The organism is uncultured Tateyamaria sp., assembly GCF_947503415.1.
In the GTDB taxonomy this organism is placed as follows: domain Bacteria; phylum Pseudomonadota; class Alphaproteobacteria; order Rhodobacterales; family Rhodobacteraceae; genus Tateyamaria.
The window spans coordinates 558,981-667,332 of the sequence record NZ_CANNDS010000002.1 but is presented as its reverse complement, the minus strand read 5'-3'; the positions used below and the strand labels follow the sequence as shown (position 1 = coordinate 667,332).

The 108,352-nt window shown below is 60.9% G+C and carries 116 protein-coding genes and 5 tRNA genes (2 of these 121 only partly in view); 59 read left to right on the top strand and 62 right to left on the bottom strand.

Annotated elements, in window-relative coordinates:
* Window positions 1-2,770, bottom strand: the 5' portion of a protein-coding gene (gene putA, locus Q1A32_RS14505) for a bifunctional proline dehydrogenase/L-glutamate gamma-semialdehyde dehydrogenase PutA (RefSeq protein WP_299654519.1). Its footprint begins 641 nt before the window's first position; 2,770 of the gene's 3,411 nt are visible here — the first part of the coding sequence; its start codon is at window positions 2,768-2,770; its stop codon lies off the left edge, out of view.
* Window positions 2,771-2,867: 97 nt separating this feature from the next.
* Here putA and Q1A32_RS14500 point away from each other — a divergent pair, with 97 nt between their 5' ends.
* The 4 genes from Q1A32_RS14500 to Q1A32_RS14485 all read left to right on the top strand — a co-directional run bounded on the left by Q1A32_RS14500 (window position 2,868) and on the right by Q1A32_RS14485 (window position 6,802).
* Entirely contained in the window at window positions 2,868-3,353 is a 486-nt protein-coding gene (locus Q1A32_RS14500; RefSeq protein WP_299654516.1) for an Lrp/AsnC family transcriptional regulator, read from the top strand.
* Between the two features lie 44 nt (window positions 3,354-3,397).
* Window positions 3,398-3,952, top strand: coding sequence for a tetratricopeptide repeat protein (locus Q1A32_RS14495; RefSeq protein WP_299654512.1), 555 nt, complete (start codon window positions 3,398-3,400; stop codon window positions 3,950-3,952).
* 46 nt (window positions 3,953-3,998) lie between these two features.
* A tRNA-Leu gene (locus Q1A32_RS14490) sits at window positions 3,999-4,084 on the top strand.
* 141 nt (window positions 4,085-4,225) lie between these two features.
* Window positions 4,226-6,802, top strand: a complete 2,577-nt coding sequence (locus Q1A32_RS14485; protein WP_299654509.1) for a methyl-accepting chemotaxis protein — start codon at window positions 4,226-4,228, stop codon at window positions 6,800-6,802.
* Between the two features lie 195 nt (window positions 6,803-6,997).
* Here the strand turns inward: Q1A32_RS14485 and metG are convergent, their stop codons facing one another.
* From metG to Q1A32_RS14465, 4 genes are all read right to left on the bottom strand, one after another.
* Window positions 6,998-8,710 (bottom strand): methionine--tRNA ligase, encoded by a 1,713-nt coding sequence (metG, locus tag Q1A32_RS14480; RefSeq protein ID WP_299654506.1) that lies wholly within the window; start codon window positions 8,708-8,710, stop codon window positions 6,998-7,000.
* Between the two features lie 60 nt (window positions 8,711-8,770).
* Complete coding sequence (locus tag Q1A32_RS14475) at window positions 8,771-9,994, bottom strand: MFS transporter (protein ID WP_299654503.1); 1,224 nt, start codon at window positions 9,992-9,994, stop codon at window positions 8,771-8,773.
* A gap of 65 nt (window positions 9,995-10,059) precedes the next feature.
* The gene (locus Q1A32_RS14470) at window positions 10,060-10,647 is read right to left on the bottom strand and encodes a YceI family protein (protein WP_299654500.1); all 588 of its coding nucleotides are present in this window, start codon (window positions 10,645-10,647) and stop codon (window positions 10,060-10,062) included.
* 63 nt (window positions 10,648-10,710) lie between these two features.
* Window positions 10,711-11,355: an ImuA family protein gene (locus Q1A32_RS14465; RefSeq protein WP_299654497.1), complete on the bottom strand. Its 645-nt coding sequence runs from the start codon at window positions 11,353-11,355 to the stop codon at window positions 10,711-10,713.
* Window positions 11,356-11,465: 110 nt separating this feature from the next.
* On the opposite strand from Q1A32_RS14465, the gene Q1A32_RS14460 reads away from it, so the two are divergent.
* Complete coding sequence (locus Q1A32_RS14460; RefSeq protein WP_299654495.1) at window positions 11,466-12,509, top strand: aldo/keto reductase; 1,044 nt, start codon at window positions 11,466-11,468, stop codon at window positions 12,507-12,509.
* Window positions 12,510-12,644: 135 nt separating this feature from the next.
* Here Q1A32_RS14460 and Q1A32_RS14455 read toward each other — a convergent pair whose 3' ends face one another.
* Complete coding sequence (locus Q1A32_RS14455) at window positions 12,645-13,586, bottom strand: GlxA family transcriptional regulator (RefSeq protein ID WP_299654492.1); 942 nt, start codon at window positions 13,584-13,586, stop codon at window positions 12,645-12,647.
* A 70-nt stretch (window positions 13,587-13,656) separates the two neighbouring features.
* Between Q1A32_RS14455 and Q1A32_RS14450 the strand changes: the two genes are divergently transcribed.
* The 3 genes from Q1A32_RS14450 to Q1A32_RS14440 are packed head-to-tail and all read left to right on the top strand — an operon-like array spanning window position 13,657 to window position 16,579.
* Window positions 13,657-14,571: a 3-keto-5-aminohexanoate cleavage protein gene (locus tag Q1A32_RS14450; RefSeq protein ID WP_299654489.1), complete on the top strand. Its 915-nt coding sequence runs from the start codon at window positions 13,657-13,659 to the stop codon at window positions 14,569-14,571.
* A gap of 59 nt (window positions 14,572-14,630) precedes the next feature.
* Entirely contained in the window at window positions 14,631-15,110 is a 480-nt protein-coding gene (locus Q1A32_RS14445) for a hypothetical protein (protein ID WP_299654486.1), read from the top strand.
* Window positions 15,092-16,579, top strand: a complete 1,488-nt coding sequence (locus Q1A32_RS14440; protein WP_299654483.1) for a carnitine 3-dehydrogenase — start codon at window positions 15,092-15,094, stop codon at window positions 16,577-16,579. Before Q1A32_RS14445 ends, Q1A32_RS14440 begins: the two co-directional genes overlap by 19 nt.
* Window positions 16,580-16,712: 133 nt before the next feature.
* On the opposite strand, the gene Q1A32_RS14435 is transcribed toward Q1A32_RS14440, so the two are convergent.
* The gene (locus Q1A32_RS14435; protein WP_299654480.1) at window positions 16,713-17,573 is read right to left on the bottom strand and encodes a helix-turn-helix domain-containing protein; all 861 of its coding nucleotides are present in this window, start codon (window positions 17,571-17,573) and stop codon (window positions 16,713-16,715) included.
* A 106-nt stretch (window positions 17,574-17,679) separates the two neighbouring features.
* On the opposite strand from Q1A32_RS14435, the gene Q1A32_RS14430 reads away from it, so the two are divergent.
* Together Q1A32_RS14430 and Q1A32_RS14425 are read left to right on the top strand one after the other, a co-directional pair.
* Complete coding sequence (locus tag Q1A32_RS14430; RefSeq protein ID WP_299654477.1) at window positions 17,680-18,600, top strand: fatty acid desaturase; 921 nt, start codon at window positions 17,680-17,682, stop codon at window positions 18,598-18,600.
* Between the two features lie 16 nt (window positions 18,601-18,616).
* Window positions 18,617-19,519, top strand: a complete 903-nt coding sequence (locus Q1A32_RS14425; protein WP_299654474.1) for an EamA family transporter — start codon at window positions 18,617-18,619, stop codon at window positions 19,517-19,519.
* A 5-nt stretch (window positions 19,520-19,524) separates the two neighbouring features.
* Here the strand turns inward: Q1A32_RS14425 and Q1A32_RS14420 are convergent, their stop codons facing one another.
* Both Q1A32_RS14420 and Q1A32_RS14415 read right to left on the bottom strand, forming a co-directional pair.
* The gene (locus Q1A32_RS14420; RefSeq protein WP_299611817.1) at window positions 19,525-20,220 is read right to left on the bottom strand and encodes an NUDIX hydrolase; all 696 of its coding nucleotides are present in this window, start codon (window positions 20,218-20,220) and stop codon (window positions 19,525-19,527) included.
* A 27-nt stretch (window positions 20,221-20,247) separates the two neighbouring features.
* The gene (locus Q1A32_RS14415; protein ID WP_299611818.1) at window positions 20,248-20,646 is read right to left on the bottom strand and encodes a DUF983 domain-containing protein; all 399 of its coding nucleotides are present in this window, start codon (window positions 20,644-20,646) and stop codon (window positions 20,248-20,250) included.
* A gap of 212 nt (window positions 20,647-20,858) precedes the next feature.
* Between Q1A32_RS14415 and Q1A32_RS14410 the strand changes: the two genes are divergently transcribed.
* Genes Q1A32_RS14410 through Q1A32_RS14395 form a run of 4 tightly spaced genes read left to right on the top strand, consistent with a single transcriptional unit; the run spans window position 20,859 to window position 22,809 of the window.
* Window positions 20,859-21,305: an EF-hand domain-containing protein gene (locus tag Q1A32_RS14410; RefSeq protein WP_299611820.1), complete on the top strand. Its 447-nt coding sequence runs from the start codon at window positions 20,859-20,861 to the stop codon at window positions 21,303-21,305.
* Between the two features lie 57 nt (window positions 21,306-21,362).
* The gene (locus Q1A32_RS14405; protein ID WP_299654471.1) at window positions 21,363-21,950 is read left to right on the top strand and encodes an RNA polymerase sigma factor; all 588 of its coding nucleotides are present in this window, start codon (window positions 21,363-21,365) and stop codon (window positions 21,948-21,950) included.
* 5 nt (window positions 21,951-21,955) lie between these two features.
* Window positions 21,956-22,321: a hypothetical protein gene (locus Q1A32_RS14400; protein ID WP_299654468.1), complete on the top strand. Its 366-nt coding sequence runs from the start codon at window positions 21,956-21,958 to the stop codon at window positions 22,319-22,321.
* A 2-nt stretch (window positions 22,322-22,323) separates the two neighbouring features.
* Entirely contained in the window at window positions 22,324-22,809 is a 486-nt protein-coding gene (locus Q1A32_RS14395) for a periplasmic heavy metal sensor (RefSeq protein WP_299654465.1), read from the top strand.
* Window positions 22,810-22,812: 3 nt separating this feature from the next.
* Here the strand turns inward: Q1A32_RS14395 and Q1A32_RS14390 are convergent, their stop codons facing one another.
* Window positions 22,813-24,228 carry a diguanylate cyclase gene (locus Q1A32_RS14390; protein WP_299611825.1) on the bottom strand — a complete coding sequence of 472 codons (1,416 nt, stop codon included), beginning with the start codon at window positions 24,226-24,228 and terminating at the stop codon, window positions 22,813-22,815.
* A 77-nt stretch (window positions 24,229-24,305) separates the two neighbouring features.
* Between Q1A32_RS14390 and Q1A32_RS14385 the strand changes: the two genes are divergently transcribed.
* The 5 genes from Q1A32_RS14385 (at window position 24,306) to Q1A32_RS14365 (ending at window position 28,703) form a co-directional block, all read left to right on the top strand.
* Window positions 24,306-24,590, top strand: coding sequence for a DUF3572 domain-containing protein (locus tag Q1A32_RS14385; protein ID WP_299611826.1), 285 nt, complete (start codon window positions 24,306-24,308; stop codon window positions 24,588-24,590).
* Entirely contained in the window at window positions 24,587-25,303 is a 717-nt protein-coding gene (locus Q1A32_RS14380; RefSeq protein ID WP_299655599.1) for an HAD family hydrolase, read from the top strand. The genes Q1A32_RS14385 and Q1A32_RS14380 overlap by 4 nt, the downstream gene beginning before the upstream one ends.
* A gap of 118 nt (window positions 25,304-25,421) precedes the next feature.
* Window positions 25,422-26,984 (top strand): trimethylamine methyltransferase family protein, encoded by a 1,563-nt coding sequence (locus Q1A32_RS14375; RefSeq protein WP_299654462.1) that lies wholly within the window; start codon window positions 25,422-25,424, stop codon window positions 26,982-26,984.
* Between the two features lie 97 nt (window positions 26,985-27,081).
* Window positions 27,082-27,669, top strand: a complete 588-nt coding sequence (locus tag Q1A32_RS14370) for a heme NO-binding domain-containing protein (RefSeq protein ID WP_299654459.1) — start codon at window positions 27,082-27,084, stop codon at window positions 27,667-27,669.
* Window positions 27,666-28,703: a GGDEF domain-containing protein gene (locus Q1A32_RS14365; RefSeq protein ID WP_299654456.1), complete on the top strand. Its 1,038-nt coding sequence runs from the start codon at window positions 27,666-27,668 to the stop codon at window positions 28,701-28,703. Before Q1A32_RS14370 ends, Q1A32_RS14365 begins: the two co-directional genes overlap by 4 nt.
* 113 nt (window positions 28,704-28,816) lie before the next feature.
* On the opposite strand, the gene Q1A32_RS14360 is transcribed toward Q1A32_RS14365, so the two are convergent.
* From Q1A32_RS14360 to Q1A32_RS14340, 5 genes are all read right to left on the bottom strand, one after another.
* Window positions 28,817-28,891: transfer RNA gene (locus Q1A32_RS14360), tRNA-Glu, on the bottom strand.
* A gap of 102 nt (window positions 28,892-28,993) precedes the next feature.
* Window positions 28,994-30,733, bottom strand: coding sequence for a single-stranded-DNA-specific exonuclease RecJ (recJ, locus tag Q1A32_RS14355; protein ID WP_299654453.1), 1,740 nt, complete (start codon window positions 30,731-30,733; stop codon window positions 28,994-28,996).
* A gap of 96 nt (window positions 30,734-30,829) precedes the next feature.
* Complete coding sequence (glpX, locus tag Q1A32_RS14350; RefSeq protein WP_299654450.1) at window positions 30,830-31,798, bottom strand: class II fructose-bisphosphatase; 969 nt, start codon at window positions 31,796-31,798, stop codon at window positions 30,830-30,832.
* Window positions 31,799-31,828: 30 nt separating this feature from the next.
* The gene (locus tag Q1A32_RS14345) at window positions 31,829-33,115 is read right to left on the bottom strand and encodes a homoserine dehydrogenase (RefSeq protein WP_299654447.1); all 1,287 of its coding nucleotides are present in this window, start codon (window positions 33,113-33,115) and stop codon (window positions 31,829-31,831) included.
* Window positions 33,116-33,189: 74 nt separating this feature from the next.
* Entirely contained in the window at window positions 33,190-33,474 is a 285-nt protein-coding gene (locus Q1A32_RS14340) for a hypothetical protein (protein ID WP_299654444.1), read from the bottom strand.
* 104 nt (window positions 33,475-33,578) lie between these two features.
* Here Q1A32_RS14340 and Q1A32_RS14335 point away from each other — a divergent pair, with 104 nt between their 5' ends.
* Window positions 33,579-34,163 carry a TetR/AcrR family transcriptional regulator gene (locus Q1A32_RS14335; RefSeq protein ID WP_299654442.1) on the top strand — a complete coding sequence of 195 codons (585 nt, stop codon included), beginning with the start codon at window positions 33,579-33,581 and terminating at the stop codon, window positions 34,161-34,163.
* Window positions 34,164-34,231: 68 nt separating this feature from the next.
* Here Q1A32_RS14335 and Q1A32_RS14330 read toward each other — a convergent pair whose 3' ends face one another.
* From Q1A32_RS14330 to Q1A32_RS14300, 7 genes are all read right to left on the bottom strand, one after another.
* Window positions 34,232-35,143 (bottom strand): pirin family protein, encoded by a 912-nt coding sequence (locus Q1A32_RS14330; RefSeq protein WP_299654439.1) that lies wholly within the window; start codon window positions 35,141-35,143, stop codon window positions 34,232-34,234.
* 397 nt (window positions 35,144-35,540) lie between these two features.
* Window positions 35,541-35,981: a hypothetical protein gene (locus Q1A32_RS14325; RefSeq protein ID WP_299654436.1), complete on the bottom strand. Its 441-nt coding sequence runs from the start codon at window positions 35,979-35,981 to the stop codon at window positions 35,541-35,543.
* The gene (locus Q1A32_RS14320) at window positions 35,981-36,400 is read right to left on the bottom strand and encodes an SRPBCC domain-containing protein (RefSeq protein ID WP_299654433.1); all 420 of its coding nucleotides are present in this window, start codon (window positions 36,398-36,400) and stop codon (window positions 35,981-35,983) included. The genes Q1A32_RS14325 and Q1A32_RS14320 overlap by 1 nt, the downstream gene beginning before the upstream one ends.
* The gene (locus Q1A32_RS14315; protein WP_299654430.1) at window positions 36,397-36,717 is read right to left on the bottom strand and encodes a helix-turn-helix transcriptional regulator; all 321 of its coding nucleotides are present in this window, start codon (window positions 36,715-36,717) and stop codon (window positions 36,397-36,399) included. The genes Q1A32_RS14320 and Q1A32_RS14315 overlap by 4 nt, the downstream gene beginning before the upstream one ends.
* Complete coding sequence (locus Q1A32_RS14310) at window positions 36,714-37,121, bottom strand: cupin domain-containing protein (RefSeq protein ID WP_299654427.1); 408 nt, start codon at window positions 37,119-37,121, stop codon at window positions 36,714-36,716. Before Q1A32_RS14310 ends, Q1A32_RS14315 begins: the two co-directional genes overlap by 4 nt.
* Before the next feature lie 102 nt (window positions 37,122-37,223).
* A complete protein-coding gene (locus Q1A32_RS14305) occupies window positions 37,224-37,979 on the bottom strand; it encodes a hypothetical protein (RefSeq protein ID WP_299654424.1) in 756 nt (251 codons plus the stop codon).
* The gene (locus tag Q1A32_RS14300; protein ID WP_299611843.1) at window positions 37,976-39,250 is read right to left on the bottom strand and encodes a hypothetical protein; all 1,275 of its coding nucleotides are present in this window, start codon (window positions 39,248-39,250) and stop codon (window positions 37,976-37,978) included. Before Q1A32_RS14300 ends, Q1A32_RS14305 begins: the two co-directional genes overlap by 4 nt.
* Before the next feature lie 98 nt (window positions 39,251-39,348).
* On the opposite strand from Q1A32_RS14300, the gene Q1A32_RS14295 reads away from it, so the two are divergent.
* A complete protein-coding gene (locus Q1A32_RS14295; RefSeq protein ID WP_299654421.1) occupies window positions 39,349-39,819 on the top strand; it encodes an MmcB family DNA repair protein in 471 nt (156 codons plus the stop codon).
* 146 nt (window positions 39,820-39,965) lie between these two features.
* On the opposite strand, the gene Q1A32_RS14290 is transcribed toward Q1A32_RS14295, so the two are convergent.
* Together Q1A32_RS14290 and Q1A32_RS14285 are read right to left on the bottom strand one after the other, a co-directional pair.
* Window positions 39,966-40,133, bottom strand: coding sequence for a hypothetical protein (locus Q1A32_RS14290; protein WP_299654418.1), 168 nt, complete (start codon window positions 40,131-40,133; stop codon window positions 39,966-39,968).
* 362 nt (window positions 40,134-40,495) lie between these two features.
* The gene (locus tag Q1A32_RS14285) at window positions 40,496-40,684 is read right to left on the bottom strand and encodes a DUF6324 family protein (protein ID WP_299611848.1); all 189 of its coding nucleotides are present in this window, start codon (window positions 40,682-40,684) and stop codon (window positions 40,496-40,498) included.
* Window positions 40,685-40,766: 82 nt separating this feature from the next.
* Here Q1A32_RS14285 and Q1A32_RS14280 point away from each other — a divergent pair, with 82 nt between their 5' ends.
* The 3 genes from Q1A32_RS14280 (at window position 40,767) to Q1A32_RS14270 (ending at window position 41,886) form a co-directional block, all read left to right on the top strand.
* Window positions 40,767-41,249, top strand: a complete 483-nt coding sequence (locus Q1A32_RS14280; RefSeq protein ID WP_299654416.1) for a GNAT family N-acetyltransferase — start codon at window positions 40,767-40,769, stop codon at window positions 41,247-41,249.
* A 44-nt stretch (window positions 41,250-41,293) separates the two neighbouring features.
* Window positions 41,294-41,370: transfer RNA gene (locus tag Q1A32_RS14275), tRNA-His, on the top strand.
* 207 nt (window positions 41,371-41,577) lie between these two features.
* Entirely contained in the window at window positions 41,578-41,886 is a 309-nt protein-coding gene (locus tag Q1A32_RS14270; protein WP_299654413.1) for a hypothetical protein, read from the top strand.
* Window positions 41,887-41,938: 52 nt separating this feature from the next.
* Here Q1A32_RS14270 and Q1A32_RS14265 read toward each other — a convergent pair whose 3' ends face one another.
* On the bottom strand, window positions 41,939-42,229 hold the full coding sequence (locus Q1A32_RS14265) for a DUF6476 family protein (RefSeq protein WP_299655596.1): 291 nt from the start codon (window positions 42,227-42,229) through the stop codon (window positions 41,939-41,941).
* Between Q1A32_RS14265 and Q1A32_RS14260 the strand changes: the two genes are divergently transcribed.
* The 5 genes from Q1A32_RS14260 to Q1A32_RS14240 all read left to right on the top strand — a co-directional run bounded on the left by Q1A32_RS14260 (window position 42,228) and on the right by Q1A32_RS14240 (window position 46,740).
* Window positions 42,228-43,253, top strand: coding sequence for an RluA family pseudouridine synthase (locus Q1A32_RS14260; RefSeq protein ID WP_299654410.1), 1,026 nt, complete (start codon window positions 42,228-42,230; stop codon window positions 43,251-43,253). The genes Q1A32_RS14265 and Q1A32_RS14260 overlap by 2 nt on opposite strands.
* A gap of 210 nt (window positions 43,254-43,463) precedes the next feature.
* Window positions 43,464-44,360, top strand: coding sequence for an RNA polymerase sigma factor RpoH (gene rpoH, locus Q1A32_RS14255; protein ID WP_299611856.1), 897 nt, complete (start codon window positions 43,464-43,466; stop codon window positions 44,358-44,360).
* A 190-nt stretch (window positions 44,361-44,550) separates the two neighbouring features.
* Window positions 44,551-45,543: a Gfo/Idh/MocA family protein gene (locus tag Q1A32_RS14250; protein ID WP_299654406.1), complete on the top strand. Its 993-nt coding sequence runs from the start codon at window positions 44,551-44,553 to the stop codon at window positions 45,541-45,543.
* A 24-nt stretch (window positions 45,544-45,567) separates the two neighbouring features.
* Window positions 45,568-45,837 (top strand): DksA/TraR family C4-type zinc finger protein, encoded by a 270-nt coding sequence (locus tag Q1A32_RS14245; RefSeq protein WP_299611859.1) that lies wholly within the window; start codon window positions 45,568-45,570, stop codon window positions 45,835-45,837.
* Window positions 45,838-46,026: 189 nt separating this feature from the next.
* Window positions 46,027-46,740 (top strand): ABC transporter substrate-binding protein, encoded by a 714-nt coding sequence (locus tag Q1A32_RS14240; protein ID WP_299654403.1) that lies wholly within the window; start codon window positions 46,027-46,029, stop codon window positions 46,738-46,740.
* On the opposite strand, the gene Q1A32_RS14235 is transcribed toward Q1A32_RS14240, so the two are convergent.
* The 7 genes from Q1A32_RS14235 to Q1A32_RS14205 form a co-directional block, all read right to left on the bottom strand.
* Complete coding sequence (locus tag Q1A32_RS14235; RefSeq protein WP_299654400.1) at window positions 46,673-47,215, bottom strand: GNAT family N-acetyltransferase; 543 nt, start codon at window positions 47,213-47,215, stop codon at window positions 46,673-46,675. The two genes, Q1A32_RS14240 and Q1A32_RS14235, sit on opposite strands and share 68 nt — an antisense overlap.
* Window positions 47,216-47,346: 131 nt before the next feature.
* Complete coding sequence (locus tag Q1A32_RS14230; RefSeq protein WP_299654397.1) at window positions 47,347-49,167, bottom strand: M3 family oligoendopeptidase; 1,821 nt, start codon at window positions 49,165-49,167, stop codon at window positions 47,347-47,349.
* 137 nt (window positions 49,168-49,304) lie between these two features.
* Window positions 49,305-50,162 (bottom strand): amidohydrolase, encoded by an 858-nt coding sequence (locus Q1A32_RS14225; protein ID WP_299654394.1) that lies wholly within the window; start codon window positions 50,160-50,162, stop codon window positions 49,305-49,307.
* On the bottom strand, window positions 50,155-51,747 hold the full coding sequence (locus tag Q1A32_RS14220; RefSeq protein WP_299654391.1) for an ATP-dependent DNA ligase: 1,593 nt from the start codon (window positions 51,745-51,747) through the stop codon (window positions 50,155-50,157). Before Q1A32_RS14220 ends, Q1A32_RS14225 begins: the two co-directional genes overlap by 8 nt.
* The gene (locus Q1A32_RS14215; protein WP_299654388.1) at window positions 51,744-52,748 is read right to left on the bottom strand and encodes a ligase-associated DNA damage response exonuclease; all 1,005 of its coding nucleotides are present in this window, start codon (window positions 52,746-52,748) and stop codon (window positions 51,744-51,746) included. The genes Q1A32_RS14220 and Q1A32_RS14215 overlap by 4 nt, the downstream gene beginning before the upstream one ends.
* A 38-nt stretch (window positions 52,749-52,786) precedes the next feature.
* Window positions 52,787-53,728 carry an alpha/beta fold hydrolase gene (locus Q1A32_RS14210; protein ID WP_299654385.1) on the bottom strand — a complete coding sequence of 314 codons (942 nt, stop codon included), beginning with the start codon at window positions 53,726-53,728 and terminating at the stop codon, window positions 52,787-52,789.
* Window positions 53,728-54,018, bottom strand: coding sequence for an SCP2 sterol-binding domain-containing protein (locus Q1A32_RS14205; protein ID WP_299611872.1), 291 nt, complete (start codon window positions 54,016-54,018; stop codon window positions 53,728-53,730). Before Q1A32_RS14205 ends, Q1A32_RS14210 begins: the two co-directional genes overlap by 1 nt.
* A gap of 173 nt (window positions 54,019-54,191) precedes the next feature.
* On the opposite strand from Q1A32_RS14205, the gene Q1A32_RS14200 reads away from it, so the two are divergent.
* From Q1A32_RS14200 to Q1A32_RS14180, 5 genes are all read left to right on the top strand, one after another.
* The gene (locus Q1A32_RS14200) at window positions 54,192-54,650 is read left to right on the top strand and encodes a tetratricopeptide repeat protein (RefSeq protein ID WP_299654382.1); all 459 of its coding nucleotides are present in this window, start codon (window positions 54,192-54,194) and stop codon (window positions 54,648-54,650) included.
* 29 nt (window positions 54,651-54,679) lie between these two features.
* On the top strand, window positions 54,680-57,559 hold the full coding sequence (locus Q1A32_RS14195) for a helicase-related protein (RefSeq protein WP_299654380.1): 2,880 nt from the start codon (window positions 54,680-54,682) through the stop codon (window positions 57,557-57,559).
* Window positions 57,560-57,946, top strand: coding sequence for an RNA-binding S4 domain-containing protein (locus tag Q1A32_RS14190; protein ID WP_299654377.1), 387 nt, complete (start codon window positions 57,560-57,562; stop codon window positions 57,944-57,946).
* Between the two features lie 50 nt (window positions 57,947-57,996).
* Window positions 57,997-58,332, top strand: coding sequence for a ferredoxin FdxA (gene fdxA / locus Q1A32_RS14185; protein WP_299611878.1), 336 nt, complete (start codon window positions 57,997-57,999; stop codon window positions 58,330-58,332).
* Window positions 58,333-58,621: 289 nt separating this feature from the next.
* On the top strand, window positions 58,622-59,134 hold the full coding sequence (locus Q1A32_RS14180) for a CarD family transcriptional regulator (protein ID WP_299611879.1): 513 nt from the start codon (window positions 58,622-58,624) through the stop codon (window positions 59,132-59,134).
* Window positions 59,135-59,196: 62 nt separating this feature from the next.
* Here the strand turns inward: Q1A32_RS14180 and cobS are convergent, their stop codons facing one another.
* Complete coding sequence (gene cobS, locus Q1A32_RS14175) at window positions 59,197-59,961, bottom strand: adenosylcobinamide-GDP ribazoletransferase (RefSeq protein WP_299654374.1); 765 nt, start codon at window positions 59,959-59,961, stop codon at window positions 59,197-59,199.
* Window positions 59,962-60,032: 71 nt separating this feature from the next.
* Between cobS and cobT the strand changes: the two genes are divergently transcribed.
* Window positions 60,033-61,040, top strand: coding sequence for a nicotinate-nucleotide--dimethylbenzimidazole phosphoribosyltransferase (gene cobT, locus Q1A32_RS14170; protein WP_299654371.1), 1,008 nt, complete (start codon window positions 60,033-60,035; stop codon window positions 61,038-61,040).
* A gap of 56 nt (window positions 61,041-61,096) precedes the next feature.
* Here cobT and Q1A32_RS14165 read toward each other — a convergent pair whose 3' ends face one another.
* Window positions 61,097-62,968 (bottom strand): monovalent cation:proton antiporter-2 (CPA2) family protein, encoded by a 1,872-nt coding sequence (locus Q1A32_RS14165; RefSeq protein WP_299611885.1) that lies wholly within the window; start codon window positions 62,966-62,968, stop codon window positions 61,097-61,099.
* A gap of 152 nt (window positions 62,969-63,120) precedes the next feature.
* Between Q1A32_RS14165 and Q1A32_RS14160 the strand changes: the two genes are divergently transcribed.
* Entirely contained in the window at window positions 63,121-63,744 is a 624-nt protein-coding gene (locus tag Q1A32_RS14160) for a hypothetical protein (protein WP_299654368.1), read from the top strand.
* A gap of 3 nt (window positions 63,745-63,747) precedes the next feature.
* Here Q1A32_RS14160 and Q1A32_RS14155 read toward each other — a convergent pair whose 3' ends face one another.
* Entirely contained in the window at window positions 63,748-64,203 is a 456-nt protein-coding gene (locus tag Q1A32_RS14155) for an Lrp/AsnC family transcriptional regulator (protein ID WP_299654365.1), read from the bottom strand.
* A gap of 137 nt (window positions 64,204-64,340) precedes the next feature.
* Between Q1A32_RS14155 and hppD the strand changes: the two genes are divergently transcribed.
* Window positions 64,341-65,435 (top strand): 4-hydroxyphenylpyruvate dioxygenase, encoded by a 1,095-nt coding sequence (gene hppD, locus Q1A32_RS14150; RefSeq protein ID WP_299654362.1) that lies wholly within the window; start codon window positions 64,341-64,343, stop codon window positions 65,433-65,435.
* A 10-nt stretch (window positions 65,436-65,445) separates the two neighbouring features.
* Here hppD and Q1A32_RS14145 read toward each other — a convergent pair whose 3' ends face one another.
* Entirely contained in the window at window positions 65,446-68,139 is a 2,694-nt protein-coding gene (locus tag Q1A32_RS14145; protein ID WP_299654360.1) for a hypothetical protein, read from the bottom strand.
* Window positions 68,140-68,300: 161 nt separating this feature from the next.
* Here Q1A32_RS14145 and Q1A32_RS14140 point away from each other — a divergent pair, with 161 nt between their 5' ends.
* A complete protein-coding gene (locus Q1A32_RS14140; RefSeq protein WP_299654357.1) occupies window positions 68,301-68,978 on the top strand; it encodes an SIMPL domain-containing protein in 678 nt (225 codons plus the stop codon).
* A gap of 131 nt (window positions 68,979-69,109) precedes the next feature.
* Here Q1A32_RS14140 and Q1A32_RS14135 read toward each other — a convergent pair whose 3' ends face one another.
* From Q1A32_RS14135 to Q1A32_RS14105, 7 genes are all read right to left on the bottom strand, one after another.
* The gene (locus tag Q1A32_RS14135) at window positions 69,110-70,402 is read right to left on the bottom strand and encodes an O-acetylhomoserine aminocarboxypropyltransferase/cysteine synthase family protein (protein WP_299654354.1); all 1,293 of its coding nucleotides are present in this window, start codon (window positions 70,400-70,402) and stop codon (window positions 69,110-69,112) included.
* A 97-nt stretch (window positions 70,403-70,499) separates the two neighbouring features.
* Window positions 70,500-70,928, bottom strand: a complete 429-nt coding sequence (locus Q1A32_RS14130; RefSeq protein ID WP_299654351.1) for a hypothetical protein — start codon at window positions 70,926-70,928, stop codon at window positions 70,500-70,502.
* Window positions 70,929-71,061: 133 nt separating this feature from the next.
* Window positions 71,062-72,072, bottom strand: a complete 1,011-nt coding sequence (locus tag Q1A32_RS14125; RefSeq protein ID WP_299654349.1) for a hypothetical protein — start codon at window positions 72,070-72,072, stop codon at window positions 71,062-71,064.
* A gap of 77 nt (window positions 72,073-72,149) precedes the next feature.
* On the bottom strand, window positions 72,150-72,413 hold the full coding sequence (locus Q1A32_RS14120; RefSeq protein WP_299654346.1) for a hypothetical protein: 264 nt from the start codon (window positions 72,411-72,413) through the stop codon (window positions 72,150-72,152).
* Window positions 72,410-73,177 carry a hypothetical protein gene (locus Q1A32_RS14115; protein ID WP_299654343.1) on the bottom strand — a complete coding sequence of 256 codons (768 nt, stop codon included), beginning with the start codon at window positions 73,175-73,177 and terminating at the stop codon, window positions 72,410-72,412. Before Q1A32_RS14115 ends, Q1A32_RS14120 begins: the two co-directional genes overlap by 4 nt.
* A complete protein-coding gene (locus Q1A32_RS14110; protein WP_299654340.1) occupies window positions 73,174-74,247 on the bottom strand; it encodes a Rieske 2Fe-2S domain-containing protein in 1,074 nt (357 codons plus the stop codon). Before Q1A32_RS14110 ends, Q1A32_RS14115 begins: the two co-directional genes overlap by 4 nt.
* The gene (locus tag Q1A32_RS14105; protein WP_299611902.1) at window positions 74,244-74,615 is read right to left on the bottom strand and encodes a hypothetical protein; all 372 of its coding nucleotides are present in this window, start codon (window positions 74,613-74,615) and stop codon (window positions 74,244-74,246) included. The genes Q1A32_RS14110 and Q1A32_RS14105 overlap by 4 nt, the downstream gene beginning before the upstream one ends.
* Before the next feature lie 239 nt (window positions 74,616-74,854).
* Between Q1A32_RS14105 and Q1A32_RS14100 the strand changes: the two genes are divergently transcribed.
* The 3 genes from Q1A32_RS14100 (at window position 74,855) to Q1A32_RS14090 (ending at window position 77,954) form a co-directional block, all read left to right on the top strand.
* Window positions 74,855-75,820: a glycine betaine ABC transporter substrate-binding protein gene (locus Q1A32_RS14100; RefSeq protein ID WP_299654337.1), complete on the top strand. Its 966-nt coding sequence runs from the start codon at window positions 74,855-74,857 to the stop codon at window positions 75,818-75,820.
* 75 nt (window positions 75,821-75,895) lie between these two features.
* The gene (locus Q1A32_RS14095) at window positions 75,896-76,927 is read left to right on the top strand and encodes a proline/glycine betaine ABC transporter permease (RefSeq protein ID WP_299654334.1); all 1,032 of its coding nucleotides are present in this window, start codon (window positions 75,896-75,898) and stop codon (window positions 76,925-76,927) included.
* A 1-nt stretch (window position 76,928) separates the two neighbouring features.
* The gene (locus Q1A32_RS14090) at window positions 76,929-77,954 is read left to right on the top strand and encodes a glycine betaine/L-proline ABC transporter ATP-binding protein (protein ID WP_299654331.1); all 1,026 of its coding nucleotides are present in this window, start codon (window positions 76,929-76,931) and stop codon (window positions 77,952-77,954) included.
* Window positions 77,955-77,973: 19 nt separating this feature from the next.
* Here Q1A32_RS14090 and Q1A32_RS14085 read toward each other — a convergent pair.
* Window positions 77,974-78,057 (bottom strand) — tRNA-Tyr (locus Q1A32_RS14085).
* Window positions 78,058-78,163: 106 nt separating this feature from the next.
* On the opposite strand from Q1A32_RS14085, the gene rlmB reads away from it, so the two are divergent.
* The 3 genes from rlmB to Q1A32_RS14070 all read left to right on the top strand — a co-directional run bounded on the left by rlmB (window position 78,164) and on the right by Q1A32_RS14070 (window position 79,938).
* Complete coding sequence (gene rlmB / locus Q1A32_RS14080; protein WP_299654328.1) at window positions 78,164-78,940, top strand: 23S rRNA (guanosine(2251)-2'-O)-methyltransferase RlmB; 777 nt, start codon at window positions 78,164-78,166, stop codon at window positions 78,938-78,940.
* Between the two features lie 137 nt (window positions 78,941-79,077).
* Window positions 79,078-79,242, top strand: a complete 165-nt coding sequence (locus tag Q1A32_RS24055; RefSeq protein ID WP_366141232.1) for a hypothetical protein — start codon at window positions 79,078-79,080, stop codon at window positions 79,240-79,242.
* Between the two features lie 222 nt (window positions 79,243-79,464).
* Window positions 79,465-79,938: a CoA-binding protein gene (locus Q1A32_RS14070; protein ID WP_299654325.1), complete on the top strand. Its 474-nt coding sequence runs from the start codon at window positions 79,465-79,467 to the stop codon at window positions 79,936-79,938.
* 57 nt (window positions 79,939-79,995) lie between these two features.
* On the opposite strand, the gene Q1A32_RS14065 is transcribed toward Q1A32_RS14070, so the two are convergent.
* Entirely contained in the window at window positions 79,996-80,388 is a 393-nt protein-coding gene (locus tag Q1A32_RS14065; protein WP_299611910.1) for a DUF2147 domain-containing protein, read from the bottom strand.
* Between the two features lie 130 nt (window positions 80,389-80,518).
* Here Q1A32_RS14065 and hisA point away from each other — a divergent pair, with 130 nt between their 5' ends.
* Window positions 80,519-81,238 (top strand): 1-(5-phosphoribosyl)-5-[(5-phosphoribosylamino)methylideneamino]imidazole-4-carboxamide isomerase, encoded by a 720-nt coding sequence (gene hisA, locus Q1A32_RS14060; RefSeq protein ID WP_299654322.1) that lies wholly within the window; start codon window positions 80,519-80,521, stop codon window positions 81,236-81,238.
* A 3-nt stretch (window positions 81,239-81,241) separates the two neighbouring features.
* On the opposite strand, the gene Q1A32_RS14055 is transcribed toward hisA, so the two are convergent.
* Window positions 81,242-81,697 carry a DUF302 domain-containing protein gene (locus Q1A32_RS14055; RefSeq protein WP_299654319.1) on the bottom strand — a complete coding sequence of 152 codons (456 nt, stop codon included), beginning with the start codon at window positions 81,695-81,697 and terminating at the stop codon, window positions 81,242-81,244.
* 213 nt (window positions 81,698-81,910) lie between these two features.
* On the opposite strand from Q1A32_RS14055, the gene hisF reads away from it, so the two are divergent.
* A complete protein-coding gene (hisF, locus tag Q1A32_RS14050) occupies window positions 81,911-82,672 on the top strand; it encodes an imidazole glycerol phosphate synthase subunit HisF (RefSeq protein ID WP_299654316.1) in 762 nt (253 codons plus the stop codon).
* 24 nt (window positions 82,673-82,696) lie between these two features.
* Window positions 82,697-83,017 carry a phosphoribosyl-ATP diphosphatase gene (locus tag Q1A32_RS14045; protein ID WP_299654313.1) on the top strand — a complete coding sequence of 107 codons (321 nt, stop codon included), beginning with the start codon at window positions 82,697-82,699 and terminating at the stop codon, window positions 83,015-83,017.
* Window positions 83,018-83,280: 263 nt separating this feature from the next.
* On the opposite strand, the gene hisH is transcribed toward Q1A32_RS14045, so the two are convergent.
* Both hisH and hisB read right to left on the bottom strand, forming a co-directional pair.
* On the bottom strand, window positions 83,281-83,919 hold the full coding sequence (gene hisH / locus Q1A32_RS14040; protein WP_299654310.1) for an imidazole glycerol phosphate synthase subunit HisH: 639 nt from the start codon (window positions 83,917-83,919) through the stop codon (window positions 83,281-83,283).
* Window positions 83,916-84,503 (bottom strand): imidazoleglycerol-phosphate dehydratase HisB, encoded by a 588-nt coding sequence (gene hisB, locus Q1A32_RS14035; protein WP_299654307.1) that lies wholly within the window; start codon window positions 84,501-84,503, stop codon window positions 83,916-83,918. The genes hisH and hisB overlap by 4 nt, the downstream gene beginning before the upstream one ends.
* Before the next feature lie 144 nt (window positions 84,504-84,647).
* Between hisB and Q1A32_RS14030 the strand changes: the two genes are divergently transcribed.
* The gene (locus Q1A32_RS14030) at window positions 84,648-84,887 is read left to right on the top strand and encodes an Lrp/AsnC family transcriptional regulator (RefSeq protein ID WP_147106378.1); all 240 of its coding nucleotides are present in this window, start codon (window positions 84,648-84,650) and stop codon (window positions 84,885-84,887) included.
* Here Q1A32_RS14030 and Q1A32_RS14025 read toward each other — a convergent pair.
* The 3 genes from Q1A32_RS14025 to Q1A32_RS14015 all read right to left on the bottom strand — a co-directional run bounded on the left by Q1A32_RS14025 (window position 84,884) and on the right by Q1A32_RS14015 (window position 87,164).
* A complete protein-coding gene (locus tag Q1A32_RS14025) occupies window positions 84,884-85,831 on the bottom strand; it encodes an AraC family transcriptional regulator (protein ID WP_299654298.1) in 948 nt (315 codons plus the stop codon). The genes Q1A32_RS14030 and Q1A32_RS14025 overlap by 4 nt on opposite strands.
* Window positions 85,832-85,951: 120 nt before the next feature.
* Window positions 85,952-86,878 (bottom strand): MBL fold metallo-hydrolase, encoded by a 927-nt coding sequence (locus Q1A32_RS14020; protein ID WP_299654295.1) that lies wholly within the window; start codon window positions 86,876-86,878, stop codon window positions 85,952-85,954.
* Window positions 86,879-87,089: 211 nt separating this feature from the next.
* Window positions 87,090-87,164, bottom strand: a tRNA-Gly gene (locus Q1A32_RS14015).
* A 119-nt stretch (window positions 87,165-87,283) separates the two neighbouring features.
* Here Q1A32_RS14015 and Q1A32_RS14010 point away from each other — a divergent pair.
* Together Q1A32_RS14010 and Q1A32_RS14005 are read left to right on the top strand one after the other, a co-directional pair.
* Window positions 87,284-87,667 (top strand): hypothetical protein, encoded by a 384-nt coding sequence (locus tag Q1A32_RS14010; RefSeq protein WP_299654292.1) that lies wholly within the window; start codon window positions 87,284-87,286, stop codon window positions 87,665-87,667.
* Window positions 87,668-87,687: 20 nt separating this feature from the next.
* A complete protein-coding gene (locus Q1A32_RS14005; protein WP_299611926.1) occupies window positions 87,688-87,819 on the top strand; it encodes a hypothetical protein in 132 nt (43 codons plus the stop codon).
* A gap of 69 nt (window positions 87,820-87,888) precedes the next feature.
* Here Q1A32_RS14005 and Q1A32_RS14000 read toward each other — a convergent pair whose 3' ends face one another.
* Complete coding sequence (locus tag Q1A32_RS14000; RefSeq protein ID WP_299654289.1) at window positions 87,889-88,266, bottom strand: VOC family protein; 378 nt, start codon at window positions 88,264-88,266, stop codon at window positions 87,889-87,891.
* Window positions 88,267-88,351: 85 nt separating this feature from the next.
* Here Q1A32_RS14000 and Q1A32_RS13995 point away from each other — a divergent pair, with 85 nt between their 5' ends.
* Entirely contained in the window at window positions 88,352-88,702 is a 351-nt protein-coding gene (locus Q1A32_RS13995; RefSeq protein WP_299654286.1) for a nuclear transport factor 2 family protein, read from the top strand.
* Here the strand turns inward: Q1A32_RS13995 and Q1A32_RS13990 are convergent.
* The 4 genes from Q1A32_RS13990 to Q1A32_RS13975 all read right to left on the bottom strand — a co-directional run bounded on the left by Q1A32_RS13990 (window position 88,699) and on the right by Q1A32_RS13975 (window position 95,349).
* Entirely contained in the window at window positions 88,699-89,847 is a 1,149-nt protein-coding gene (locus Q1A32_RS13990) for an MFS transporter (protein WP_299654283.1), read from the bottom strand. The two genes, Q1A32_RS13995 and Q1A32_RS13990, sit on opposite strands and share 4 nt — an antisense overlap.
* Before the next feature lie 90 nt (window positions 89,848-89,937).
* Window positions 89,938-90,615 carry a phosphotransferase enzyme family protein gene (locus Q1A32_RS13985; protein WP_299654281.1) on the bottom strand — a complete coding sequence of 226 codons (678 nt, stop codon included), beginning with the start codon at window positions 90,613-90,615 and terminating at the stop codon, window positions 89,938-89,940.
* On the bottom strand, window positions 90,612-94,058 hold the full coding sequence (locus Q1A32_RS13980) for a pyruvate carboxylase (protein ID WP_299654278.1): 3,447 nt from the start codon (window positions 94,056-94,058) through the stop codon (window positions 90,612-90,614). The genes Q1A32_RS13985 and Q1A32_RS13980 overlap by 4 nt, the downstream gene beginning before the upstream one ends.
* Window positions 94,059-94,209: 151 nt before the next feature.
* Window positions 94,210-95,349 (bottom strand): alpha-hydroxy acid oxidase, encoded by a 1,140-nt coding sequence (locus tag Q1A32_RS13975; RefSeq protein ID WP_299654275.1) that lies wholly within the window; start codon window positions 95,347-95,349, stop codon window positions 94,210-94,212.
* Window positions 95,350-95,486: 137 nt separating this feature from the next.
* On the opposite strand from Q1A32_RS13975, the gene Q1A32_RS13970 reads away from it, so the two are divergent.
* The 6 genes from Q1A32_RS13970 to Q1A32_RS13945 all read left to right on the top strand — a co-directional run bounded on the left by Q1A32_RS13970 (window position 95,487) and on the right by Q1A32_RS13945 (window position 102,911).
* A complete protein-coding gene (locus Q1A32_RS13970; protein ID WP_299654272.1) occupies window positions 95,487-95,981 on the top strand; it encodes a hypothetical protein in 495 nt (164 codons plus the stop codon).
* A 75-nt stretch (window positions 95,982-96,056) separates the two neighbouring features.
* Window positions 96,057-98,486: an ATP-dependent helicase gene (locus Q1A32_RS13965; protein WP_299654269.1), complete on the top strand. Its 2,430-nt coding sequence runs from the start codon at window positions 96,057-96,059 to the stop codon at window positions 98,484-98,486.
* A 1,561-nt stretch (window positions 98,487-100,047) separates the two neighbouring features.
* Window positions 100,048-100,185 carry a hypothetical protein gene (locus Q1A32_RS13960; RefSeq protein ID WP_299654266.1) on the top strand — a complete coding sequence of 46 codons (138 nt, stop codon included), beginning with the start codon at window positions 100,048-100,050 and terminating at the stop codon, window positions 100,183-100,185.
* A 642-nt stretch (window positions 100,186-100,827) separates the two neighbouring features.
* Window positions 100,828-101,652, top strand: coding sequence for a class I SAM-dependent methyltransferase (locus tag Q1A32_RS13955; RefSeq protein WP_299654263.1), 825 nt, complete (start codon window positions 100,828-100,830; stop codon window positions 101,650-101,652).
* A 154-nt stretch (window positions 101,653-101,806) separates the two neighbouring features.
* On the top strand, window positions 101,807-102,163 hold the full coding sequence (locus Q1A32_RS24050) for a group 1 truncated hemoglobin (RefSeq protein ID WP_366141239.1): 357 nt from the start codon (window positions 101,807-101,809) through the stop codon (window positions 102,161-102,163).
* The gene (locus Q1A32_RS13945; protein ID WP_299654257.1) at window positions 102,093-102,911 is read left to right on the top strand and encodes an adenylate/guanylate cyclase domain-containing protein; all 819 of its coding nucleotides are present in this window, start codon (window positions 102,093-102,095) and stop codon (window positions 102,909-102,911) included. Before Q1A32_RS24050 ends, Q1A32_RS13945 begins: the two co-directional genes overlap by 71 nt.
* A 78-nt stretch (window positions 102,912-102,989) precedes the next feature.
* Here the strand turns inward: Q1A32_RS13945 and Q1A32_RS13940 are convergent, their stop codons facing one another.
* From Q1A32_RS13940 to Q1A32_RS13925, 5 genes are all read right to left on the bottom strand, one after another.
* Window positions 102,990-103,406 (bottom strand): tetratricopeptide repeat protein, encoded by a 417-nt coding sequence (locus tag Q1A32_RS13940; protein ID WP_299654254.1) that lies wholly within the window; start codon window positions 103,404-103,406, stop codon window positions 102,990-102,992.
* 510 nt (window positions 103,407-103,916) lie between these two features.
* Window positions 103,917-104,222, bottom strand: coding sequence for a hypothetical protein (locus Q1A32_RS13935; protein WP_299654251.1), 306 nt, complete (start codon window positions 104,220-104,222; stop codon window positions 103,917-103,919).
* Window positions 104,223-104,237: 15 nt separating this feature from the next.
* A complete protein-coding gene (locus Q1A32_RS13930) occupies window positions 104,238-104,417 on the bottom strand; it encodes a winged helix-turn-helix domain-containing protein (protein ID WP_299654248.1) in 180 nt (59 codons plus the stop codon).
* A gap of 210 nt (window positions 104,418-104,627) precedes the next feature.
* A complete protein-coding gene (locus Q1A32_RS24045; protein ID WP_366141231.1) occupies window positions 104,628-104,966 on the bottom strand; it encodes a hypothetical protein in 339 nt (112 codons plus the stop codon).
* 369 nt (window positions 104,967-105,335) lie between these two features.
* Window positions 105,336-105,587 (bottom strand): DUF1127 domain-containing protein, encoded by a 252-nt coding sequence (locus Q1A32_RS13925; protein WP_299654245.1) that lies wholly within the window; start codon window positions 105,585-105,587, stop codon window positions 105,336-105,338.
* Window positions 105,588-105,790: 203 nt separating this feature from the next.
* On the opposite strand from Q1A32_RS13925, the gene Q1A32_RS13920 reads away from it, so the two are divergent.
* Window positions 105,791-106,861, top strand: coding sequence for an Mrp/NBP35 family ATP-binding protein (locus Q1A32_RS13920; RefSeq protein ID WP_299654242.1), 1,071 nt, complete (start codon window positions 105,791-105,793; stop codon window positions 106,859-106,861).
* On the opposite strand, the gene Q1A32_RS13915 is transcribed toward Q1A32_RS13920, so the two are convergent.
* A complete protein-coding gene (locus Q1A32_RS13915) occupies window positions 106,858-107,619 on the bottom strand; it encodes a hypothetical protein (protein ID WP_299654238.1) in 762 nt (253 codons plus the stop codon). The genes Q1A32_RS13920 and Q1A32_RS13915 overlap by 4 nt on opposite strands.
* Window positions 107,620-108,312: 693 nt before the next feature.
* Here Q1A32_RS13915 and mraZ point away from each other — a divergent pair.
* Window positions 108,313-108,352 carry the beginning of a division/cell wall cluster transcriptional repressor MraZ gene (mraZ, locus tag Q1A32_RS13910; RefSeq protein ID WP_299654235.1) on the top strand. 485 nt of this gene lie beyond the right edge of the window, so only the first 40 of its 525 coding nucleotides appear in the window; it begins with the start codon at window positions 108,313-108,315; its stop codon lies off the right edge, out of view.

Here is a 108,352-nt window from a genome sequence, read left to right as displayed (position 1 = left end):
TGTGCAAGCCAAATGTCAGCCCGTATCCCGTGTCGTTGATTGCGTCGATGACGTGATCCAGATCGCGTGCGCTGTAAGTGGCGATATGCAGAACGGGACCGAACACCTCGCGCTCGATATCTGCGATCCCGTTCACCCGGATGAGGGCGGGGGCAACAAAATGGCCGTCTGTCGGGGATTTGAGCTGGTGGAGCAGGCGCCCTTCATTGCGGGCCGTGGCAATATGGGCCTCAATCCCGGCATGCGCCTCTGCGTCGATGACGGGGCCAACATCATTTGCAAGATGCCAGGGTTGCCCGATCTGCAAGGCATCCATGGCCCCGATCAGCATCTCGGTGAAGTGGGGGGCGATGTCCTCTTGCACATAAAGGCAACGCAGGGCGGAACACCGCTGTCCGGCTGATTGAAACGCGCTTTCCACGATGCTGCCCACCGCCTGTTCGGGCAGGGCGGTGCTGTCCACGATCATGGCGTTCAGACCGCCCGTTTCCGCGATCAACGGCGCGCCGGGGGCGGCATGCTCTGCAAGGCTTGCGCGGATGCGCAGGGCGGTTTCGGTGGAGCCTGTGAAGGCCACGCCTGAAACGTCAACGTGGCCGGTGAGCGCGGCGCCGATGTCGCCTGCACCCAAGATGAGCTGCAACGCGGACGCGGGTACGCCCGCCTCGTGCATCAACTGGACCGCGCGATGTGCAACAAGGCAGGTTTGTTCGGCGGGTTTGGCAAGAACCGCGTTGCCCGCCGCCAAAGCCGCCGCAATCTGACCCGTGAAGATGGCCAACGGGAAATTCCACGGAGAGATGCAAACAAAGGTCCCGGCAGGGGCTTGGCCATCCGCTTGCGTGGCGTAGTAGCGCAGAAAGTCCACCGCTTCGCGCAATTCAGCCACGGCGTCGGGAAGAGATTTGCCTGCCTCACGTGCGAGCAGGGCAAACAGTTCTCCGAAATGATTTTCGTAAAGATCGGCAGCCGCATTCAGGATGTGCGCACGATCCCGTGCGGTTGCGGACCATGGCTGCGCATCTGCATAGGCTTGGACGACATGTTGCGGTATGGCCCAGGTCACATCGCCGACCTGATCTGAGGGGTTTGCAGGGTTTGAAACAACAGCGGTTGCGCCAGATGCAGCGCTGACAGTCAGTGATGCCGCTTGCCATTGATGCGATGCAAAAGGCGCGCGGGCATGTTCGATCCGGGCAAGGGTTGGCGTGTGCGACAGATCGAACCCCATCGAGTTGCGCCGCTCCGGCGCGAACAGGGCCGGGCCTTCGGGAATGGTGAGCGCGGTGTCTGCCAAGGCGGCGAACGGATCGGCGGCAACCACCTCTGGCGGAACATCCTCGTCCACGATCTGGTTCACGAAGCTGGAATTCGCCCCGTTTTCGAGCAGGCGACGCACCAAGTAAGCCAGCAAATCGCGGTGCGCACCCACGGGGGCATAGATGCGGCAGCGCGTGCCGTTGTCACGCAGCACCATCGTGTGCAGCGCTTCGCCCATCCCGTGCAGGCGTTGAAATTCATACGGTTGATCCCCGACCATGTGCAGAATCGCCGCGACCGTGTGTGCATTGTGCGTGGCGAATTGCGGGTAAATCCGGTCGGTCATGCCCAACAGCTTGCGCGCATTGGAGATATAGGACACGTCTGTGGCGGCTTTGCGAGAGAACACCGGGAAGCCTGCAACGCCTTCGACTTGCGCACGCTTGATTTCGGTATCCCAATAGGCGCCCTTGACCAGTCGGACCATCAGATTGCGATCGTGCCGTTCGGCCATGTCATGGATGGTGTCGATCACCGTGGCCGCACGCGGGCCATACGCCTGCACAACGATACCAAAACCGTCCCATCCGGCCAGCGCCGGCTCTGCCAGAACCGCGTCGATCACCTGAAGCGAGAGGGACAACCTGTCGGCTTCCTCGGCGTCCACATTCAGGCCCATGCCTGCCGAAGCGGCCAAAAGGGCAAGCGAGCGCAGACGTGGGACAAGGTCACGCATCACGGCGTCTTCCTGCGCGCGTTCGTAACGCGGATGCAGGGCAGAGAGCTTGACTGAAATTCCCGGATTCTCGCGGATGTCGTCGTGGGTACATGCCCGCGCGATGCCGGAGATGGCGCGCGAATAGCTCAGGTGGTACCGCCGCGCGTCCGCATCCGTCATCGCGGCTTCGCCGAGCATGTCGTAGGAATAGGTAAAGCCTTTGGCCTCCATCCCGGCGGCGCGGTCCATGGCGCTGTCGATATCCTCGCCCAGCACAAACTGCCGTCCCATTTCCTTCATCGCGCGGGACACAGCAGTGCGGATCACCGGCTCGCCCAATCGCTTGATGGCCCCGCGCAGGTGACCGATGGGACCGGGTTGGTCATCGTCCAGAACGCGGCCGGTCAGCATCAGCGCCCATGTGGACGCATTCACCAGCGATGAGGTGGAGCGCCCCAGATGTCGGCCCCAGTCAGAGGGTGCGATCTTGTCCTCGATCAACGCGTCTATCGTGTCGGCATCCGGCACGCGCAAAAGTGCTTCGGCCAGGCACATGAGGGCCACGCCTTCGTCTGTCGAGAGGCCGTATTCGGCAAGGAATGTTTCCATAAGACCGGGGGCTGCTTGCGTGCGGATCGCGGTGACCAGAGTTGCAGCCCTTGTGCAGATCGCAGCCCGATCCATATCAGACAGGTCGGCAGTCTTGGTGAGATCCGCCAGCACAGTCTCCGGGTCGGCATACATGCCTGTGTCGAGCCTTGTGGCCAGTTCAAGGTCCATGTCACGTGCCATTGCGCTTTCCTTTGCCATTTGGAGAAGTATATCACCAGAGTAGCAGTCGAAATTATCGAATTTGGTAAAAAGGGCGGAACAAGTGAGCAGACTGAGTATGAGTGCACCGGCAAAGGAACCGGTGACGTTGGACAAGTTGGATCAATCGATTCTTGCAGAATTGGCCGAAGACGGGCGGATCAGCATCACCGACCTGGCAGCACGGATCGGGCTGTCCAAATCACCCACCCAAGCACGGCTGCGCAGGTTGGAAAAAACCGGTATCATCATGGGCTACCGGGCCTTGCTTGATCCCATCTCCTTGGGATTGGACCATGTCGCTTTTGTCGAGGTGCGCCTCAACGACACACGCGAGGCTGCTTTGCGTGCTTTCAACACGGCCGTCCAGCAGGTGCCCGAGATCGAGCAAGCGCATATGATTGCGAGCCATTTTGACTATCTTCTCAAGGTCCGCACACGCAATATGGCCCACTATCGGCAGTTTCTCGGCGATGTGATCTCGGGCCTGCCGCATGTGGCGTCAACGTCGACCTACGTGGCCATGGAAGCGGTCAAGGAGGTGATGTTGCCGGGGTTGGAGTGACATTGAGGTTGACCAACGTGCGTCGTGCGCCATTGTTTTGCGCCATGAAACATCTGCTTGTCACATTGCTGCTGTCGACGCCTGCATTGGCCGAAACCTGTCCACCATCTTCCGACATCACCACAGAATTGAACGCACTGATTGAAGATGCCAACGCCGCACAGGACGAGCGCAGCGGACGGGCCGTGTCGGACAAGATGTGGATGGTGTGGTTGCGTGCGCCGGACGCCTCCGCACAGGAGGTATTGGATCGCGGCATGCGCCAGCGCGGCAACTTTGATTTTGTGGGTGCTTACGAGAGTTTCGACGCCCTTGTGGCCTATTGCCCGGATTATGCCGAAGGCTACAACCAGCGCGCTTTTATCAGCTTTCTGCGCGAGGATTTTGCAGCAGCACTGATCGACCTGGAGCGTGCGCTGGACTTGTCGCCGGATCATGTTGGTGCGCAATCAGGCAGGGCACTGACCCTCATGAACCTTGGTCGCCGAGCGGAGGCGCGGACGCAACTTGAAGCGGCCCTTGAAAACAATCCATGGCTGTCAGAGCGACATTTGCTGGCAGATGGCGCGCCCCTCGGGCCTGAAGGCGAAGAGTTGTGATCGTGGCCTTGAGATAGGGCGCGCGATTGCCTATCACGAACGGGCTGCGGGCGTGATGGAATGGTAGACATATCGGACTTAAAATCCGAAGGGCTGACGCCCGTGTGGGTTCGAGTCCCACCGCCCGTACCACCAGCACTTAAAGTTTGTGACAGTTTCGATTGCGTCGACATTGGCGTCGTTAAGGCTGCGGTAAGTGCAGTGCCGTAAGGACATGATCCAGTTCAAGGCGCAACTGCTGGGATGGTTGCGCAAAATGCCAAGGATCACGTCATGCAAGCCACTGGCCGCCGCTTTTCCGCTCTGTCCCGTTTCAATACGCTGATGACGAAAGCGGTTGTGATGACCGGTATCATTACCATTTGCGTTTTGGCGGCGATGGTGACGTTTGACTATTCGGCAAAACGCACCCTGTTGCAGAGCGGATTGTCGTCTCGCGCCCAGGACGTCACCGGATTGCTCGCGATGCAGATGGGCGGATCGATCAAGTTTGGAAATGAAGTCGCGGTGCGCGAAATCTCCGAAAGCGTCATCTCTGCGGCCGCTCCGGAGGCGCGTGGCGCAATCATTCTGAACACCTCCGGCATCACCCTGTTTGCAAGCCCGGAGATGGACATCGTCGCACCCGATGCTTTCGTTCTGGCGGCGACAGCCATGGAAAATGGCACGGTGTTGAAATCGGACGATGGGTTGGTTGTGGCATACCCAGCGTTTTTTGGTGCCGAAGATGCTGTTGCCGGGGCTGTTGTTACGGTTTGGGATGATGCCCAGATGATGGCATTGCTCGCGCGTGACCAGATGATGGCAATCGCGATCGCAGCTGCCGTGTTCGTGATCACCATGGCGGCAATCATTTTATACGCTTGGTACGATGTTTCCCGCCCACTCAATCGTGTTGCGGCAGCAATGCTGAGCATATCACGAAAGAATTATGACGTCGAAGTTCCTGCGACAGGGCGGCACGATGAAATCGGGAACATTGCAAGGCGGTTGGACGGATTTCGACTAGCTTTGGCCCGGGCCAAGAAAGGCCAACGGGAAAGCGCCTTCAAAGGTGCCGCGTTCGAAGGGTCCACCGCGCCTATGATGATGGTGGATGAAAACCACGAAGTGATCTTCGTCAATCCGGCTTGCGTCTCATTGCTGAACAGCCTTGCTTATGATCTGGGCGAACTGTGGGCCAGCGCGGACGTCGACCGCTGGATCGGGTCTGATTTGGGTCTGATCAAGGAACTCAGCCCGCTTTTGGATGAAGCGGCAGACAACGCGAACTTGGAAAACAGCAGTGTTCTGGTCCGGGCAGGGGACAAGCACATTCGAATAAACGTAAACCCTGCCAGTGATCACAAAGGCAGACCAATTGGTGCCGTTATCGAGTGGTCAGACGAAACTGAAGCACAGCGCAATGCAGCCTTGCTTGGCGGGATCGATGCGACGCAGATGCGGATAGAATTCGATCAGAGTGGCCACTGTTCAGGGATGAATACGGTCGCTGCGTCACGGCTCGGATTGCATCAAAACGACCTCAGTGGGGTGACGGTTCGAAACCTCATTGCCGACCACCAGCCAGATGCGAATATTCCCGCCGATGTACACAGCGCTTTGTCAAATGGTGACGGTATACACGGCAAAATCGACTTGGTCGCGCCAGACGCACAGGTTGTGGTTGTCGACGGTGGGTTCATCAATGTGCGCGCCGATGACGATGTTATCGAACGTTGCATTTTGATCGGCACTGATGTCACCAAGGCGGAAATGGAAGTTCGAAATGCGCGCGATGTACAGGCGCGCATCGCAGATGAGCAGGCGCTCGTCGTGGCATCCTTGGGCCAGGGACTGCAATGCCTGTCCGAAGGGGATTTGACGCTTGAACTGACGGATGCATTTCCGGAGGACTATGAAAAGCTAAGACAAGACTTCAACCAGGCGCTTGCCAGCTTACGCAAGGCGATGGGTTCGGTGGCGCAAAATGTGGAATCAATCCGCAGTGAGACAACTGAAATCACCAGCGCGGCGGATGATCTGTCGCGCCGAACTGAGCGTCAAGCCGCAACACTTGAAGAAACCGCGGCGGCGTTGGACGAACTCACGTCGTCTGTTCGATCAGCTGCGGAAGGTGCAGATGCGGCAAGCAAGATGTCCGAGGATGCACAGCATAACGCGGAGCAAGGTGGAGATATTGCGCGACAGGCTGTGATGGCAATGGATGGGATCAAGAGTTCCTCCCATGAGATTTCCAAGATCACGTCCGTGATCGATGACATTGCATTCCAAACCAACCTGCTGGCTCTCAACGCTGGGGTCGAAGCTGCCCGGGCAGGTGAGGCTGGGCGAGGGTTCGCGGTGGTCGCCACTGAGGTGCGGGCGTTGGCTCAACGGTCATCAGACGCGGCACGCGAGATCAACATCCTGATTTCCACCAGCGGAGAGCAAGTCCAGCAGGGAGTGGACCTTGTAGATAGAACCGGAACGGCCCTGTCGGCCATTGTGTCGTCCGTGGCAGACATTTCGGACCGCGTCGCGGAAATCGCCACATCTGCGCGCCAGCAATCCGCAGGATTGAACGAGATCAACGCGGCGGTCAACGAGTTGGATCATGTCACACAGCAGAACGCGGCAATGTTCGAAGAAACAACGGCGGCAAGCCATGCACTGACCGGGGAAGCGGACGCGTTGGCCGGAGCAGTCGACCAATTCAAAGTCGGCTGTGTCGAGACGAAAGAAACGGATCCCGAGGCACATGCGCCCCTTCAACGCACGGCACCTGATCCTCAAGTCATAGGCGCACTCGCCCTCGATCTCGTAACTGACGACGCAATCGCATCGACGACTGGTTGGGAAGAATTTTAAGCGTCCCACGGCGTGCGATTTCTATTCGCCATTAGTTCTGTTCGGGAACTCATAGCAACGGGTGTTTCGGTGCATCAATCTGCACGCCTGAATCACGAACCGACGTCTCTGACACGCGCATTTCATACTAAGGGAAACGCGAACTAGACCTGTATTTGTGTGCCTTCAAGCCATTTGCAGGCTAAAGCCCGACAGTTAGCTGCGGACGCCGGCGAAGCGTTCTTGCCAGTCAGCCCGATCTTCATCGCTGATTTTTGCAAACAGATTGTCCGGCACCACAAACGCGTGCCCAGGCTTCAGAACGGCCAATGCTTCCGACGCGTTTTCGGGCCACTGTGGATCGCCGAGGTTCAACGAAGTCTGCAACTGTGCGGCGGCATCGGGAATAAACGGCTCCGACAGTGCCCCATAAAGCGCGATCAGGTTGAGCCCGAGCCGGATTTGCATGGCGGCTGTGTCTGCATCTTCCTTGATCGTCGCCCAAGGCGCTGCTGCTTGCAGATATTCATTGCCAGCGACCCATATCGCGCGCAGCTCCTGCGCCGACTTCCGGACCTCCATCGCGTCCATTAGGTCGGCGTACCGCGCAATCCGAGTATCCAGCTCCGCGATCAGTGCATGTTCCTGCGCGCCATATGTCCCACCTGCGGGCACAGCTTCGCCAAATTTCGAACGGCAGAACTTGGTCACGCGGCTGACAAAATTGCCCAGCACATCCGCAAGGTCCTTATTTACGCCCTGTTGGAACAGCTCCCAGGTGAATTCGCTGTCAGAGGTCTCGGGGCAATTCGCTAGCAGCCACCAACGCCAATAGTCCGGAGGCAGCAACTCGAGCGCTTGGTCCATGAATACACCTCGGCCTTGGCTGGTCGAGAACTGACCACCATCATAATTCAGGTAATTGAAGGACTTGAGGTGATCGACCAACTTCCAAGGCTCGCCCGAGCCAAGGATCGTCGCAGGAAAGCTGAGCGTGTGGAACGGGACGTTGTCCTTGCCCATGAACTGAGTATAGCGCACGTCATCTGCGCCTTTGTCGGTCCGCCACCATCGTTCCCAATCCGCGCCACCTTGCGCATCTGCCCATTCGCTTGCGCATGCGATGTACTCGATGGGGGCGTCGAACCAGACATAGAATACCTTCCCCTCCATGCCGGGCCAGTCGTCGTCGCCACGGCGCACCGGAATACCCCAATCCAGATCTCGGGTTATTCCGCGGTCTTGCAAGCCGTCGCCGTCATGCAGCCATTTCTTGGCGATGGACGTGGTCAGAATGGGCCAATCCGTCTTGCTGTCGATCCAAGCGTCGAGGTCGTCCTTGAGCTCGGACTGGCGCAGGTACAGGTGCTTGGTCTCGCGCACCTCGAGATCAGTTGACCCGGATACCGCGCTGCGCGGCTCGATCAGGTCGGTCGGATCCAGCTGTTTGGTGCAGTTTTCACACTGATCACCGCGGGCCTTTTCGTACCCACAGTTCGGGCAGGTTCCCTCAATGTAACGGTCGGGCAGAAAACGACCATCGGCGTTGGAATAAACCTGCTTTTCCGACACTTCTCGGATCAGGCCCGCATCGGCCAGACGACCTGCAAAATGCTGTGTCAGCGCGTGGTTTTGGGGCGAGGATGATCGCCCGAAATGATCAAAGGACAGCCGAAACCCTTTGGCAATCTCGGCCTGAATGGTGTGCATTTCGGCGCAATATTCGGCCACCGGCTTGCCCGCTTTGGCCGCTGCCAGCTCCGCCGGTGTGCCGTGTTCATCCGTGGCGCACAGGAACAGAACCTCGTTCCCGCGCGCGCGCTGGTAGCGGGCATACAGGTCGGCGGGCAACTGGCTGCCCACAAGGTTTCCAAGGTGCTTGATCCCGTTGATGTAGGGAATGGCGGAGGTGATGAGGTGACGCTGCATGGTTCGCCTTTGAATGGTTGCGGCCCATGTAGCAGCGCGGTGCCCGGTGGAAAAGGCCTGTTACTTGTGGTCGCGACTGCGCCCCGTCAAACGCCCGATCAGGAATGATGTGCGCGGCGCGTAAACATAGCGCGTGCGTTCCGAGGGCGAGGCCCTGGTCCGCATTCGAGCCAAGCCAAAAACAATCAGTGTGGCGTGGCCAACAGCAATCATCGCAAAAAGGGCCGGTGGGCCAAACGCTTCGATCAACGCAGAGGCTGTAAACGGCGCGGCGATCGCCCCCAGTGCGAAATAGAACATGAGGGCTGCCGACAATTCGACCCGCTCGGATGCGTCGGCAAAGTCGTGGGCGTGCGCGGCCGCGACAGAGTAGATCGGGAAGGTCGTGAGGCCAAAGAGACCTGCGGTCAGCATGATCCCGGTCGTATCCAAGCCTGTGGCCAATGCTGTAACGGCGCAACTGCCCACGGCAGCGGCCGACAGCCAGATCAGCACCCAGCGACGGTCAAACTTGTCGGCCAGCCATCCAACGGGGTATTGGGCCAACGCCCCGCCCAGCACAAACGATGCCATGAACCACGCGATTTGTTGTGTCGTCAGGCCAACCTCTTGTCCGTAAATGGGCCCCACCATGCGGAAGGACGCGCTGGACAGCGCTGCCACGACGACACCTGCTGCCGCGAGGGGGGATCGCTGTGCGGCTAACCGGGGACGCAGGCGGGGGGCCGATGGCGTGTCGGGTTGCTTGACCTTGGTCAGGGTCAACGGCAGTAGGGCTGCGCAGCACACAATGGCGAGAATATTGTAGCTGATGTAGCTTGCCGGTTCGAGCACGCCGATGACAAGCTGTGCTGCAAGAGATGCGCCCATGTCGACAACACGGTAAACCCCCATGGTCCGTCCGCGCGTCTCGTTGCTGACCTTGGCCTGCAACCACGCTTCGATCACCGTGTAGCAGCCTGCCACGCACATGCCCGATGCAATTCGCATGACCGCCCAGGCGATTGGGTCCACGATCATCATATGCGCGATCAGGCCGATGGCACCGGCTGCGGTAAACGCAGCAAAGGCGCGGCTGTGCCCGACGCTGCCCATCAGTCGCGGGGCCCACCAGCAGCCGATGAAGAATCCGAGGAAGTGGGCGGATCCCAAAAGGCCGATCTCTTGTCGTGTGAAATCAAGCGCGAGACCGGATAACGCGTCGAGCGGGCCAAGCGCGCCGGAACTGAGTTGCAGCAGAATGACCGAGAGAAACAGGGCCGCGAAGGAAATGAGCATACGCATGGCTCGCCCCTTGTGGCGCACCTTTGCTGGCCTGCCTAGCGGGGATTCGACGACGCGCGTCGTTTTCAGCCTGCCGAGGTGATTTCCGCGACGATGTCTATGCCGACTGTGTTCTCGACCAGATCAGCGTATCCGGTTGCGCCAAAGTCGCGCCTGTCCACCCGTCCTTTGAGCATGACTGTCAGGGCACGGAAGTCACCAGCGGCACTTCCGCGGGCCCGAAAAAGCCCTGCGTCAAAGCGGACGGGGCGGGTTACGCCGCGCAGGGTCAGATCCCCGTCGAGCGTGGCCCCATCCGATATGCGCCCCCCTGGGCCAAGTCGGACACGGGTGGACCGGAAACTGGCTGTGGGGTGCGTGTTTGCATCCAGAACGGACGGTGATTTCAGCGCTTCGGTTGCAAAGATCAATCCCGTTCGAGCGCGGCGCACATCGGCCCGCACCACCGCGGTCGAGGCCGCGAGGTTGTCGGGATCGACCCTCAGATCGGCTTGGCTGATGGGAACAGACCCTTTCACGGGCGCACCGTTCAGCATGAATGTGTAGGTGATCGTGGCCCCTCCGGTGCCAAGCCGGTAGGGGGTCGGAGCTGAAAACCCGGGGCGCGGGGTCAGCGTGGCAAGGGCGCAGATCAGCAGGTGGCGGCGGTTCATCGTGATGTCCTTTGCAGGTGCTTGGTACAAAGGTAACACTTGGGCGCCGGGTTTAATCGCCTGTCACGCAGCCTTGATTGATCCGGAGATACGCGGCAGGGGCTGGCCTGGGGTGCGGGTGACTTCCCAGGTTTGTTCGGGCGCGGTACGTGCGCGCAACCGCGTGAGCCGCCAACGCCCCGGACTGCCCTTGTGATCAGCGACCAGATGCCAACGGCTTTCCACGCCCTGTGCACCGCCCATGCCCGGGGTCAGAAGCAGGCCCAGCGGGGCGTCGCCTTTGCCTTTGCCGCCATTTTCCGCCGCCAGATGCATGCGCCGCACAGGCGTCAATCCCGGCAGGCCGGGCAGGTCCGCGATGGCCAGCGGCACGGTGCCTGCACGCAGCACCTCCTCCATGCTCCAGAGCACGTCATCGGCCCGCTTGGCATGCACAAGGATCAGGCGGGCGGGGTCGACAAAGGGCATTATACCACAGGGGTTCAGGGCCTCGCTGCTCCAATCCAGCGTGATCCACAAGACGGGCCCCTTGGTTTGAGCGGCCAGCCAGAGGGCAAACCGATGCCGGGCGGGGCCGCAGGCTTCGTGTACCCGGCCCAGAGCCAACCCATGTTGTGTCCCTTCGGGGAGCAGCGGCAGGCAGGGGGCCGCGCGGGTCTGGATGCGGTGGGCAAGGGCAGCGGGCAGGGGCATGATGCCAATATACATGTTCTATATTTGTTCTCAACCAGGGTATGCGTGAGAGAAGGCAGATTTTTGACTTGTTCCCCGCGACCTCACCGCTAGGGTCGGCCTGACCAAATCGAAAAGGACAGGCGATGGAACGACGCAAACTTGGGCGCACGGGAATTGAAGTGTCGGCGTTGTGTCTGGGCTCCATGACCTGGGGCACGCAGAACACCACCGAGGAAGGGCACACCCAGATCGACCGCGCTCTGGACGCCGGAATAGATTTTGTCGACACCGCCGAGATGTACCCGGTCAACCCCATCAGCGCCGAAACGATTGGCCGGACGGAGCAAATCATCGGCATGTGGTTTGAGCGCGGTGGCGCGCGCGGTGACATGGTGCTGGCCACCAAGCATTCGGGTGCAGGCATGCGCCACGTCCGCGACGGGGCACCCATCTCAGGCGACAGCATTCCACAGACGGTCGAGGGATCGCTACGCCGTCTGCAAACCGACTATATCGACCTGTATCAGTTTCACTGGCCCAACCGCGGCAGCTACATGTTCCGCCAGAACTGGACCTTTGACCCGTCCGGTCAAGACCCGGTTGCCGTGCGCCAGAACATGGATGATTGTCTGGGCGCGCTGCAGCGCGAGGTCGACCGGGGCACCATCCGCGCCTTTGGCTTGTCCAACGAAAGTGCCTGGGGCACATCTGAATGGTTGGCGGCAGCGGACCGCACCGGCGGGCCGCGCGTGGCATCGGTGCAGAACGAGTATTCGCTGATGTGCCGCCTGTACGACACCGACATGGCGGAGCTGAGCGTGAACGAAGATGTCGGGCTGCTTTCCTTCTCGCCTTTGGCGACGGGCCTTTTGACAGGCAAGTATCAGGGCGGCGTCGTGCCGGAAGGGTCGCGCCTGTCGCTGAGCCCCGATTTGGGTGGGCGCAAGACGCCGCGCGCCTTTGAGGCGGTGGATGCCTATTTGGGTGTTGCGCGCACGCATGACCTTGATCCGAGCCAGATGGCGCTGGCGTGGTGCATGACCCGTCCGTTCATGTGTTCGGTGATCTTTGGGGCAACGACGATGGACCAGTTGGAGGTCGCCATTGGTGCCGCTGATCTGACATTGAGCGATGAGGTCATGGCCGATCTGGACAGTGTTCACCGCAACCATCCGATGCCGTACTGATCCAATTGCGCTAACGCATGTGATTGCCGGTGACCCCCATCCTGACCTTCCCCTCGGGGGAAGGAAGCGGGAGGGTTGCCCGACCCCGTCGAATGAGTGGAAGGGCGTCTGGCAGGTCGACCCTCCGGGGGCGGTTTATCTGGCAAAGTGAAGAGAGGCCCGTGTTGCGCGTGGGGATTGGCCATACGCCTTCGTATGCATCCGGGCGAGGCTGGATTGGGTGGTGAACCCGGTTGCCAGTGCAATTGTGTGCAATGGAGTTTTTGTATTTTTTGTCAGCCTGTTGGCTTCGGCAAGGCGCAGCGACAGGTAATGTGCTTTGGGGCTGGTGCCCAGCACCGATTTGAAATGTGATTGCAGGCTGCGCGCGCTGAGTCCCAGCTGTTTTGCGAGCTCGGGGATCGGCAGTGGTGTGTCCAGTGCGTTCTCCATCAGCACATGGGCGCGACGCGTCAAAGCGCTGTGTGTGCGTGCATTTGGGTGTCTGAGCTGTGGATCGGTTGAAGCCGGGGCCCGTGTGTGGATGAACCCGGCGGCCACTTGTGCCGACAAACGCGCGCCGTGCTGCGTTTCGATCAGGTGCAGCATCATGTCGAGTGTGGGGGCTGCACCGCTGCTCGTCCATCTTTGGCCTGAGGTGACGTAGCGCGCATTCTGCAAGGTGATGTTGGGAAAGGTCGTGGTGAAGTCTGACAGGTCTTCCCAATGGGTTGTGGCGTCGTGGCCGTCCAGCAGGCCCGCCTTTGCCGCGAGCCATGCGCCGCCGTCGATTGCCATCAGGCATGTGTTCGGCGCGGTGAGGCGGCGGATGCTCGAGAGGATCGCAGGCGTTGCCTGTTCCAGCACATCGAAGCCCGCCACGAGGATCAGCAGGTCGCAAGATGTCACGCGGTGGAGTGGTGCTGCGGGCACTGTGAGCCCGCTGGTGAGGTGCACGTCTGTCTGACCGGGAGTGGCGAATTGCCAGTCGTAGAGCGCGGCCTCGGCTTGACGGTTGGCGGCGCGCAGGGGGTCGACAGCGGCGGCGAGCGACAGGGTATTCGTGTTTTGCAGGGCGAGGATTGCGGTTTTTGTCATCTCGTTTCGCTTTTTGACAAGTTTGAGTGAAAGTGACTGGCAGAGTGGGAAAAATGCAAGGAGGGATCTGATGCCGTTGACCATGAACCGTGAGGTTTTCATCACCTGTGCCGTGACCGGATCGGGGAGCACGCAGGATCGAAGCCCCCATGTGCCACGCAGTCCTGAAGAGATCGCAAACAGTGCGATCGCGGCGGGCAAGGCGGGGGCGGCCATTGTGCATTGCCATGTGCGCGATCCGGAGACGGGCGCGCCGAGCCGGAAACTTGAGCATTATCGGGAGCTTACGGACCGGGTACGTGACAGCGATACGGATGTGGTGCTGAACCTGACGGCCGGGATGGGTGGGGACATGGTCTTTGGCCCCGTCGAGAACCCCATGGCGCTGAGCCAAGAGGGGACGGACATGATCGGGGCCAGCGAGCGGGTGGCCCATGTGGCAGAATGCCTGCCCGAAATCTGCACCCTGGACTGCGGTACGATGAACTTTGCCGAAGCCGATTACGTGATGACCAACACGCCCGGCATGCTGACCGCCATGGGGCGCATGATGACCGATCTGGGCGTGAAGCCCGAGATCGAAGCTTTTGACACCGGCCATTTATGGTATGCAAAACAACTGGTTAAGGATGGCGTTCTGGATGCGCCTGCGCTGGTGCAGCTGTGTATGGGGGTGCCGTGGGGGGCACCCGATGACCTGAATACCTTTATGGCGATGGTCAACAATGTGCCCGAAGACTGGACCTTTTCGGCCTTTGCGCTGGGGCGGAACCAGATGGCTTATGTTGCCGCTGCGGTGCTTGCGGGCGGCAATGTACGCGTGGGGCTTGAGGACAATCTGTGGCTGGGCAAGGGCGAATTGGCGCAGAACTGGCAGTTGGTCGAACGGGCGGGCACCATCATCGAAAATATGGGTGCGCGGGTCATTGGACCGGCGGAGGTGCGGGAGAAACTGGGTCTCGTGAAACGGGCTCCGAAAGGGTGATGACAGGGTGTCACCCCCCGTGCACCCCCTGTACACCCCCTGTGCACCCCCAACGGACGGTGTGGCGCGGTTTTGTTAACTTTCTGGCAATAGGGTGGCTGGCTGCGTGCGCGCCGGAGCCGTCGGACGACACGCGGCTTTTGCGGAATCCGACCGTTCCCATTGGCGCCATCAGCCGGTTCGAGCCGGAGCGCTTTGAAGGCCGGTGGCAGGTTGAGACCGCTGCAGGGGATTGGGCGCTACGTGGCTTTGACGTGGCCGGTGGTGTCTGGTCGGAGAATGGCGGCGCGCGGACCGGGCAAGTTGCCTCGCTGGGCCGCGGCATTTTTCAGATCACCTATGGCGATACGGCCACGCGCGACGTGTGGGTTGTGTGGGTTGACCCTGATCACAATACGGCTGCGTTGGGTGATCCTGAGGGGCGCTTTGGTTTTGTCGCAACCCGGGTCGGTAAACGCCGGGCCGATCAGATCTGGGCGGCGGAGCAGGTTTTGGATTTCAACGGATATCGGACGGACACATGGGGCAAGTTGCAGTAAAAACAGCCGCCATTATTGGCGGCGGCGTGATTGGCGGCGGTTGGGCCGCGCGGTTCCTTTTGAACGGGTGGGACGTGCGGATGTTCGACCCGGACCCCGACGCCGAAGCGAAGCTGACCCCGGTGCTTGCACAGGCGCGGCGCGCGTTGCCGAGCCTGACGGATGTGGCCCTGCCCGCCGAGGGGCGGCTGACGTTTCATTCCGATCTGGCCGAGGCCGTGCGCGACGTGGCCTGGATACAAGAGAGCGTGCCGGAGCGGCTGGACATCAAGCACAAGGTTTTGGCGGATGTGCAAGCCGCTTGTCCGGCGGATGCGATCATCGGCTCGTCCACCAGCGGCTTCAAACCCAGTGAGTTGCAGCAGGGGGCAGCGCGGACCGGACAGATCATGGTCTGTCATCCGTTCAACCCCGTCTATCTGATGCCGCTGATCGAGGTGGTGCCGTCGCCGGAGACTGACCTCGCGTTGGTCGAGAAGGCGGAAGGCATCTTGCGGTCGCTGGGGCATTACCCCCTGCGCGTGCGCAAGGAGATTGATGCGCATATTGCGGATCGGTTCCTTGAGGCCGTGTGGCGCGAGGCGTTGTGGTTGGTCAAGGATGGCGTCGCCACGACCGAGGAGATCGACGAGGCCATTCGCATGGGTTTTGGCATTCGCTGGGCGCAGATGGGTCTGTTTGACACTTATCGCACGGCGGGAGGCGAGGCGGGTATGCGTCACTTCATGGCGCAGTTTGGCCCCGCCTTGCAGTGGCCGTGGACCAAGCTGATGGATGTGCCGGAGTTCACGGATGAGTTGGTGGACCTCATTGCGGGCCAGTCCGATGCGCAGTCGGGGCATATGACGATCCCCGAGATGCTTAAGGCGCGCGACAATAATTTGGTTGGTTTGATGCGTGCCTTGAAGGCCAATGATTGGGGCGCGGGTGCGGTGATGAATGCGCATGAAGCGTCTTTACGCGCGGGCACGGTTTTGGGTGCGCATGTGGACGATCTGGAGGATGTATCGGTGCCGTTGCTGACCGTGCGCCGTGCCGTGCCATTGGATTGGACCGATTATAACGGGCACATGAACGAGGCGCGGTATTTGCAAGCCTTTGGCGATGCGACGGATCGGTTCATGGCGATGATTGGCTGTGATGCCGACTACATCGCGACGGGGGGCAGTTACTTCACAGCCGAGACGCATATTCGTCATGTGGACGAAGTGCATGCGGGCGCTGTGATCGAGGTCCGGACGCAGGTGCTGGCGGGTGTGGGCAAAAAGCTGCATCTGTTTCATGAGATGTATGAGGGGGCGCGGCTGCTGGCCACGGGTGAGCATTTCCTGCTGCATGTGAGTTTGGAGACGCGTCGTCCGTCTGACCCAGCGCCGGGCATTGTCGCGGCATTGAAGCGGGTGGCTACGGCCCATGCAGATTTGCCTGCGCCCGAGGGGGCGGGGCGTGCCGTGGGGCAGCGGCCCTAACGTGATCTGATTGAGCGCCTCGCGGCGCGTTACATTATTGATTTGGCATCGGCTTCACCAAGACAAAACCTTTGTCTCTGACCCAGCCCCTGTCTCTTGGCGATCAAGCGACGCTGGCTCCGAGACAAATATATCAGGTGATCAGGGGGCGCAGGCTGTTCAGGTAGTCGGGAAAGTCGCGGGCTGTGTTTGAGGCCTGACGGATCAGCGTGTCGAAATGCAGCGACAATGTTTCGATCCGCTCGCGGTCGCGGAAGGCCATGTAGTGCCCGCCGGTGTAGATCACGGCGAGGAGGGGGCCGAAGATGGTGATCGGGGCGGAGTAGAGCTTGCGTTGGTCGAAGAGATAGAGCCGCAGGCGCGGGTAGAGCTGTGTGCTGAGGTCGAGCAGTTGGTCGAGTTGCGCGTGTCGCGTTTCGGGCGGCAGGTCTTCGTAATAGCCGGTGCCGGCGGCGAAGCTGTGCAGTTCAAACAGCGGCAGGGCGATTTCGTAGTCTGATTGCGCGGCCCGCATCCAGTTCAGTCGGTCGCGGGAGGCGTTAATCGCTTGCGTCGTGGTGCGGCCCAGATGCGGGCGGTATTCCCATTCCAGCATATCTTGCGTCTTGAGCATGTCGGGCAGTCCCGCGGGCACGTGGCGGATTTTGTAGCCTGCGGCCTCTTGATGCCAGGCGAAGATGCGTTCGTCGATCAGTGCGCGGGGGGCTTCGGTGAGTGTGAGGGCCGCGGCGGTGAGGGCGGCCGCACTTTCGGGGCGATCCGAGAGACCCAGCAGCCAGTCCGTTGAGACGCCGAGTGCCTGGGCGCATGCGCCGACCACTTGGGCGCCGGGCAAGCGCGCGCCCTCGTCGCTGAGCGCTTGGCTGATAGTCGACCGGTCGGTTCCGATGTGCCGAGCGAGCGCGCTTTGGGACATGTTCTGGTCGGCCATCGCGCGGGCGAGGCGGGTGCGGAACTGGGTGGCGCGGAGGCGTTTGTCGAGAATTTCTGACATGTGGTGATAATTATCAGCATTGAGTGAAATTGTTAACTCAATTCAGAATTCGCAGCAGTCACTGATGACGCTAGCGTAAATGCACCCCTTCCCGGAGCTTTTGCACATGCCGTCACACCGGTCGTCCCGCCGCTTGCCCTTTGATCGCCCCTTGCAGGTTGAATGGATTACGCTGGGGCTTTGGGTCGCAGTCTCGGGGCTTTGGATGTCGGCTGTGTTCGTCCTGCCGGGCCTTTGGGCGTGGGCAGCGTTGGTCTTTGCGCTGGTTCTGCACGCATCGCTGAGCCACGAGGTGCTGCATGGGCATCCCTTTCCGTCGCGACGCCTGAGCGAGGCGCTGGTGCTGGTCAATCCGGGGCTGTTTGTGCCGTATCTGCGGTTTCGTGACACGCATCTGGCGCATCATCAGGATGCGAACCTGACAGATCCCTATGACGATCCCGAGACGAATTATGTCGATCCGGTGGTCTGGGCGGAGCTGCCACGCGCGGTGCAGGCGGTGCTGGCTTTGAACAACACGCTGGCAGGTCGGATGCTGGTAGGACCCCTTGCGGCGCAGGTCAGTTTCATGCGCGATGATTGCAGAGCGATCCGGGCGGGCGACCGGCAGGCGCTGAAGGGTTGGCTGGTACATGTGCCCGGTGTGGTGCTGATCCTCGCGGCGGTTTGGGCCAGCCCAATGCCCGTTTGGATGTACCTGACAGCCTGTTACGTGTCGGTGTCAGTGCTAAAGATTCGCACATTCCTTGAGCATCAGGCGCATGCGCGGGCGCGGGGGCGGACGGTGATTGTCGAAGACCGCGGGCCATTGGCTTTTTTGTTTCTGAACAACAACTTCCACGTGGTGCATCACATGCATCCGAGGGTGCCGTGGTACCGCTTACCTGCGCTTTATCGGACAAATCGGGATCGGTATCTGAGCTGCAATGAAGGCTACCGATACGGGTCCTATGCAGAGGTGTTCAAGCGACACTTTCTGTGGGCCAAGGACCCGGTGCCGCATCCGCTCTGGTCCTCGGATCGCTGACGCGCCATAGAGGCGCATGACCCTCTGGATCCCGATCACCGTTGCGGCAGCGCTGTTTCAGACGCTGCGCTTCATGCTGCAGCGGCAATTGTCGCTGGGCACGTTGAGTGCGGCAGGGGCCACGCTGGCACGATTCCTCTATTCCTCACCGCTCGTCGCGGTTCTGATCTTGGTCTACATGGGGGCGACGGCGCAGGCATGGCCCGATTTTGGCTGGCGGTTCTGGGTCTTTGGAGCCATCGGAGGCCTGGCGCAGATCATGGCCACGGTGGCCACGGTCAAGCTGTTTCAGGCCCGCAATTTCGCGGTTGGGATCACGTTCAAGAAGACGGAAGTGATGCAGGCTGTTCTGGTGGGTTGGGTCGTTCTGGGCGATGCGGTCAGCCTTGCCGGCTTTGCCGCCATTGGTCTGGGTCTTGTGGGCGTTCTATTGCTGTCTGCGCCGCCCGAGATGGTGCGCTGGGGCTGGCGGGAAATGGCGAACCGGTCGACGGGGCTGGGCCTGATGTCGGGGCTGTTCTTTGCCATCTCCGGCGTCAGTTACCGGGGCGCGTCGCTGAGCCTTGATCTGGCCGATCCGCTTGCGCGGGCCGGGCTGACGCTGGCAGCGGTCACGGCGATGCAGACCGTCGCGATGATCCTGTGGTTGCGTTGGCGCGAACCGGGGCAGGTCGCCGCTGTCTGGTCGGCGCGACGGGTGGCGGTCTGGGTGGGCCTGATGTCGATGGCCGGGTCGTTTTGCTGGTTCACCGCCTTCACCTTGCAGAACGCGGCATATGTCAACGCTGTGGGGCAGGTGGAACTTGTGATCAGTGCCTTGGTCAGTGTGCTGATCTTCCGCGAGGCGATCTCGGCAAGGGAATGGCTGGGAATGGCGGTATTGCTGTCGTCGATTCTGCTGCTGATCGTGGTGATTTAGGGGCTCTAGTCCGTCATGGGCTGGCCGCGCAGGCGGAGGAACAGGCTCTCTTCATCGTTGTTCTTGAAATAGGGCACGCTGGCGGGCGGGCCGGGATCGGTCACGCGGGCGGCGATTTCGGCCAGCACCACTTCGGTGATGAAAGGCATGTCGAAGCTGCGTACCTCTTCCAGAGACACCCATTGCAGGTGCGACAGCTCGTCGGAGGCACGGCTGAAATCATCAAGGTCCGAAGCAAGATCGAGCGCATCGATCAGGAAGAAGCGCGCATCGAAGCGCCGCGGGCGGCCGGGCGGGGTCAGGGCGCGAAACACGAATTGCAAGGGCGCGGCGTGCGGCCGATGGCCCGTCTGTGCGAATTGAACCCAATCGGGCGGCGCGTCGGGCCAATCGCCCGGATGCCCGAGGATCTGGCCGGTTTCTTCAAAAAGCTCGCGAATGGCGGCAGCCGCGAGGGCCGGGACAAGTCCCGCTTCACCATCTTCGGCCAATCGCGCATCGTTCGGCGCGGCAAGGGACGAGGCAAGGGGGACGGCACCATCCGCCGCATCCACAGCCCCACCCGGAAAGACGAATTTGTTGGGCATAAACGCGGCCTTGGCCCCGCGCTGTCCCATCAGGATGCGCGGATTGGTCAGCCGATCGCGCAGCACAATGACGGTGGCTGCGTTGCGGATTTGCGTTTTGTCGATTTGCGTCATGTTACCCCGTTTGCCGGGGCATGTCCCTTACCCGGCCTGGCCAAAGCCGCCCATCTGCCTGGCCCATTGAAAGCCGACGATGGCCCCCTTGAACCTGGGCAGAAGGTAAAGCGACAACCCAACGCAGCCAACCGCAAAAATGGTAAACAGCACAAGCGGTTCGGGTCGCCACGTGACAAAGACCACATGCAGGAGCGGTGCCATCAGGTGCCCGACCAGCAGGATCGTCAGATACGCCGGTCCATCGTCTGCCCGTGCGTGCGTGTAGTCCAGCTTGCACACGGGACAGGTGCTCGCCATTTTCAGGTATCCCTTCAGCAGACGACCGTTGCCGCAACGCGGGCATTTGCGCTGCCAGCCCCGCCAAAGCGCGGGCCGTACGGGGCGTTGGTGTTCTTCTGTTGAATGTGTGTGCTCGGTCAGCATGGCATTCGCCTTTTTGATAGGACCGCAAACATGGGGTGCGTGGGCATAGAACGGAATGGCGCAAACTGTCCTTGCGTCCCGATGTCGCGTCCTGCGGCGGCGCATTGGGCCTGCGAAGTTTTTTCGACGGAAACATCGGGGTGCTGCGTTTGATGGTGCATAAGACGGCCGGATGACCCTGCCGTTTGTGAGGCAAAACGGAGTATCACATAATGCAACGCAGCACATTCATTGCAGCCATAGCCGCCGCGGCCATGGGGTTTACCACGCTGTCCGCCATGGCGCGCGACGGCGGTCCCGACTTTTCCGAGCTGGATGCCGATGGCAGCGGCGAGGTCACGTTGGAAGAAATGCAGGCCGCCGGGCAGGCGCGCTTTGCTGACGCCGACACGGATGGGGACGGGTTCCTGTCGCTGGACGAATTGGAAGCCCGCGCCGCTGAGCGGTCAAAGAACCGGGCTGAACGCATTCTGGCCCATATGGACGCCAACGAGGATGGCAAGCTGTCCGCAGAAGAGATGCAGGACCGCCGCCGTGATCCCGCCCGTTTCTTTGAGAGAATTGATGCCGACAACAGTGGCGGCATTTCTCAGGAAGAGTTCGAGCAAGCCCGTGCGCATATGCGCCAGCGGGGTCCCAAACCGCGTGGCGGTAACTGAGGCTGATCGGTCCCGCCCCTTGTTCATGGGGGCGGGGCCGGGCAGGTTGCCCGGACAATGACGATGCCACTTGATGCGCGATCAGACGATGATGATGCAGCCTTGCTTGCCCGCTATGCGCGCGGCGATGCGGCGGCGGCGCGTGCCTTGACCGTGCGATTGGTGCCACGTGCCCATGCACAGGCATTCCGCATGCTTGGAGATGCGGCAGAGGCGGAGGATGTCGCCCAAGAGGCGATGGTTCGTCTATGGCGTGTGGCGCCGGACTGGCGCGCGGGCGAGGCGCAGGTGACCACGTGGCTTTACCGTGTGGTGTCGAACCTGTGCACCGACCGGCTGCGCAAACGCCCCCGGTCTGGTGTCGCGTTGGATGACGTTGCCGAACCGATGGACCCGGCCCCGGGGGCAGAGGACAAGATGCAGGATGATGCCCGTCGTGACGCGTTGCGTGGTGCGATGGCAGAACTGCCGGAACGGCAACGCTTGGCCCTGAGCCTGCGCCATTTCGATGGTGCGTCGAACCCCGAGATTGCAGAGACGTTGGGTGTCAGCGTCGAAGCGGTGGAAAGCTTGACGGCACGGGCCAAACGAGCCCTTGCGCAGGCATTGAAAGGGCGGGCAGCTGCCCTTGGATACAAAGGATGATGGATATGAAGCGCCCCTCAGAACAGCCCGACCCGGACTGGATCGGTGATATGCTGGATGACCTCGGCAAGGCCCCGGTGCCGGATCCATCGGGTGATCTTGTGGCGCGGGTGCTTGCGGACGCCGAAGCGCATATGCCGCCCCCCGGTGGTGTGCGGACCGTACCGCCCGTGTGGCAGCGGGTCGTGCAGGGCATCGGAGGGTGGGGCGTCATCGGTGGGCTGGTGGCAGCCACCGTCGCAGGCTTCGTCGTTGGAGTGGGCACGCTGGATGGCACCGGCGCTGACGCGCTTTGGACCCTGGGATATGACGCATATTATGACGCTGAGCTGGGTCTGGACGCCTTTGGCTGGGCGTTGGAGGAAGGCTGATCATGACAGAGACAACAATCGAACGGCGCTGTCCGCTTTGGGTCAAGATCCTGTTGGGTCTGTCACTGGCCGTGAACCTTGCCATTGTGGGACTGGTGGGTGGCGTGGCTTGGCGCGGTGGACCGCTAGGGGGCAAGGGGCCGGGGATGGGCTATGCCATGCCGTATGTTCTTGCGCTTCCGCACGATGACCGACGGGCGGTATTTGGCGCCGTGCGGGACAATGCCGACCTGCCGGGGCGCGGGGCACGGCGGGCGGCCTACCGCGATATGATCGCTCTTTTGCAAGCGGGTGCGTTTGACCGTGTTGCCGTCTCTGCGGTGCTTGAGCGGCAGGCCCGCGACGTCGGGCAAGTACAGATGGTGGCGCAGACTGCGTGGCTGGACAGGATCGCCGCCATGACCGAGGGCGAGCGTAGCGCATATGCCGAACGGTTGACCGAGGTTGTGTCGCGCGGCGGTCGGGGCCGACCTGGCAAGCGCGACTGACGCTCAGGCCGCCGGACGGCTGAGAGTGACGCGATTGCGCCCTTCCGCCTTGGCGCCGTAAAGGGCCTTGTCTGCACGGTCGAGCAGTGCCTCTGGTGTTTGCGCTTCGGTCGCCTTGGCGCCGCGTGCCGGGTCGACCACCGTCATGCCAATCGAAATTGTCGCCTCGACCCGCGCGACCTGATCCGGAACCTTGAAGGGCGTGCTTTGGATAAGGCGGCACAGACGCTTGGCTGCCTTGCGTGCATTGCTCAGACCTGCGCCGGGGAGCACGATCAGGAACTCTTCGCCGCCGATCCGTGCGACAAGGTCAACCGCGCGCAGATTTTCACGCAGACGGTGCGCTGTCTCGACCAGCACCGCGTCGCCTGCGGCATGGCCCAGCGTGTCGTTGATCCGCTTGAAGTGGTCCATATCGGCGACCATCACGGCAAAGGGCTTGCCCGTCTGCGTGGCCCGTTCCGCGATCCGTGCAAGATGCGGCATCGCATAGCGTCGGTTGTGCAAACCGGTCAGCGGGTCAATGACCGCAGCCTCGATGCCCGAGCGCACTGTATCGCGCAGCGCATCCGTCACCTTCTTTCGGCTCAGAAGCGCATTGAGCCGCAGAGCCAGTTCATCAGCGGATCGTTCGCACCGCATCAGATCATTTGCGCCCATATCCAGCATCTGTGCGCCCAGCGTGGTGTCGTCGCATCCAAGGATAACCAGGATGGCGCAATGGCGCGTGCTGGCCTGGCTGCGGATCGTGGCCAGAAGTTGCAGCATCTGCGGCCCTTCATTTGAGCCAACAACGAGCAGCAATGCATCGGGCGCGCGGCCCGGTTCAAGATCGGCAGCCGCAGTGGCCGGTTGGGCATATGTCACGTTGGCGGCAATCCGGTCCTCAAGTGCGGCGGCCCAGGGATCAGCGCAATTCGGATCGCGTGCGATGATGCGTACCGTTTGCGCTGGTGCAAAAGCGGCTGCAGCCTCACCAAAGCCCAAGGCGCGCGACGTGCCCTCGCGCAAGGTCCATTCACTGGCCGTCGCATAAGCCCGAATGATCGACCGTGTACGCGCCAGCAACAGCACATCGCTGATTGGTTTTTGCATGACGTCATCAACGCCACCCGCCAGAAGGCGCAACCGTTCTGCATTGTCCTCGGCGCCGCTGAGCGCGATCACGGGCACTTTCCCAGCCAGTCCGATCTTGCGCATCCGCTGCACCAGCCGCAACGGGCCGCCGTCCGGCATGTTTGTGGCGCACAGGATCAGATCCGGCACGTCCTGTCCCAGCACTTGCATGGCGTCTGCAATCGAACCGGCTTGGGTCATCTTGTAGTGGCTGGCCGCCAGCTTGACGCGCAGCACGATGCGGTTTGTCGCGATGGGGTCGATGACCAGAACCTTGCCGTGCATGAGCCGCGTCCAATTCATTACAAAAGCCGTGCATTAGGTTTTTGATCGTTTAGGTTAACAAAGCGTTTCCAACAGGCAGCAAAGGCACAAACGTGATGTCCCATTCGCAAGAATCCGCCGAAGTGGTCGGTTTGCAGGCCATCGGGTGGATGGCGGGCAACGAAGAATTGCTGCCCGTGTTTCTGGGCGCGACCGGTGCCAGCGAAGCAGATATGCGTGCAGGCATAGGCGATCCTGCCTTTCTTGGCGCGCTGTTGGATTTCATCATGATGGATGACGCCTGGGTGACTGCGTTTTGTGACGCGCAAAGCCTGCCCTACGACGCTCCGATGCGCGCGCGCATGGCGTTGCCGGGTGGGGGGGATGTGCATTGGACGTGACACCTGTGGCAATACCCGTCCGTGGTATTCTGTTCGACAAGGACGGCACCCTTTTCGATTTTTCCACCACTTGGGAGGCATGGGCCGCTGCCTTTCTGCGCCGTGCGGCCGCTGGCGACGAGGCCCATGCCACCGCCGCCGGGGCCGCGATAGGATTTGATCTGCCATCCGGCACTTTCGCGCGCGACAGCGTCGTCATTGCAGGAACACCGGATGAGATTGCGACCGGGCTGCGCCCTCATTTTCCCGACCTGTCCCATACGGCCATGTTGACCCTTCTCAATTCCGAGGCTGCCAAGGCCCCTCAGGCGGAGGCTGTGCCGTTGCGCCCCTTGTTGACGGACCTGATGGCGCGAGAAATCGTCCTTGGCGTGGCGACCAATGATGCCGAAGCGCCTGCGCGTGCGCATTTGCAATCAGCTGGCGTGGACCGGTTTTTCGAGTTTGTCGCGGGCAGCGACAGTGGTTTTGGCGGGAAACCCGCCCCGGGCCAGTTGCTCGGATTCTGCGCGGACACGGGGATCGCACCGGACGCCGTGCTTATGGTCGGCGACAGCACGCACGACCTGCATGCCGGTCGCGCCGCTGGTATGCGCACTGTGGCTGTCCTGACCGGCTTTGCCTCGCATGATGTGTTGGCCCCGCTGGCCGATGTGGTTCTGCCCGATATCGGGGCTCTTCCCAGCTGGCTTGATGACCTCAACACTGGCTGATAGGTCACATTCGCCTCTTCAGTTTGAAAAAACGACACGTACCGTCGCAAATGGAACTGTGAGGAACGGTTCGCTGCGGTGTCCTTGTGGTCGAAGACAGACCAAAAGGGGCGGCACAATGGCGGATACAGCGACACGGCGCAGAAGCCGAGGTGGTGGCCGGGCAGGGGCAGCGGCCCGCCGGGGTGCTGCAGTCATCGAGCAGATGCCATGGAACCCGCCCACCATCATCGATCCACCGGTTGAGCCTTTGTCACCTGAGGGTGTCGAGGCCATCCATGATGGCGCGATGCGCATTCTGGAAGAAATCGGTGTTCAATTCCTGAACGAAGAAGCGCTTGAAATCCTCCGAGACGCGGGCTGTTCCATTGATGGCGACATCGTCCGCATGGACCGTGAGTTCGTCATGGAAATGGTTGGTAAGGCACCCAGCCAGTTCACCCTAACCCCCCGTAATCCCGACCGAAAGATCACCGTGGGCGGCAAGCACCTGCTCTTTGGCAATGTGTCGTCACCACCAAACTACTGGGACATGGAGATTGGCACCAAAGTCCCCGGCACGCGTGAGATGTGTGCGAACTTGCTGAAGCTGACACAGTACTTCAACTGCATCCACTTTGCAGGCGGCTATCCGGTGGAGCCCGTGGATATCCATGCCAGTGTCCGCCACCTTGATGTGGTATATGACAAGCTGACGATCACGGACAAGGTCATGCACGCCTACAGCCTGGGCAAGGAGCGGGTCGAGGACGTGATGGAGATGGTGCGCATCGCGAGCGGTCTGAGCCACGAGGAGTTCGAGGCAACGCCAAGGATGTACACCAACATCAATTCAACCTCGCCTCTGAAACATGATCATCCGATGATTGATGGGTGTCTGCGAATGGTGCGGCGTGGGCAGGCCGTGGTGGTGACGCCATTTACCCTTGCCGGGGCGATGGCGCCGGTGACCATGGCCGGGGCTGTCGCGCAATCCATTGCCGAAGCGTTGTGCGCAATTGCCCTTTTCCAGTACGTGGCGCCAGGATCACCCTGCGCCATCGGCACCTTTACTTCGAACGTGGATATGAAGTCCGGTGCTCCGGCCTTTGGGACACCCGAATACATGCGCGCCACGCAGATGACGGGCCAGCTTGCGCGGTTCTATAATTTGCCGATGCGATCATCGGGGGTGTGCGCGGCCAACGTCCCCGACGGGCAGGCGATGTGGGAAACATCCAACAGTCTGTGGGCTGCGGTGCAATCGGGTAGCAACATGGTTTACCACGCGGCCGGATGGCTGGAGGGCGGGCTGATCGCAAGCCCGGAAAAGTTCATCATGGATTGCGAAATTTTACAGCAAATCCAGCGCTATATGGATCCATCGATCACAGGAACGGGCCCCGACGATATCGCTTTGGATGCTATAAAGTCTGTCGGAAATGAGGGCCATTTCTTTGGCATTCAGCACACCCAGGATCGCTATAGCACGGCGTTTTATCAACCGTTCCTGAGTGATTGGAAGAATTACGAAGGATGGGATGCCGCCGGTGCGATTTGGACACCTGAGCGGGCGCATCGGATGTTCAAGGACATCATTGGCAGCTTTGAAGCGCCTGAGCTTGACGCAAGCATTCGCGAGGAACTTGCTGATTTCGTGGCACGACGGAAGGCAGAAGGTGGGTCTCCGACAGATTTTTGAGCCGAAACGCCCCGATAATACCTCAAATTGCAATTGTTATAGGATTGTTTAGAGCTGCCTGTGCAAGGTGCAAGCGTGGCAATGGGAATGTCGTGCAATGCATGGGCTGATAAATCGCGCAATACAGTGCTTCGTGACCGACAGTTACGGGGCAGACAAATGGGTTGAAGCGATCCGGTTTGCCGATCTCGATTTCGTCGAATTCGAGGCAATGTTGATCTATGATGATGATATTACGCCGCGTGTACTGGACGCGATCAGCCAGATTCTGGACCGTCCACGCAGCGATGTGATGGAGGATATGGGAACCTATCTGGTCTCCCACCCGAATGTCGAAGCCTTGCGACGGCTGTTGCGATTTGGCGGCGTCACGTTCGTGGAGTTTTTGCATTCGCTTGATGACTTGCCCGATCGTGCGCGACTTGCGGTGTCTGACCTGAACTTGCCACGCATCGAATTGCGGGATCATTCCCCAACCCATTTTAGCCTGATCTGCGAAAGCCCAATCGATGGCTATGGTCATGTTATGATGGGTATTTTGCGTACAATGGCCGATGACTACGGCGCGTTGGCGCTGTTGGAATACACGGGCAGCGGCAACGGGGTCGAGACGATCTCGGTCACGCTGGTTGAAACTGAATTTGCAGAAGGGCGCGTGTTTGATCTGGGCGCGCGAGCATCATGATGGACCAAACGGCACTCACGGCTGCACTGGATGTCTTGTGCCCGATGCACCTTGTTCTGGGGCCCACCGGGCACGTTGTGCACGCCGGGCCCACGGTGCAGAAATTGCGCCCCAACACACCCATGGTCGGGCGCCGTTTTCTTGAGATTTTTGATCTGAAGCGTCCGCGTGCAATCACATCCATGGACACGCTGCGCGCCGCCGCCGGAACCAAGTTGCACCTGCAACTCCGCGACGCGCCCAAGACCGAAGTGAAGGGCTTGCTTGTCGCCGGGATTGAAGAGGGACAGAGCATCGTCAATCTTTCGTTCGGCATCTCGGTGGTGGATGGGGTGTCGGACTATGCATTGACGAGCGCGGACTTTGCAGCGACCGATCTTACCGTCGAAATGTTGTATCTGGTTGAGGCGAAATCAGCCGCGATGGAGGCATCGCGCAAGCTGAACCTGCGCCTGCAAGGGGCCATGATTGCCGCCGAGGAACAGGCATTTACCGACACGCTCACCGGCCTCAAGAATCGGCGTGCGATGGACCATGTGCTGGCGCGTCATGCGGATTGGGGGACGCGATTCGGCCTGATGCAGATCGACCTCGATTGGTTCAAGGCCGTCAATGATACCCTCGGGCACGCTGCGGGCGACCACGTGCTTCAAACGGTGGCGCGTGTGATGGTCGAAGAGACGCGCGAAAGCGACACAGTTGCGCGCGTGGGGGGAGATGAGTTTGTTATCATCCTGCCGCACGCCAAAGACGGTGATGCGATGGCTGGTATTGGCCGCCGCATCATTCAACGCATTTCTCGCCCGATCCCGTTTCAAGGCGAAGTGTGCAGGATTTCCGCGAGTATTGGCTCCGCCATTTATGATCCGGCGTCGGGTCAATCCGTGGCTGAGGTGATGGATGATGCTGATGTCGCCCTTTATGCGTCGAAACACGGCGGGCGCGGGCAACAGACACAATATCTGCCAGCACTCCGGCAAAACGCGCAAAATCTGATCCCGCCCGTGGGGCGCGGTGCCGAAAGCAGTGCTTAGTCTGTGAACTTGGGTGCTGTTTTGGAAGTGTGCGAACGCTTGCCCGAAACACACCAAATTACCGAATGCTATGGCACGGCACGCGAACGCCAAGACCAGGCTTTAGGTAGAAATGGCAGCCCGTAGGGGAATCGAACCCCTCTTTCCAGGTTGAAAACCTGGCGTCCTAACCGATAGACGAACGGGCCATCGCTGATGTGAGCGCTCAGATAGGCAATAAGGCGGTGGGGCGCAAGCGGAAAAATCGTCAGAACGCCGATAATTCTACGCAATCGCATGGCCGATAGGTATCAGGCCCGTGCTGCATCTTCGAGACGCAGTTGCACCGACTGCCGACCACGAAAGGCATTGATCTCAAGCCGTCCCGCCAGATGGAAAGGGGCACCCCCATGGTCCATCAGCGCAGGGCCAAGCGCACCGTCAAACGCTCCAAACGCAATCGCGTCCAATCGCGCACCGCCGGGTTCGCCGAAGGTGACTTTCAGATGTGTTTCCCCCACCCGACGCGCCTGCAAGATACGCATGGCGGCAAAGGCATACCGGGGCGCGGGAGCACCCGCACCAAACGGCCCGGCAGCATCGATCTGAGTTAGCAGCTCGACTGTGGCCGCCGCGGGCATCAATGCCCCATCAAGCCTCAGGTCGGCGGGACCCAACGCGTCTGCACCTTGTTTTGCCAAAAGGGCGTCCAGGCGCGCCATGGCTGCTTCGATCTTGTCCGCTTCGACCGTAAGACCGGCAGCCATTTTGTGGCCGCCACCTTTGATCAGCAAGCCTTCTGCCGCCAACCGCTGAATCGGTGCCCCGAGATCAATGCCCGACACGGACCGTCCAGAGCCTTTGCCAATCCCATCCTCGATCCCGATCACGATGGATGGGCGGTTTGTCACCTCCTTCAAACGGGACGCGACGATGCCCACAACGCCTGGGTGCCAACCCGGTCCAGCGGCCCATGCCAGCGCGCCATCCGTTCCGCGCGTTTCGCATTGTGCGATGGCGTCAGCGCGCACGCTGGCTTCGATCTCGCGTCGTTCGGTGTTGAGCGTGTTGAGCCGTTCGGCAATGGCCGCCGCCTCGTGCGGGTCGGTTGTGGCCAACAAGCGTGCGCCCAGATCAGCCTGCCCGATACGCCCGCCCGCGTTGATGCGCGGCCCTAGCAAGTAGCCCAGATGGTAGGGCGTGGGTGCGGTGTCGAGGCCCGCAATATCGGCGAGGGCAACCAACCCGGCACGATCGCGACGTGCCATGACCTTGAGCCCTTGTCGGACAAAGGCGCGGTTCACGCCGGTCAAAGGTGCCACGTCGGCGACCGTGGCGAGGCCAACCAGATCAAGCATCGCCATGAGATCGGGGCGTTTCGCCCCTGCTTCGCGCAATTGCCGGCCGGCTTCGACCAGCGCCAGGAACACGACGGCTGCGGCGCATAGATGGGCCAATGCGCCATCTTCATCCTGCCGGTTAGGGTTCACAACGGCCAAGGCGTCCGGCAGAGTTTCGGCGCCAAGGTGGTGGTCCAACACGATGACATCTGCGCCCGTTGCGGCCGCGATGGGGCCGTGGGACAGGGTACCGCAATCCACGCAGACAATCAGGTCGTGCGCTGCGGCGAGTTGAGACATCGCCGCATCATTCGGTCCGTATCCTTCGTCGATCCTGTCCGGAACGTAGAGCGTGGCTACCGCGCCCATGGCACGGAACCACGTCACCAGAAGTGCGGCTGAGCTGCCCCCATCCACATCGTAGTCGGCAAATATGGCGATCCGCTGGCGGTCTTTGACTGCGGCCAACAGACGCGTCGCTGCCTTTTCCATATCGCGCATGGATCTGGGATCTGGCATCAGGTCACGCAGAGTGGGCGACAAATACGCGTCGGCGGCATCTGGGGCCACCCCCATTCTGGCCAGGATCTGGCACACTGGGCGTGGCAATTGCGTTGCCTGGGCAAGTGTTTCCGCGGCTCGATCAGTCTCGATGTCCGGACCGATCCACGCCCTGCCGGTCAGCGATTGCTCAACGCCCAAAAAAGCCAATGCGTATTCCTTCCGCGGACCCTCGCGCCAGTTTAGACGCCGTCGCAAGCGTGGCAACAGGGGCTCGTAAGGCGGACGTGTCGTCCGCCCCGTCTGTCACACCGTGTGCGTGGGTGTGCGGTAGTTGATGCGACGTACGGATCCGGTCTTGGACCGCATCAAAAGTGTTTCGCAGGTCAGCCAACCCGGTTCGCGATGCACGGCTTGCAAAAGCGACCCGTCGGTCACGCCCGTTGCGGCAAAGATCACATCCTGCGTGACCATGTCATCTCGGGTGTAAATCCGGTTCAGATCGGTGATCCCGGCTTTGGCTGCGCGGCCCTTCTCATCGTCATTGCGAAACAGAAGGCGGCCATAGATTTGTCCTCCCATACACTTCAAGGCTGCTGCGGCCAGAACGCCCTCGGGGGCGCCGCCTTCACCCATATACATGTCGATGCCAGTGGTCGCGTCGGCGCAGTGCATCACGCCTGCGACGTCGCCATCTGTTATGAGGCGAATGGAGGCGCCGGTGCCGCGCACGGCTGCAATCACACTCTCGTGGCGAGGACGTTCGAGGATGCAAACGGTGATGTCAGCGGCATCGCAACCCTTGGCTTTGGCCAGTGCCTGCACGCGTTCTGCCGGGTCCATATCAAGTGTCACGATGTCAGGTGCAAAACCCGGACCGATAGCCAGCTTGTCCATGTAAACATCAGGTGCGTGCAGCATGGAGCCGCGTGGCCCCATGGCAATCACGGTCAGCGCGTTTGGCATGTCTTTGGCTGTCAATGTCGTGCCTTCAAGCGGGTCCAGCGCAATGTCCACGCCGGGTCCGTTTCCGGTGCCCACTTCCTCGCCGATATAGAGCATGGGCGCTTCGTCCCGTTCACCTTCACCGATGACCACGACGCCCGCGATGTCCAGCATGTTCAACTGCTCGCGCATCGCGTTGACGGCAGCCTGATCGGCAGCCTTTTCGTCGCCGTGGCCGACCAGCCGCGCAGACGCCAACGCGGCGGCTTCGGAAACGCGGGCAAGGCCCAGCGACAACATGCGGTCCTGAAACAGTGCGGTGGAGGTCATGTTGGAAAGTCCTTTGGGAAGAATGAAAAATCAGATGGCTTCGATGCGGAGAACCACAGGGTCAGAGGCGAGAACGCCGGTGCCCTGCATCGCCTGGATCGCATCGTTGACTGCGCCGCGGGTGCAGGTATGCGTGACGATCAGAACGGGTGCGGTGGTATCTGCATGGCCGTATTGCCGCATCCGGTCAATGCTGACGCCCGCGTCTCCCAGAACCGTGGCGATTTTGGCCAGTGCGCCTGGTTTGTCCACCAGGGCCATGCGCAAATAGTAGGGCGCGGGCAGGACGGATGCCGCGCGGGGCGCGCTGGTCAAGGTATCGGCGGGCTGTCCAAAGACGGGCAGGGTCAGTCCACGCGCGATGTCACAGACGTCGCCCATGACGGCAGAGGCTGTGGGGCCTTCGCCTGCGCCGGGACCGCGTAGAACCACCTGTTCCACGGCGTGCCCTTCGATCGCGACCATGTTCGTGCCGCCCTGCAATTGCCCAAAAGGCGATGTATCGGGGACAAGGCAGGGCATCATGCGTTGCTCCAGCCCGCGTCCTGTTTTCTGCGCCACGCCCAGCAGCTTGATCTTGTAGCCCATGTCGGCGGCATGGCCGATGTCTTCGATGCTGATCCGCTCGATCCCTTCCAACTCGATCCCGTCGAAATCGACGCGCGTGCCAAACGCGATGGAGGACAGGATGGCAAGCTTGTGCGCCGCGTCGATGCCACCCACATCCAGTTGCGGGTCGGCTTCGAGATAGCCAAGCCCATCAGCCTCGGCAAAGACCTCATCGTAGGTCAGGCCTGCGCTTTCCATGCGCGTCAGGATGTAGTTGCATGATCCGTTCATCACACCGACGATGCGGGTGATTTCGTTGCCTGCCAATCCTTCGGTCAGGGCCTTGATCACGGGGATGCCTCCAGCCACAGCCGCTTCATATCGCAGGCTGACGCTATTGGTTTCGGCTGCTTCGGCCAATGCTTGGCCGTGGATCGCCAGCATCGCCTTGTTGGCTGTGACCACGTGTTTGCCAGCCGCAATTGCCGCCTCGACCGACGCCTTGGCCGGGCCATCAGTGCCACCCATCAATTCAACATAAACATCGACATCGTCGCGCGTGGCGAGTGCCACCGGGTCGTCTTCCCAAGCGTAGCTCGTCAGGGGCACACCCCGATCCTTGTCGCGCGACCGGGCGCTGACGGCGCTCACTTCGATCTTGCGGCCTGTGCGGGCCTCAAGCATCGCGGCGTGTTGGCGGATGATCTTGACCACGCCGATGCCGACGGTGCCCAACCCTGCGATGCCAAGCCGAAGCGGTGCGTTCATGTCAGGATCCTTTGAGCGATGGGGCGTCGCGGGCGATGTAGCGGGTTCGGTCGGCGGGTGCAATTGCCGTTGGGCTAGCTGAGCGCCGCTAGCATGCGTGCGCGGGTGGCCGGATCAACGATGCTGCGCCGTTGCAGCGCACGTGCGCGGGCGCGCAGGGCTGACACGCGGGCTTCGAGCGTTTGCGTCGTCTCGACTGGGTCGCTGACCACTGGCGCTGCGCGGGCCATCAGCGGCTCAAGCGGGAGAAGCGCGGGAAAATCGGCCGCTTGGACGGAAGGAGAAACAGTGTCGTCAAGCTCAGGGAACTGCGTGCAGGCAGTCAAAGTCAGGCAAAGCAAGGCGGCAGCGGCGCGCATATGCGGAGGCTCCGGAAAACATGTGTTGCCCTTGTGATGCACCATGGTGTTGGCCCGTGCAAGCGTGGGTTGGTTTTGAACAGGTGTTCAGATAAATTCTGCGCATGGCTCGCAAGACTGGATCTCACGCCGATATCACCGGCCCGCGCGTGCGTGACGCGGCCCTTCGGCTGTTTGCGCGCCACGGCTATGCTGCTGTTTCCATGCGCCGAATCGCGGCTGAGGTGGGGGTGCAGGCGGGGGCCTTGTACAACTACACACCCGACAAGCAGAGCCTGCTGTTTGAGTTGATGCGTGACCACATGGTCGAGTTGCTGAAGGCTGTGCCTGTGGAGGCAGGAGATGCTTCGCTTGCGCAGCTTGAGGCCTTTGTCCGTTTTCACATCGGCTTTCACCATGCCCGCCCCGACGCGGTGTTCATTGCCTATATGGAATTGCGCAATCTGGAACCAGCGAATTTCATTGAAATTGAGGCACTGCGGGGACGCTATGAGGCTGTCCTGGAAGGGATTTTACGCAGCGGTGCCGATACGGGTGTGTTTGATGTTGCGGATGCAAAGATTGCCACTTTGGCTGTGATTGCGATGCTGACCGGGGTGACGACATGGTTCCGTGAAGAGGGGCGGTTGAGCCTGACTGACGTTCAGGATCAGTATTGGAATATGGTGCGCAAAGCTGTTGTTGCGTGACGCCGGGGTGGGACGCTCTTTGGCATTGCCAAAGTCGCCCCACCCACCGTCCCGTCGTACTTGGGATTTTAGTGCGCAGGCTGGATGAAGGTGCCGTTGCGCAGGTCGCGCATGGCCTGCATCAACTCCTCTTGCGTGTTCATCACGATGGGGCCGTGCCAGGCCACAGGTTCGTTGATAGGTGCGCCAGAGACCAGCAGGAAGCGGAGGCCTTCGGGGCCTGCCTGCACCGTGACTTCGTCGCCTGTGCCGAAGCGGATCAGGGTCCGGTCACCGGAGAGGTCGCGGATGTTAACCTCTTGTCCTGAAACCTCTTTTTCCAGAAGCACACCTGAGGGGTCTGACGCATCCGCGAACGCTCCTGCACCTTGGAAGACATAGGCGAAGGCGCGGCGGTAGGTGTCGATCTTTAATGTCTTCTTCACGCCCGCCGGTATGGAGATATCGAGGTATTGCGGGTCTGCGGCGATGCCATCGACGGGACCTGTCTTGCCCCAGAACTCACCTGTGATCACACGGACCTTGGTGCCGTCATCGTCGATGATTTCGGGGATGTCGGACCCTTGGATGTCCTGATACCGCGGCGCCGTCATTTTCTGGTCCGAGGGTAGGTTGCCCCAGAGCTGGAAGCCGTGCATTTGCCCCTTTGCGTTGCCGTGCGGCATTTCCTGGTGGAGGATGCCGGAGCCTGCTGTCATCCATTGGACCGAGCCTGCGCCGAGGGTGCCGGAATTGCCCAAAGAGTCACTGTGTTCCACCGTGCCTTCGAGGACGTAAGTGATTGTTTCTATTCCCCTATGTGGATGCCACGGGAAGCCTTTTTCGAAATGAGCGGGCACGTCATTGCGGAAATCGTCAAAGAGCAGGAACGGGTCCAGTTCGGACGGGTCTTGGAAGCCGAAAGCGCGGTGCAGGTGGACGCCTGCGCCTTCCATAGTGGGTTGCGCCTGGCGGGTCTCAATGGTGGGGCGGAGGGACATGGGGGTCTCCTTTCATCTTTGTGTTGAGGCAAAGATAGGCATTGGCATAGAGCACACAATTGGCAGCTGCGAACCGCATCTGTGCGCATTTGCAAAGCACATGTTGGGGGTGTGCGACGGGACCACCACAACCGTTTGGTTCTCTCATTCCCGAGGACCTGTATATACAGGTGGGCGTCAGGTAACCGGACCAGGGCCCGGACAGAGCCAACTCCCTCGGAATTGCTTAAGGCCACCGGAATGCAACCTGTCACGAGAAGGGCAGAACCCGCCACGCCGCTACATAGGGGCGGGGGCGGGGCGCGACAAGGCTTGTCGGTTCACTTCGGCGTACTGCACAATCCTAGGCTTGGTCCGCGCGTCCGATTTCGGGCACATGGCGGGGTGGCGCGGTACGTTATGCCGCAGGTTGGCTGGTCTCGGGTATGGCCGCCTCACCGTTGAGGTGATTGCGCAGGCTGGTTTCGAAAAAGTGCTGCCACCCGCGCTGGCAAACATCGAAACACGCGATCTGTGGGGTGAGCCCTTTGTGGGTCAAGGTGACTTTGCAGCCGCCCGTAGTTGGTGCGACCCGCCAGATCAGGCTGGTGCCTTTCCATTCTTGCGGCTCGTCCACATCTTCGATGATCATGTGGGCATCGGTGCAGGTCCAACTGAAGTCTGTTGTCGTGTTGCCCGGATCGATGGCGAAGGTAACGTGGCTACGGTTGAAGCGGATGGTGAAGCCAGTTGGGTGACGGTCCACGCGGGTGGACCACCAAAGCTCAAGGTCATCGGTGATCATACGCGCAGCCCGGTCGGGCGACGCGCTTGTTGTGATTGTAGCGGAGTAGTCCATCAGTCGTCCTCGTGAATGTCATTGCGCATGCGCATGAGGTGATCGTCCCAGCCCTTGTCGAGCGCGAGCGTGAGGCCGAAGGCGGCTTCGCCCTGGGGCAGGCCGGTGTGTTCCAGGGCAAGCTGGGTGCCGCCGGGGACATCCGTGAGTGTCCATTTCACGGTGCTGACCGCGTCGCCCATGGGGCCGACGGTGAACGTGTATTCGAGGTGGTTTGGGGCGTCGGCTGTGATCACCTTGCCCCAGATCAAGAGGTCGCCGCTGGTGGTGCCGAACATTTCCAGTGTCTCGCCCTCGGCCAGCGGTGTTTTCGGCGCGTGGAACCATTTGGCGAGGTGTTCGGGTTGCGTGAGGTAGTCCCAGACCAATGACCGGGGCGCTTTGAGGAAGATCGTCTTTTGCAATGTCGTGTCGGTCATTGGATGTCCTTTTCGATGGCGGTTTTGAGGTCTGACAGGCGGTCATCCCAGAAGCGGTCGAAGACTTCGAGCCACGTGAGGATGGGTGCCAGACCGGCGGGGTTGATGCGGTTGATGCGTTCGCGGCCCCGCGCCTCGACCGTGATCAGGCCGCCATCGCTGAGGACGGTGAGGTGCTTTTTCACGGCGGCACGGGTCATGTCGAAGCGGTCGGAGACTTGCGCGATGGTCATGTCCTGTGCGCCCAGCATCGTGAGGATGTCGCGGCGGGTGGGGTCGGCCAGCGCGCGGAAGGCGTTTTGGGTCTGATCGCTCATTGCGTCACCGGCAGGAAGTCGAACGCGCCGTCCTGGTAGAGCATGGTGACGCAAGGAGTGTCGGAGACGCAGGTGGAGATGTGGGGCAGTCCCGCGGGCACCTGGTAGTAGCCGCCGGGGCCCACCGTGGTGGTGGCGTCCGTGCCGAGAGGGGTGTGCGTCATCTGCCCCTCGATCATCACGCCGTGCATGGTGAACGTCTTGGTGTGGGGCGGGCTGGTGGTGCCCGAGGGCAGTTTGACCATAGCGAAGTAGGGTTCCGTCCATCGGTCGCCGGAGAGGGGGGCGAAGGCGACCCCTTCGGGTGTGGTTTCCCAATCCAGCGCGTCGGCTGGAGTGAGGGTGATTGCGGAGTCAGCCAGCGCAGGGGTGGCGGCGAGCAGGAGGAGGACGAGAGGTTTCATGGGGTGTCTCACGATATGATGCCGTTTGGTATCATATTAATGAGATACCTTTTGGTATCATGTCAAGCCGTTTGCGCTTATGGACCGATGGCGCGCGCCAAGTCATTCAGGAGATTGGGTAAATCCGTAAGTTTCCAGCTCTTCCGGGAGCAGGACATAGATCTGATCCGGGGGCGTGGACATGGCGTGTTGCATGACGAGCGTGTCGATTCCCATCTCGTCGAGATAGGTCATCACTTCGGCCTGGCCGCGCTGGATGTCTTCGACGGCGAAGGCGGCGGGGAGGAAGGTGTTTTCGCCGAAATAGTGTTGGTGCACGCCGACGGAGGCTGCGTCGGCAATGGTGCGTTTTGCGCCTGCGGCCAGAAGGTAGGGGCAGGCGGAGTAGCAAAACTCGCCCGACAGCATTTGCGTGGCGATGCCTTCGCTGCGGATGATCCGGCCCAAGGCGAGCGCGTCTGCGACGGAACCGCCGGGGCTTTGCAGGATGAGCGTGTCGGGGCGGGGGTCGGATTGGCGGATAAGGGCGGCGAGGCGGTCGGCGTCGCCGTCGCTGATCCCCCCTTCGAGCCGGTAGATGGTACCGTCGGTTTGCGTCAGCACCAGCCGGTTGGGCAATTCGCCGGGGTCGCGGGCGGGCTGTGTGGTAGGCCGGTCGCGGTCGGGGCGGAAGGTGCGCCGCTGGTCGCCGGGGCGGACGGGTTCGGTGAGCCTTGGGGCGTCGGGGCCGAAGGAGGGCAGGCGGAGGCCTTGCATGTCGCCAAGGATCAGCAAACCGCCGATGCCCAGTTGAAAGATCAGCACGCCCATGAGCGTGCGGGCGATGGGGTTGCGGTGTTTTTGCGCCGTGTCTGTCATTCGGCGACCCGTTTGGGCGGTTCGGGGGCTTCGATCTTGTCGGGGGCGGTCATGGTCGTTTCGACGTCACGCAGGGCGGCCATGGCGGCGCGGAGTTCGGCCAGCGTCAGGGTGTCTTCGATGGCTGCGCCTTCGCGCCCGCCCCGGATCGCGTTCTGGGTGATGGCGAGGATGAAGACCAGTACGGCAGGCAACAGGTCGATCGCGATGGCCCCGGCCCAGGAGGGCACGAAGTTGCGGGCGTAGAGGATGACCGCATCGGCGGAGGAGATGGGTGTGTAGGTGACGTCCGTGGCCTGTTCGAGCGATTGCACGTTCTGGGCGGCGCGTTCGAGGGTGGTGGCGCGCTGGGCGAGCACTTCGAGCACGGAGGTGATGGTGGCGGCCTGATCGGTGCGGCCCTGTTCGGTGTCGCTATCGAGTTCCGGCAGGACGACGGAGGCGGCGAGGTCCTGAGCCGCGCGTTCGACAAGCGGGGCGACGGACAGTTGGCGCATTTGGGTGATGAGGCCGGCGAGGCGAACGGCTTGTTCGGAGAATTCGACGGAGCGCGCCTCGACCGGACCCGGTTCGACGGTGAGGGCGCGCATGCGGGAAAGGATGGCGTTGCCTTCGGTGAAGGCGGACTCAACCAGCGGGGTTTGGGCGCTGATTTGTGCCTCCAGGCCCGAGAGTTCGGCGGCTTTCTGGCGCAGGACGCGGAAGACGGCGCCGCGGCCCGCGAGGCCCGAGAGGGCACCGGCGGCTTCCTGTTCCGACAGGTCCTCGAAGGATTGGCGGACGCGGGCGACATCGCGTTCGAGCGATTGGCCCGTCAGGGCGACCTCGTGGGCGCGTTCAAGGCTGGATTGGTAGTCTTGCACCGTTTTGGCGAGGTGTTGTTCGACGGCCGCGGAGCCTGCAAGGGCGGCGGCGTTGAGCCATGACGACATGGCGACGATGGCGAGCGAGCCCACGCCCATGGCGACCACCAACCCGATGCGCGCGCCTGCGGTGCGGACCGCCGGATAAAGCCGCATCATGTAGGACCAGAAGACGAAGATGCCGACGGACACGGCGACCGAATAGGCGATGGCGGCGAACACCGACATGGCGCCGTTTTCATCGAGCAGGGATGAGACGCCCAAATAGGTGTAGATACCCGAGGCCACGGCCAGCACCCCAAGGGCGGTGCCGGAAAAGGTGTCAAGCCAACCAAGATGTCCCTCAAGCTCGCGCGCATAGCGGACGCCGCGGGCCTGAGCTTGGGTCAGCCGTGTGTCATCACTCATTACTTTTTGTCCCCACTGGTGTGGGTCCAAAGGTAGGGGCGGGGGCCCAGATCGCCAAGGGGGCAGGCCGCGCTTGCGTTTGTTCAGGGTTTGTTCGTATGTTTGTACCCATGCAGATCGCCGCTGATATGACCACGATGATGCCCGGCCAGCTTTTGGCGCGGGGGGTGTCGCGGCATCTGGCGTCGCTGGGTTGGGCTGCGGTTGAAGAACTGGTGCCTGCGCGGGGCTTGCGGGTGGATGTGATGGCGCTGGGGCCCAAGGGCGAAATCTGGGTGGTGGAGTGCAAGTCGAGCCGCGCGGATTTCATGTCGGATCAGAAATGGGAGGGGTATCTGGACTGGTGTGATCGGTTTTTCTGGGCGGTGGACAGTGATTTTCCGGTGGACCTGCTGCCCGAGGGCACGGGGCTGATCATTGCGGACGCCTATGATGCCGAGATCATCCGCATGGCGCCCGAGGACAAGCTGGCCCCAGCGCGGCGCAAGGTGATGGTGCAGAAGTTCGCCACCCATGCGGCGCGGCGGTTGCAGAGCTTGCGGGACCCGGGAGCGGGGTTGGACTGGTAGGACGGCGGAATATCCAGATTGTGCCCGAAGTAACCGATGCTGCAAGTCGCACGAAGGGCAGCTAAGGGAAAAAGTGGTCCTAAGGAGGATACCCGTTCAAGACCATGGTGGTCGCAGATAAGCTGTTTCTAACGGCCAACTCGTTGTCACATGCCGCTGTTGGAGAAAAACAAGCGTTTGATAAATGCGCGGGCATCAGGACTGGCTTGGAGGCCGACAACCGAGAAATGCTTTGCAGATGGAAGCAGTTGTTGGATTTCGTTGATCAATGTTCGACCAATGCGATTCTGGTATTGCGCTGCAGAAATATACATTCCCCAAATATATCCTAATCCGCCGCGCTCGGCTGCTATTGCATTTCCCACAACGCAATCGATTGCGGTACGCTGGCTGTTTCTACCCCGACCAGCTTGGTATACGTTTCTCGCCTGCATCTCGCGAGATGGGTGCGGACACCTTCATGATCGGTGATGGTCAAGTCTCGAACTGTCTGCATACGAATTTTATATCACGCCGCTTGACGTGGCAAACGCTGACTCTTGAGCGAGAAGAACGAGCGACTGCTTTGTCCGGACTGCAGTCATCGAGACGAAACCGGATTTGTTGTGCAAAGCTCGCGCGCCACTCACTGGGGTTGGCCTATCTGGACTACTGGAACAGATCGAGGGTGCGGAGTTTAGCGCTTCATTGCGCCCGCAGCCTTGGCGGCGGCACGGATTTCGTCGGCGATCTCTTCGGCCTCGTCGGGTTCGAAATCCATGGGAATCTCGATGCCTTTTGCCTCGATATAGATGCGCACCATGCCTTTGTCGGTGGGTCCGATTTGGAGGTTGGCTTCGATGTCGCTTTCTTTGTTGATGCTCATTGTGCGGTCCTCCGGATGATTGGCGGCTCTGCTAGCGTGGGGCGGATTGAAACGCAAGCGCGTGGGGGCCATGGTGTGATCCATGTCTGATGTCACCTTGCGCCTGTTCGATCCCGATGACACCGATTGGTTGGTGGACCAGCACGGCCTTCATTATGCCCGCGAAGAAGGGTTCGATGACAGTTTCGGCCCGCTGGTCCGGTCCATTCTCGATGGGTTTGTGGCCGATCATGATCCTGCCTGTGAGAGGGGATGGATTGCCGAAGCCGTAGGGCAGCGGTTGGGGTCGATTTTCTGTGTGCGCCATGATGCGACGACGGCCAAGCTTCGTCTCTTTTTGCTGGTGCCTGAGGCGCGTGGTTTGGGGGTGGGCCGCATGCTGCTCGGTCAGTGCATGGGGTTTGCGCAGGAGGCGGGCTATGGTGGCATGACCCTTTGGACTCATGAAAGCCACCGCGCGGCCTGTGCCCTCTATGCGCGCACCGGTTGGCGCCTTGCGGGGGCGAAACCGGTGCATTCCTTTGGCTGTGATTTGGTGGAGCAGACCTGGATTTATCGGTTTTGACGGTCTTGCAATCGTCGCACGTCATGGGTATTTGATCGCGCAGTGCCGCCGTAGCTCAGTTGGTTAGAGCGCCTGATTGTGGATCAGGAGGTCCCCCGTTCGAGCCGGGGCGGTGGTACCATCCGCGCCAGCCACTTTGTTCTGCGAAGATTTCCAAGACCTGATACGGCTGCGAAACTTAATTCATTGTTTCAATTCTGCAGCGTCTGCACCGCGCCGCCTTGCCACCTGTGCGGCAATTGATTCCCTGCGGGAGGCGAAAACCATCCTCTTAAAAAACCACTCTTTAACCTCTGGGCACGCATTGTCGTTTGCATGGGATATGCAGATGCCAAGTGACATTCGGATATACGTCATCATGATCGCTATTGGCGGGACATTGATCTTTGCCGTATCGTTTGTGCCGCCCCTGACGACCGGGGGGCTCGCTCTCGCTCCGGGCGTCACTCAAGAGGATTTCGACGATGCCGTTGCTCGGGAGTTGAAGCATTGCCAGAGTTTGGACGCAGACCTTGATTGCCAGTGCTATGCCGATGTCTCGGGCTATGTGCTGGCGCAAGAAACCGCGCCGATCCCGTTCACTCGGTCAATGGACCAAACCGAACTCGCAAGACGTCAAGCCGCTCCACGGTGTTAATGGGACCGTGCAAAGGCGTTCAACGGAACGTCTTTGCCCGTCCGGCCCGCTCTCAATCAAGAACGATGGTCTGGCGTATCGTGCCGGTGACCTGATCGAAGATCAGGATTTGATCGTCGGCCGTGACCACCGCGTACCAGTCAGAGCCGACAGTGAAAGCCGTTGCTGTCGTGCCGTCCGGCAGCGTGACCCGGTCGGGCAGGGGCAGCGGTGCCGGGTCTGAGTTCAACCGGATGACAAGCAACGCGACCACCGTTACAACGCCCCCGATCATGATGATCGTCAACGCCGTCACCAGCCGCCGCAGAAAGGCGAGATTGGCGGGAAGCTCCGGGGTGTCCATGTCGTCCACTTGCGTGTCCTTTGTCATTGCGGCCGATCCGCCTGCGCGTCTTGATAAGGCCATCGCGCGGGACGTGCCAGAGGGGGCCGCCTTGTCCCGCACACGGCTCGCGCGCCTGTTGGCGGAGGGCGCGGTGAGCGTGGATGGCGTTGTAGCATCTGATCCCAAGGCAAAGGTGGCTGAGGGGGCCATTGTCGAAGTGACCGTCGAGCGGGCGCAGGACAGCCATATCGGGGCCGAAGACATTCCGCTTGATGTGGTGTTCGAGGATGATGAACTGATTGTCGTCAACAAGCCTGCAGGCATGGTGGTGCATCCGGCACCCGGATCGCCCTCGGGCACGTTGGTCAATGCGTTGATGCACCATTGCGGCGATGACTTGTCCGGTGTGGGCGGCATGAAGCGCCCCGGGATTGTGCACCGGATCGACAAGGACACCAGCGGGCTGTTGGTCGTGGCCAAGTCCGATGCCGCCCATCATGGGCTGGCGGCGCAATTCGCAAAACATACGGTCGAGCGGTATTATCGCGCTCTGGTCTACGGCGTGCCGGATGGCAATGATCCGCGGCTGCGCGGGGTGAAGGGCGCGTCGTTCGAGCCGGGCAATGTGCTGAAGCTGACCACGCAACTGGCCCGTCATAAAACCGACCGGCAGCGTCAGGCCGTTTTGTTTCAAGGCGGACGCCATGCCGTGACCCGTGCGCGGTTGGTCGAACGCTATGGCACGCCGCCGGTGCTGAGCCAGATCGAGTGTTGGCTGGAGACGGGGCGCACCCATCAGATCCGGGTGCATATGGCGCATGCGGGGCACGGCTTGGTCGGTGATCCGACCTATGGCGGTCGGCGCAAATTGCCGCGCGGGGCACTGAGTGAGATGGCGGCAGCGGCCGTCGCGGGCTTTGGCCGGCAGGCGTTGCACGCGGCAGTATTGGGGTTCGAGCATCCGCTGTCCGGCGAAATGTTGCGGTTTGAAGCGCCGATGTCGGCGGATTTCGCCGATTTGATCGCGGTATTATGTAACTAAGCGACCATCGCACGGTCCGTTTACGCATTTTTTACAAAGCGGTGTAACGAACAGCACATGCGCGTGAGAGCACGGGTCTTGGTCTCCACTCCTTCGGATGCGCATGTCATATTCACTTTGCGACGACACCCGTCACTTGAACACGGGCGTTCGCCGTCCCATATGTAATGTTAAGCGCTTAAACATACCAAGGCGCAAAGGAGGGACAACATGGCCAATTACGCAAATCTTCCGGCACCGACGCCCGAAGGCGGTCTGAACCGGTATATGCAGGAAATTCGGAAGTTCCCGCTGTTGGAACCCGAAGAGGAATACATGCTGGCCAAGGCCTGGGTCGAGAAAGAAGACACAGGTGCGGCCCACAAGATGGTGACATCGCACCTACGCCTCGCCGCCAAGATCGCCATGGGCTATCGTGGATACGGCCTGCCGCAGGCCGAAGTGATTTCAGAGGCCAATGTGGGCCTGATGCAGGCGGTCAAACGGTTTGATCCTGAAAAAGGCTTCCGCCTTGCCACCTATGCGATGTGGTGGATTCGTGCGTCGATCCAGGAGTACATCCTGCGGTCATGGAGCCTCGTAAAGCTCGGCACGACATCGGCTCAGAAAAAACTGTTCTTCAATCTGCGCAAAGCGAAGGCAAAGATCGGTGCGCTGGAAGAGGGCGATCTGCGCCCCGAGAACGTCAAGCGGATCGCGACTGATCTGGGCGTGACCGAGGCCGAGGTGATCTCGATGAACCGGCGCATGTCGGGCGGCGACGCGTCGCTGAACGCGACCGTTGGGTCCGAAGGCGAAGGGGCCATGCAATGGCAGGACTGGCTTGAGGACGAAAGCGCCGATCAGGCGGGCGACTATGAGGCGCGCGATGAATTGGAAGTGCGCCGCGAAATGCTGGCCGAGGCACTCGAGGTTCTGAACGAGCGGGAAAAGGATATCTTGACGCAGCGCCGTCTTGCCGATGCGCCTGTCACGCTCGAGGATTTGTCGACCGAGTACGGTGTGAGCCGCGAGCGGATCCGCCAGATCGAGGTGCGCGCCTTTGAAAAGCTGCAGAAGAAAATGCGCGAGATTGCCAAGACCAAGGGGTTGATGACTGCATCCTGACCAGCAACGCGCAGTGTGAGTGAAATGAAAGGGCGTCCCGTTGGGGCGCCTTTTTTTCGTGGGCACAGGACGGGGCGGCGCCGAGTGTCCTCCATCGTGGGCACTGTACGTGGCGCATTGCGTTCTGGACCGCTTGTATCGGTCGGGCTCGTCGATATGGTGCCAGCATAGTCGAGAGCGGAGGGAAGTCATGGTGGAAACTGTCAACTGGGGCATTCTGGGTGCAGGCAAGTTTGCACGACAACAGATGGGCCCTGCCATTCACGCAGCGTCGGGCGCGCGTCTCTCGGCCCTTGCCACGTCAAGCGCCGATAAAGCTGCGCCGTTTCAGGCATTTTGCCCTGATCTGACGTTACATGACAGCTATGACGCACTTCTGGCGGATCCCGGAATCGACGCGGTTTACATCCCGTTGCCCAACCATCTGCACGTTGAATGGTCGCTGAAGGCGCTGCGCGCGGGCAAGCATGTGCTGTGCGAAAAGCCGATGGCGATGGCAGCGGACGCCTATGCGGAGCTGATTGCGGCGAGGGATGCTGGGGGTTGCTTTGCCACAGAGGCGTATATGATCGTGCACCACCCGCAATGGCAGCGCGCCAAGGCGCTGTACGAGCAGGGGGCAATCGGCAAGCTGCTTCACGTCGAAGGGCTGTTTGCCTACAACAACGCCGCCGACCCGGAAAATGTGCGCAACCGCCCCGAAACAGGCGGGGGAGGCATCCCGGACATCGGCGTCTACACCTATGGCGCAACCCGGTGGCTGACGGGTGAGGAGCCGCTGGAGATCACGCATGCCGATGTGGATTTCGAACAGGGTGTCGATGTGGTGGCCCGCGTGTCTGCTCGCTTCCCCGGTTTTTCCGCCCATTGGGTCAATTCGATGCGCATGCACCCCTGTCAGGAGATGACCTTTGTCGGAACGGATGGGGTGATGAAATTGACGGCCCCTTTCAACCCGGGCGTCTTTGCAACGGCACGGTTGGAGTTGCAGCGCAACACGGCGCGTGATGACAGTCCTCCGGCGGTGACGGAGGAACGATTTCCCGGCGCAAACCATTATGTGTTACAGGTTGAGGCATTCTCGCGCCATGTTCAGACCGGCACGCCTTATCCCTGGCATCTTGAGGATGCGCAGGGCACGCAGGCCCTGATTGATGCTGTGTTTGCCAAGGCCAAGGGATAGCGCAGATCGAAAAGGGGTAATGCAATGGCAGGCGGTTGGGCCAAGGACGGGGCGGTGTCGGAACAGATCGAGGCGTCCATTTCGGACGAGTTGGCGCGTATGCAGGCCCGCAAAGCCCCTGTTGGCGAGAGCCTGACCCATTGTGCGGAATGCGAAGAGCCGATCCCCGAAGCACGCCGTAAAGCGTTGCCTGGCGTGAAACTATGCGTGGATTGCGTGGCCGAACGCGATGCAGCCTTCAAAGCGCGGGGCGGGATCAACCGCCGCGGATCCAAGGACAGTCAGTTGAAGTGAGCGCCTCAAATGAGCGGTGCTTGCGTGCCTTAAGGGGCGGTTAACTGCGATGCCGATAAAAAGTGCGCTGTGACGGGAACTATTCGATCACAGCGGCGTTATTGGCTCGAGCCTTGAAAGGTGCACATCATGACAACCGCGGCAGTACGAACAGTCAGCCGGGCCCTCTGTTGGGTCCTGGTCTTGTGTATGTTTGCGCCTGTCGCGCGCGCGCAGACCCACCTGGTGTTTTGTTATGACCCGTACCCGCCCTATACGCTTGGGACGGAAGGTGCGCCCACCGGCGGGCTGAAGGTCGAGTTGCTTGAGGCCTTGGTGGACCGCATGGACGGGATCACGGCAGAAGTGGTTCTGATGCCTTGGGCGCGCTGTCAGGAAGAGGCACGCGTCGGCGATGTCGATGGAATTCTGCCGTTGTTTTACAGCGATGCGCGCGCTGAGTTCCTCGCTTTTTCCGATGCTACTTTCGAACAGACCAGCGCGCTGTGGTACAATAGCGAAACAAGGCCAGACGCTGCGGCGTGGGCGGGCGACTATGCCGACATCGCCGATGCCCGCTTGGGTTTGTTGAACGGTGCCGTGATCGATGCAGAGATGGAGGCCGCATTTGCGCGCAACCAGCCGATCCAGCGGGCCAATTCGATTGCGAGCATGTTCGACATGTTGAAATTTGGCCGCATCCAGTTCGCGGCATTGGATGCCAAGGTGGGCGAACATCACCTGCAAACCGTCGGCCTGTCCGACGTGATCCGTGCCATGCCCGTGACGATCGCGCCGCGCACCGCTCATTTTGGCCTGTCCAAGGCCAGCGGAGCGCATGTGCACCTGGATGCGCTCAATGCTGCGCTGCGCGATTTGCAGACAGATGGGAGCCTGGCCCGGATTTATGCCGGGGGCTGGTAGCTTCTGCTGTGTAGTTGAGCATCAGAACGTTTTGCGGGCCGGCATCTCCGTGTGGCCAGACGTGCCCTGTATCCTGAAATCCTCCAGATCGATAGGCACGATAGGCCGTCGGGTTGGTGAAGTTCACAGTCAGCCAGAGTTTCGACTGGTCCGGGTAGCGCACCCGCAAATAGTCCGGGAGCAGTCTGCAGGACTGCGTGCCGATACCAGTGCCTTGCCGCGCCGCATCAATCATGAACGCTCGAAGGCCCAACCCATGTGGCGCTGCGAAGGGGTAGCGTGTGGCATAGGCTCGGTCGATCTTGAAAAAGCCAACCGCCGTGTCGTTTTCAAAGATCCCGTGGAAATCAACATCCGGTTCTGAGGCTTGGAAGGCCTCTGCCACGGTGCCCGAGAACTTGATCTGGTCGGGATGGACAGTGACATGTCCCACGCGTGTCAGGTCCGATGGTGTCAGTGGCGCGAGAGTGAGCATCTTGGAAAATTGCTCCTATGGGGGATATCTATCCAGACAAAAAGCCCAACATGCTTGCTGGAAGCCATGCTCTCGCCGCGACGTCGGGTGCGGTGGGAGCAGCCCGGTACACGGCCATCCCACCCTTGGTCTCAGTCTTCCATTTCTTCCAACTCGTCGATGAAGCCGGAAATCATGCTGAGTCCTTTGTCCCAGAATTTGGGATCAGAGGCGTCGAGGCCGAACGGGGCCAGCAATTCCTTGTGGTGTTTGGAACCGCCCGCCTTGAGCATGTCGAAATACTTGTCCTCAAACCCTTCCGCGCCATCGGCGTAGACAGAATACAGCGCATTCACGAGCCCGTCGCCAAACGCGTAGGCGTAGACGTAGAAGGGCGAGTGTACGAAGTGGGGGATGTAGGCCCAGAAGGTCTCGTACCCGTCCATGAATTCGAAGGCCGGACCGAGGCTTTCGGCCTGAACCGACATCCAGAGCGCATTGATGTCTTCGGGCGTGAGTTCGCCGCCCCGGCGGGCCTCGTGCAATTTGCATTCAAAGTCATAGAACGCGATCTGGCGCACAACCGTGTTGATCATGTCCTCGACTTTGCCGGCCAGCATCACTTTGCGCTGGGCGTCGTCCTTGGCCCCGTCAAGCATTTTGCGGAACGTGAGCATCTCGCCAAAGACCGAAGCCGTTTCGGCCAGCGTGAGGGGCGTGGAGGACAGCATTTCACCTTGGCCTGCCGCGAGGACCTGATGCACGCCGTGGCCAAGTTCGTGGGCGAGTGTCATCACGTCGCGCGGTTTGCCCAGGTAGTTGAGCATCACGTAGGGATGCACATCCGTGACTGTGGGGTGGGCAAAGGCACCGGGGGCTTTGCCGGGTTTCACGCCTGCGTCGATCCAGCCCTTTTTGAAGAACGGCTGTGCGAGGTCGCCCATCCGCGGATCAAAGGCGTTGTAGGCGTCCATGACCGTCTTTTCGGCCTCGTCCCAATTGACGATGCGGGGGTCCTCCATGGGCAGGGGTGCGTTGCGATCCCAGACCTGCATGGTTTCCAGACCCAGCCATTTGCGCTTCAGTTCGTAGTAGCGGTGGCTGAGTTTGGGGTAGGCATCGACCACCGCGTTGCGCAGCGCTTCGACCACCTCTGGCTCGACCTGGTTGCTGAGGTGCCGGCCCGTCTGCGCCGTGGGCATGCCACGCCAACGGTCCACGATTTCCTTTTCCTTGGCTTGCGTGTTGTGCACACGGGCGAAGGTTTTGATGTTGCCTGAAAAAACCTCGGCCAATTCACGCGCGGCCGTTTCTCGCTTCTTGCGGTCCGGGTCCGTGAGGAAATTCAGCGTGCCTTCGATATTGAGTGCCTCGCCGTCGATGTCGAAGGTGAGACCGGCGATGGTTTCATCAAACAGCCGCTCCCAGGCATCGCCCACCACGCCGAGGTCGTGCAGGAATTTCTCCAACTCGTCGGAAAGCTGGTGCGGCTTCATCGCCCGGATCTTGTCGAAGATTGGTTTGTAGCGAGCGAGGTCGTCATTCTGATCCAGCAGACCCGACAGGTGGTCGTCTTCAAGCCGGTTGAGTTCGAGGGTGAAGAACACAAGCGGCGTCGTGAAGTTGGTGATCTTTTCCTGCACGTCGGACATGAACTTGGCCCGGCCCGCATCCGTCGTCAGTTGGTAATAGCGCAGGCCCGCATAGGACATGATACGCCCGGCGACCTGATTAATCCGTTCCTGGCGCTGGATGCAGTCAAGCAACCCCGTCGCATCCAGTTGGTCGAGCTTGTTTTCGTAATCGGTCGCAAAGCTCTTGCATGCCTCTTCGAGCCAATCGAGGTCGCGTTTGAGTTCAGGGGCATCTTCACCCGCATAGAGGTCATCGAGGTTCCATTCGGGCAGATTGCCCAAGGGTTGATCCCCGGCTGTGGCGTTGGCGTCGCGGACGGGGAAGGGGAGTTGGAACATACGGGCACCTTTGGTTTTTCGTGTTGCGCAATAGGTATGGGGCGGCGTGCGTGGGGGCAAGGGTTTCGCCGCATGTGTTTGCGGCGACCGGCTGGGGCGCTGCCCCAGACCCCGTGGTATTTTCAGTCAGAAGAAGATCAGGGCGTGAAAAGACGGGTCGGTGTGTCCACAAAGATCTTTTGCTGTTCTTCTTTAGTGGTGATCACTGTGAGTTCATCAGCCAGTGTGGCCGCCTGCGGCATCTGTGCTCCGTTCAGCATGATGTGGGGCCAGTCGGACCCCCACAGGCAGGCGTCCGGGTTGGCGTCGATCAGGCGGCGCACAAGCGTGTTCGTTTGTTCGGCGTCGTCCGTGAGCCGGTAAGGGGCAGAGAGTTTGATATGCACGTGCCCCTCGGCCAGCAGGGCGCAGAGTGCGTCGATGGCGGGCGTGTGCGCATCAAAGTTCGTGGGCCAGCCGCAATGGTCGATGACCAGAGGAACGGGCAGGGCGCGGATGTCGTCGGCCAGTTCCTCGATATGCTGGTCGGCGTGCAGCAGCATCTGGATATGCATTCCGTGGTCTGCGAGGGCGGGGGCCATCGCCTTGGCCCCGTCCCAAGTGAGCACGCCGCCGTGGACGTAATTGAGCCGGACGGCCACCAAGTTGTTGTCCGCGAAGTGTTTGATGTCGCGGGTTGCCGCGCCGTCGGGCAGCAGGCCAACCCCTTTGAACCCTTTGCCCATCGCGCGGACCGCTTCCAGCGTGACCGTGTTGTCGGTGCCATACAGGATCGAGTGCACGATCAGACTGTGGGTGCATCCCAAGGCGTCAAGATGGGCGCGGAAACGTGTAAGCCAGCCGTCAAAGTCGATCCCTTTAGGAGGGTTCTGCGCGCGGGTGGGTGACAGGTCGTGTTCCGGCCCGCCGAGAAGGTGGACGTGGGTGTCCCATGCGCCCACGGGCAGTTTCGTTGTCGGTGAGGTCGGTGCTGGGGGCGGCGGTGCGCTATCCATAAATCTCAAGCATCTCGTTCAGGTCATCGAGGCTGTTGGCCTCTTGCACGGGTTTGTCGTGCCGCCACCGTGACATGCGCGGAAAGCGCAGCGCCACCCCTGATTTATGGCGGGTGGAGGCCTGGATGCCTTCGAACGCAATTTCGAACACGTGGTGCGGGGTGACTTGTCGGACGGGGCCAAAGCGTTGCTGGGTGTTCTTTTTTACCCACGCGGTGATCTTGCGGAACTCTTCGTCCGTGAGGCCGGAATAGGCTTTGGTGAAGGGCACCAGATCGTTGCCTTTCCAGACGGCAAAGGTGAAATCGGTGAACAGGTTGGCGCGCCGCCCGTGGCCAGATTGGGCATAGATCATCACCGCGTCGATGGTCAGCGGGTCCAGCTTCCACTTCCACCAATCGCCCTTCTTGCGTCCCGTCAGGTAAGGGCTGTCCTTGCGCTTCAGCATCAGCCCCTCGGCTTGAGCGTCGCGGGCGGCGGCGCGGGTGTCTGCGAGGGATTGCCAGTTGTTGAAGGGGACCGTCGGCGAGAGCTTCACCGGGGCGTCCGTCGGCAGAGTTTTGCAGAGGTTTTTAAGAGTTGCCCGGCGTTCTGAAAGTGGTGTTTGACGCATGTCCTCGCCCTTCCACTCCAGCAGATCGTATGCGTAGAGGATCACCGGGGCTTCAGTGAGTAGTTTTTTCGGCACTGTCTTGCGCCCGATGCGCTTTTGCAGGGCATTGAAGTTTTGCGGGGCGTCGTCGCCCCACGCCAGCAATTCACCGTCCAGAACCGTTCCGTCGGGGATGAAATCGCGGGCGCGGGCCAGTTCGGGGAAGCGGTCGGTCATTAACTCTTCGCCGCGGGACCAAACGTAGTGCGCGCCGTCCCGCAATATAAGCTGTCCACGGATCCCGTCCCACTTCCACTCTGCCTGCCAATCCTCTGGATTTCCAAGGCTTTCCGGCTCTCCCTCAACGGCGTAGGCAAGGTAGAACGGGTAGGGCCGCGAGGCGTTGGCGGCGGGATCGTCTTCTTCAATCAGTTGTGCCCATGTGGTGGTGGCCGGGTCCCAGTCGCCCATCAGGCGGTGGGCCATTTCCGGTTCGTCCTTGCCTGTGGCGCGGGCCAGCGCACGGGTCATCAGTTTCTGACTGACGCCGATGCGGAAACCGCCGGTGAGCAGCTTGTTGAACAGAAAGCGCTGCGTGGGATCAAGGGAGGCCCATGCCTCGAGAACGAAAGCCTTGCGCTCGGGTTCTTCCACCTGAGCCAAGTCGCGCAACGCGTTGATCCAATACGTTAAACCATGGTCACTATCCGTCTTGGGCGGCGGTAGGACAAGCGCGATGGTTTCGGCCAGATCGCCCACAATGGGATAGGCTTCTTCAAACAGCCACAGCGGAATGCCCGCCACCTCTGCCCCCCATTCACGCAGGCGTGTTGTGTTCACGGCCCGCTTGGGGCGACGGCCCGAGAATATCGCGATGGTCCAGATGCGGTCCTCTTCCGGAGCCTCCTCGAAATAGGCGGCCAACGCTGCGACCTTCACCGTGGTCTTTGTTGATTGGTCGATGGCATTGAACAGCGCGGCAAAGCGTTTCATGCCGCCTCATCCTCGGCATCTTCTCCACCGAACTCGGTTTGCAGAACCTGAGCGTTCCACCCCTGATCATTCAAATATCGCGTGAAGATATCCGTGTAACCATGAGTGACATATATGTTTTCCGCTTCGGTATCTTTGATGGCACAGAGTAATCCCGACCAATCCGCGTGATCCGAGATGACAAAGCCACGGTCGCCAGCGCGCCGTCGACGGATACCGCGCACAGCCATCCATCCGGACGCAAACGCCGTCTCTTGCGCCCCGAACTTGCGCGCCCAAGCCGAGCCAAGCGCCGACGGCGGCGCAAGCACAAGTGCCCCGGGATGATCCTTGTGCACGAGGTCCGCCCCGGCCTGCACGGTGTCAACCAAGGCAATGCCCTGCGTGCGCATCACCGCATTGGTGTTCTCGATGGCCGTGTGCGTCAGGATCGGACCGATGTCGGGGTTCAGCATCGACATCAAGCGCTGTGCCTTGCCTAAAGCGTAGCAACCCAGAAAGGCCGTCTTGCCTGCCGCCGCACAGCCTGCCCACCAATCGTTGATCTGGGCGGCGATTACATCCTGTGCCTGCCAGCGGAACACCGGCAGTCCAAAGGTGCTTTCGGTGATGAAATGGTGGCATTTGACGGGCTCGAACGGCGTGGACAATCCGTCATCCACCACCTTGTAGTCGCCAGACGCAACCCAGACCTCGCCTTCGACTTCCACCCGGATTTGGGCGGAGCCGGGCACGTGGCCTGCGGGATGGAAGGATACTTTGGCCCCGCCGATTGTGAGTGTTTCGCCGTAGGCCACGGTGTCGATGGACACGTCGCCCAGCCGGTGCCTCATTACGGGGGCTGCCGTATCCGTCGCCAGATACGATCCCATCCCCCATCGCGCGTGATCCGCGTGGCCATGCGTTATCAGGGCCCGGTCCACAGGTTTCCATGGGTCGATGTAGAAGTCGCCCGCCGGGCAATAGATGCCTGCGGGGGTAAAGGTCAGTGCGCTGCTCATACGCGCAAACCTAGCATGAAGAAGGCGTCGGGCCAGTGTCAGGCCGCGTCGGCGAACCGGGCTGTCATAGTGTCGAAGATGTTGTCCCGGGTGCGGGCGTCATCCATGAGCACTTCGTGTTCGCCGTGCTGCACCATGTGCAGATGGCCGTCTTCCCAGCTGTCCATGCGCGCATGGATGCGACCCACATGAACGATCCGTTCATTTGTGCCTAGGAACGTGTCGCAGGGCAGATTGGGGGCGGGCATGCGGGACAATTCCAGTGTTTCGTCCAGCGCCTCGCGCAGCCAGATAAAGCTGGGACCGCCAAGGGCGAGGTCCGGATGTGCGGTCAACTGATCACGCATCATGTCGTACATTTCGACATCGGTGGTCAGTAGGTTGTCTTCAAACGGGGCCGTCAGCACATAGCTGTCGATGATTGTGCCTGGTGGCAGACGGTGCCCTTGTCCGATGGCCGGCATCATGCGGCCCAGAGCCCATGCCACGGGGCGCAGATGGGGCGAGATGCGAATGCCCCACATCGGGCCGGTAAAGGCGGCGGCGGCGACAGGCAACCCATTGTAGAGAGAGCGCAGCCCGATGCAGCCGCCCATGGAATGGCCCAGCAGGAAGTACGGCTGCGGCAACCCAAGTTCGCGCGCGGCTTCGACCGCTGCGGTTACATCAAGCTGGTAATCGGCAAAGGTGGTCACATGACCCATGCGCGGGTCGTCCAGCAGACGGTCCGCCAGCCCCTGACCGCGCCAGTCAACGGCCAATGTTGCCAAACCGCGCGTCGCAAATTCACCCGCCGCAGGGGCGTATTTTTCGAGGTATTCGGTGCGCCCGGGAAACAGCAAGACCGTCCCCTTGGCGCTGTCCGGCTGCCAAACACCCAATCGGATGCGCACGCCGTCAGACGTCGTCGCCCAATAAGCGGCTCCGTCCAGCGGTGCAGGGTTCACATCTGTGAAAAGCGGGGCAGCCGAGAGGGTCATCAGGCTAGCACGGACGCCAATTTCATCGCCATGCCCATGTCGCCATCGACCTTGAGCTTGCCTGTCATGAAGGCGGCAGTGGGGTTCGTGTCACCATCAAGGATGGAGCGGAACGTATCGGCATCAGCGGACAGCGTCACATCGGCGGCTTCATCCGCGGCACGTGCGCCGTTGCCATCCATCATGATGGCGCCTTCGCCTTCGATGTCGAATTTCGCTGTGCCGTCAAAACCTGCGTCGCCCAGCTTTTGGTTCAGCACGGCCACGGCTTCGGTCACTGTGTCACTCATCTTTGATGCCCTTTTTGTTGGCTGGCCCGGTGCGGTGTCTAGAATTCGCGGCCTGGCCTGTTACATTCACTGTTATGGGCACTCACACGCGTAAACTCTACCCTGTCGTCACGGCACTTTTACTGACAGTAGGGAATTCCTTACCTGCCTTCGCGCAATCAACGGTTGACGGCATGTTGCAGGCACTTCGAGACGCCGAACCGGCGGAAGCCACGCGGCTGACGCGCGAGATTGAGCGGGAATGGTCGCAGTCCGGCTCCACCTCGCTCGATATGCTGTTGCGCCGGGGCCGTGAGGCGCTGGAAGAAGAACAGCCCGATGTCGCGATTGAGCATTTCACTGCGCTGATTGACCATGCGCCCGATTTTGCCGAAGGCTGGCATGCCCGCGCCACTGCGTTCTACATGAAGGACCTGTATGGTCCCGCCATCAGCGATCTGGAAAAGGCGCTGACCCTGAACCCCGACAACTACAACGCGATGTTCGGACTGGGTATCATGTTTCAGGAATTTGGCGACACGGTCCGGGCCGAGCAGGCCTTTCGACAGGTTCTCGACTTGCATCCCAACCATGAAAACGCCACCAAGGCGCTTGAGCAGCTGAAAGCCCAAGGCATCGGCCGCGAGCTTTAAGCAGGTGTGTGAGCTAGGGGGGACAGCCCATGTCGGGCGACGCGCGCGTGGTGGCCGTTCTTGGCCCCACCAACACAGGTAAAACCACCTATGCCATTGACCGGATGCTGGGCTATCGCACCGGCGTGATCGGCCTGCCGCTGCGCCTGCTCGCACGCGAGGTGTATGACCGCATCGTTGCGCTGCGCGGCCCGTCCGTCGTGGCGCTGGTCACGGGCGAAGAGCGTATCGTGCCGCCCCGCACCCAATACTGGGTCTGCACGGTCGAGGCGATGCCAGAGGGCATGGGCTGCGATTTTCTGGCCATTGACGAGATCCAGCTCTGTGCCGATCCCGAACGCGGCCACGTCTTCACCGACCGCCTGCTGCGCGCCCGCGGCCTGCACGAGACACTGTTTCTGGGCTCTGACACCATGCGCGGCCCGATTTCGGCGCTGGTGCCGCAGGCGACCTATATGCGCCGCGAGCGCATGTCGCAGCTTGTCTATTCCGGGCAAAAGAAGGTGTCGCGCATGCGTCCCCGCTCGGCCATCGTCGGCTTTTCGGTCGACAATGTGTACGCCATCGCCGAGTTGATCCGCCGCCAAAAGGGTGGGGCCGCCGTGGTCATGGGCGCGCTCAGCCCTCGCACGCGAAATGCGCAAGTGGACATGTACCAGAATGGCGAGGTCGATTTCCTTGTCGCCACGGACGCCATCGGCATGGGCCTCAACCTTGATATTGACCACGTGGCCTTCTCATCTCTGTCGAAATTCGATGGCCGCCGGATGCGCCATCTTGCCCCCAATGAACTGGCCCAGATTGCGGGCCGGGCGGGGCGGGGGCAAAAGGACGGCACGTTCGGTGTCACAGGCGATGTCCGCCCGCTCGACGATGGCGTGGCGCAAGCGATCATGGACCACCGGTTCACGCCGCTCAACAAACTGCAATGGCGCAACCACGCCCTGCAATTCGGCACCATCGACGCGCTTGTGCGCAGTCTTGAAGCGCCCCCCGACCACGAGGTTCTGGTCAAGGCGCGCGAGGCGGACGATCTGCAAGCGCTGAAATCGCTCAGCGAGTCCGCCGAAGTCACCGCCCGCTGCACTGATGCCCCCTCCGTCCGTCTGCTGTGGGACGTGTGCCGCGTGCCCGACTTCCGGGGCATCAGCCATCAGGAACATTCCTCACTTTTGGACGTTATCTTCCGCTACCTCCATGAACGCGGCAGCATCCCGAACGACTGGATGGCGCGCCAGATCAGGCGCATTGACCGGTCCGACGGGGACATCGACGCCATATCGAAACGATTGGCGTTTATCCGCACATGGACCTATGTCGCACAGCGCAAGGGCTGGGTGGACGAGATAGACCATTGGCGCGACGAGACGCGCCATGTAGAAGACCGCTTGTCAGACGCGTTACACGAGAAACTGACACAAAGATTTGTAGACCGGCGCACATCTGTCTTGCTGCGCCGGCTAGGCCAGAAGGAGGCCATGGTGGCCGAAGTAAATGACAAAGGTGAAGTGACTGTCGAAGGCGAGTTCGTCGGCAAGTTGGACGGGTTCCGGTTCTCTCAGGACAAGGGGGCGGGTGCGGCCGAGGCCAAGACGATCAAGACCGCCGCGCTGCAAGCGCTCGCACCGCATTTCCACCTGCGGGCCGACCGGTTCTACAACGCGCCGGATACAGAACTGGACTTCACCGAACAGGGTGGGCTCATGTGGGGCAGCTCTGCGGTGGGCAAGCTGGTGGCAGGGCAGGACCCGCTGAAGCCGCAGGTCGAAGTGTTCGTGGATGATGTCGCAGGCCCCGAAGTCGCCCAAAAGGTGCAGCGCCGCCTGCAACACTTCATCGACCGCAAGGTCGCGGCCCTGTTCGAGCCGCTGATCGCCATGCAAAAGGACGAAGCGCTCACCGGCCTTGCCAAAGGCTTCGCCTTCCAGATGGTTGAAGCCATGGGCGTGTTGCCCCGCGCGACCGTTGCCGATGATGTCAAAGCGCTCGATCAGGACGCCCGCGGCGCGCTGCGCAAGCACGGTATCCGCTTTGGCCAGTTCACCATTTTCATGCCGCTCCTGCTGAAACCTGCGCCGACGCGTCTGCGTCTGGTGCTGTGGTCGCTGACCAACGGCCTGTCGGAATTCCCTGAATCTCCGCCGCCCGGTCTGGTAACGGTCCCCGCGATGACAAACGCGCCCCAGGGCACCGACACCATGTCCGGCTACCGCAACGCAGGCGAGCGGGCCATTCGCATCGACATGCTGGAACGGCTGGCCGACATGCTGCGCGCCGAAGATTCCCGCGGCGGGTTCGAGGCCAAGGCCGACATGCTCTCGATCACCGGCATGACGCTGGAACAATTCGCGGGCCTCATGGAGGGCTTGGGTTACAAGGCCGAAAAGGGCGAGCGCGAAAAGGTCAAAGCCGTTGACACCGCTGTCGAAGGCAAACCCGACGCCGACACGCCTGTCATGGACGCGGGCGACGTCGCACCGGCCACGCCAGAGGGCGAGGCCGCCGCGCCAGCCGATGTGCCCGAAGGCACCGCGGACATCGCGGATGCAGGCCAGGCCCCCATCATCGAAGAGCAGGCAGAAACGCCTGAGGTCGCAGCCGAAATCCCCGAGATGTCCGAGACCGAAATCGCCCCCGGCACCGCCGCCGACGCAGGCGCGGCAGAGGTCGAGATGGAGGTGTTCTACACCTTCACATGGGGGCGCCAGCAGGGTGGCAACCGTCGTCCGCAACAGGGCGGCAAACCCCGTGGCAAGGGTGGCCCCAAGGGCAAACCCAAAGGCAAGGGCGGTCCGCGCAAGGACAACAAAGGCCAGAACTTCTCGGCCCGTCCGCCGAAGAAGGAAAAGGCAATCGACCCCGACAATCCGTTTGCAGCAGCCCTCATGGGGTTGAAGGACGACAAGTAAGTGACTGAAGAGGCGGGCAAACTACGGCTGGACAAATGGCTGTGGTTTGCGCGCTTTTTCAAGACCCGCTCATTGGCGGCGACCCGTGTGGCAGCGGGTGATGTGCGCGTCAACGGCGACCGGGTCACGAAACGGTCCACCACAATCACGCCTGGCGACGTGCTGACCTTTTCACAAGGTCGTGTGGTCCGCATCGTAGAGGTCGCAGCCATCGGCACCCGCCGGGGACCGGCTCCCGAAGCGCAGGCGCTTTATAACGATATGTCCCCTCCACCGCCGCCAAAAGAGACACCCGTTCCGGAAAACCCCCGGTTCGAGGGAAAAGGCCGCCCCACCAAGAAAGACCGCCGTCAGGTCGATCTGTCACGCGCGCGGCATCTTGAATGATCGCGGCCCGTCATTTAGTCAGACCAAGACCGTAACTTGAGACAGCCCGCATGACCTATATCGTCAACGATGCCTGCATTGCCTGCAAATACACCGACTGCGTCGAAGTCTGTCCGGTGGATTGCTTCTATGAAGGCGAGAACATGCTGGTGATCCATCCAGACGAATGCATCGACTGCGGCGTGTGCGAACCCGAATGCCCGGCTGATGCCATCCGTCCCGACACTGAACCGGACATGGAAAAGTGGGTTGAGTTCAACCGCAAGTACTCCGAAATGTGGCCGGTCATCATCACCAAGAAAGATCCACTGCCAACCGCCGAAGAGATGGACGGTAAGCCGGGCAAGATGGACCTGTTCTCGGAAAACGCGGGCGAGGGCGGATAAGCCGGCGAATCGGTTTCGCAAGCGAAATGCGCGGAAAAATCGAGACGAAACGGCTTGGAAAAACAGGGACTTCCGGAACTTTCCTTTAGGTAAGCTTTCGAAAGCGCCGTTTTTGTGTTATACTCTTGCGACAACAGACAGATGGACGCTGCATTGACCCGTCAGCATGATTGACCGGTCAGACTTAAATTTTGACCCGAACCGCACCAAGACGAGGCAGTGCTTGCCCCGCCTGATGCGGTTTTGACTGTCAAAACCGTGGCAACCATGCGTCGCATGAGGATCAGGAATGACAAAATCTAAGAAACTCGACTTCCGCCCGAATGAATTCGTGGTCTACCCCGCCCACGGCGTGGGCCAGATCACAACCGTGGAAAAGCAGGAAGTGGCCGGCATTGAACTGGAACTGTTCGTCATCACCTTTGAAAAGGACAAGATGACCCTACGCGTGCCCACGAACAAGGCGACCGAGATCGGCATGCGGGCGCTCTCCAGCCCCGATGTGATTGCCCATGCCATGAAGACCCTCAAGGGCAAGGCCAAGGTCAAGCGCGCGATGTGGTCCCGCCGGGCCCAGGAATATGAGCAAAAGATCAACTCGGGCGACCTGATTGCGATTGCCGAAGTGGTCCGCGACCTGCACCGCACCGACGACCAGCGCGAGCAAAGCTATTCCGAGCGCCAGCTGTACGAAGCGGCCCTTGAGCGTCTGACCCGCGAAGTGGCCGCCGTGTCCGGTGGGGACGAGATTGCTGCCGCGAAAGAGGTCGGTGACGTGCTCAGCAGCCGGATCGCTGCTTAAAATCTGGTTAACAATAATCGGAAGTCATTGAAAACAAACGTGTCCCCGCGGGGACACGTTTTTTATTTGGCGAGTGTGACCAGCGTCAGCAGCACAGCAACCTCGGTCAGAACTTGGGTTGCACCCAGAATATCGCCGGTCTGCCCGCCGATCTTGACCTTGGCGACAAGACCAACAAGCCCGGCTATCGCCGCCGCCACAAGGGCTGCGACAAGCCCCGCACTTCCAACAAGAACCACCGCCGCGATGCCGCCAATCAGAACGGCAGCCATGACGTCGCCCATGCGCGGCGCGCCCACGCTGTGCGACAGGCCAGGCACCCGTGCGGGCGGCAGGGCCAGCATCAGCGGCGGCATGGCGGCGCGGCTGAGCATCAGGGCAGCGACAATCCCGGTCCAGCTTGCTTCGGCCAATCCGAGCCAGCGCAGGCCCATCACCACGATCAGCGCCAACACGCCGTAGGCCCCGATGCGGCTGTCTTTCATAATCTCGAGCCTGCGGTTGCGGTCGTGTCCCCCCCACAGCCCGTCCGCCGTGTCGGCCAGCCCGTCTTCATGCATGGCCCCCGTCAGCATGATCAGCGCGCCCAGCAGCACGCCCGCGATGATGCCGGGCGAAAGGCTCAAGGCCGAAAGCATAACGGCAAGCACCGTCAGGATTAAGCCCAGAACCAGACCCACAAGCGGATAGGCCCACACGGCGCGCGCGCCATAGGCAAAGGCGCGATCGGGCAGGGGCGGCAAAGGCAGGCGGGTCAGCAGGACCAGTGCGGCAGCCATGTCCCAAAGCCGCCCCAAAGGGCCGATGTCGGAATCATTCTGTGCCATGTCCGGTCCTGACTTGCGGGTGCGTTCCGTTTGGGTAAAGAGCGATGCAGCAACAGGCAAGGACAAGACCCATGAGCTTTGAGAGTTTGGATGCGCTGCGTGCCCTTTTGGCGAACATGCCGGGCCCCGACAACGCGGCCATCGAAGGTGCCGCCGAGCGCAATGGCCAACTGACCAAACCCCCGGGCGCGCTGGGTCGGCTTGAGGACCTGGCGCAATGGTATGCCGGATGGCGCGGGACCCCGCGGCCCAGTATCGACGCGCCGCAGGTCATTGTTTTCGCGGGCAACCACGGGGTGGCGGCGCGCGGCGTGTCGGCCTTTCCGCCCGAGGTAACGGTGCAGATGGTGGCGAATTTCGAGCATGGCGGGGCCGCGATCAACCAGTTGGCCAAGGCGTTCGGCGCGCGGATGGACGTGGTGCCGCTGGAACTGGACCGCCCCACCGCGGATTTCACCGAAGGCCCTGCCATGACCGAGGCCGAGGTCGTGACCGCCCTGCGCGCAGGCTGGGACGCAGTGGATGAGGGCGCCGACCTGCTGGTTGTGGGTGAGATGGGCATTGGCAATACCACGTCGGCGTCTGCCATCGCCGCGCGCCTGTTCGGTGGCGACGCAGGCGACTGGACCGGACGGGGCACCGGCGTCGAGGGGGACGCGCTTGCGCTCAAGACCGAAGTGGTGGCCGATGCGCTGGCGGCCCATGGGGCCGCGACCGATGGCCTGGATGTGTTGATGCGTTTGGGTGGGCGCGAGCTTGCCGGGATGGTCGGGGCCATGGCGCGGGCGCGGTCGTTGCGCATTCCTGTGATCATGGATGGGTTTATCTGCACGGCGGCTGCTGCGTGTCTTGCCAAGACCCAAGAGGGTGCGCTGGATCATGTGGTGGCAGGGCATGAAAGCGCCGAAGCCGCGCATGGCCGGATGCTGGATGCGTTGGCAAAGGCCCCACTTTTGTCGCTGGGTCTGCGCCTTGGCGAGGGGTCGGGGGCCGCGCTTGCGATTGGCGTGCTAAAGGGCGCGGTCGCATGCCATTCGGGCATGGCCACCTTCGTCGAAGCCGGTGTGTCTGACGGCTAGTGTCGGCGGTGGCTCTGTTTTGTGCTGACGCCCAAAAGGCGCCCACCCGCCGACCCTCAGGCGCGCTTGGGTTCGTCCTGTCGCGCTGACAGCGCCGCTTCGAGTGTTTTTTCCAGACTCTTGGCGCGTTCCACATAGGCGTCGTTTTTTGAGGCCGGGATGTTGGGGTCCCAGACTTCGGCCAATTGCCTGACCGCGTCGCGGTCATGGGCGTAGAAGACCCGTTCCGCTTCGGCGGCTTCGTAATCCGTCAGGCCCATCTGTTCGAGCGCGTAGCGGCCAGCCCGCAGGGAACTGTCAAACATTTCGCGCACGATGTCATCGGCCCCGGCCTGATAGAGCCGGTAGACGTGCACACGGTCATAGGCGCGGGCGATGATGTGGATGTCGGGCCGGGTTTTACGGGCATAGGCGACCAGTCGTGTGGCGGCGTCCTTGTCGTCCAGCGCTACGACCAGAATATGCGCATTTTCGAGCCCGGCGGCGTGCAGGATGTCGGGGCGGCTGGGATCGCCCAGAAACCCTTTGTACCCAAAGCGGCGCATCAGCGCGATGGTTTCCATATCGTGGTCCAGCACCACCGTCTTGAAGCCGGAGCCTTGCAGCAGGCGGTTCACGATCTGCCCGAAACGCCCGATCCCGGCAATGATGACTGGCCCGTCTTCGTCGATTTCGTCGGCTTCGACCTCAGGCCCACTGTCCACCATGCGCCGGGATTTAAGCTCGTACAGGATGAACAGCAGTGGGGTGATCAACATGGTGAGGGCCACGACCAGCAGCAGGGTTTCGGCCACGCTTGGCGGGATCACCCCTTGTCCGACCGAGAAGGCCACGAGGACAAATCCAAATTCGCCTGCCTGCGCGAGCCCAAGGGTGAAAAGCCATCGGTCGCGCCCGCGGATGTTGAACGCGACAGCAAGGCAGTAAAGCAGCACGCCTTTGACCGCGATCACGAGAATCGCCATCGACAGCAGCGCGGGCCAGTCTTCGAACAGCAGATCGAAATTGATGCCCGCCCCCACGGTGATGAAGAAGAGGCCCAGCAGCAGTCCCTTGAACGGTTCAAGGTCAGATTCCAGTTCGTGCCGAAACTCGGAGCTGGCGAGTACAACGCCCGCAAGAAACGCACCGAGGGCAGGCGACAGTCCCACCAGCATCATCAGGAAGCTGATCGACACTACGATGAGCAGCGCAAGGGCCGTGTACATCTCGCGCAGGTGGGCGGCGTGGATGAAGCGGAACACCGGGCGGGTGAGGAAGATGCCCGCCAAGATAACGGCGACAACGGCGGCGATTGTGACCAGCGTGACGCCCCAGGCGGGCAGGCCGTCCACAAGGCTCATCGCGGCCCCGTGGCCGTGATCATCCCCGTCGGTACGGACAATCGAGCCATCCGCGTTGATCTGCATCGGCAGCGTCACCACAAGCAAAGGCAGGAAGGCGAGGATCGGGATCACGGCAATGTCCTGAGTCAGCAGGACAGAGAACACGGATCGCCCGCCGCTGGTTTGCATAAGCCCCTTTTCCGACAGGGTTTGCAGCACAATCGCGGTCGAGGACAGGGCCAGCGTCAGGCCGATGGCCAGCGCCACCCCCCAAGGCTGATCATAGGCCATGGCGATGCCCATGAGCGCCAGTGCCGAGAGGGTCACTTGCAGCCCCCCCAGTCCAAGCAACTTGTGCCGCATGTCCCACAGTGCTCTGGGTTCGAGTTCCAGACCGATCAGGAACAGCATCATCACAACGCCGAATTCGGCAAAGTGCTGGAGGTCCTCGGTTTCGGCGCCGACAAGGCCCAGCACGGGGCCGATAGCGATCCCGGCGGCCAGATACCCAAGCACAGACCCCAGCCCAAGCCGGGCCGCAATCGGCACGGCGATCACTGCGGCGGCGAGGTAGATCGAGGCTTGGTAGAGGAAGCTTTCCATGGTGGACCCTGAACGCGTTGGTCGTGGCTCACAACATGCCGTTGTGCCTTGGAAATACAAGGCGAACAGTGAAAACTTGGCCCAAAAACAGTTTCCGCCTAGTCTGGTGCCCATAGATTTTAGACGAACCCGAATTTTGAGAGCGTAGTGCTATGAAAGCGAGTTCCTTTTTGATGGGCGTTCTTGTCGCGTCCATTGTCGCCATTGCGGCCATTGCCTTGCAGAACCGACCCACCCTGGCAGAGGATCCGGCCCCCGTTGCCTGCAGCGTCGGACCGGGAGAGGAGACCAGCGCCGCCTATCTGCAACGCAAGGCGCGGTGCATCCACGATGACCTGGAAGATGAGATGACAAAGAAGCGCCTCGCGCTGGTCGATGACATTTACATCAAGTCGTGGTCTTATTCCCTTCTGAACAAGGTGTTTTTCTGGGTGTCTGTGGGCCTTGCAGTGCTGGTTTTGCTGTATCCCGGCTTGGGGCCGATGTTCAAATATGACCCCACGAACAGCTCTTATGCGAACGCGACGCCCAACTGGTTTCAGCGGGCCATAACGACGTCTGCCGTCCAGACCAGCGTGACAGCGCTCGCGGCGTTTTCGTTCGCATTCTATGCGCATTACAAGGACAAGCAGTCGGTGTCCGAAACGCTGATGCGCGAAGTGATCTTTGCGCAGACATTCGACGATGCAGCACTGCAGGACATTCTTGAGCGCATCAAGCAGATGGACAAGGGGTTTGGCTTTTCCACCAACGCGACCGGGACGCTGGTTGAATAGCGGTCAGGTGGGCAGCGGGCCGTCGCGCTTGAGTTGATCCATGACGATTTGGCTTTGCACACGGGCCACGGCCGGGTGTGGCAGCAGCACCTCGTGGATCAGGGTGTTGAGCGCGGCAAGGTCGGCGCAATAGACCCGCAGCAGGTAATCGGCGTCGCCTGTCATGGTCCAGGCACTGGTGACCTCGGGCTGTGTGTCGATCAACCGGGCAAAGCTGGTGGCGTGTTCAGGGCCGTGCACGGACAGGTGGACCTGCACAAAGCCCTGTACGCTGAGCCCCAGTTTCTTTGCGTCGAGACGTGCGATGTAGGCTTCGATATAGCCGTCGGCTTCCAGCCGTTGACGCCGCCGCCCGACCTGACTGGCCGAAAGGTGCAGCAGATCGCTGAGGTCCTGCGCCGTCAGATGCGCGTTTTTCTGGAGGGCGGCGAGCAGGCGGGTGTCGATGGAATCGAGCATGTGCGGCGGTCTTTCGTTCTTTCATACCTTTATGCGGGTTTGCCGCATGGAGTGGAAGGTTGATGCAGAACTTTGCGCAGATACCGCACGGCTGCGCCCCCATATGTGCATCAACAGCGCAAATCAGGAGATGTCTCATGGGCCCGTTCCCGCACAATGCCCCGAAATCCACGATCTCTGCCGAGAACCCAGCCGGCACTGACGGCTTCGAGTTTGTCGAGTTTGCGCATCCTGAGCCGGAAGAACTGCGCGCGCTGTTTGCCCGGATGGGATACGCCAAGGTGGCCAAGCATAAATCGAAGGATATTGAGCTGTGGCAGCAGGGTGACATCACCTATGTCTTGAATGCCGAAGCGGGCAGCTTTGGGGCGCAGTTCGTCGAGGAACACGGACCCTGCGCCCCGTCCATGGGCTGGCGCGTGGTCGATGCACAACATGCGTTCGAGCGGGCCGTGCAGTTGGGCGCGACGCCGTGCGAGGGCGACGGCAAGGTGCTGGATGTGCCCGCGATCTACGGCATTGGTGGCAGTCTGATCTACTTCGTGGACCAGTACTACGACACCTCGCCCTACAACGATGAATATGAATGGCTGGTGCCGTCCAAGCCACGCGGGGTCGGGTTCTTCTACCTCGATCACCTGACGCACAATGTGCACAAGGGGAACATGGACACCTGGTTCCGGTTCTATGGCGATCTGTTCGGCTTCAAGGAAATCCGGTTCTTCGACATCGAGGGTAAATTTACCGGGCTGTTGTCCCGCGCGTTGACGTCGCCCTGTGGCCGTATCCGCATTCCGATCAATGAGGATCGGGGCGAGACGGGACAGATCGTGGCGTACCTCAAAAAGTACAAGGGCGAGGGCATCCAGCATATCGCGGTGGGGTCTGACGACTTGTATGACAGCACCGATGCGGTTGCCGAGAACGGTTTGAAGTTCATGCCTGGCCCGCCCGACACGTACTATGATCTGTCGAAAGAGCGGGTTGTTGGCCACGATGAACCCCTCGACCGTATGAAAAAGCACGGCATTCTGATCGACGGCGAAGGGGTTGTGGATGGGGCAGAGACCAAGATCCTGCTCCAGATATTCTCCAAGACCGTGATCGGGCCGATCTTTTTCGAGTTCATCCAGCGCAAGGGCGATGACGGCTTTGGCGAGGGGAACTTCAAGGCGCTGTTCGAAAGTATCGAACAGGAGCAGATCAACAACGGCGAGTTGGCAGCAGGATAAGGCTGTCGGCTCAGCCGCTTGGCATTTTCAGAACGACGTTGCGGTTGCCTTTTTGGTACCGCAACTCGCTGTCACCAATGGCTGACACGCGACCGCCGTCAAAGCGGTCGCCCACTTTCACTTTCTGATACCGACCGTTCCTGAGCCGGACCAGTGCGCGCCGGTTCGATGGTGTGCCATAGACTCCGATCAGGTTGACGCGGCTCAGGTTGATGGCATTGCGCACGGTCGCTTCGCGCGTGACGGACGTGGATGAGGGGATCGACGGCGTAACGGTGCGCGGCGCCACTGCAGCCACACGCTGCGGTGCTGTGGCGGTCCGATTGGCGCGGGAGACAACCCGCGCGAAATTCCGAGGCCGGGTTTCGGGGCGGATGGATTGGGCGACGGCAAGCGGGCTGATCGTCTCGGCAGCGACGGCTTCGGCGATCAGTTCTGCGGTGTCGGCATCCTGCGGCTCCTCAGCCTCTTGCGGGGCGGCAGGGCGCAGACGGGGACGTAGAAGGGCCAGCTCGGAGAGCGACAGACCACCCAACGTGGCGCGTTCGTTCTGCTCAACCAGATCAGTGGGGCGGGCCTGCGGACGCGCGCGCGACAAACGGGCCGCGTCAGGGGCGGAGACGACGGGCGGTTCTTCTTCTTGCGTGCGTGTGGTGGGCGGCTCGACCGGGGGGCGGCCAAGGAACACGGTAAAGCCATCGGGGCTGAGCGCCCCTTCTTCCGTCGGTACAACGCGTCCGTTGTCATCCAGTGTGAAATTCGTGCCCGGTGCAGGCGGCGATGTGACGTCGGGAAATGCCACGTCGGTGAGGTAGGATGTGGTACCCGGCAGGGCGATTGCATCCAGCGCCGGACTGATCGGGTCAATGCCGGTGACATAGAGGTCCTCCAGCTCGATCACCTCGGCCGGGGCCGGTGGAATTTGCGGCGCTTTCGGCCAGATGCCTGTGACCGCATAGCGCGCCTCCAACGCCGCGCTGTCCAGCTCTTGCTGTACGGCCGGGTCCGGTTGCGGATCACGCAGCGCGTCAAGTACGGCGGCATCTTCGGCCGTCAGCCCATCGCTCAGACCTTCGTTCAGCGATGCAACGATCAATTCGTCGCCGGTCTGCTCGGTCGGCTCCAGCTCCAGCGTGGCACCCACGTCTTCGGCAAGCGTCTGTTCGGCGTCAGCAGGCAAGGTCGATGCAAGCGTCCGCTCGCGTTTCGGGAACAGTTTGGCCAGCCCGTCATCAAGGAACACAGACGCCCAGGCTGCAACGCCCGCAAGGAAGATCAGCAAGGCGGCTGTCAGGATCAGGCCAAGATAGCGTGGCTTGCCGCCGACCTGTGCCTCGGCGCGCGCCCCGAAGACTGTCATGCGCTGCGCTTCGACATCCGAGGGAGCAGTGGCGGCCGCAGATGGCAATGCAGCACGTGCCGCGCGCGCAGGAGGGGTCGCTGGCGGGGGCGGCGGCACACGCTTGGACTTGCGCCGAGACAGGAAGCCGCCCTTTGAGCTTGGTGGTGCCTTGGCGTCCGCTTTCGCTGGCGCGGGTGGCGGTGGCAGGTCCTCGATCGGGGGGGCGGCGCGCAGGCTTTTGGCAGCGGCCAGTTGCGGGCTGAGCGGAGGCGTTTCGCCCTTTTCGGGACCGCGGTCAGCGACAGTCAGTCGCGCAGGCGACGGTGTCTTCGGAGGCTCGCGCGTGACGCCGCCCAATGGTGCGGCAGCAGAACCGTCCGGGATGGCGCGACGACGCGTCGCAAATCCCATGAGGGCGGAGTCGTCCTCTGCGGGGATCTGGCTTGCTGCGACGTCGGCAAGATTTGGGTCTTGGTCGATATCAGGATCATCGCCGGGTGGTTCATCCGGTGGCGTGTCGTCCGAGGCTGTGCCGTCTTTGCCGCTGACCTCTGCGGATGCTGCGCTGGCAGGGGCGTCTTCTGGTTTTTCTGCCGCGCTGTCCACTGGCGCATCGTGGACAGGCTCGGGATCGGAGGCTGTTGGATCGGGCGCGGGACTATCTGTCGGCGGCGGGTCGACTTTGGCGGCATCGGCTTCCGGCACAGGATCCGGGTCTTTGACCACCTCCGTCCGGCTTTCTGTATCCGCTGCCTCTTTCCTGGCTTTCTTGCGCGGCTCCGGTTTGGGGGCGTCATCCGCCGCCGCATCAACGTCGTGGGACACGACAACCACACGGATGCCGTCAGGTTCGACACGCGCCCCTTTGGCCAGCAACTCGTCTGCGTGTTTAGTCTGCCCGAAAAACGGCTCGCCGAGGTAACCTTCACCTTCTGGTGCGGCCACGAAACTGACCGGATTGAACTTGTGTTCAACGGCAAAGGCCTCGGCCTCGGACAGGGTTTCGCGGGCCACCGCCGCCACGTGCGTCTTCGTGCCATCGGCAGAAATGTCGAAGGCCAAGGCATCGACGGGGTAGGGCGTGGCACCATCAAGTGCCAGCAGGGCGGCCTTTTTCCGTGCCGCGTCGTCCAGATCACCTGTTTCGATGGTCAGGTATTTGACCTGATTGTCCGGGATGATCAGCTTGCTGCGGACGCGTTTGTTTTTGGACTGGGCCGCGATTTTGCGCAGCTGCCGCAGGTCCCGCGTCAGATTGTCGGTGGCCACATCGACAGCGCCAAGCTCACGCCACCCCCCTGCCGCGCGGTGCAGCAGACGGATCCCGTCGAAGGACAAGGACAACGCAAACTCAGGCTTCATATCAAGCACATAACAACTGGGCACACCGATTGAAACATCCGGTGCGGATGAAGAGAAGATAAAGCAGGTCTTTGCGCATGCAAAGGAAAAGCCGATTGGGCAGGTTGTGCGTGACCCATGCCGAGGGCCAAGATGCGGCGTGTAAGCGAAGGGAAAACAAGATGAAAATGTCGATTTTGATCGGGGTGATCTGGGCCATGATGGCAAGCGTTGCGGCGGCGCAAACGCAAGGGCCTGTGCTGTCAGTATCGGGTGAGGGGCAGGTGGCGGTTGCCCCTGATATGGCGGTGATATCTTTGGGTGTTGTGCATGTCGACAAAACCGCCGGTGCGGCCATGACCAAGGTCAGTGATGATGCGCGCGCCCTGTTGGATGTACTGACGGCGCAGGGGATCGAGGCGCGTGATGTCCAGACATCGCAGTTGAGCATCAATCCGGTTTGGGAGGGGAATGGATCAAGCCCCCGGACCATTACCGGTTTCGAGGCGCGCAATACTGTCACGGTTCGTGTGCGCGCTCTGGACGGGCTGGGCGCGGTTCTGGATCAGGTGCTGGATGCGGGCACCAACACCTTTGGCGGGCTGCGCTTTGAGCTGCAGGATCCGAGTGCGGCGCAAGCCGAGGCGCGCAAAGCGGCCGTGAAAGATGCAATGGACAAGGCGGCGCAACTGAGCGCCGCGGCCGGTACACAACTGGGGGACGTTTTGTCGATAAGCGACGGGGGCAACGCACCCCGCCCGGAAATGTTCGCGGCGGCCCGGTCCGCGGATGTGCCGGTGGCCGCAGGAGAGTTGGTTGTGTCGGTGCGTGTCGCGATGACGTTCGCGTTGGCACCCTGAGTTGCACGTGATCCAAAGGCCGCATGCGCGACGACATTGTCAGGGGGCTCTGCCCCCGTCCTTCGGACTCCCCCGGAATGTTTCGGAAACAGAGCAGGGGCGCGGGTGGATAGACCCGCGCCCCGGTTGTTTTAGCTGACCGCTTTGGTCAGGGCCTGGTCGAGATCGGCGATCAGGTCATCCGCGTCTTCGATGCCGATGGAGACCCGTACAACTTCCGGGGCGGCCCCTGCAGCACGTTGCTGTTCTGCTGTCAGTTGACGGTGCGTGGTGGACGCCGAGTGGATGATCAACGACCGCGCATCGCCCAGGTTCGCCACGTGACTGAAGATTTCCAGCGCGTTGACCAGTTTCACGCAGGCGTCATAACCGCCCTTGACCGCGAAGGTGAACAGGCCCCCCGCGCCGCGTGGGCAGATCGTTTTGACCCGGTCAAAATAGGGCGATGATTTGAGACCCGCATAGGTGACGTAATCCACCCGGTCATCCTTTTCGAGCCATTGGGCAATCTTGACCGCGTTTTCCACGTGCCGTTCCATCCGCAGCGACAGGGTTTCGGTGCCCATCAGTGTGTAATGCGCGGCCTGCGGGTTCATCGTCATGCCCAGATCGCGCAGGCCGATGGCAATGCCGTGGAAGGTGAAGGCAAGCGGACCGAATGTCTCGTGGAACTTGAGGCCGTGATACGCGGGCTCGGGCGCGCTGAGCGAGGGGAACTTGTCGTTGGCGGACCAGTCGAACGTGCCGCTGTCCACGACGCAGCCGCCTGTGACGGTGCCGTTGCCGGTCAGGTATTTGGTGGTCGAATGCACGACCAGCGTGGCCCCGTGTTCGATGGGACGGCAGAGATATGGCGTGGCCGACGTGTTGTCCACGATCAGCGGGATTTCAGCAGCATCCGCGATCTTCGCAATCGCATCCAGGTCGGTGATGTAGCCGCCGGGGTTCGCAATCGCTTCGCAGAACACGGCGCGGGTGTTGTCGTCGATGGCCGCCTTGACCGCGTCCAGATCGTCGAAGTCGACAAACGTCGCCTCCCATCCGAAGCGTTTGATGGTCTGGCTGAACTGCGTGACGGTGCCGCCGTAGAGGCGGGTGGAGACCACGACGTTCAGGCCCGGTGCCATCAGCGGGAACAACGCCATCAGCTGTGCAGCGTGCCCGGAAGAGCAGCACACGGCACCCACGCCACCCTCAAGCGTGGCAACGCGTTCCTGAAGCACGGCAACGGTCGGGTTTGTCAGGCGGGAATAGATGTAGCCCACCTCTTGCAGGTTGAAGAGGGCGGCGGCGTGCTCCGCATCACGGAACACATAGGCGGTTGTCTGGTAGATTGGCGTTTGCCGTGCGCCTGTCGCCGGATCGGGCCGCGCGCCTGCGTGGATTTGAAGGGTGTCAAAGCCGTATTTTGGGCCGTCGGTCATGTCAGTCTCCCACGTCCGGCGGAAAGCGCCGGGTCAATTACATCGCCGTCATGGTTAGGCAATGCGGCAAGCGTGGGCAAGGGCAGGCTGGTGCGCGTCAGGCGGATTGCAACAATGGCAAAGACTCGGACACTTCGGGGAAGGCCATGGACGTGTAATCCACCATTTCGATCTTGGGATGCAGCGCCATCTTGTCGTGGAATATGGCGTAACGAACCTGGCTTGTGCAGATCAGGTTGTCGGAGGCATCGAAGTGATCCCATTCCACCCAGAGGTTGGAATACCCCTTGTGCGGAATGCCGGTTGCGATGACGCGCGGCACGATCTTTTCGATGTCTGCATCATGGGCCGCCTTGCGGTACATGCCAAGCGCTTCAATCAGCGCCGTGGGTGCTCCGAACACCAGCAATTCGCCACGGGTATACAGAGGCAGGGGGTAGGTGACATGCTGGGCCAGATACTCCAGCCGATCGGTGCAAAAAGCGTGCGAAAGGGACGTCAGAAACTGCGTTAAGGACTGTGTCATCTCAGCGATCCGAATGTATGAAAAATGGTTTTATTGATTGGTCAAATAATAACCTGTCTTCCCCAAGGTAAGGGGAAAAACGACGCTACCCGTCTCAAAACGGCGCACAAAGGCACTGACGCCGCGTCACAAATCAGCGCATCCAGAACCCGTTGGACTTGATCCGGTTTCGGATGGCTTGTTCGCGCCGTGGCATGTCGTTCTGATCGAAAAGCGCGCGCACTTTTTCGCCGCGTCCCTGAAACACCATGCGCTTGATCGGGTCGTAACCCTTCAGGACTTTCTTGATCTTGTTGGGGGCTGCGACCTCTTCCAGCGTGTCGATGACCGCTTGGCTTTCGCGGGCATAGAGCAGCGGCAACAAGCGGTAGTGACAGGTCACGTCGCCATCAATGTGATCGTGCACCGCGCTGTCGCGCCCGCCGCCAAAGCTGTGAATGACAAGCGGCAGTGCCACCTGATCCAGCCATGGGTCGAGCGATTGGCACACCAGCGGCGCAGGTGGATCGTCACGGATCGCGAGCGCGTAATCGAGAAACCGTACGCCAAATTCATGCGGGCAGGGGCCAAAGAAGAAGCCCGCATTGAAATAAAGATACCGTTTCCAGTATTCATCAGGCTCCGACAGGTCGAGGCTGGAGGCGAAGTCCAGACCGAACTTGTCGTAAAGAGACTTCCAGATATCGGTGTAGCCCGGGCCGTAGAGTTCCAGCTGCGGCCATGTGCCTTCGCGCCGCAGCGATGCGGACGGGTACGCAAAATCAAACGGTACTGCGCCCAGATCACCCGTCACCAGCGTGTCGCTGTCAAAAAACACAAACGGCGCGCCCTTGGGCAGGGCGGTCAGCATCTCGATCTTGTTGCCATAGGGGTAGGCTTCGCCGAAATGCGCGCTGTCGAAGGGCACGATTTCCGCACCCATGGCGTTCAGCGTGTCGTGCAGGTCGCCCGGCATACGCGGGTCCTTGGTCCACAACGGGCCGGGCTGCGGCTCGGCGACCAGAATTCGGCCTGCAAAATCAGGGCTCTTGGCGCGCAGGGAGGCGACGAACAAAACGGCTTCGTATCCCAGCCGACCGGATTGCCCGACCAGCGCGATGTTGAACGTTGGGGGGACCGCTGCCGTTTTGGATGTGCGTGCCATGAGCCTGCCGATATGCGTTTTCGCCGTTTTGCGGCACTATACGCGGCAAACGAGTATCGCAAAAGCCCCGGATTGGGTCATTCGGGCGGCGGGTTCAGCAGATCATAGAGCTTCTGCAGGATCGTCAGGATCAGGAACGCGCCCACGGCCCAGATCACCAGCTCGAACGGGGCGAAATCCGTGCCGCGCAGCCATTGACCGACAAGCCCCCCTTGGGGGCGCAGCGTGTCGATGCCGAACAGCCCGTCACGCGGCCAGAGCCGCAGGTACCAAAAGCGTGAGACATAGAACAGAATGGCCGCAGCAAGGGCCGCGATGATCAGCCAGAACGCGCGTTTCATTCCGTTCCCTCGTCCGCAAGTGCAATCGTGTCGATGTCGATTTCCCAGATCAGCAGGTCACCGTGTTTGGTGATCTCGCCCTCGGCGGTGATGAACTGGGCCACGTAGTCATAGGCTTCGCGGGGCAGGCGGGTGCCGTCCGGGCCGATGACCAGCAGGAATTCCTCGCCCATAACCGGTTGGGTGGACACGAAAATCGGGGGCACATCGCCCAGCAGGCACAGGTTGGCGCAGGCCTTGTGGGCCAGCCCACGACCCGGCCGCATAGCCCCGGCAAGGCACTTGCCGTCGCAAATCTCACCCGTAAGCTGCCAGCGGCCCTGCGGTTCGGGGGTGATCTGGGGTGCGTCCCCTTCGGCGGCTTGCAGACCGTTTTGGCCGCCGCGCACCTGCATCATGTATAAATCGCCCCGCTCCAGCACGACACCGGACACCTGTGCCAGTTGCCCATTGAGCGGCATGGCCCGGCCGTCAACGCCTGCCTTGCCACCGGCTGTCATCATGAAGCTGTCGCCCGGCTTGATCCGGTCATTGCCCTCGACGACGTGGATCACGGGATAAGGTGTCATCTCGACCACGCCCGTCACGGTCTGGCGGCCATAATCAAAGCGGAACGCACCGGGGCCCGGATCATCCTGCGCGGCCCCCATCAGGAACCCCGCGCCGCCAAGGCCCGCAATCAGCAGGATGCAGATGGTCAGCAGAAAGGTACGCAAAGGACCGGGGGCGGGCAGATATCCGACAAAGAAGGGTTTGTCGCTCATGTCGTCACGCCTTCCTCGGGCAATTCGGGTTCAGGTTCGGGCAAGGGGACCGGTTCCACATAGGTGCCGGGCGGGTTGGCATCCGGGTGCACCTCGACCATGTCACCCATCACGCGCACGCGGTACGTGGGCACTTTTTCGGTGAATGGCGCGGGCGACCGGCCCGAGCGGACATCATACTGGAATCCGTGCCAAGGGCAGGTGACCAGACAGTCGATGATCTTGCCTTCACCCAAGGGGCCATTCTGGTGGGCGCAAGCGTTTGAAATGGCGCTCAGCTTACCCTCCATCAGGTAGACGGCCACGCGGTCTCCACTGGCGAGTTTCGCGATCTTGGCATAGCCTTCGCGGAAATCCCCCACACGCGCCACTTCGGCCCATGCGCCATCCTTGGCCGCGGCCTCGGCCCGGTCCGCCATCCAGGCGGCGATGTGCAGGACGATGACGGCGGCCGCACCGGCCATGAACATGACGGTAAAGACGTGGTTCTGCTGGTCCTGCAAAATGCCCAAGGACACATGTGCCGCAACCGAGAAATAGGCGGCATAAATCAAATAGTGCAGCCGCTTCCAGATGGGGGGCGTCAGGAATTTCAGCCAGAAGTCATGGCTGGTCGCAGCGAGGATCATCAGGCACACAAGCGCGAAAATCCCAAATATCTCAAAGGGAAAGCCCGCGATTTGCCCAAAGCTGCTGTTGGCATAAAGCAGGCCCACATATTTGTCAGAGCTGGAGAAGTTGAAGTACCAGTTCAGAATATAGCCCGAATGCGTGATCGCCACGAAGGTGGTCATCACCCCGAAATGGCGGCGATTATACAAGAGCGGCAGAAACCGCTTGTCCAGCCGCGCGGCGGGACCAATGCACAGGATCACCGTCAGCATCATGAAGGCACAGGCGCCAAAGGCGCGGGCGTTGTGGATCTGCGGGTTGATGGCGCGCTCGTGGCTCAGAACCTCGGGCGTGACATACAGAAACACCCACAGAAACGCGGCCACCGCCGCCAGCATCACGATATCATAGAGCCACTTGTTCGGGTTCCATTGGACGGGGATATATTTGACGCTCATTGGCCTGCCCCTTCGGTCAATTGCACGGGCGCAATGTCGGCGGGCCAGGTCTGGCGCACGCTCAGGCCCGTGATGACGATGACAACGATACCCACGCTCATCAGCACGACGGCCAGGCCGTAGGAGGCGCGCACCGGGCGATAACGGGCAGCCCACGCGGCACGCTCCGTCTCGATCTGCCACCAGCGCCACAGCACCAAGGGCCAGATCAAAAGCACGCCGGGGATCAGCAGGGGGCGAAAAATGTAGGCACCGCGCGCATCTTCGTCGATGCGGTCGATCCCGATCACAAGAAACACCAGCGCCACAACCGCGCCGATCATCCCCCATGTTTGCATTGCCATCACGAGGGCCTGTGCCACGTCCATGTGGTGTCTTCCTTGCGCCTGTTTGGTCGTTCCGGTCCGACTGTAACAAGCGGATGCAGGCGGACCCAAGTCAAAACTGTCAGTTTAGCCTGACACAGCGAAATTGTGATCATCCCGCACGGCGCAGACAACGGCGGGGCCGCGGCAGCCGCCCAGATTGGACTGTAAGTCTCCACCCGTTTGGGTCTATCACTTTCCCAGTATTCTGCGAAAATACCGCCAAAACAGGGAACAAACTCATGAAAAAACTCACATTTGCCGCCACTTTGCTGATGGGCACGTCCGTGGCGTCCCTCGCCGCCGCCGACTGCGGCGAGGTGTCGATCACCGAAATGGACTGGGCCTCTGCCGCCGTTGTGACCAACGTCGCCAAGTTCCTGCTGGAGCAGGGCTATGGCTGTTCCGTCACCGTTGTGCCCACCACCACCGTGCCTGCCATGGCATCCGTGGCCGAGACGGGCGAGCCGGACATCCTGACGGAGCTTTGGACCAGCTATACCGAGGTCTACGAAGAGCTGCGCGATGAGGGCAAACTGGTGGAGATGTCCAAGGTCCTGTCCGATGGCGGGGTCGAGGCGTGGTGGATCCCCGACTATCTGGCCGAAGCGCATCCCGAGCTGAAAACGCTTGAAGGCATCAAGGCCAACCCCGAACTGGTTGGTGGCCGTTTCCACGATTGCCCGTCGGGCTGGGGCTGCGACATCACCAACCACAACAACTTCAAGGCCGCAGGACTGGCAGATTCGGGTGTCGAACGGTTCCAGCACGGCTCGGGCGAAACCCTCGCCACAGCCATCGCCGCCGCGTACGAGGCCAAGGAGCCTTGGTTCGGTTACTACTGGGCGCCGACATCCGTCCTGGGCAAATACCCGATGGTTCAGGTCGAAATGCCCGCCTATGACGAAAGCACCCACACCTGCAACGGACTGGAAGACTGCGCCACACCGGGCCTGTCGTCATATCCGGTGTCGAACGTGGTGACAGCGGCGACACAAACCTTTGTCGATCGTGAACCCGATGCGGCGGCGCTGATGGGCAACCTCACCTTCACCAATGCCCAGATGGGCGAAGTGCTGGCCTGGCAAGAAGCCAACGAGGCGTCGAACGAAGAGGCGGCGGTTTATTTCCTGACAACCTACAAGGATGTCTGGGGCAGCTGGCTCAACGACGAAGCGCGCGGCAACCTGTCGGCACTGCTGCAATAATCGAACTGCGCCGGGGGACCACTCCGGCGCATCTCGCCCCGCAGGGCGCAAGATCAAGAAACGTGAGGGGACGATATGGCAGCCTATGACGGCGTGTTCGATACGCTGGGCCTGCGCGACTGGTGCGACGAGGGCAAGGAAGACGCACCTGTCTCCATGGCGCAGCTTTTGGCCCAAACCGGCGGCGATGACGCCTCCGAGGCTGGCGGCCTCCCATTTCCGTCGCTCGATGTCCTGCACGAGGCGTGCGGACGCATCGGCCAGACGCGCGACCTGACCGCAGGGCTTGAGGAAGGGTTTCTGGCCATCCGGTCCGAGCTGAAATTCGTGCTCGACCCGATCACGCAACCGCTGTCATGGATGCTGGACGCAGCACTTTGGCTCTTTGAAAGCGCGCCGTGGTTCATCATGATCCCGGCGCTTTTGCTGCTGACCTACTGGGTCAGCCGGTCGAAGTCCGTGACCGGTTTTGTCGCCGCTGTCCTGCTGTTTTTCGGTTTCATCGACCATTTCGGCGTGGCGATGCAGACACTGGCCATCGTGTTTGTCTGCACCGGTCTGTCGGTCGTGTTGGGCGTGCCCATCGGCATCGGCATGTCGAAGTCCGACACCGCACAACGCACCATCGTGCCCATCCTCGACCTGCTGCAGACGTTGCCCACATTCGTCTATCTGATCCCACTCATTTTCCTGTTTTCCGTCACGGAATCAAAGCTTTACGGTATCGCCATCATCCTCTACGCCGTGGTGCCGGTGATCCGACTGACGGATCTTGGTATTCGCCTTGTCGACCGCGACGTGATTGAGGCAGCCAACGCCTTTGGCCTGACCGCATGGCAGAAACTCAGCCGGGTGGAACTGCCCTTGGCGCTGCCCAACATCATGGCCGGTGTGAACCAGACCATCATGATGAGCCTTGCGATGGTGGTGATCGCATCGCTGGTCTCCGCCCCCGGTCTTGGTGTTCTGGTTCTGCGCGGCATCCGCAATCTTGAGCTTGGGGTGGGCCTTGTCGCGGGCCTTGGCATCGTCCTGCTGGCCGTAATCCTTGACCGTGTGTCCAAGGCGGCACTCGCCCGCGTCGACACTGGCCGCAAGGAGCGTTGAGATGACCGCCAAAGTTTCCTTGCGCGGCCTCTATAAAATCTTCGGGCCCGAGGACGCCGCCATGGTGCCAAAGGTTCAGGCAGGCATGGACAAGGCCACGCTGCTGGAACAGCACAAACACGTGCTGGGCCTGCAGGACATCAATGTCGACATGGCAGCCGGAGAGATCACGGTCATCATGGGCCTGTCCGGCTCCGGCAAGTCCACGCTGATCCGCCACCTCAACCGGTTGATCGACCCGTCGGCAGGCGAAATCCTCGTGGACGGGCAGGATGTGATGAAGCTGGGCGAGGGCGCGTTGCGCGACCTGAGGCGCAAGCAGATGTCGATGGTGTTCCAGAAATTCGCGCTGCTGCCGCACAACACCGTGCTGGAAAATGCGCAATTGCCGCTCAGCGTGCAGGGTGCCGACAAGGCCACCTGCGACCGCGAAGGGCGCAAATGGCTGGCGCGTGTGGGTCTCGAAGGGTTCGAGGACCGCTACCCCGCGCAACTTTCCGGCGGCATGCAGCAACGTGTCGGCATCGCCCGTGCGCTCACCGCCAACACCGACATCATGCTGATGGACGAGGCATTCTCGGCCCTTGACCCGCTGATCCGCACCGACATGCAGAACCTGCTTCTGGAGTTGCAAAAGGAACTGCACAAAACCATCGTCTTCATCACCCACGATCTGGATGAGGCGCTGAAACTGGCCGATCACCTCGTGATTCTCAAGGACGGCGCGGTCGTGCAACAGGGCGAGCCGCAGGGCATTTTGCTCTCGCCTTCAGACCCTTACATCGAAGACTTCGTCAGCGACATCAACCGCGCCCGCGTGCTGCGGGTCAGGTCCGTGATGGGGCCACTGACGCATGACAGCTTCGACGGAGAGGTGGAGGCGTCCAGCAATCTCGAAGACATGATTGCCCTGACAGGCGGCGACACCAATCACATCTACAAGGTGGTCGATAACGGAGAAATCGTCGGCCAGCTCGACATGAAGGATCTGGTCAAAGCACTCGTGCCACGCGTGTCGGGTCACTAACTCGGTCTGGAAGAGAAAGTGGTGGGCGACCCTGGAATCGAACCAGGCGTGCGTCTCCGCGAGGGAGTTACAGTCCCCTGCCACACCTTGCGGCCTGTCGCCCACTGCGCCATTAGGGCCTGAACCCCGGTTGGCGTGAGCGCGTGATTACCGGGACGCATATCAGGGGTCAAGGCACAAAATCCTCGGCCAGCACCAAAGGTGAAAAGATGAAAAAACCCAAATGGGTTGTCCAAAAGGAACAGGCGAAAAAGGCGGATGCGGCGCAGACGGTCTGGCTCTTTGGGCTGCATGCCGTCCGTGACGCGCTGCTGAACCCGCGCCGCGAAAAACTGCACCTGATGGTGACGCTGAATGCGCAGAACAAACTGGCTGAGGCGATTGAACAGGCGGGCATCACCCCCGAGGTGATCGACCCGCGCAAATTCAAGCCACCGATTGACCCCGGCTCGGTCCACCAAGGGGCGGCGTTGGAGGTCAAACCGCTGGATTGGGGCAGCCTCGCGGACGTGGCCATCGGGGCCGACGCGCCCCGGCTGATCCTGCTGGACCGCGTCACGGACCCGCACAATGTGGGGGCCATCCTGCGCTCGGCCGAGGTGCTGGGCGCGTCTGCGGTTATTGGCACGCGCCACCACGCGGCACCCGAAACCGGCGCACTGGCGAAAACCGCCTCCGGTGCGCTGGAACGGCAGCCTTACGTGCGCGTCCGAAACCTTGCCGACGCCATCGTGGAATTGCAGGGCATGGGCTACACTGTGCTGGGCCTCGACGGTGAGGCCGACCAGACGATTGAGGCTACGCTACATGGTCAAAAGGACCGCCCCGTGGCGCTGGTGCTGGGGGCCGAAGGGCCCGGCTTGCGCCAGAAAACCCGCGAAACCTGTGATGCGCTGGTGAAAATCGACGCAGCGGGCGGGTTTGGGTCCCTCAACGTCTCAAATGCGGCCGCAATCGCATTATATGCCTCCAAGGACCACGAATAACGGAGGCGACCATCGCCCACCCTACGAAAATCGCCACCTGCTGCTATTGCGGGACCCGCGCCGCACTTGTTCTTCAGGGGCGCGAACGGCACGAGCTGGCCTGTTCGACCTGCGGCGCGCCGCTGCATGATCTCAAGATGTTGCCGCGCAAGAAGTCCGGCGACCGTGAACTTGTGCGCCCATCGGCGGTCCGTCACCGGCCCAAGCCAAAACCCGCCAAGAAAAAATACAAGAAGCGCAAGTCGCGCTGGAAAGACATGTTTGAGGACGCCTTTGATATCATTGAAGATATCTTTGACTGAACGCCACGGGTGCCAAAAAGCAGGACATCCGGCGCTTAAGAGTTCGTTCACAGATTTGCGAGAGGCTCTTTTACAGAGCTCAGATCACCATATCTGAAGAAGTGAACCGCAGGCCTGGAACTCCTGCAGGTTAATTCACTGTCCCTCGTTCCGTACCTTTGCGCCCCTTTCGCTTTGCGATCGGGGCGCTTTTTTGTGACGATGGCCGGGCAGGGGGGCAGCATGATCGAAACCTATTCCGACGCGCATCTTCGACAGGTGCTGAAATCCACAAAAACCGTGGCGGTCGTGGGCGTGTCCACCAACCCCGTGCGGCCCAGCTATTACGTGGCGCGCTACCTCGCGCTCAAAGGATACACGGTGATCCCGGTGAACCCGGTCTATGCGGGCGAGATGCTGTTTGGCCAAAGGATTGTGGCCGGGTTCGACGACATCGACGCAGCTGTGGACATGGTCGACATCTTCCGCCGCTCCGACGCCGTGCCCGAGATCGTAGAGGCGGCCATGGCACAGATCCCCACGCTCGAAACCATCTGGATGCAGATCGGCGTGGAACACCCGGATGCGGCGGCCAAAGCGCGGGGCGCAGGGCTGACCGTGATCCAGAACCGCTGCCCCAAGATCGAATATCAGCGCCTGTTTGGTGAGTTGCGCATGGGGGGCTTCAACACCGGCATCATCTCATCGAAGCTGTAAGGCGCTCAAAGGCCCGCGCCGATGTGGCGCGGAACCAGTTCCACGTGCCTGGCGGGCTCAGTTCACGCGCGTCCAGGTGCCGCCATCGCGGCAAATACCCAACACGCAACCAGACACGGCGAGCCTGTTGCCATTCAACTGCATCTTGGAATTGTAGGTCTTGTCACGATCCGGCGAATACACTTTGCCGCCGGCGTACGCACCGCCGCCCTTGGCTTCCATGTCCCAGATAATCTTCCGACCCGTGTTGGCGGTTTCAAGTGGCGCACCGCTTGAATCAAAGGACTTGATCAGCGTGCCACACACCTTGCCGGAACAATCCGTGACCTTGATGTGCCCGTAGTTGCCATTGTCGTCCGCCGCAGTCTGCCACGTGCCGTGCACTGGTTCTGCAAGGGCCATCCCGGCGCTTGCGACGGCCACACATGCCGCTGCAATTAGATATTTCATGAGTGTCTCCTCCGTAATGCGAGAGACTGTGAGCCATCACGCCGCGCCAAGGCAAGAATGACCTTGGGTCGCGTTGCGAATCTCATGAGGCCGTGCAAGGACGCAGGTCGACAATAAAAGGGCCGAAATCATGATCCTCTATCCCGCCATCGACCTCAAAGACGGGCAGGCCGTGCGGCTTGTGCACGGGGATATGGACAAGGCCACCGTGTTCAACGATGACCCGGCGGCCCAGGCGCGTGCTTTCGTGGATGCAGGCTGCGAGTGGCTTCACCTCGTCGATCTCAACGGCGCATTTGCAGGCGCACCGGTGAACGCCGCCCCGGTCGAGGCGATCCTGAAATCCTGCAAAGTTCCTGCGCAGCTGGGTGGCGGCATCCGCGACATGGCCACAATCGAGACGTGGCTGTCCAAAGGTCTCCAACGCGTCATCCTCGGCACGGTGGCGGTCGAAAACCCCGACCTCGTGCGCGCAGCGGCCAAAGCCTTCCCGGGCCACGTGGCCGTCGGCATCGACGCAAGAAACGGCAAGGTTGCCACCAAGGGCTGGGCGACCGAAACGGATGTGGACGCCACCGATCTCGCCAAATCCTTTGAAGACGCAGGCGTGGCGGCCATCGTCTACACGGACATCAACCGAGACGGCGCAATGGGCGGGCCGAACATCCCCGCCACACAGGCGTTGGCCGAAGCGGTGGACATCCCCGTGATCGCCAGCGGCGGCGTGTCATCGCTGGATGATCTGACAGCGCTCAAGGCCACAGGCGTAATCTCTGGCGCCATCTCAGGCCGCGCACTCTATGACGGAGCGATTGATCTGAGCGCCGCCTTGGCAGCGCTCAAGAGTTAGGCGTTACTGCGCAGCACCATCGGTGAACTTGCCAAGCGCACCCGTCATGGTCTGGACATAAGCCGCGTCGTCGGCAATGCCGCCCAGTTTGCCCAGCATCTCGGCAGGGGCCTCATAGGCGATCAAGGTCTTGCCGGTCTCGTCTTCGAAAACGGCCACTTTCATCGGCAGAAACAACGCAGCGGTCCGGTCATCCAGCATGGCTTGGGTGCCCAGCTTGGGATTGCCAAAGATCAAAAGCTGCGAGGCACCGATGTCTTCGCCCACGCCTTGCGCCCCGGCGCCATGATCGACACGGGCAAAGATGGTCAGCCCCGCGCCTTCAAGGGCGCTCTGCAGCGCATCCATGGTCTCGACCACACCCTTTGCAGACTCCTTACGGATAATTCCATTGTCACCTGCCATCGCAGTTCCCGCCATAAAAACGCTCATCACCAGAGCCATCAAAATTCGCATCATGCGTCTCCCTCATTTCAATATTCCAAACCTGTCACAGGTTCGACCATACGCCATGCACCTTTCCGTGATGGGCAGAAATCCCCTTCATCTTGCAAGATAAACTCCGGGGGAGACCGCAGGCCGGGGGCGGAGCCCCCTAAAAGCCAGCAATCCGGCCGCAGGCCGGGGGCGGAGCCCCTTTCCCCGCCCCAAAATCCGCGCTACCAGAGCCCCATGTTGAAAACCCGCATCATCCCCTGCCTTGATGTTGCCGATGGCCGCGTGGTCAAGGGCGTGAATTTCGTCGACCTGATCGACGCAGGCGACCCGGTGGCTGCAGCGCGCGCCTATGACGCCGCCGGCGCGGACGAGCTGTGTTTTCTCGACATCCACGCCACCCATGAGAACCGCGGCACCATGTTCGATCTGGTGCAGCGCACGGCGGAACAGTGCTTTATCCCGCTCACCGTTGGCGGCGGTGTCCGGACGGTGGCGGATGTGCGCGCGCTCCTGCTCGCGGGGGCGGACAAGGTGTCTTTCAACTCGGCGGCTGTGGCTGACCCGGATGTGTTGACACGGGCGGCGGACCAGTTCGGCAGCCAATGCATCGTCTGCGCCATCGATGCAAAAACAGTCAGCACCGGCAAATGGGAAATCTTCACCCATGGCGGGCGCAAACCCACCGGCATTGACGCCGTGGAATTTGCCCGGACCGCCGCGGCCAAAGGGGCAGGGGAGATTCTGCTGACCTCCATGGACCGCGACGGCACACGCGCGGGCTTCAACCTGCCGCTCACCCGCGCCATCTCGGACGCGGTTTCGATCCCGGTGATCGCATCGGGGGGCGTCGGCACGCTGGACCACCTCGTTGACGGCGTGACCGAAGGCGGCGCGTCTGCCGTGCTCGCGGCGTCGATCTTCCACTTCGGCGACTACACAATTGCGCAAGCCAAGGCGCATATGGCCGCCGCTGGCATCCCGATGAGGCTGACATGACGCACGCGATTCTGGGCAAGCGCTATGACGCTTGACGATCTCTTCGCCACGATCGAGGCCCGCAAGGGCGCCGACCCCGACAGCTCATGGACCGCCAAACTGCTGGCCAAGGGTCCCGAAAAATGCGCCGAGAAATTCGGCGAGGAAGCCATTGAGGCCATCATCGAAGCGGTGAAGAACGACAAGGCCGCACTCACTTCCGAAGCGGCAGATGTGCTCTACCACCTCATGGTCATGCTCGCATCGCGTGACGTCAGCCTCAGCGATGTGATGATCGAACTTAGCCGCCGCCAGGGCACTTCCGGCCTTGCAGAAAAAGCCGCCCGCCCGCCGTCCGGCACATAGTTATACCGCATAACCAAATTTCTTCTTCTGGCTCCAAATATCCCGGGGGTTTGGGGGCTGGCCCCCATTCACACATGAATCGCGTCGCGAAGCGGCCTTTGGATCACCGCCCGTTGCGTTAACCCCCAAACATCCGCTCGTTGGGGGTGCACAGGGGGTGTACGCATGGTGCACGGGGGGTGACACCCTGTTTTTGGCGTCAATCTCCATGAAAACAAGGTAAACGCAGGCCCCGACTCACCCCATGACACCCAAACCGTATGTCACGGCGCCCAGGTCAGAAAATTCCGGATTAACCGCAGCCCCACATCCTGACTTTTCTCCGGATGGAACTGCATGCCCAGCATCGTGTCCCGGCCCACCACAGCCGTGACATCGCCGCCGTAGTCCACATGCGCCAACCGCATCGCAGGGTCCGCCACCTCGAAATGGTAGGAGTGCACGAAGTATGTGTGATCACCCGTGGACACACCTTCAAAGACAGCGTGGTCTGTGTCCAGAACCAGATCGTTCCAACCCATATGCGGCACCTTCAAGGACGGATCAGAGGGGTCAATGTGCACCACCTCCCCATCCACCCAACCAAGGCCCGGCGTGTCGGAATACTCCCGCCCCCACGCGGCCATCAACTGCATGCCCACACAGATACCCAGAAAGGGTCTGCCTTTGTTTTCAACGGCTTCCACAAGGGCGTCATAGACACCCGACCCACGCAGCGCCGCGGCACAGGCCGGAAACGCCCCGTCGCCAGGCAGCACAATCCGGTCCGCCTTGGCCACCACATCCGCGTCTGACGATACTACTACGGTGCCCGCATCCGCCTCGCGCGCCATCCGCTCGAACGCCTTTTCCGCCGAGTGCAGATTGCCGCTTTCATAGTCGATCAGAACCGTGAGGCTCATAAGCTGCCCTTGGTCGAAGGGATCGCATCTGCCACGCGCGCGTCCACCTCCAACGCGATCCGCAATGCGCGGGCCACGGCCTTGAAGGCTGCTTCGGCAATGTGGTGGCTGTTGAGCCCGTGCAGCATGTCCACGTGCAGCGTAATGCCGCCATGGGTGCTGAGCGCCTGAAAGAATTCGCGGACAAGCTCGGTGTCAAAGGTGCCGATCTTGGATGTCGGCAGGTCCACATTCCACACCAGAAACGGCCGCCCCGACAGGTCCAGCGCAGCGCGCACAAGGGCGTCGTCCATAGGCAGCAGGCAGGACCCGTAGCGCTGGATTCCCTTTTTGTTTCCAACGGCTTCGCTGAGAGCCTGACCAATCGCGATGCCCACATCCTCAACCGTGTGGTGGTCGTCAATGTGCAGGTCCCCCTTGCACCGCACCCTCATGTCGATCAGCGCGTGCCGGGCCAATTGGTCCAGCATGTGATCAAAGAATCCCACGCCCGTTTCGTTGTCATACTGACCGGTGCCATCCAGATCGAGCGTCACCGAAATGTCGGTCTCTGCCGTGGTGCGGGTAAGGGTGCTGCTGCGCATCGCGCGCCTCCTGCCAAAGCCATGTTGCGCCTTCTATAGGCGGGCAGGGCAGTGCCGCCAAGGGGCGGGCCGTCATGCTTGCCCCCACCTGTGCAGACGTGCCACTAACGGGTGCAGATCACCGCAGCAAAAGGCCCATGCCCCATGACAACTTGCGTCTTCATCCAGATCCGCTGCCGCCCCGGATCGACCTACAAGGTCGCCGAAGAGATCGCGCTGCGCGAAATCCATTCCGAACTGTATTCGACATCCGGTGACTATGACTTGCTGATGAAGGTCTACATTCCCGAAGGACAGGATGTGGGCAAGTACATCAATGACGAACTTTTGGACATCGAAGGGATCGAGCGGTCTCTGACAACCATGACGTTCAAGGTTTTCTAGCCAAAAACAACGCTGCGCTCACGCCGCCGCTCGGATTGGAATCGCTTGGGCGGAACACCGACCAACTTTTTGAAAACAGTCGAAAAATGGGCCTGAGTGCCAAAGCCGCAAATCAGCGCAACCTGGACCAGAGGCGTGTTGGTGGTAAGCAACAGGGTCTGCGCATGCTCGATGCGTTTTTGGGTGACATAGGCATGCGGCGACATGCCAGTGGCGGCGCGAAAGACCCGGGCGAAATGGTGTTGCGACAGACAGGCAACCTGCGCCAGATCGGGCATCGCGATCACCTCGCCTAAATGCGCCTCTATATAGTCGACAACCCGTTTAAGGCGGGCGGGGTCCAGAGGTTTGGTGCCCGAGACCTTGACCCTCGTTTTTGATCGCTCGTCGGCATGGGCGACCAGTCGCCCCATCATCGTCAGCAGCAAGCCGTCGGCCTGCAGTGCGGCGCCCTTGCTGTCTTGCACACTTGCGCTCCAGATCTGTTCCATCATGTGATCGAGGGCCGGGTCAACCAGTTGCGTATTCAGGATTGGATCCAGGAGGTTGGACACCGCCTCTCCCGTATTCGTTTCCAGAAGGTCGCTCACATAGTCATGCGGTATGGCCAGCAACGAGATGTCGTGCTTGCCGTCGCTTTCCCAGTCGGCGATGGCATTGGGCGGTGCCACGTAAAAACTGCCCGGCACGGTGGACAGGGATTTGACCCCGTCGCCACAATCGACCGTGTTGTGGGTCATCCCACTGCGCGACAACGACCGCAGAACGAGCTGCGGCACCGAGGGGTCTGTCGTGGCATGCGCATTTTGCTGCGCCTTGATCATCGAAAATCGCGGTGTTCCGATCTGACGCGCATCCTGCGGAAAGTCCGCATAAAGCGAGCCGTACAAGGCATCATAGGATCCATCGGACGCGGGAACAGGCAATGAAAAAGCTGAGTGCACCGGCAATTGACCTTCTGTTTGATGTCATCAGCGCGCGCACCACGCCAAGGTTCAGTAACACCAAGTATGTCAATTTAAGTTGACACTTTCTTTCATATTGTTGCGGGGGAGGCAGAGAAGTTAAGACGCGTAAATCTTTTCGGCGTGGTAGCCGCCGCGGGGATGTGCATCCAGCTTGTGCGCGCCGCCATGGATGAGGTGCGTGGCGGCAAACATCAACCCGTCCGTCATGATGCGGTCGAACATGACCGTTCGGGTCGCGGCGGCAAGGTCTGGATCATCATCCAGCACGTACCGGATGTCAGGTTGAGCAAATTGCAGCGGGCCGGAAATCAACACATCGCCCAGCAAAAGCAGGCTGTTTGCGCCCGACGACACATGAACGACCTGGTGGCCGGGCGTGTGGCCGGGAGCGGATTCGAGCCAGACACCGGAACCAAGATCACCGTTTGGGCGATGCACGGCGATGCGGTAGGCCATTTGATCCATCAGACCGGCGATCAAGTTGGCAAGCGGTCGCTGGGCAGGGGCCACAAGCTGGGCGCGTTCGGGCGCGGCCCAATACCGCCATTCGACTTCGCAAAGATGAAGCATGGCATTCGGGTAGCGCGAGATGCCACCCTGCATCAGACCTCCGATGTGATCTGCATGCATGTGAGTGATGATGATGTCGGTGATCTGGTCAGGTGACACACCGGCATGGGCCAGAGCCGCAGGCAGGTGACCTGTCTGCGGGTACTTGCCCCTGAGTGTTTCGCCAGACCCGGTATCGACCAGCATGCGGCGGTTCCCGGTCTCGATCAGCCACGCATTCGCGCCGACTAATTGTGTTTGGGTCGAAGTTGCCTCCGGCTGCGGGGAGAAGGCAGCCGGAGGCAATTCGAAGTGACCGTCGGACAGAGCGGTCACTGAGATGTCACCAATGCGAAGGCGCTTGGATATTGCTGAGCTGGCGCTTTGGGGGGCAAAGCCTGCCAGTGCCGTCGCGCCAAGTCCGAAGCCAAAGCTTCGGCGGGACACCAGGTGCGACGTTTGGGATTCAGACAACATTAGGACCTTCCGGACATCTTTGGAGGTTATCCAAGCCTCGGGGGGGACGCTGTGAGGTTGGTAACTGTAAATTAAGTTAGACAGATGCCGGTTCGCGATCTTTCACAATCCTGCGTCTGTTTTGTGATATGTCGCGGGCTCAATGCACTGAAACAAAAAAAGACCGCCGGTTCGGCGGTCTTATTTGCACTCCCGTTCGGGAGGATGTTGGAGCGGGCGAGGCGATTCGAACGCCCGACCCTAACCTTGGCAAGGTTATGCTCTACCCCTGAGCTACGCCCGCTTCCTTGGGTGAGGCGTGAGATACTTACACCGGCCCGACCCTGCAAGTGGAAAATGGTGCGTATTGCAAAAAATTTGTGTCTGCGCGACGGATTGTCCATGTGCATCCGTAGAAGAGATATGAGCCACCACTCGCGTTTTCTGTTGTCTGCATTTGCCGTGGTCTGGATGTGCATTCCGGCGCTTCCAGCCATGGCACATGATGGCCCGCATGGTCCCGACATTTTGATCGAGGTCGAGCGGGCCACCGTATCAGACAAGCAGGTCGACTTGCGCCTGACCCTGACAGGATTGGGTGGCCCGGTGGTTTTGCACGGCGTTCACGCCAGCGGGGCATCTGGCCACCTGAGAACCCCTGTCAGCATCAGCTTCGCCGAAGACGTAGGCGTTGACGCGGTCCTGTCCTTTGCCTCTGATCCGCCGGAGGTCTTTACGTTGATGTTGGATTTTGGGACCGCGGGCATAAGCGAAATAACGGTCATTCCAGACGACGAGCTGCACTAGGCAACAAAGAGGGCATCGACATGCACATCACTCTGTCCACCGCGAAAACCATTACTCTGGCCTTTGCCATCGTTGTTGGCTGCGTCGCCTCGGGCGAAGCGCTGCCTTTCGTGCCGCTGGAGTCTATCTTCGAAGCAGCCTTGGCACACTAGCGTTTGAACGGATGGCCGCGCGGGTGTTGCCTCAAACACCGAGGGCAACAGACGCTCAGTTGCGCCAAGTCAGGTCCGCTGGATCAGATCCCAGCGATTGCCAAACGGGTCACGAAAGACGGCAACCGTGCCATATGGCTCGTGGCGCGGCTCTTCTTCGAAGGTCACGCCACGGGACAACAGATGCGCATGATCGCGCGCAAAGTCGTCGGTGTGAAGAAACAGCCAGACCCGACCACCCCCCTGTTCCCCGATCGCGGCCACCTGCTCAGGTCCGTCGGCACGTGCCAGAATGATTGACGTCTGAGCACCCGGCGCGCGCACTTCCACCCAGCGCTTGCGCCCCTGATCGATGTCGGCCACCACCTCGAAGCCCAGCGTATGACAGAAAAATGCGATACCTGCGTTGTAGTCAGGCACCAGAATCGTGAAAGACATGATGTGCATGTGTGCACCTTATCTGCGTGACAACGCGTGATTAAAACAGCCGCGCTTTGCATACCTGTAGGTGAGCTAAACAAGGAGACACCAGATGTCTATTCGAGAGAACGTACAAGCCGTCATCGACGGCACTCTGCGCGGCGAAATCCTTGAAACGTTCGAGGAATATTATGCTGACGACGTGGTGATGAGCGAGAACGGGGTCGAGGATCGTGTCGGCAAGGATGCAAACCGAGCCTTTGAGGAACAGTTCGTCGCCAATGTGACGTTTCATGGCGCCAGCGTTGGCCGCGTGGTGGTGGATGGCGATCAAGCGGCCGTGGAATGGGTTTTCGACATGACCCCCACGGGTGGCGAACGGATCACCCAGCGGCAGGTCGCTTTCCAGACCTGGAAGGACGGCAAGGTTGTCCGCGAAGTGTTCTACTACAACAAGGGTTAGTTTGACGGGCGGCGCACGGCGTAGGCCAGTACGATGATCAAGCCAGCCAGCGCCGCCAACACCCCAAAGCCCAGCCGCAATGATGTGGCATGGGCAATAAATCCGATCACAGGTGGCCCGAGGAGCAGTCCGCCATAGCCCAATGTCGCCACGCTTGCGATGGCCGACCCCGGTGGCAGGTGCGGGTCGCGTGCGGCGCGCGAAAAGGCCAGCGGCATGATCACCGCATAGCCCACGCCCATGAATACAAAGCCCAGCAACGCCATGCCGTAGCTGGCGAAACCAACCGCAAACAACGTGCCAATTGTTGCAAAAACGCCTGCAAGCCGGGCTGTCTTGACGGGCCCGAGGCGGTAGGTGACCTGATCACCCAGCAGCCGGGTCACGACCATTGCAACCGAGAAGATCGTGTATCCAAGGGCTGCGCGTGCGCCGTCGACTTGCGCAATGTCGACAAGGAACAGGGCGCTCCAGTCAACCATCGCGCCTTCGCCCATGGACGAGCAAAAGGCGATCAGCCCCACAGCGATCAGCGGACCGCGTGGAAAGGGAAAGAGAGGAGGCTTTGCACCGCTGCCTTGTTTTTGGGATGCCCACGGAACACGGGCAAGCATCATGGTCAAAACCAGAATGATCGCCGCGCCGATGATGAAATGCGGTGCAATGCCGATCTCCATCCGCTCCGCCGCATAGCCTGATGCCGCACCCAGGCCCGCGCCAAGGCTGAACATTGCATGAAAGGATGACATGACCGGGCGTGCAATATGCGCCTCAGCCTCGCCTGCCCAGGTGTTCATCGCAACATCCATGGCCCCGTGCGTGGCCCCAAAGGCGAACAAGGCCAACGCGAGCCACGCAACCGATGGGGCCAGCCCGATCAAGCAAAGCGCCACCGCATAGGCGACGGCAATGGCCAATGTAACAGGTGCCGCACCCCGGGCGTCTGCGACCCTGCCGGCCAGCGGGAAGGCGGCAATCGCACCGCCTGCCAGAAGCAGCAGCAAAAGACCAAGATCCGCCTTGTCCAGCCCATGCAGTTGCGCGGCAGCCGGAATGCGGGACGCCCACATGCCGTAAAGTGCGCCGTTCAGTACAAACATGGCCGAGACGGCCAACCATGTGGCGCGGTTGCTGGGGGTGGGCATAGGCAAGTCCTGACCAAAGGGATGTGCCCGCACGTTTTCCATTTCACCTGCCGCTTGCAAGCGACAAACGGGCCTTACCGTTGCCGCGTTTCAGTCTGTAAACAATTGTGCAACCCGGCGCGCATGTGATGGCTCGATCTGCCACGAACAGGCGACTTCCCATGCCAGCGTTGCAGCCGGGCTTGGGGCGTCCGACCATGCGGCCGTATCAAAGACAGGTGCATCGCGCCGGGCTTCGTCCCAATCCACCAATGTGACCGTGCCATCTGCTGCCGTGAGGATGTTTGCCGCGTTGAGATCGCCGTGCACGATGGTGCTGTCGCGGCCAACGGATACCCACGCAGCCCGCAAGCGGGTAACAAGGTCTTCGAGCATCGCATCAAGGTCCACGTCTCCGCCCTTGGTGCAGGTCAGCAGGTCATGTGCACTTGCAAAGCCGTCCCGCTGAGGCAGGTTAGACGCCGACACGTGGAAACGGGTCATGCGATCCGCAATATGGACAGGCGACGTTGGGCGGCCGGGGCAAAAAGGCTCACAGGTCCATCCTTCAACGACAAAACTGCCATCATGGGACCGCATCGGAACAGGTACGTTCAAGCCTGATTCAAGCGCATGCTTTGCCACCGGCAGCAGCCAGGCAATCGCGGCCTCTGACCGCCGGGTGGTTTTGAGTACGTGGTTGCCCACGCGCAGCACGGTGTTTCGATGGCCGCCGGGCAGGGGTACGGGCGAACCCGTCAAACCCCATGCGCCCAGCGGTGGGGTCACTCCAACTCGACCAGCAAGTCCTTGGCGTCGATCTGGCCACCGGGTGCGACGTGCACGGCCTTGACCACCGCATCGCGTTCGGCATGGATGCCGGTTTCCATCTTCATCGCTTCGATGGTCAAAAGCAGGTCACCTTCGCAGACCTCCTGACCGGGCGTGACACCAACGCTCGCAACGACACCGGGCATCGGCGCGCCGATATGGCTTGTGTTGCCATCCTCTGCCTTCGGGCGCGACACGGTCTGCGATTTGACCAGACGGTTGGGCACCCGGATTGTACGAGGTTGGCCGTTGAGTTCAAAGAACACGCGCACTTCACCGTCCTCGTTCGTCTCACCCACGGCCTGCAGGCGAATTTCAAGGGTCTTGCCCGGGTCGATCTCGGCCGTGATTTCGTTGCCGGGCTTCATGCCGTAGAAGAACGTCTTGGTCGGCAAAGAGCGGACCGGGCCATAGGTGCGGTGACGGCCCATGTAATCAAGGAAGACCTTCGGATACATCAGGTAGCCTGACAGGTCCTCGTCATCGATGTCCTTGCCTTCAAGCTGGTCGGACAGATCGGTGCGGGTCGCTTCCAGATCAACCGGCGGCACGTCGGCGCCGGGGCGCGTTGTGTTTGGCGCTTCGCCTTTCAGGATCTTGGCTTGGATGTCGTGGGGGAAGCCACCCGGAGGCTGGCCCAGATTGCCGCGCATCATGTCCACGACGCTGTCGGGGAAGGCCACGTCTTTGGCGGGGTCTTCGACCTCTGCGCGGCTCAGGTTCTGGCTGACCATCATCAGGGCCATGTCGCCGACCACCTTGGACGATGGGGTCACCTTCACGATGTCGCCGAACATCTGGTTCACATCCGCATAGGTGCGGGCGACCTCGGGCCAGCGTTCTTCGAGACCCAGAGAGCGCGCCTGCGCCTTGAGGTTGGTGAATTGCCCGCCGGGCATTTCGTGCAGGTACACCTCGGAACTTGGCGCCTGCATGCCCGATTCAAATGCCGCGTAGTGGGCGCGGACCGCATCCCAATAGTCCGAGATGTCGCGCACGGCATTGATGTCGAGGCCGGTGTCGCGGTCGGTGTGTTGCAGCGCTTCGACCACGGTGCCGAGAGTTGCTTGGGACGTGTTGCCCGACAGCGCGTCCATGGCGCAATCGACAGCGTCCACGCCCGCTTCGGACGCAGCGAGGATGGTGGCCACGGCCGAGCCTGCGGTGTCGTGGGTGTGGAAGTGGATGGGCAGGCCCACCTCTTGTTTCAGCGCGCGGATCAGTTGGGTGGCGGCGGCGGGTTTCAAGAGGCCCGCCATGTCCTTGAGGCCGAGGATATGGGCGCCTGCGTCTTTCAACTGGTTGCCCATGTCCACGTAGTATTTCAGGTCATATTTGGCCCGGTCCGGGTCCATGATGTCGCCAGTGTAGCAGACCGTGCCTTCGCAGATCTTGTTCTGCTCCTGCACCGCATCCATGGCGACGCGCATGTTTTCCACCCAGTTCAGGCTGTCGAACACGCGGAACACGTCGACGCCGCTGGAGGCGGCCACGCGTACAAATTCCTGCACCACGTTGTCGGGATAGTTGGTGTAGCCAACCCCGTTGGCCCCGCGCAAAAGCATCTGGGTCATCAGGTTCGGCATCCGCTCGCGCAGGTCGCGCAGGCGCTGCCATGGGCATTCCTGTAGGAACCGGTAGGCCACGTCGAATGTCGCACCGCCCCAGCATTCCATCGAGAAGAGCTGTGGCAGGTTTGCGGCGTAGGCCGGTGCCACCTTGATCATGTCATAGCTGCGCATGCGGGTGGCCAGCAGCGATTGGTGCCCGTCGCGCATGGTGGTGTCGGTGATCAGCAGTTGTTGCTGCTGCTTCATCCAGTCGGCGACGGCCTGCGGGCCCTTTTGCTCCAGCAGATTACGGGTGCCCATCTGGTGTGACGGGTCGGCCTGCAGCTGCGGCGGTTTCGGGTCCTTGATGTCGGTGCGGGGACGGGGGCGGTCCTTGACCTCCGGGTGGCCGTTTACGGTGATGTCCGCGATATAGGTCAGCACCTTGGTGCCGCGGTCGCGGCGGCGCTTGAACTGGAACAGGTCCGGCGTCTCGTCGATGAACTTGGTGGTGTATTCGTTGTTCAGAAAGGTTGGGTGCTTCAACAGGTTCTCGACAAAGGCGATGTTGGTGCTGACACCACGGATGCGGAATTCGCGCAGGGCGCGGTCCATGCGGGCGATGGCGATCTCGGGTGTGGGGCCCTTGGACGTCACCTTGGTCAGCAGGCTGTCGTAGTAACGGGTGATGACGCCGCCCGCATAGGCCGTGCCGCCGTCCAGACGGATGCCCATGCCGGTGGCCGAGCGGTAGGCGGTGATGCGGCCATAGTCGGGGATGAAGTTGTTTTGCGGGTCTTCCGTGGTGACGCGGGTTTGCAGGGCGTGGCCGGTCAGGACGATGTCGTCCTGCGTGGGCTTGCCGGTGGCTTCGGCAATGGTTTTGCCCTCTGCAATCAGGATTTGCGCGCGGACGATGTCGATGCCCGTGACTTCTTCGGTGACGGTGTGTTCGACCTGCACGCGGGGGTTCACTTCGATGAAGTAGAACTTGGACGTTTCCATATCCATCAGGAACTCGACCGTGCCTGCGCATTCGTAGTTCACGTGTTTGCAGATCTTGTAGCCGAGGTCGCAGATTTCGGTGCGCTGGGCGTTGGTCAGGTAGGGGGCGGGGGCGCGTTCCACGACCTTCTGATTACGGCGCTGGACCGAGCAATCCCGCTCGAACAGGTGGTACATGCCGCCATGCTTGTCACCGAGGATTTGCACCTCGACGTGGCGGGCGCGGGTGATCATCTTTTCCAGATACCCCTCGCCATTGCCAAAGGCGGCTTCGGCCTCGCGGCGGCCTTCGAGGACTTTCTCCTCGACCTCATCCTCGCCCATGATCGGGCGCATGCCGCGCCCGCCGCCGCCCCAGGACGCCTTGAGCATCAGGGGGTAGCCGACCTCCTTGGCCTCTTTCTTGATGGCCTTCATGTCGTCGCCCAGCACTTCGGTGGCCGGGATGACGGGGACGCCCGCCTCGACCGCGACACGGCGGGCGCTGGCCTTGTCGCCAAGGGCGCGCATGGTCTCAGATTTGGGGCCGATGAAGGTGATGCCGTTTTTTTCGCAGGCATCCACGAAGTCGGGGTTTTCGGACAAGAGGCCATAGCCCGGGTGGATGGCGTCCGCGCCACTTTCGCGGGCGACCCGGATCATTTCGTCAATGCTCAGATAGGCAGCAACGGGTCCCAGCCCCTCGCCGATGCGGTAGGCCTCGTCCGCCTTGAAGCGGTGCAGGCCCAGCTTGTCTTCCTCGGCAAAGACGGCGACGGTCTTTTTGCCCATCTCATTGGCTGCGCGCATGATGCGGATGGCGATCTCACCCCGGTTTGCGATGAGAATTTTCTTGAAATCGGGCATGTAAGCTCCCCCCCGGGGCGGTATTTTGCAGTCGCAGCATCCTTTATGATGTTTACGTCACGCAAACAATACGTGGTTGTGGGTATGCAGGGGCAGTGCGCATCAAGATGCGCCTTGCACGTAAAGGCGGAGGTGTTGTCCGCCCGTCCTGTCAGTGGTGTTGGAACGGTTTGGGAAGGTCGTGAAGGCTGCGGCTTCCAAGCTGGCCCATGTTGGCCTTCAGATCGGCGCTAAGGATGTTGGCGAGGTGGTCGATCCCATCGGGTCCGAGAGCCGCCAATGCGTAGTGCCAGGCACGGCCAAGCATCACAAAATCAGCGCCTGACGCCATGGCACGCAGTATGTCCAGCCCACCTTCAATTCCGCTGTCGAAAATGATGGGCAATCGCGTGGCGCGGCGGATGGCAGGCAGCACCTCAATCGTGGCTGGGGCCGCATCGAACTGCCGACCCGCGTGGTTTGAGACCCAGATCGCATCCGCGCCGAGCTGTTCCAGCCGTTCCGCATCCGTGCCGCGCATCACGCCCTTGACCACAAACGGCCCGTCCCACGCGTCGCGCAACCAGGACACATAATCCCAATCTGGCGAGGTGCGCAGCAGGTAGCCGACATGCGCTGTCACCGGCAGGTTTTCAGTGGCGGACGTCGTGTAGGCGTCAAGCATCCGCATGTGCGGCATGCCCTTGCGCGCCATCGCCATGGCCCAGGCCGGGCGCATCGCCACTTGTGCAAGAAGGCGTGGCGTCAGCCGAGGTGGATTGGTCAGGCCGGACCGTGTCTGCCGCTCGCGGCGTGAGGCGACGGGGACATCGACCGTCAGCACCAGCGTTCTGAAACCGGCGCTGCGGGCACGGTGAAGCATGTCGCGGCGAATGCCCTCATCTCGTGGCGGATACATCTGGAACCACGCATCCTCGCCCAGATCCGGGGACACATCTTCTGGGGACGCGGCAGCAACGGTGGACAGGGAATAGGGTATGTTGAGCCGCGCAGCGCCCTGCGCGAGATGTCGTTCCGCGTCTGGCCACATCAGGCCGGACATGCCGACGGGCGCGATGCCGAAGGGCAGGGGCCGTTTCTGGCCCATAAGATTGGTGGACAGGTCAGGTTCAAATTCGCCGTGCAGGATCGAGGGCATCAATCCAACCCGATCCAGCGCAGATCGGTTGCGGCGGCGTGTGGCCTCGTCTCCGGTGCCGCTGTCCAGGTATTCCCAAACGAATTTCGGAATGCGCTTGTGCGCGCGGGCGCGCAAATCGCTGAGGGCGGGATAACGGCCGTTCCAATTCATGAGCGCATCTGAGGGCTGCAACAGTCAGAAGTCCAGAGACGCGCGCAAAACGGCGGCCAACTTAAATCATTTTTTAAGGACATTTTCGCAAAAGTGGATTCGTCGCTCATTACATCGCACCGGGAAGGAAACCCTACATGCAAGCCCTCATCATCGACCGAGAAGCTGCCCGCCTCGATCATTGCCAGATTGCTCTTATGAACGCAGGCGTCCACGTCACCGGCACCAGCAGCCTGCTGGTGGCCGAGACCTGCATCAACCGCATGAAGGTGGACCTGCTGGTTATCGAAAAGACCTGCGTCGGTGATGCGCTGGGTGATACTCTAGGTATGGCCGAAGATCGCAATCCTTACCTTGTATCGGTGCTGCGGACGCCGGATGTGGGTGCGGATCATGATGCATTGTCAGCACATTTCCCATCGTTGCACTGCATTTTGGGGCAAGACGTCTCCAACACCGTTGCGATCAAGCTGGGTCTCGCATCCCTGCGCAGTCGTGTCACGCAATCGGCCAGACCCGCCAGACCTGTAAAAGTGGCAAAGCCCGTCTTTGAACCCAACCTGGATGCAGCGCGTGCCGCCTATGCAGCCCGGTCTAAACCTGTCGACAACATCTTTGCCGATGCGGTGTAGCACTGCCTGACGGCACTCTGCGGAACAGATCAGGAACAGCTTTCGCTTTGCCATGGGCCGCGCTATATTTGGCCCATGAGCAGTTTTGATGAATTCGACGCGTTCGAGGGGGCGTCCTTGTCGGCCCGTGCCTTGGCCGCGCGACCGCAACCCTATCTGGACGGTTTGAACCCCGCGCAGCGCGAGGCGGTTGAAAAGGTGGACGGGCCAGTGCTGATGCTGGCGGGTGCGGGAACAGGCAAGACGCGGGCGCTGACCGCGCGGATTGTGCACTTGCTGAATACAGGTCGGGCGCGACCCAACGAGGTTCTGGCCGTGACCTTTACCAACAAGGCCGCACGGGAGATGAAGAACCGTGTGGGCCAGATGCTGGGGCAGCAGATCGAGGGGATGCCTTGGCTGGGGACCTTTCATGCGATTTGCGTGAAGCTCTTGCGCCGGCATGCGGAACTGGTGGGTCTGAAGTCGAACTTCACCATTCTGGACACGGATGACCAAATTCGCCTTTTGAAACAATTGGTGCGCGCGGCCAACATCGACGACAAGCGGTGGCCCGCGCGGCAGTTGGCAAGCATCATTGACGGTTGGAAGAACCGCGCGCTGACCCCGGACAAGGTGCCTGCGGCGGATGGCGCGGCTTACAACAACAAGGGTGTGGAGCTTTATGCGCAATACCAGCGTCGGCTGATTGAACTAAACGCCTGCGATTTTGGCGATCTGCTTTTGCATATGGTCACGATCTTTCAGACGCATGAGGATGTGTTGGCGCAGTATCAGCGCTGGTTCGCGTTTATCCTTGTGGACGAGTATCAGGACACGAATGTCGCGCAATATCTGTGGCTTAGGCTGCTGGCGCAGGGACACAAGAACATCTGCTGCGTGGGCGATGACGACCAGTCGATCTATGGTTGGCGTGGGGCCGAGGTGGGCAATATTCTGCGGTTCGAGAAGGATTTTCCCGGCGCACATGTGGTGCGGTTGGAACAGAATTACCGGTCGACCCCGCATATTCTGGCGGCAGCCTCGGGCGTGATCGACGGCAATGAGAACCGGTTGGGCAAGACGCTTTGGACTGACAAGAACGATGGCGAGAAGGTGCGCCTGATCGGTCATTGGGACGGCGAGGAAGAGGCGCGCTGGATCGGTGAGGAAATCGAGGCGGCGCAACGCGGCACACGAGGTATGCGCGCCATCTCCTTGGAAGATATGGCAATTCTAGTACGTGCCAGTCACCAGATGCGTGCGTTTGAGGATCGGTTTCTGACCATCGGATTGCCGTACCGGGTGATCGGCGGGCCGCGCTTTTACGAGCGGTTGGAGATCCGCGATGCCATGGCCTATTTCCGCGTGGTGGTGTCGCCCGACGACGATCTGGCATTCGAGCGGATCATGAACACACCCAAGCGGGGCCTTGGCGACAAAGCGCAGCAAACCATTCAGATAGCGGCGCGGGCCAATGGTGTGTCTTTGGTCGAGGGTGCGCGGCTGGCGGTTGAACAGGGATTGATAAAAGGCAAAGGAGGCAAGGAGTTACGCACCCTTGTTGATGGGATTTCCCGGTGGAATGCGAAGTTGCGCGGGCCGCGGATCGAGGTGGCACAGGATGACAGTGTCTTGGATGATGGCGACGGGCCACTGCGCGTTGAGTATGGCCCACCGCCGGTGAGCCATGTGGAGTTGGCGGAAATCATTCTGGATGAAAGCGGGTACACCGCGCATTGGCAGAACGACAAGACGCCGGAGGCGCCGGGGCGATTGGAGAACCTCAAGGAGCTTGTGAAGGCTCTGGAGGGGTTCGAGAACCTGCAGGGCTTTCTTGAGCATGTATCGCTGGTCATGGACAATGCCAGCGAGGATGCGGGCGCCAAAGTGTCGATCATGACGCTGCACGCGGCCAAGGGGCTGGAGTTTCCGCAGGTGTTTTTGCCGGGCTGGGAAGATGGCTTGTTCCCATCGCAGCGGTCCATGGATGAAAGCGGGATCAAGGGGTTAGAGGAAGAACGTCGTTTGGCTTATGTGGGTATCACGCGGGCGGAGGAAGTGTGCACCATCTCGTTTGCCGCGAACCGGCGGGTGTTCGGGCAGTGGCAATCCTCGCTGCCGTCACGCTTTGTCGATGAGTTGCCCGAGGAGCATGTGGATGTCCTGACACCGCCCGGGTTGTATGGGGGTGGCTTTGGTGCTGCAGCGCCCAATATGGGCGGGGAATCGCGGCTGCATCAGGCGGCGGCGGATGCGAATGTCTACAACTCCCCGGGTTGGAAACGCCTGCAGGCAAGGGCCGGTGAGCGCCCTATGAGCCAGCCCAAGGAGAGCCGAAATACGGTGATTGATCTGAACGCTGTGTCAGCCTTTACCGTCGGCGAGCGGGTGTTTCACCAGAAGTTCGGATACGGCGCTATTGTCGGGATCGAGGGTGACAAGCTGGAAGTCGAGTTCGAGAAGGCAGGCCTCAAGAAGGTGGTGTCGCGGTTTATCTCGGGGACGGATGACATTCCATTCTAAGCGGAGCCGCATGCGACGGCTTGCAGGGCGTATCGCGCCAGCGTTATGATATGGCCTGATCTTCGGGCGCAGAACTGAAAGTTGCAAACGCTGCCGCGCGATCTGGTTATATTCTGAGTTCGAAGAACTCTGGATAAAGCAGGCAACTTCCTCTTCGAATCTCAGATCATCCAATCCCAAAACCCGCTTGCGAACCGGCCACCTTACGATGTTGATAATGTCGGCTTGCGGCCTCAAACTCTTTGGAAGGATTTGCAGTCGGCGCGCAGTCCTTTCTGAACCCGGCGCGGCAACGCATTTGGTGCAAGTTTGCGGAGAGCTGACGCCTCTTCGAAAGATCAGTTTTGGCGACGTAGACCCAGAAACAGGTCTGCGTCTAATGTGCTAGTCTCGGTGCCTTTCCCGCATGATCCGCAGTGTCGCGCTCCCAGCGTTGTAAGTGCATCACTGCGCGTGCCGAATTCACCTCGCACGCGTGATCGACAACCGATGACGCCGGTACGTGGTCCCATCATTTGAAGACCGCGTCGGACGCTTTCCACAAGATGAGTATTCTCCTCGACTGTCGTCGCGTGATCCAATCGGCCGATAGGGGCGACCACGATGTGAGCTGCCCCCGCCTCTCGGCAAGTCGGGGTAATGACGCCCACGATCGCCCTATTTAAGGATGTCTCGAAATTAGTGCTCTCGTCATAGAAAGCTTGCGACATCCTTGCAGACTGCTTTGCGAAACCGTGGCCGGAGGTCTTCCTAGCTTTTTTGGCCGACTTGCCTTGCCATACGGACGAAGCTGTTTGGTTTTGCATCAGCTGCTTCGACAGTTTCGCGCGAGCGGACAAAGCCACGTCGATAGGGTTTGCCAAAACACAGCGCGCTGTGACTTGCGCTTCGTGCGTCACGTCATTTCTATGTCCGAGAGCTGCTCCAAAACAATTGATGATACTTTCTAGCCATTCATGATAATCGGTGGTGCAGCGTCCAATTGGCCGGACAACAGTTTTTCGACACCTTTTGAAAAAAAGTTCCCAGCCACACCAGTGTGGTCATTGTAGGGGGCGATCGCGCAGCCTCATTCTCTCAACCACCCGGGATGGATCGAATTGCTGTCAAAGATCATGCGGATGCGCGTGCGATAATTTTAAGCCTGCACTAGGCCTTGGTGTACCGTTGGCATACTGCGCAAGAGGTCGCTGTGGCGGGCTGTTCCACATGTGCGTTCCCGGATTTTTTGGGGCGTGGAAGCATGGCGGGGAACTGCTGAAGCCAGTTGCCGCCAGGGCGGATGCATGTCCGGCTCTTTGGGTGGCGGACAAGCTCCACGGCCAAGTCGGTTACCGCAGTTTCGCCATGGACGGGGTGCGAATGGAGTGGCTGTAAGCGCGCGGGGTGGTTGACCAGAAAGGGGACGCTGGCCGAAGTCGATGTGCTGCGCTTTGTGCATGGTAACGAGGTCTATCTCGCCAAAACAAAACGCGTGTTCGGATCTGAACCCATGGTGTGATTGAGCCGGATGGAACGATGCGCGGGCCGCAGGTCTCCCGTAGTTCTGGCAAAGCTTGGAGTGTCTGCCGACTGGCGGACCGGTGTCGGACGGCGTGCCATGATCCGCGCGGATGTGGGCGGGTCCAACCGGCAAAGCGGCCGGCCGATGTCGTTGGACGAGTTGGTGCACAGCACCCCATCACTGCTGGAGGCGTGACGGTTGGTATCAGGGACTCCGTTGCTCCGGAACTGTCGAAATTTGGCGGTCTGCCCACGCTGAGGTGCGAGCGTGGCCAGTGCCCGCAACTTTGCATCAGGATATGAATCGGGGGCACTTGAGGCAGCGAGCTTATGCTCGCCACCAGCTTGCGTTTGGCTACCTCCACCGACTCGGCACGAGCTCCGAAAGTTTGTAACCTGTCAGATTATGCCGCGCCGCTGGACGGTTCGGGTCTTTGCATTGCCATTGATGCGAATTTGCTAGGCTCCTCGGAGCTGATCATGAATTGACTTCATGTATTGCAATCACCTCAAGCTGAATGGATCGCTCGAGCTTGTGTCATTCTGCAGAGCGCGGGACTTGATCGTTTTAATCCCGTCATTTTCGCCGAAACCCCTGATATCTACACGGTGGGTAAGGTCACCGGCGGTGGTTCCCCTCTGTCCTTGCTTCATGCCATCGTCGAGATCACGCCAGATATCGACAAAACAGTCGTCAGAGCAGGGTTATACCTGACAAAACCGAAAATTCTGACAAATCTACAGAAGTCTCCAAACTTTCTTCAGCTCCCCTTCAAGCTTGACCGTCGTGTTTGCGGCATCTGTCGTCCCACCAAACCTGTGTTGAAAGGAGACGTGGATGAATATCGCCCCCCAACAAGCCGCTGTACCCAATCTTGCGGCGGTGAAGTCCAAGCAGCATGCCACTTGGTCGTCCGGTGACTATGCGGCGGTCGGAACAACCCTGCAAATCGTCGGAGAAAACCTGGCCGAAGCCATGGACCTGCGGCCCGATGCGCGGGTGCTGGTTGTGGCAGCTGGGAATGGCAACGCTACGCTGGCCGCGGCCCGGCGGCACTGCAATGTGGTGTCTACCGACTATGTTCCCAGTCTTTTGCGGGCCGGCACCGAGCGAGCTGGCGCCGAACAGCTGACGGTCGCATTTCGCGAAGCGGACGCAGAGGACCTGCCGTTTGAGGCGCGCTCATTTGACAATATCATGTCCACCTTTGGCGTGGTGTTCACCGCCAATCAGGAGGTGGCCGCGAGCGAGATGCTGCGTGTGTGCGGCAGCGGTGGCACGATTGGCCCCGCGAACTGGACGCCTGCAAGTTTCGTGGGCGATGTGTTCCGCACCATTGGGCAGTATGTGCCGCCGCCTGCTGGCGTGCGCTCTCCGCTCGAATGGGGGACTGAGGCGCGGCTGAACGAGCTTTTCGGTGATCAGGCGGTTCGGATCGAGACCACCAAACGGCACTTCACGTTCCGCATGCGCTCACCCAACTACTGGGTAGAACGCTGGCGTCAGGTATATGGGCCCGTGCACAAGCCCTTTGACGCCGTCGAGGATCGTGCACCGCCACTGGCCGCCGATCTGATCGCGGTCGCGCGCGACCACTCTGTTGATCCGCACGCCATGATCGTCCCTGCGGAATACGCAGAGATCATCATTCACCGCGCCTGACGGCCCCCGGCCCGGCTGCGCTTTGCCGGGCCATTTCTGCAAAAGGAAACCAACCATGCTTGCCCGAACCCATATGCCTCAAACGGGTCCGCTTTTTGACAAATAGGGCGGTCTGCGTGCCTTGCGTGCAGTCATCATCGACTTTTATGACCGTGTGCTCGACAGCGACGTGGTGGAGCATTTTTTCGAGGATGTGGACATTGCCAAACTGGTTGATCCCCAAACCAAATTTTTCACGGCAATCCTGGGTGGTCCGGCTGAATTTGCGGACCTGCGACTGGCCGCCGCGCATGCGCAACTGAACGTCTCCCACGCCCATTTCGACGAGATTGTCACCCTTCTGAATCAGACACTGTCAGACGCAGATTTCACGCTGGAGGATCTGGATACGACACTTGCCGCCGTCAAAGCGCGGTGGTCCATCATAGTGAGGTATTATTATGCAATTACAGGATATCAGCTCACGGCTTATTCAGTCCATCAGTGTCGGCATCTGCATTGTCGAGGCTGAAACGGGTATGATCATTTCCCAGAACGACACGTTCGGTACATGGTTTGACACTGCCGTCACTGGGCAGGTCTTGGATATCGGTCCGGCCGTTGCCTTTGGCGAACTGCCTGGTCGAAAGCCGGTTGAGGTTCGCACCAAGGTGAAGCGCCGCACACTGGTCATTGAACTCAGCGCGCACGAGGCACTTTACAATGGCACGCGTCTGATCGTGGTCGAGGGGCAGAACATCTCGCGCCTGCGCGAAACAGAGGCGCTGTTCGACAGTTATTCCGACATGGTAGATCGCCGCACCCGCGCGTTGGAGCGCGAGAAAACGCAGGTCGAGAAACTGCTTTTGAACATCATGCCGCGGTCGGTTTTTGAGGAATACATGACCTTCGGTTCTGTCGCGCCGCGTCTGTTCGAATCGGTGTCGGTCCTGATGCTCGACTTTGTCGTTTTCACACGGATGGCTGCCGCGGGTGACCCGAATGTGACCGTGGCGGAACTGAGCGACATCTTCACCGCGTTTGACCGCATCAGTGAATTGCACGGCTGCGAGCGTATCAAGACGGTGGGTGATTGTTACATGGCCGCCCGGCTTCAGGCGCAATCCGAGCCGATGGAAATCACGATCTGCGCGTCGATGCGGGACAGTGTTTTGGATGAGTATGACATCGGTCCTGTGCGCGTCGTCCCGTTGCGAGGATTTGGCGAGACCGAGATGGCGCGAACGTCAGAGCCCGGCGTGAACCGGAGAGTGGCTTGACATGTCGTTGGCATAAGATTGCTGCGGTGTCATATCGACGGAGGTGATACTTGCCTTTCTCGGCCGCGCCCGCGTCGCCTAGAAACCGGCCTTTCGAAAGGATGCCGCGAGCCGTTCGCGGTAGCTTGCGTCCCTGATTGGCGCGGAATCGACCAGCTCTTCGGCGGTTGCGTTGGGTTTGAGGCTCCGGACGACGCAAGCGACTTCCGCCATACGGTCGGTCAATCCCAACTCGGCCGCGCAGGCCATGATGAGGCGCGGCGCCCGAGTTGATCCGGGCGCTTCAAGATAGCCCTGTTCAAGCAGGGGCAGCGCGCCGGCATGGTCCCCGTTGCCATAACGCGCGGCTCTGATCACGAAATAATAGCTGAACCGCATGGGATCGTGTGGGCTGAGGCGCAGTGCACGTTCGTAGTTCGCGATGGCCTCTGCCAGCCGCCCGGAATAGGTTTCCAGCGCGCCCAGCATGGCCCACGCCCATGCGGCTTGGGTCAAGGTCCAGCGCCGTGTCCAGATGATGACGTGCCGCGACGTGTTCGCCTGCCGCAACCTCGGCACTTGCTACGAATGTAAGGACCAGCGCGGCCATCGGCACGAGCGACAAGGCGCGACGGCCAAGTTCCATCGCGCGGGCAAATGCCGTGGATCGGTCCGGTGCCCATTCCGACAGGGCTTGCTGCCCCAGGGACCAGGACAGCATCGCATGCGACAGCGCGTGGTCAGGATCAGCGGCGAGTGCGCGTTCAAGATGTGTCACCGCTTGGCGATTGTCAGTTGCATCCATGCTCATGCACAACGGTGTCGCGCGCAAAAGCTCATGATACGCATCCGTGGCCGTCGCCTCCCACATCGCGCGCTGCACTTTCACCATCATGATATTCGGCACAAGGCGGCCCAACACGGCAGACAGAACCTGATCCTGTGCGGCGAACGGGTCGCTCAATTGCCCCTCGAACCGGTCGGCCCACACTTTTTCCATCCGTTCGGCATGAAGCAGTGAGGCGTTCAGGCGAAATGCGTCACCGGCAAAGCGCAGCTTGAGGCCAAGCACATAACGCACGCCAGGACGCTCGGCTGCGCATTTGGCATCGCCGTCGCCCGTATGCCGCGCGACCAGATCGCACCGACGCGCCCAATTGCTGCGCTGATGTCGTCTTCCAATCCCTCGCCAAAGGCGCGTTGCGCATCCGTCGGAGAGACCATCGCCGTTGGCATGACCGCAAGCGACGGCTGTGCTGCGGCCGGGGACACCGAAGTCTCAGCGTTCCGTGCCTCGATGTCGCCGACAAATTGAAAGCCACGCCTATGCACCGTCCGCACCAGCGCTTACCGAGATCCATCGTCCCCGATTGCCGCACGCGCCGCTTTGATCCGGCTGCTCAGCGCGGCATCCGACACGATGCGGTCTTTCCAGATCACTTCGAAGATTTCGTCCCGGGACACGACACGGTCCCGATTTTCGATGAGGTGCCGCAGCAGCGCAAACACTTGCGGTTCTGTGGGCACAGGCGCACCGTCTCACACCAATTGCAGGCGGCGAACATGCCAACGCATATGGTCCAAATCCGTATTCCACGCTGAATAATTGCCCATTCCGTACGAATTCGCCAAGAAACAAATCGCCGGTGGTGTAGGAGGCATACCGCGCGTGGCGGTCGGCTGGGTCGGTCAATCTGCAGGTATTTGTGCTCTGTCGCGGTTGCTGATGTTGCCGGTTCAATAGTGAGACGGCGGCGATGATACGTGCGTTTTCCCATTCCGTATCGCCTCAAGCGGGCGACGTTTTGAGATCGGACAAGGCGGGCGCAACATCTGCACGGATGATCTGACCGCCCCAGAATACTTGGTGTTGTTCGATGTCCGGGGCGCCCAATAGCTTGGATAAGGCAATGGTGCGTGCGTTGGTCCGATGTGCTCATCACCGCGCAGCACGTCTGCCTGAATATGTGTCATGGCTGACAGAACAGAGACGGCATTCCGCATGTCGATGATCGGCTTGGCCATGATGCCCGGTATCGCTGCGTGTCCAAAATGATGTGACCTGATTGTGCGCAATTGGAGTGATCCCGCGTATCGGGGTCGTCGCTCCCCGGCGCCACTATGCAGCTATGCCCGAAAACAAAAAAACGGCGGACCCAGGGAGGAGGGACCGCCGTCTTCTTCATGTCTGCCGGTCAGGGAGGAGGAGGACCGGAGCAGGCATTTCGGGTGCACCATCTGGTGCGGTGTTGGTGCGGCGACATTCGGGAGGAGGTGAATGCCGCCGCTCTTGCAACATCGCGCGGTCAGGGAGGAGGAGAGACCGGTCAGCGATGTATCGCGGTTGTTAAAAGTGCGGCGACGCCAGGGAGGAGGAAGGCGCCGCCGCCAATTTCAGATGCCCCAGGGAGGAGAAGAGGGCCATCTGATCCGTGTGTTCCGTGCTCAGGCAGCTGTGCCGTAAGCAGATTCCCAAGCCACGCGCTTCAGCTCGGACCGGTGCAGGCCCAGATCGGCCAGTTCGCGGTTCGACAGAACGTTCAGCTCGTTAAACGTGCTGCGGTAGATGCGCTGTTTGGCGCGACGCTCTGCAGCGGCTTCGAATGCGTGTGCAACGGAGCCCAGAAGACGTTCTACCAGGTCGCTGCGTTGTGCTACGTTGTTGTAATAGGCCATGTTTTCTTGCCTCATGCTCATTTCGTTGACCTGAATATAAGCCAATGCTGCGGGTGCACAATGGATACCGAGACAATGCTGCCATGCAGCAATTGCATAGGCTTCTGGTTGAAATGTCGGGCATTGCGCACAACGATGCGGCGTTTACGCAGGGGCATGTCGGCGGCTCTTGCAAGACGCGAATTTTGTGCCATTTCTTTAACCATAAAGCGGGGAAATCGAGCATGGCCATTACGAAACAAAATGTCATGGACGCGTTGGCGCGTGTCGGGATGCCGGACGGAGGGGATCTTGTCAGTCGCGATTTGATTCGCGCCGTGCAGGTGAATGATGGCGCCGTGCAGTTTGTGATCGAGGCCCCCACGCCCGAGATGGCCGCCCGGATGGAGCCCATTCGCGCCGCCGCCGAACAGCTTGTGCGCGATCTGGATGGTGTGGCAGAGGCGCGTGTCGCCCTGACCGCCCATGGCCCTGCCGCCAAGCCCGCCCCGCCGAGCCTGAAGATCGGCGGGCACCCCAAGCCGCAGGAAGGCCCGACCAAGCCAAGCGGTGTACAGCGCATTCTGGCCATCGGGTCGGGCAAGGGGGGGGTGGGCAAGTCGACCGTGTCGTCGAACCTTGCCGTGGCTTTGGCCAGGCAGGGCCGCAAGGTCGGTTTGCTGGACGCTGATATATACGGACCAAGTCAGCCCCGCATGATGGGTGTGAACAAGCGCCCCGCGTCACCCGATGGCAAGACCATCATTCCACTGCACGCCCATGGTGTGACGCTCATGTCCATCGGCTTCATGATGGAAGAGGGCAAGGCCGTGGTTTGGCGCGGGCCAATGCTGATGGGCGCGTTGCAGCAGATGCTGGGGCAGGTGGAGTGGGGCGAGCTGGATGTTCTGCTTGTCGATCTGCCCCCCGGTACAGGGGACGTTCAGTTGACCCTGTGCACCAAGTCCGAACTGACGGGTGCCATTGTTGTGTCCACCCCGCAGGATGTAGCGCTGATTGATGCGCGCAAGGCGCTGGACATGTTTGCGACGTTGAAGACGCCTGTGCTGGGATTGATCGAGAACATGTCGATGTTTGTGTGCCCCGATTGCGGGTCACAACACGAGATATTTGGTCAGGGTGGCGTGGCGGCAGAGGCCGACAAAATGGGTGTGCCCCTGCTGGGCGCGTTGCCGATTGATCTTGAAACGCGGTTGGCTGGCGATGGCGGCACGCCGGTGGCCGCGGGCGAAGGGCCGATGGCCGACGCCTATGCCCGCATTGCCGAAGGGTTGGTGAAGGGCGGGATGGCCTAGACCTCGCGCCCTTCGACAGCGATGCCATAGAGTGTCGTGAGGATGCTGGCGCTGACCAGTGCATAGAACACTGACACGATGATGCTGATGATGGCGCTGATGACGTTATCCGTGATCACTGCGGCCATGGCGAAGTTCAGGGCAAAGTCGACCACCGCCAGAATAATCATGATGGCAAAGATCGTGCCCGCCAGCGGCTTTGACGCCTCCCAGCTTTCCTTGAACGTCATTTTTCGGCCGATGGTGCAGGCGGGGAGGATCAGGCTCCAACGCAGCAAGAGCCATCCCATCAAAGCGATCAGGGGAATGGCAACAATGCTGGCGACAACTTCGCCTGCGCCCGCCCCAACGATGCCGATCACGACGAACAGGGGGATGGCCAGCAACCCAACAGCGAGGCCCAGCAGAATACTGCGGCCCAGATAGCCCAGCACGATGCCTGCGTTGGGTGTGAACCCTTCGTCCCGACGGTCGTTGGGCAGCAGCACGAAGCGGTGCCATGCAGCGATCATGACCAGATACCCGATCGCCATAAGGAAGAAGGCTGGCACCACCAGTCCGAAATTGGGAATCTGCGCCAGCGCCTCCGGATCATCAAACGTCGTGACGCCGCTGGCAAGGCCGGGCGCAATGGCGATCAGAAGGGCGGACGCCAGGGCGATCAGGATGACGCCCACGGATGTCGCGCGGAGTGTGGCGCCGAGATCGCGGAACACCATCGATACGGCGTGTGTGAAGATGCGGATGGCGTGTGACATGGGGAACCTCGTGACTGAATGCCTGTGTTTCCCTGACTGCGGGTGGGGACACAAGGGATTTCATGGGCCGGATGGGCGTTCATGGGACGTGGTGTGGGAAATCATGGGCCATCGGGTGCGATTCAGGGGTGAAGCGAATCAATTTTTGTTAATGCGGGTGTTATTCGCTGAGAACAAAAGAAAAACATAAAGCGGTGGGCGCTCGGAGAGTACATTTTTTTGGGAAATTGTGGGAGGTTTTGATCCTGCACCGATAAGCACAATATGTTGTGTAGATACCCACCTATTCAACATTATATGCGCCGGATTGTCGAAACTACACCGCGCGCCCTTTATTTCTATGGCTTAGAACGATCTATTTTCCCTCAGTAATCCGTAAAAAACCATTGCGTCCCATGTTTTCCCACGTCATACCTAATGACATCAGATGAGAACGAGCACGGGGCAACAAACGACCCCACGCAGACAACAAAACTCTAGCAGGTTTCATACAGGCACCTCGCTTTCATCAGACCAGAGATCCGGCGCGCGAGCGAGCAGACATCCCCCCAGGTGGCGCGCGCAGCTGGACTTCCCGCTCAGCGGGACGAGGGCGGCGGGTTGATCAGTGGCAGCAGATCAACCCGCCGTTTTCTTTTCAGGCAACTGGGGAATGCAAGCGCGGGGGCGCGACGGACAGAAGGCAACGCGCGGATGCGCGACGGTACAAAGGGACGGGCCAACACAGTGGCAC

Excerpts from the sequence above, each read along its gene's own strand:
- Q1A32_RS14460 (WP_299654495.1), top strand. The coding sequence starts at position 11,466 with ATGGAACGACGCAAACTTGGGCGCACGGGAATTGAAGTGTCGGCGTTG.
- Q1A32_RS14245 (WP_299611859.1), top strand. The coding sequence starts at position 45,568 with ATGGCAGGCGGTTGGGCCAAGGACGGGGCGGTGTCGGAACAGATCGAG.
- glpX (WP_299654450.1), bottom strand. The coding sequence starts at position 31,798 with ATGACCTCCACCGCACTGTTTCAGGACCGCATGTTGTCGCTGGGCCTT.
- hisF (WP_299654316.1), top strand. The coding sequence starts at position 81,911 with ATGTTGAAAACCCGCATCATCCCCTGCCTTGATGTTGCCGATGGCCGC.
- Q1A32_RS14425 (WP_299654474.1), top strand. The coding sequence starts at position 18,617 with ATGACCCTCTGGATCCCGATCACCGTTGCGGCAGCGCTGTTTCAGACG.
- Q1A32_RS14130 (WP_299654351.1), bottom strand. The coding sequence starts at position 70,928 with ATGACACAGTCCTTAACGCAGTTTCTGACGTCCCTTTCGCACGCTTTT.
- Q1A32_RS13925 (WP_299654245.1), bottom strand. The coding sequence starts at position 105,587 with ATGAGCATGAGGCAAGAAAACATGGCCTATTACAACAACGTAGCACAA.
- Q1A32_RS14090 (WP_299654331.1), top strand. The coding sequence starts at position 76,929 with ATGACCGCCAAAGTTTCCTTGCGCGGCCTCTATAAAATCTTCGGGCCC.
- Q1A32_RS14145 (WP_299654360.1), bottom strand. The coding sequence starts at position 68,139 with ATGAAGCCTGAGTTTGCGTTGTCCTTGTCCTTCGACGGGATCCGTCTG.
- Q1A32_RS14205 (WP_299611872.1), bottom strand. The coding sequence starts at position 54,018 with ATGAGTGACACAGTGACCGAAGCCGTGGCCGTGCTGAACCAAAAGCTG.
- Q1A32_RS13980 (WP_299654278.1), bottom strand. The coding sequence starts at position 94,058 with ATGCCCGATTTCAAGAAAATTCTCATCGCAAACCGGGGTGAGATCGCC.
- Q1A32_RS14285 (WP_299611848.1), bottom strand. The coding sequence starts at position 40,684 with ATGAGCATCAACAAAGAAAGCGACATCGAAGCCAACCTCCAAATCGGA.
- Q1A32_RS14125 (WP_299654349.1), bottom strand. The coding sequence starts at position 72,072 with ATGGCACGCACATCCAAAACGGCAGCGGTCCCCCCAACGTTCAACATC.
- cobT (WP_299654371.1), top strand. The coding sequence starts at position 60,033 with ATGAGCTTTGAGAGTTTGGATGCGCTGCGTGCCCTTTTGGCGAACATG.
- hisA (WP_299654322.1), top strand. The coding sequence starts at position 80,519 with ATGATCCTCTATCCCGCCATCGACCTCAAAGACGGGCAGGCCGTGCGG.
- Q1A32_RS14240 (WP_299654403.1), top strand. The coding sequence starts at position 46,027 with ATGTTTGCGCCTGTCGCGCGCGCGCAGACCCACCTGGTGTTTTGTTAT.
- Q1A32_RS14065 (WP_299611910.1), bottom strand. The coding sequence starts at position 80,388 with ATGAAATATCTAATTGCAGCGGCATGTGTGGCCGTCGCAAGCGCCGGG.
- Q1A32_RS14160 (WP_299654368.1), top strand. The coding sequence starts at position 63,121 with ATGAAAGCGAGTTCCTTTTTGATGGGCGTTCTTGTCGCGTCCATTGTC.
- Q1A32_RS14195 (WP_299654380.1), top strand. The coding sequence starts at position 54,680 with ATGTCGGGCGACGCGCGCGTGGTGGCCGTTCTTGGCCCCACCAACACA.
- Q1A32_RS14370 (WP_299654459.1), top strand. The coding sequence starts at position 27,082 with ATGCATGGGCTGATAAATCGCGCAATACAGTGCTTCGTGACCGACAGT.
- Q1A32_RS14215 (WP_299654388.1), bottom strand. The coding sequence starts at position 52,748 with ATGAGCAGCGCACTGACCTTTACCCCCGCAGGCATCTATTGCCCGGCG.
- Q1A32_RS24055 (WP_366141232.1), top strand. The coding sequence starts at position 79,078 with ATGTTGCCGCGCAAGAAGTCCGGCGACCGTGAACTTGTGCGCCCATCG.
- Q1A32_RS14485 (WP_299654509.1), top strand. The coding sequence starts at position 4,226 with ATGCAAGCCACTGGCCGCCGCTTTTCCGCTCTGTCCCGTTTCAATACG.
- cobS (WP_299654374.1), bottom strand. The coding sequence starts at position 59,961 with ATGGCACAGAATGATTCCGACATCGGCCCTTTGGGGCGGCTTTGGGAC.
- rlmB (WP_299654328.1), top strand. The coding sequence starts at position 78,164 with ATGAAAAAACCCAAATGGGTTGTCCAAAAGGAACAGGCGAAAAAGGCG.
- Q1A32_RS14230 (WP_299654397.1), bottom strand. The coding sequence starts at position 49,167 with ATGTTCCAACTCCCCTTCCCCGTCCGCGACGCCAACGCCACAGCCGGG.
- Q1A32_RS14415 (WP_299611818.1), bottom strand. The coding sequence starts at position 20,646 with ATGCTGACCGAGCACACACATTCAACAGAAGAACACCAACGCCCCGTA.
- Q1A32_RS14330 (WP_299654439.1), bottom strand. The coding sequence starts at position 35,143 with ATGTCCCTCCGCCCCACCATTGAGACCCGCCAGGCGCAACCCACTATG.
- metG (WP_299654506.1), bottom strand. The coding sequence starts at position 8,710 with ATGCAGCGTCACCTCATCACCTCCGCCATTCCCTACATCAACGGGATC.
- Q1A32_RS14410 (WP_299611820.1), top strand. The coding sequence starts at position 20,859 with ATGCAACGCAGCACATTCATTGCAGCCATAGCCGCCGCGGCCATGGGG.
- Q1A32_RS14455 (WP_299654492.1), bottom strand. The coding sequence starts at position 13,586 with ATGACAAAAACCGCAATCCTCGCCCTGCAAAACACGAATACCCTGTCG.
- Q1A32_RS14250 (WP_299654406.1), top strand. The coding sequence starts at position 44,551 with ATGGTGGAAACTGTCAACTGGGGCATTCTGGGTGCAGGCAAGTTTGCA.
- Q1A32_RS14110 (WP_299654340.1), bottom strand. The coding sequence starts at position 74,247 with ATGAGCGTCAAATATATCCCCGTCCAATGGAACCCGAACAAGTGGCTC.
- Q1A32_RS14420 (WP_299611817.1), bottom strand. The coding sequence starts at position 20,220 with ATGACGCAAATCGACAAAACGCAAATCCGCAACGCAGCCACCGTCATT.
- Q1A32_RS14095 (WP_299654334.1), top strand. The coding sequence starts at position 75,896 with ATGGCAGCCTATGACGGCGTGTTCGATACGCTGGGCCTGCGCGACTGG.
- Q1A32_RS14045 (WP_299654313.1), top strand. The coding sequence starts at position 82,697 with ATGACGCTTGACGATCTCTTCGCCACGATCGAGGCCCGCAAGGGCGCC.
- Q1A32_RS14435 (WP_299654480.1), bottom strand. The coding sequence starts at position 17,573 with ATGTCAGAAATTCTCGACAAACGCCTCCGCGCCACCCAGTTCCGCACC.
- hisH (WP_299654310.1), bottom strand. The coding sequence starts at position 83,919 with ATGAGCCTCACGGTTCTGATCGACTATGAAAGCGGCAATCTGCACTCG.
- Q1A32_RS14200 (WP_299654382.1), top strand. The coding sequence starts at position 54,192 with ATGTTGCAGGCACTTCGAGACGCCGAACCGGCGGAAGCCACGCGGCTG.
- Q1A32_RS13990 (WP_299654283.1), bottom strand. The coding sequence starts at position 89,847 with ATGCCCACCCCCAGCAACCGCGCCACATGGTTGGCCGTCTCGGCCATG.
- Q1A32_RS14440 (WP_299654483.1), top strand. The coding sequence starts at position 15,092 with ATGGGGCAAGTTGCAGTAAAAACAGCCGCCATTATTGGCGGCGGCGTG.
- Q1A32_RS14220 (WP_299654391.1), bottom strand. The coding sequence starts at position 51,747 with ATGAAACGCTTTGCCGCGCTGTTCAATGCCATCGACCAATCAACAAAG.
- Q1A32_RS14300 (WP_299611843.1), bottom strand. The coding sequence starts at position 39,250 with ATGAGTGATGACACACGGCTGACCCAAGCTCAGGCCCGCGGCGTCCGC.
- Q1A32_RS14115 (WP_299654343.1), bottom strand. The coding sequence starts at position 73,177 with ATGAGCGACAAACCCTTCTTTGTCGGATATCTGCCCGCCCCCGGTCCT.
- Q1A32_RS14495 (WP_299654512.1), top strand. The coding sequence starts at position 3,398 with ATGAAACATCTGCTTGTCACATTGCTGCTGTCGACGCCTGCATTGGCC.
- Q1A32_RS13970 (WP_299654272.1), top strand. The coding sequence starts at position 95,487 with ATGCAAGCCCTCATCATCGACCGAGAAGCTGCCCGCCTCGATCATTGC.
- Q1A32_RS14005 (WP_299611926.1), top strand. The coding sequence starts at position 87,688 with ATGCACATCACTCTGTCCACCGCGAAAACCATTACTCTGGCCTTTGCC.
- Q1A32_RS13955 (WP_299654263.1), top strand. The coding sequence starts at position 100,828 with ATGAATATCGCCCCCCAACAAGCCGCTGTACCCAATCTTGCGGCGGTG.
- Q1A32_RS13995 (WP_299654286.1), top strand. The coding sequence starts at position 88,352 with ATGTCTATTCGAGAGAACGTACAAGCCGTCATCGACGGCACTCTGCGC.
- Q1A32_RS13920 (WP_299654242.1), top strand. The coding sequence starts at position 105,791 with ATGGCCATTACGAAACAAAATGTCATGGACGCGTTGGCGCGTGTCGGG.
- Q1A32_RS14280 (WP_299654416.1), top strand. The coding sequence starts at position 40,767 with ATGTCTGATGTCACCTTGCGCCTGTTCGATCCCGATGACACCGATTGG.
- Q1A32_RS14400 (WP_299654468.1), top strand. The coding sequence starts at position 21,956 with ATGAAGCGCCCCTCAGAACAGCCCGACCCGGACTGGATCGGTGATATG.
- Q1A32_RS14225 (WP_299654394.1), bottom strand. The coding sequence starts at position 50,162 with ATGGATAGCGCACCGCCGCCCCCAGCACCGACCTCACCGACAACGAAA.
- Q1A32_RS14395 (WP_299654465.1), top strand. The coding sequence starts at position 22,324 with ATGACAGAGACAACAATCGAACGGCGCTGTCCGCTTTGGGTCAAGATC.
- Q1A32_RS14010 (WP_299654292.1), top strand. The coding sequence starts at position 87,284 with ATGAGCCACCACTCGCGTTTTCTGTTGTCTGCATTTGCCGTGGTCTGG.
- Q1A32_RS14135 (WP_299654354.1), bottom strand. The coding sequence starts at position 70,402 with ATGACCGACGGCCCAAAATACGGCTTTGACACCCTTCAAATCCACGCA.
- fdxA (WP_299611878.1), top strand. The coding sequence starts at position 57,997 with ATGACCTATATCGTCAACGATGCCTGCATTGCCTGCAAATACACCGAC.
- Q1A32_RS14465 (WP_299654497.1), bottom strand. The coding sequence starts at position 11,355 with ATGTATATTGGCATCATGCCCCTGCCCGCTGCCCTTGCCCACCGCATC.
- Q1A32_RS14305 (WP_299654424.1), bottom strand. The coding sequence starts at position 37,979 with ATGACAGACACGGCGCAAAAACACCGCAACCCCATCGCCCGCACGCTC.
- Q1A32_RS14210 (WP_299654385.1), bottom strand. The coding sequence starts at position 53,728 with ATGACCCTCTCGGCTGCCCCGCTTTTCACAGATGTGAACCCTGCACCG.
- Q1A32_RS14340 (WP_299654444.1), bottom strand. The coding sequence starts at position 33,474 with ATGCGCGCCGCTGCCGCCTTGCTTTGCCTGACTTTGACTGCCTGCACG.
- Q1A32_RS14335 (WP_299654442.1), top strand. The coding sequence starts at position 33,579 with ATGGCTCGCAAGACTGGATCTCACGCCGATATCACCGGCCCGCGCGTG.
- Q1A32_RS14290 (WP_299654418.1), bottom strand. The coding sequence starts at position 40,133 with ATGTATATTTCTGCAGCGCAATACCAGAATCGCATTGGTCGAACATTG.
- Q1A32_RS14165 (WP_299611885.1), bottom strand. The coding sequence starts at position 62,968 with ATGGAAAGCTTCCTCTACCAAGCCTCGATCTACCTCGCCGCCGCAGTG.
- Q1A32_RS14450 (WP_299654489.1), top strand. The coding sequence starts at position 13,657 with ATGCCGTTGACCATGAACCGTGAGGTTTTCATCACCTGTGCCGTGACC.
- Q1A32_RS13945 (WP_299654257.1), top strand. The coding sequence starts at position 102,093 with ATGCAATTACAGGATATCAGCTCACGGCTTATTCAGTCCATCAGTGTC.
- Q1A32_RS13915 (WP_299654238.1), bottom strand. The coding sequence starts at position 107,619 with ATGTCACACGCCATCCGCATCTTCACACACGCCGTATCGATGGTGTTC.
- Q1A32_RS14105 (WP_299611902.1), bottom strand. The coding sequence starts at position 74,615 with ATGGACGTGGCACAGGCCCTCGTGATGGCAATGCAAACATGGGGGATG.
- Q1A32_RS14315 (WP_299654430.1), bottom strand. The coding sequence starts at position 36,717 with ATGAGCGATCAGACCCAAAACGCCTTCCGCGCGCTGGCCGACCCCACC.
- Q1A32_RS14180 (WP_299611879.1), top strand. The coding sequence starts at position 58,622 with ATGACAAAATCTAAGAAACTCGACTTCCGCCCGAATGAATTCGTGGTC.
- hisB (WP_299654307.1), bottom strand. The coding sequence starts at position 84,503 with ATGCGCAGCAGCACCCTTACCCGCACCACGGCAGAGACCGACATTTCG.
- Q1A32_RS14000 (WP_299654289.1), bottom strand. The coding sequence starts at position 88,266 with ATGCACATCATGTCTTTCACGATTCTGGTGCCTGACTACAACGCAGGT.
- Q1A32_RS14320 (WP_299654433.1), bottom strand. The coding sequence starts at position 36,400 with ATGACCGACACGACATTGCAAAAGACGATCTTCCTCAAAGCGCCCCGG.
- Q1A32_RS14475 (WP_299654503.1), bottom strand. The coding sequence starts at position 9,994 with ATGCGTATGCTCATTTCCTTCGCGGCCCTGTTTCTCTCGGTCATTCTG.
- Q1A32_RS14345 (WP_299654447.1), bottom strand. The coding sequence starts at position 33,115 with ATGAACGCACCGCTTCGGCTTGGCATCGCAGGGTTGGGCACCGTCGGC.
- Q1A32_RS14155 (WP_299654365.1), bottom strand. The coding sequence starts at position 64,203 with ATGCTCGATTCCATCGACACCCGCCTGCTCGCCGCCCTCCAGAAAAAC.
- Q1A32_RS14310 (WP_299654427.1), bottom strand. The coding sequence starts at position 37,121 with ATGAAACCTCTCGTCCTCCTCCTGCTCGCCGCCACCCCTGCGCTGGCT.
- Q1A32_RS14295 (WP_299654421.1), top strand. The coding sequence starts at position 39,349 with ATGTTTGTACCCATGCAGATCGCCGCTGATATGACCACGATGATGCCC.
- Q1A32_RS14070 (WP_299654325.1), top strand. The coding sequence starts at position 79,465 with ATGATCGAAACCTATTCCGACGCGCATCTTCGACAGGTGCTGAAATCC.
- hppD (WP_299654362.1), top strand. The coding sequence starts at position 64,341 with ATGGGCCCGTTCCCGCACAATGCCCCGAAATCCACGATCTCTGCCGAG.
- Q1A32_RS14405 (WP_299654471.1), top strand. The coding sequence starts at position 21,363 with ATGACGATGCCACTTGATGCGCGATCAGACGATGATGATGCAGCCTTG.
- rpoH (WP_299611856.1), top strand. The coding sequence starts at position 43,464 with ATGGCCAATTACGCAAATCTTCCGGCACCGACGCCCGAAGGCGGTCTG.
- Q1A32_RS14385 (WP_299611826.1), top strand. The coding sequence starts at position 24,306 with ATGTCCCATTCGCAAGAATCCGCCGAAGTGGTCGGTTTGCAGGCCATC.
- Q1A32_RS14365 (WP_299654456.1), top strand. The coding sequence starts at position 27,666 with ATGATGGACCAAACGGCACTCACGGCTGCACTGGATGTCTTGTGCCCG.
- Q1A32_RS14470 (WP_299654500.1), bottom strand. The coding sequence starts at position 10,647 with ATGAACCGCCGCCACCTGCTGATCTGCGCCCTTGCCACGCTGACCCCG.
- Q1A32_RS14325 (WP_299654436.1), bottom strand. The coding sequence starts at position 35,981 with ATGGACTACTCCGCTACAATCACAACAAGCGCGTCGCCCGACCGGGCT.
- Q1A32_RS14055 (WP_299654319.1), bottom strand. The coding sequence starts at position 81,697 with ATGATGCGAATTTTGATGGCTCTGGTGATGAGCGTTTTTATGGCGGGA.
- Q1A32_RS14235 (WP_299654400.1), bottom strand. The coding sequence starts at position 47,215 with ATGCTCACTCTCGCGCCACTGACACCATCGGACCTGACACGCGTGGGA.
- Q1A32_RS14390 (WP_299611825.1), bottom strand. The coding sequence starts at position 24,228 with ATGAATTGGACGCGGCTCATGCACGGCAAGGTTCTGGTCATCGACCCC.
- Q1A32_RS14430 (WP_299654477.1), top strand. The coding sequence starts at position 17,680 with ATGCCGTCACACCGGTCGTCCCGCCGCTTGCCCTTTGATCGCCCCTTG.
- Q1A32_RS14030 (WP_147106378.1), top strand. The coding sequence starts at position 84,648 with ATGACAACTTGCGTCTTCATCCAGATCCGCTGCCGCCCCGGATCGACC.
- Q1A32_RS13965 (WP_299654269.1), top strand. The coding sequence starts at position 96,057 with ATGAGCAGTTTTGATGAATTCGACGCGTTCGAGGGGGCGTCCTTGTCG.
- Q1A32_RS14120 (WP_299654346.1), bottom strand. The coding sequence starts at position 72,413 with ATGAAACGCGCGTTCTGGCTGATCATCGCGGCCCTTGCTGCGGCCATT.
- Q1A32_RS14375 (WP_299654462.1), top strand. The coding sequence starts at position 25,422 with ATGGCGGATACAGCGACACGGCGCAGAAGCCGAGGTGGTGGCCGGGCA.
- Q1A32_RS14500 (WP_299654516.1), top strand. The coding sequence starts at position 2,868 with ATGAGTGCACCGGCAAAGGAACCGGTGACGTTGGACAAGTTGGATCAA.
- Q1A32_RS14260 (WP_299654410.1), top strand. The coding sequence starts at position 42,228 with ATGTCGTCCACTTGCGTGTCCTTTGTCATTGCGGCCGATCCGCCTGCG.
- Q1A32_RS13975 (WP_299654275.1), bottom strand. The coding sequence starts at position 95,349 with ATGAATTGGAACGGCCGTTATCCCGCCCTCAGCGATTTGCGCGCCCGC.
- Q1A32_RS14140 (WP_299654357.1), top strand. The coding sequence starts at position 68,301 with ATGAAAATGTCGATTTTGATCGGGGTGATCTGGGCCATGATGGCAAGC.
- Q1A32_RS14270 (WP_299654413.1), top strand. The coding sequence starts at position 41,578 with ATGCCAAGTGACATTCGGATATACGTCATCATGATCGCTATTGGCGGG.
- Q1A32_RS14265 (WP_299655596.1), bottom strand. The coding sequence starts at position 42,229 with ATGGACACCCCGGAGCTTCCCGCCAATCTCGCCTTTCTGCGGCGGCTG.
- Q1A32_RS14100 (WP_299654337.1), top strand. The coding sequence starts at position 74,855 with ATGAAAAAACTCACATTTGCCGCCACTTTGCTGATGGGCACGTCCGTG.